116 protein-coding genes, 2 tRNA genes and 1 riboswitch (1 of these 119 running past the window's edge) are annotated in these 108,395 nt (G+C 67.3%); of the genes, 56 read left to right on the top strand and 62 right to left on the bottom strand.

Going from position 1 to position 108,395, the window contains the following annotated elements:
• On the top strand, positions 1–1,642 hold the 3' portion of the coding sequence (gene dxs / locus ACK4MH_RS00590; protein ID WP_409713989.1) for a 1-deoxy-D-xylulose-5-phosphate synthase. 272 nt of this gene lie to the left of the window's left edge; the window shows 1,642 of its 1,914 coding nt (coding positions 273–1,914); its start codon lies off the left edge, out of view; it ends in the stop codon at positions 1,640–1,642.
• Between the two features lie 6 nt (positions 1,643–1,648).
• On the opposite strand, the gene ACK4MH_RS00585 is transcribed toward dxs, so the two are convergent.
• Together ACK4MH_RS00585 and gcvA are read right to left on the bottom strand one after the other, a co-directional pair.
• Positions 1,649–2,380: an NYN domain-containing protein gene (locus ACK4MH_RS00585; RefSeq protein WP_409713237.1), complete on the bottom strand. Its 732-nt coding sequence runs from the start codon at positions 2,378–2,380 to the stop codon at positions 1,649–1,651.
• A gap of 32 nt (positions 2,381–2,412) precedes the next feature.
• Positions 2,413–3,342 carry a transcriptional regulator GcvA gene (gene gcvA / locus ACK4MH_RS00580; RefSeq protein WP_409713234.1) on the bottom strand — a complete coding sequence of 310 codons (930 nt, stop codon included), beginning with the start codon at positions 3,340–3,342 and terminating at the stop codon, positions 2,413–2,415.
• 123 nt (positions 3,343–3,465) lie between these two features.
• On the opposite strand from gcvA, the gene cysG reads away from it, so the two are divergent.
• The 5 genes from cysG to ACK4MH_RS00555 are packed head-to-tail and all read left to right on the top strand — an operon-like array spanning position 3,466 to position 8,890.
• Positions 3,466–4,851 (top strand): siroheme synthase CysG, encoded by a 1,386-nt coding sequence (cysG, locus tag ACK4MH_RS00575; protein ID WP_409713231.1) that lies wholly within the window; start codon positions 3,466–3,468, stop codon positions 4,849–4,851.
• On the top strand, positions 4,848–5,123 hold the full coding sequence (locus ACK4MH_RS00570) for a DUF2849 domain-containing protein (RefSeq protein ID WP_409713228.1): 276 nt from the start codon (positions 4,848–4,850) through the stop codon (positions 5,121–5,123). Before cysG ends, ACK4MH_RS00570 begins: the two co-directional genes overlap by 4 nt.
• Positions 5,123–6,793 (top strand): nitrite/sulfite reductase, encoded by a 1,671-nt coding sequence (locus ACK4MH_RS00565; RefSeq protein WP_409713225.1) that lies wholly within the window; start codon positions 5,123–5,125, stop codon positions 6,791–6,793. The genes ACK4MH_RS00570 and ACK4MH_RS00565 overlap by 1 nt, the downstream gene beginning before the upstream one ends.
• Positions 6,777–7,856, top strand: coding sequence for a phosphoadenylyl-sulfate reductase (locus ACK4MH_RS00560; protein WP_409713222.1), 1,080 nt, complete (start codon positions 6,777–6,779; stop codon positions 7,854–7,856). Before ACK4MH_RS00565 ends, ACK4MH_RS00560 begins: the two co-directional genes overlap by 17 nt.
• 35 nt (positions 7,857–7,891) lie before the next feature.
• On the top strand, positions 7,892–8,890 hold the full coding sequence (locus tag ACK4MH_RS00555) for a cysteine synthase A (protein ID WP_409713219.1): 999 nt from the start codon (positions 7,892–7,894) through the stop codon (positions 8,888–8,890).
• 166 nt (positions 8,891–9,056) lie between these two features.
• Here the strand turns inward: ACK4MH_RS00555 and ACK4MH_RS00550 are convergent, their stop codons facing one another.
• From ACK4MH_RS00550 to flgF, 7 genes are all read right to left on the bottom strand, one after another.
• Positions 9,057–10,844: a DUF885 domain-containing protein gene (locus ACK4MH_RS00550; RefSeq protein ID WP_409713216.1), complete on the bottom strand. Its 1,788-nt coding sequence runs from the start codon at positions 10,842–10,844 to the stop codon at positions 9,057–9,059.
• Between the two features lie 50 nt (positions 10,845–10,894).
• Positions 10,895–11,398, bottom strand: a complete 504-nt coding sequence (locus ACK4MH_RS00545; RefSeq protein WP_409713213.1) for a hypothetical protein — start codon at positions 11,396–11,398, stop codon at positions 10,895–10,897.
• 8 nt (positions 11,399–11,406) lie between these two features.
• Positions 11,407–11,832, bottom strand: a complete 426-nt coding sequence (locus tag ACK4MH_RS00540; protein ID WP_409713210.1) for a hypothetical protein — start codon at positions 11,830–11,832, stop codon at positions 11,407–11,409.
• 134 nt (positions 11,833–11,966) lie between these two features.
• A complete protein-coding gene (gene flgH, locus ACK4MH_RS00535) occupies positions 11,967–12,689 on the bottom strand; it encodes a flagellar basal body L-ring protein FlgH (RefSeq protein WP_135195041.1) in 723 nt (240 codons plus the stop codon).
• 12 nt (positions 12,690–12,701) lie between these two features.
• Positions 12,702–13,319, bottom strand: a complete 618-nt coding sequence (locus ACK4MH_RS00530) for a flagella basal body P-ring formation protein FlgA (RefSeq protein WP_409713207.1) — start codon at positions 13,317–13,319, stop codon at positions 12,702–12,704.
• A gap of 3 nt (positions 13,320–13,322) precedes the next feature.
• Positions 13,323–14,111, bottom strand: coding sequence for a flagellar basal-body rod protein FlgG (flgG, locus tag ACK4MH_RS00525; protein ID WP_135195043.1), 789 nt, complete (start codon positions 14,109–14,111; stop codon positions 13,323–13,325).
• Between the two features lie 14 nt (positions 14,112–14,125).
• The gene (gene flgF, locus ACK4MH_RS00520; protein WP_135195044.1) at positions 14,126–14,866 is read right to left on the bottom strand and encodes a flagellar basal-body rod protein FlgF; all 741 of its coding nucleotides are present in this window, start codon (positions 14,864–14,866) and stop codon (positions 14,126–14,128) included.
• 180 nt (positions 14,867–15,046) lie between these two features.
• On the opposite strand from flgF, the gene ACK4MH_RS00515 reads away from it, so the two are divergent.
• The 9 genes from ACK4MH_RS00515 (at position 15,047) to ACK4MH_RS00475 (ending at position 21,921) form a co-directional block, all read left to right on the top strand.
• Positions 15,047–15,718 (top strand): flagellar basal body-associated FliL family protein, encoded by a 672-nt coding sequence (locus ACK4MH_RS00515; protein WP_409713202.1) that lies wholly within the window; start codon positions 15,047–15,049, stop codon positions 15,716–15,718.
• A gap of 2 nt (positions 15,719–15,720) precedes the next feature.
• Complete coding sequence (fliM, locus tag ACK4MH_RS00510; protein WP_409713199.1) at positions 15,721–16,764, top strand: flagellar motor switch protein FliM; 1,044 nt, start codon at positions 15,721–15,723, stop codon at positions 16,762–16,764.
• A complete protein-coding gene (locus tag ACK4MH_RS00505; RefSeq protein ID WP_409713196.1) occupies positions 16,764–17,342 on the top strand; it encodes a DUF6468 domain-containing protein in 579 nt (192 codons plus the stop codon). Before fliM ends, ACK4MH_RS00505 begins: the two co-directional genes overlap by 1 nt.
• Before the next feature lie 17 nt (positions 17,343–17,359).
• Positions 17,360–18,271 (top strand): MotE family protein, encoded by a 912-nt coding sequence (locus ACK4MH_RS00500; RefSeq protein ID WP_409713193.1) that lies wholly within the window; start codon positions 17,360–17,362, stop codon positions 18,269–18,271.
• Between the two features lie 314 nt (positions 18,272–18,585).
• Positions 18,586–18,825: a DUF3297 family protein gene (locus ACK4MH_RS00495; protein ID WP_045810378.1), complete on the top strand. Its 240-nt coding sequence runs from the start codon at positions 18,586–18,588 to the stop codon at positions 18,823–18,825.
• Positions 18,826–18,868: 43 nt separating this feature from the next.
• Positions 18,869–20,305 (top strand): M20/M25/M40 family metallo-hydrolase, encoded by a 1,437-nt coding sequence (locus ACK4MH_RS00490; protein WP_409713190.1) that lies wholly within the window; start codon positions 18,869–18,871, stop codon positions 20,303–20,305.
• 47 nt (positions 20,306–20,352) lie between these two features.
• A tRNA-Leu gene (locus ACK4MH_RS00485) sits at positions 20,353–20,439 on the top strand.
• Between the two features lie 61 nt (positions 20,440–20,500).
• Positions 20,501–21,541, top strand: coding sequence for a DNA adenine methylase (locus ACK4MH_RS00480; RefSeq protein WP_409713187.1), 1,041 nt, complete (start codon positions 20,501–20,503; stop codon positions 21,539–21,541).
• 62 nt (positions 21,542–21,603) lie between these two features.
• The gene (locus ACK4MH_RS00475) at positions 21,604–21,921 is read left to right on the top strand and encodes a hypothetical protein (RefSeq protein ID WP_409713184.1); all 318 of its coding nucleotides are present in this window, start codon (positions 21,604–21,606) and stop codon (positions 21,919–21,921) included.
• A 7-nt stretch (positions 21,922–21,928) separates the two neighbouring features.
• On the opposite strand, the gene ACK4MH_RS00470 is transcribed toward ACK4MH_RS00475, so the two are convergent.
• The 8 genes from ACK4MH_RS00470 to ACK4MH_RS00435 form a co-directional block, all read right to left on the bottom strand.
• Complete coding sequence (locus tag ACK4MH_RS00470) at positions 21,929–22,570, bottom strand: ribonuclease HII (RefSeq protein ID WP_409713181.1); 642 nt, start codon at positions 22,568–22,570, stop codon at positions 21,929–21,931.
• The gene (locus tag ACK4MH_RS00465; protein WP_409713178.1) at positions 22,563–23,162 is read right to left on the bottom strand and encodes a DNA-3-methyladenine glycosylase I; all 600 of its coding nucleotides are present in this window, start codon (positions 23,160–23,162) and stop codon (positions 22,563–22,565) included. Before ACK4MH_RS00465 ends, ACK4MH_RS00470 begins: the two co-directional genes overlap by 8 nt.
• A 197-nt stretch (positions 23,163–23,359) precedes the next feature.
• A complete protein-coding gene (locus tag ACK4MH_RS00460; RefSeq protein ID WP_409713175.1) occupies positions 23,360–24,118 on the bottom strand; it encodes a 3-oxoacyl-ACP reductase in 759 nt (252 codons plus the stop codon).
• Positions 24,119–24,125: 7 nt separating this feature from the next.
• Complete coding sequence (locus ACK4MH_RS00455; RefSeq protein ID WP_409713172.1) at positions 24,126–24,929, bottom strand: YgfZ/GcvT domain-containing protein; 804 nt, start codon at positions 24,927–24,929, stop codon at positions 24,126–24,128.
• A gap of 50 nt (positions 24,930–24,979) precedes the next feature.
• On the bottom strand, positions 24,980–26,359 hold the full coding sequence (locus tag ACK4MH_RS00450; protein WP_409713170.1) for a response regulator: 1,380 nt from the start codon (positions 26,357–26,359) through the stop codon (positions 24,980–24,982).
• A 67-nt stretch (positions 26,360–26,426) separates the two neighbouring features.
• On the bottom strand, positions 26,427–26,996 hold the full coding sequence (locus ACK4MH_RS00445) for a hypothetical protein (protein ID WP_409713167.1): 570 nt from the start codon (positions 26,994–26,996) through the stop codon (positions 26,427–26,429).
• A gap of 13 nt (positions 26,997–27,009) precedes the next feature.
• Positions 27,010–27,858, bottom strand: coding sequence for a retroviral-like aspartic protease family protein (locus ACK4MH_RS00440; protein WP_409713164.1), 849 nt, complete (start codon positions 27,856–27,858; stop codon positions 27,010–27,012).
• Positions 27,859–27,928: 70 nt separating this feature from the next.
• On the bottom strand, positions 27,929–28,147 hold the full coding sequence (locus ACK4MH_RS00435; protein ID WP_409713161.1) for a hypothetical protein: 219 nt from the start codon (positions 28,145–28,147) through the stop codon (positions 27,929–27,931).
• Between the two features lie 86 nt (positions 28,148–28,233).
• Here ACK4MH_RS00435 and ACK4MH_RS00430 point away from each other — a divergent pair, with 86 nt between their 5' ends.
• The 3 genes from ACK4MH_RS00430 to ACK4MH_RS00420 all read left to right on the top strand — a co-directional run bounded on the left by ACK4MH_RS00430 (position 28,234) and on the right by ACK4MH_RS00420 (position 31,636).
• Positions 28,234–29,199 (top strand): glycosyltransferase family 9 protein, encoded by a 966-nt coding sequence (locus ACK4MH_RS00430; protein ID WP_409713158.1) that lies wholly within the window; start codon positions 28,234–28,236, stop codon positions 29,197–29,199.
• A 222-nt stretch (positions 29,200–29,421) separates the two neighbouring features.
• On the top strand, positions 29,422–30,753 hold the full coding sequence (locus tag ACK4MH_RS00425; RefSeq protein WP_409713155.1) for a dihydroorotase: 1,332 nt from the start codon (positions 29,422–29,424) through the stop codon (positions 30,751–30,753).
• 142 nt (positions 30,754–30,895) lie between these two features.
• Positions 30,896–31,636 carry a prephenate dehydrogenase/arogenate dehydrogenase family protein gene (locus tag ACK4MH_RS00420; protein ID WP_409713152.1) on the top strand — a complete coding sequence of 247 codons (741 nt, stop codon included), beginning with the start codon at positions 30,896–30,898 and terminating at the stop codon, positions 31,634–31,636.
• A gap of 53 nt (positions 31,637–31,689) precedes the next feature.
• Here ACK4MH_RS00420 and ACK4MH_RS00415 read toward each other — a convergent pair whose 3' ends face one another.
• A complete protein-coding gene (locus ACK4MH_RS00415) occupies positions 31,690–32,634 on the bottom strand; it encodes a DUF2971 domain-containing protein (protein WP_409713149.1) in 945 nt (314 codons plus the stop codon).
• A 120-nt stretch (positions 32,635–32,754) separates the two neighbouring features.
• Positions 32,755–33,687, bottom strand: a complete 933-nt coding sequence (locus ACK4MH_RS00410; RefSeq protein ID WP_409713146.1) for an alpha/beta hydrolase — start codon at positions 33,685–33,687, stop codon at positions 32,755–32,757.
• A 167-nt stretch (positions 33,688–33,854) separates the two neighbouring features.
• Between ACK4MH_RS00410 and ACK4MH_RS00405 the strand changes: the two genes are divergently transcribed.
• Genes ACK4MH_RS00405 through ACK4MH_RS00395 form a run of 3 tightly spaced genes read left to right on the top strand, consistent with a single transcriptional unit; the run spans position 33,855 to position 37,320 of the window.
• On the top strand, positions 33,855–36,044 hold the full coding sequence (locus ACK4MH_RS00405; RefSeq protein WP_409713143.1) for a TonB-dependent receptor: 2,190 nt from the start codon (positions 33,855–33,857) through the stop codon (positions 36,042–36,044).
• Between the two features lie 5 nt (positions 36,045–36,049).
• Positions 36,050–37,141: a PepSY-associated TM helix domain-containing protein gene (locus tag ACK4MH_RS00400; RefSeq protein WP_409713140.1), complete on the top strand. Its 1,092-nt coding sequence runs from the start codon at positions 36,050–36,052 to the stop codon at positions 37,139–37,141.
• Positions 37,138–37,320 carry a hypothetical protein gene (locus ACK4MH_RS00395; RefSeq protein WP_409713137.1) on the top strand — a complete coding sequence of 61 codons (183 nt, stop codon included), beginning with the start codon at positions 37,138–37,140 and terminating at the stop codon, positions 37,318–37,320. The genes ACK4MH_RS00400 and ACK4MH_RS00395 overlap by 4 nt, the downstream gene beginning before the upstream one ends.
• A 6-nt stretch (positions 37,321–37,326) precedes the next feature.
• Here the strand turns inward: ACK4MH_RS00395 and erpA are convergent, their stop codons facing one another.
• Positions 37,327–37,644 (bottom strand): iron-sulfur cluster insertion protein ErpA, encoded by a 318-nt coding sequence (gene erpA / locus ACK4MH_RS00390; protein WP_409713986.1) that lies wholly within the window; start codon positions 37,642–37,644, stop codon positions 37,327–37,329.
• Between the two features lie 131 nt (positions 37,645–37,775).
• On the opposite strand from erpA, the gene ACK4MH_RS00385 reads away from it, so the two are divergent.
• The 6 genes from ACK4MH_RS00385 (at position 37,776) to ACK4MH_RS00360 (ending at position 44,221) form a co-directional block, all read left to right on the top strand.
• Positions 37,776–38,966: a deoxyguanosinetriphosphate triphosphohydrolase gene (locus ACK4MH_RS00385; RefSeq protein ID WP_409713134.1), complete on the top strand. Its 1,191-nt coding sequence runs from the start codon at positions 37,776–37,778 to the stop codon at positions 38,964–38,966.
• A gap of 77 nt (positions 38,967–39,043) precedes the next feature.
• On the top strand, positions 39,044–39,811 hold the full coding sequence (locus ACK4MH_RS00380; protein ID WP_409713131.1) for an SPOR domain-containing protein: 768 nt from the start codon (positions 39,044–39,046) through the stop codon (positions 39,809–39,811).
• Between the two features lie 160 nt (positions 39,812–39,971).
• On the top strand, positions 39,972–41,021 hold the full coding sequence (gene nagZ / locus ACK4MH_RS00375) for a beta-N-acetylhexosaminidase (protein ID WP_409713128.1): 1,050 nt from the start codon (positions 39,972–39,974) through the stop codon (positions 41,019–41,021).
• Positions 41,022–41,075: 54 nt separating this feature from the next.
• Positions 41,076–41,897: a segregation and condensation protein A gene (locus tag ACK4MH_RS00370; protein WP_409713125.1), complete on the top strand. Its 822-nt coding sequence runs from the start codon at positions 41,076–41,078 to the stop codon at positions 41,895–41,897.
• Positions 41,894–42,565 (top strand): SMC-Scp complex subunit ScpB, encoded by a 672-nt coding sequence (scpB, locus tag ACK4MH_RS00365; RefSeq protein ID WP_409713122.1) that lies wholly within the window; start codon positions 41,894–41,896, stop codon positions 42,563–42,565. Before ACK4MH_RS00370 ends, scpB begins: the two co-directional genes overlap by 4 nt.
• 117 nt (positions 42,566–42,682) lie before the next feature.
• Entirely contained in the window at positions 42,683–44,221 is a 1,539-nt protein-coding gene (locus tag ACK4MH_RS00360) for an ATP-binding protein (RefSeq protein WP_409713983.1), read from the top strand.
• 96 nt (positions 44,222–44,317) lie between these two features.
• On the opposite strand, the gene ispH is transcribed toward ACK4MH_RS00360, so the two are convergent.
• Positions 44,318–45,289, bottom strand: coding sequence for a 4-hydroxy-3-methylbut-2-enyl diphosphate reductase (gene ispH / locus ACK4MH_RS00355; RefSeq protein WP_409713119.1), 972 nt, complete (start codon positions 45,287–45,289; stop codon positions 44,318–44,320).
• 250 nt (positions 45,290–45,539) lie between these two features.
• On the opposite strand from ispH, the gene ACK4MH_RS00350 reads away from it, so the two are divergent.
• The 5 genes from ACK4MH_RS00350 (at position 45,540) to ACK4MH_RS00330 (ending at position 48,129) form a co-directional block, all read left to right on the top strand.
• On the top strand, positions 45,540–45,899 hold the full coding sequence (locus ACK4MH_RS00350; protein WP_409713116.1) for an AtpZ/AtpI family protein: 360 nt from the start codon (positions 45,540–45,542) through the stop codon (positions 45,897–45,899).
• A 6-nt stretch (positions 45,900–45,905) separates the two neighbouring features.
• On the top strand, positions 45,906–46,691 hold the full coding sequence (locus ACK4MH_RS00345) for a F0F1 ATP synthase subunit A (protein WP_135195076.1): 786 nt from the start codon (positions 45,906–45,908) through the stop codon (positions 46,689–46,691).
• A gap of 57 nt (positions 46,692–46,748) precedes the next feature.
• On the top strand, positions 46,749–46,973 hold the full coding sequence (locus ACK4MH_RS00340; RefSeq protein ID WP_008261286.1) for a F0F1 ATP synthase subunit C: 225 nt from the start codon (positions 46,749–46,751) through the stop codon (positions 46,971–46,973).
• 68 nt (positions 46,974–47,041) lie between these two features.
• Complete coding sequence (locus ACK4MH_RS00335) at positions 47,042–47,614, top strand: hypothetical protein (RefSeq protein WP_135195077.1); 573 nt, start codon at positions 47,042–47,044, stop codon at positions 47,612–47,614.
• The gene (locus ACK4MH_RS00330; protein WP_346496269.1) at positions 47,614–48,129 is read left to right on the top strand and encodes a F0F1 ATP synthase subunit B; all 516 of its coding nucleotides are present in this window, start codon (positions 47,614–47,616) and stop codon (positions 48,127–48,129) included. The genes ACK4MH_RS00335 and ACK4MH_RS00330 overlap by 1 nt, the downstream gene beginning before the upstream one ends.
• Positions 48,130–48,205: 76 nt before the next feature.
• Here ACK4MH_RS00330 and ACK4MH_RS00325 read toward each other — a convergent pair whose 3' ends face one another.
• From ACK4MH_RS00325 to ACK4MH_RS00315, 3 genes are all read right to left on the bottom strand, one after another.
• On the bottom strand, positions 48,206–48,676 hold the full coding sequence (locus ACK4MH_RS00325; protein WP_409713111.1) for a DUF6789 family protein: 471 nt from the start codon (positions 48,674–48,676) through the stop codon (positions 48,206–48,208).
• A 132-nt stretch (positions 48,677–48,808) separates the two neighbouring features.
• Positions 48,809–49,213: a hypothetical protein gene (locus tag ACK4MH_RS00320; protein WP_409713108.1), complete on the bottom strand. Its 405-nt coding sequence runs from the start codon at positions 49,211–49,213 to the stop codon at positions 48,809–48,811.
• A gap of 203 nt (positions 49,214–49,416) precedes the next feature.
• Complete coding sequence (locus ACK4MH_RS00315; protein ID WP_409713105.1) at positions 49,417–50,361, bottom strand: SDR family oxidoreductase; 945 nt, start codon at positions 50,359–50,361, stop codon at positions 49,417–49,419.
• 70 nt (positions 50,362–50,431) lie between these two features.
• Between ACK4MH_RS00315 and ACK4MH_RS00310 the strand changes: the two genes are divergently transcribed.
• Entirely contained in the window at positions 50,432–51,037 is a 606-nt protein-coding gene (locus ACK4MH_RS00310; RefSeq protein WP_409713102.1) for a TetR family transcriptional regulator, read from the top strand.
• Positions 51,038–51,174: 137 nt separating this feature from the next.
• On the opposite strand, the gene gcvPB is transcribed toward ACK4MH_RS00310, so the two are convergent.
• The 5 genes from gcvPB to gcvT all read right to left on the bottom strand — a co-directional run bounded on the left by gcvPB (position 51,175) and on the right by gcvT (position 56,179).
• Positions 51,175–52,743 carry an aminomethyl-transferring glycine dehydrogenase subunit GcvPB gene (gcvPB, locus tag ACK4MH_RS00305; RefSeq protein ID WP_409713099.1) on the bottom strand — a complete coding sequence of 523 codons (1,569 nt, stop codon included), beginning with the start codon at positions 52,741–52,743 and terminating at the stop codon, positions 51,175–51,177.
• The gene (locus tag ACK4MH_RS00300; protein ID WP_409713096.1) at positions 52,740–53,279 is read right to left on the bottom strand and encodes a surface-adhesin E family protein; all 540 of its coding nucleotides are present in this window, start codon (positions 53,277–53,279) and stop codon (positions 52,740–52,742) included. Before ACK4MH_RS00300 ends, gcvPB begins: the two co-directional genes overlap by 4 nt.
• Complete coding sequence (gcvPA, locus tag ACK4MH_RS00295; protein WP_409713093.1) at positions 53,276–54,622, bottom strand: aminomethyl-transferring glycine dehydrogenase subunit GcvPA; 1,347 nt, start codon at positions 54,620–54,622, stop codon at positions 53,276–53,278. The genes ACK4MH_RS00300 and gcvPA overlap by 4 nt, the downstream gene beginning before the upstream one ends.
• Positions 54,623–54,687: 65 nt before the next feature.
• The gene (gene gcvH / locus ACK4MH_RS00290) at positions 54,688–55,053 is read right to left on the bottom strand and encodes a glycine cleavage system protein GcvH (RefSeq protein ID WP_409713089.1); all 366 of its coding nucleotides are present in this window, start codon (positions 55,051–55,053) and stop codon (positions 54,688–54,690) included.
• A 10-nt stretch (positions 55,054–55,063) separates the two neighbouring features.
• Positions 55,064–56,179: a glycine cleavage system aminomethyltransferase GcvT gene (gcvT, locus tag ACK4MH_RS00285; protein ID WP_409713086.1), complete on the bottom strand. Its 1,116-nt coding sequence runs from the start codon at positions 56,177–56,179 to the stop codon at positions 55,064–55,066.
• Positions 56,180–56,324: 145 nt separating this feature from the next.
• Positions 56,325–56,422, bottom strand: a riboswitch (glycine riboswitch).
• A gap of 104 nt (positions 56,423–56,526) precedes the next feature.
• On the opposite strand from gcvT, the gene ACK4MH_RS00280 reads away from it, so the two are divergent.
• The 3 genes from ACK4MH_RS00280 to pncA all read left to right on the top strand — a co-directional run bounded on the left by ACK4MH_RS00280 (position 56,527) and on the right by pncA (position 59,377).
• Positions 56,527–57,564, top strand: a complete 1,038-nt coding sequence (locus tag ACK4MH_RS00280; RefSeq protein WP_409713083.1) for an alpha/beta hydrolase — start codon at positions 56,527–56,529, stop codon at positions 57,562–57,564.
• A gap of 215 nt (positions 57,565–57,779) precedes the next feature.
• Positions 57,780–58,745 (top strand): class 1 fructose-bisphosphatase, encoded by a 966-nt coding sequence (locus ACK4MH_RS00275; protein ID WP_409713080.1) that lies wholly within the window; start codon positions 57,780–57,782, stop codon positions 58,743–58,745.
• On the top strand, positions 58,745–59,377 hold the full coding sequence (gene pncA / locus ACK4MH_RS00270; RefSeq protein ID WP_409713077.1) for a bifunctional nicotinamidase/pyrazinamidase: 633 nt from the start codon (positions 58,745–58,747) through the stop codon (positions 59,375–59,377). The genes ACK4MH_RS00275 and pncA overlap by 1 nt, the downstream gene beginning before the upstream one ends.
• Positions 59,378–59,553: 176 nt before the next feature.
• Here pncA and ACK4MH_RS00265 read toward each other — a convergent pair whose 3' ends face one another.
• The 8 genes from ACK4MH_RS00265 to xseA form a co-directional block, all read right to left on the bottom strand.
• Positions 59,554–60,864 carry a type VI secretion protein ImpB gene (locus ACK4MH_RS00265; RefSeq protein ID WP_409713074.1) on the bottom strand — a complete coding sequence of 437 codons (1,311 nt, stop codon included), beginning with the start codon at positions 60,862–60,864 and terminating at the stop codon, positions 59,554–59,556.
• Between the two features lie 222 nt (positions 60,865–61,086).
• Positions 61,087–62,115, bottom strand: coding sequence for an adenosine deaminase (locus ACK4MH_RS00260; protein ID WP_409713072.1), 1,029 nt, complete (start codon positions 62,113–62,115; stop codon positions 61,087–61,089).
• Between the two features lie 13 nt (positions 62,116–62,128).
• Complete coding sequence (argS, locus tag ACK4MH_RS00255; RefSeq protein ID WP_409713069.1) at positions 62,129–63,931, bottom strand: arginine--tRNA ligase; 1,803 nt, start codon at positions 63,929–63,931, stop codon at positions 62,129–62,131.
• A complete protein-coding gene (locus ACK4MH_RS00250) occupies positions 63,932–64,609 on the bottom strand; it encodes a Tat pathway signal sequence domain protein (RefSeq protein ID WP_409713066.1) in 678 nt (225 codons plus the stop codon).
• Positions 64,610–64,718: 109 nt separating this feature from the next.
• A complete protein-coding gene (locus ACK4MH_RS00245; RefSeq protein WP_409713063.1) occupies positions 64,719–65,162 on the bottom strand; it encodes a PaaI family thioesterase in 444 nt (147 codons plus the stop codon).
• Positions 65,163–65,236: 74 nt separating this feature from the next.
• The gene (locus ACK4MH_RS00240) at positions 65,237–65,803 is read right to left on the bottom strand and encodes a DUF3035 domain-containing protein (protein WP_409713060.1); all 567 of its coding nucleotides are present in this window, start codon (positions 65,801–65,803) and stop codon (positions 65,237–65,239) included.
• A 169-nt stretch (positions 65,804–65,972) separates the two neighbouring features.
• Positions 65,973–66,458, bottom strand: coding sequence for a signal peptidase II (gene lspA, locus ACK4MH_RS00235; protein ID WP_409713057.1), 486 nt, complete (start codon positions 66,456–66,458; stop codon positions 65,973–65,975).
• A 65-nt stretch (positions 66,459–66,523) separates the two neighbouring features.
• Positions 66,524–68,119, bottom strand: a complete 1,596-nt coding sequence (gene xseA, locus ACK4MH_RS00230; RefSeq protein ID WP_409713054.1) for an exodeoxyribonuclease VII large subunit — start codon at positions 68,117–68,119, stop codon at positions 66,524–66,526.
• A gap of 64 nt (positions 68,120–68,183) precedes the next feature.
• On the opposite strand from xseA, the gene ACK4MH_RS00225 reads away from it, so the two are divergent.
• The 5 genes from ACK4MH_RS00225 (at position 68,184) to ACK4MH_RS00205 (ending at position 70,631) form a co-directional block, all read left to right on the top strand.
• Positions 68,184–68,345, top strand: coding sequence for a hypothetical protein (locus ACK4MH_RS00225; protein WP_346496311.1), 162 nt, complete (start codon positions 68,184–68,186; stop codon positions 68,343–68,345).
• Between the two features lie 15 nt (positions 68,346–68,360).
• Positions 68,361–68,792 carry a hypothetical protein gene (locus ACK4MH_RS00220; protein ID WP_409713051.1) on the top strand — a complete coding sequence of 144 codons (432 nt, stop codon included), beginning with the start codon at positions 68,361–68,363 and terminating at the stop codon, positions 68,790–68,792.
• 74 nt (positions 68,793–68,866) lie between these two features.
• A complete protein-coding gene (gene purD, locus ACK4MH_RS00215; RefSeq protein WP_409713048.1) occupies positions 68,867–70,141 on the top strand; it encodes a phosphoribosylamine--glycine ligase in 1,275 nt (424 codons plus the stop codon).
• A gap of 32 nt (positions 70,142–70,173) precedes the next feature.
• A complete protein-coding gene (locus ACK4MH_RS00210; protein ID WP_135195096.1) occupies positions 70,174–70,365 on the top strand; it encodes a CopG family transcriptional regulator in 192 nt (63 codons plus the stop codon).
• Positions 70,323–70,631 carry a type II toxin-antitoxin system RelE/ParE family toxin gene (locus ACK4MH_RS00205; protein WP_409713044.1) on the top strand — a complete coding sequence of 103 codons (309 nt, stop codon included), beginning with the start codon at positions 70,323–70,325 and terminating at the stop codon, positions 70,629–70,631. Before ACK4MH_RS00210 ends, ACK4MH_RS00205 begins: the two co-directional genes overlap by 43 nt.
• A gap of 3 nt (positions 70,632–70,634) precedes the next feature.
• On the opposite strand, the gene ACK4MH_RS00200 is transcribed toward ACK4MH_RS00205, so the two are convergent.
• Complete coding sequence (locus ACK4MH_RS00200; RefSeq protein ID WP_409713041.1) at positions 70,635–71,285, bottom strand: murein L,D-transpeptidase catalytic domain family protein; 651 nt, start codon at positions 71,283–71,285, stop codon at positions 70,635–70,637.
• Between the two features lie 156 nt (positions 71,286–71,441).
• Between ACK4MH_RS00200 and ACK4MH_RS00195 the strand changes: the two genes are divergently transcribed.
• Complete coding sequence (locus ACK4MH_RS00195; RefSeq protein WP_409713039.1) at positions 71,442–72,767, top strand: amidohydrolase family protein; 1,326 nt, start codon at positions 71,442–71,444, stop codon at positions 72,765–72,767.
• Here the strand turns inward: ACK4MH_RS00195 and lpxK are convergent.
• Genes lpxK through ACK4MH_RS00170 form a run of 5 tightly spaced genes read right to left on the bottom strand, consistent with a single transcriptional unit; the run spans position 72,752 to position 78,130 of the window.
• Positions 72,752–73,768 carry a tetraacyldisaccharide 4'-kinase gene (gene lpxK / locus ACK4MH_RS00190; protein WP_409713036.1) on the bottom strand — a complete coding sequence of 339 codons (1,017 nt, stop codon included), beginning with the start codon at positions 73,766–73,768 and terminating at the stop codon, positions 72,752–72,754. The genes ACK4MH_RS00195 and lpxK overlap by 16 nt on opposite strands.
• Entirely contained in the window at positions 73,765–75,057 is a 1,293-nt protein-coding gene (locus ACK4MH_RS00185; protein WP_409713033.1) for a 3-deoxy-D-manno-octulosonic acid transferase, read from the bottom strand. The genes lpxK and ACK4MH_RS00185 overlap by 4 nt, the downstream gene beginning before the upstream one ends.
• A gap of 10 nt (positions 75,058–75,067) precedes the next feature.
• The gene (locus ACK4MH_RS00180) at positions 75,068–75,751 is read right to left on the bottom strand and encodes a lysophospholipid acyltransferase family protein (protein WP_409713030.1); all 684 of its coding nucleotides are present in this window, start codon (positions 75,749–75,751) and stop codon (positions 75,068–75,070) included.
• Positions 75,748–77,577, bottom strand: coding sequence for an ABC transporter ATP-binding protein (locus tag ACK4MH_RS00175; protein WP_409713027.1), 1,830 nt, complete (start codon positions 77,575–77,577; stop codon positions 75,748–75,750). The genes ACK4MH_RS00180 and ACK4MH_RS00175 overlap by 4 nt, the downstream gene beginning before the upstream one ends.
• 31 nt (positions 77,578–77,608) lie before the next feature.
• Entirely contained in the window at positions 77,609–78,130 is a 522-nt protein-coding gene (locus ACK4MH_RS00170; RefSeq protein ID WP_409713024.1) for a hypothetical protein, read from the bottom strand.
• 86 nt (positions 78,131–78,216) lie between these two features.
• Between ACK4MH_RS00170 and ACK4MH_RS00165 the strand changes: the two genes are divergently transcribed.
• Positions 78,217–78,882: a fused DSP-PTPase phosphatase/NAD kinase-like protein gene (locus ACK4MH_RS00165; protein ID WP_409713021.1), complete on the top strand. Its 666-nt coding sequence runs from the start codon at positions 78,217–78,219 to the stop codon at positions 78,880–78,882.
• Between the two features lie 154 nt (positions 78,883–79,036).
• Here ACK4MH_RS00165 and ACK4MH_RS00160 read toward each other — a convergent pair whose 3' ends face one another.
• From ACK4MH_RS00160 to ACK4MH_RS00125, 8 genes are all read right to left on the bottom strand, one after another.
• Positions 79,037–79,240 (bottom strand): hypothetical protein, encoded by a 204-nt coding sequence (locus ACK4MH_RS00160; RefSeq protein WP_409713018.1) that lies wholly within the window; start codon positions 79,238–79,240, stop codon positions 79,037–79,039.
• A 67-nt stretch (positions 79,241–79,307) separates the two neighbouring features.
• On the bottom strand, positions 79,308–79,553 hold the full coding sequence (locus tag ACK4MH_RS00155) for a DUF4170 domain-containing protein (RefSeq protein ID WP_135195105.1): 246 nt from the start codon (positions 79,551–79,553) through the stop codon (positions 79,308–79,310).
• Between the two features lie 105 nt (positions 79,554–79,658).
• Positions 79,659–80,456 carry a 3'(2'),5'-bisphosphate nucleotidase CysQ gene (locus ACK4MH_RS00150; protein ID WP_409713015.1) on the bottom strand — a complete coding sequence of 266 codons (798 nt, stop codon included), beginning with the start codon at positions 80,454–80,456 and terminating at the stop codon, positions 79,659–79,661.
• Complete coding sequence (locus ACK4MH_RS00145; RefSeq protein ID WP_409713012.1) at positions 80,453–81,808, bottom strand: TldD/PmbA family protein; 1,356 nt, start codon at positions 81,806–81,808, stop codon at positions 80,453–80,455. The genes ACK4MH_RS00150 and ACK4MH_RS00145 overlap by 4 nt, the downstream gene beginning before the upstream one ends.
• Positions 81,809–81,847: 39 nt before the next feature.
• Positions 81,848–82,255 (bottom strand): MAPEG family protein, encoded by a 408-nt coding sequence (locus tag ACK4MH_RS00140; RefSeq protein WP_135195108.1) that lies wholly within the window; start codon positions 82,253–82,255, stop codon positions 81,848–81,850.
• 3 nt (positions 82,256–82,258) lie between these two features.
• Positions 82,259–84,109, bottom strand: coding sequence for a M14 family metallopeptidase (locus ACK4MH_RS00135; RefSeq protein WP_409713007.1), 1,851 nt, complete (start codon positions 84,107–84,109; stop codon positions 82,259–82,261).
• Positions 84,110–84,147: 38 nt separating this feature from the next.
• Complete coding sequence (locus ACK4MH_RS00130; protein WP_409713004.1) at positions 84,148–84,780, bottom strand: hypothetical protein; 633 nt, start codon at positions 84,778–84,780, stop codon at positions 84,148–84,150.
• A 99-nt stretch (positions 84,781–84,879) separates the two neighbouring features.
• Positions 84,880–85,812, bottom strand: coding sequence for a DUF3829 domain-containing protein (locus ACK4MH_RS00125; protein WP_409713001.1), 933 nt, complete (start codon positions 85,810–85,812; stop codon positions 84,880–84,882).
• Positions 85,813–86,039: 227 nt separating this feature from the next.
• Between ACK4MH_RS00125 and ACK4MH_RS00120 the strand changes: the two genes are divergently transcribed.
• Positions 86,040–86,324 carry a hypothetical protein gene (locus tag ACK4MH_RS00120; RefSeq protein ID WP_409712998.1) on the top strand — a complete coding sequence of 95 codons (285 nt, stop codon included), beginning with the start codon at positions 86,040–86,042 and terminating at the stop codon, positions 86,322–86,324.
• Between the two features lies 1 nt (position 86,325).
• On the opposite strand, the gene ACK4MH_RS00115 is transcribed toward ACK4MH_RS00120, so the two are convergent.
• From ACK4MH_RS00115 to folE, 8 genes are all read right to left on the bottom strand, one after another.
• Positions 86,326–87,855 (bottom strand): UbiD family decarboxylase, encoded by a 1,530-nt coding sequence (locus ACK4MH_RS00115; protein WP_409712995.1) that lies wholly within the window; start codon positions 87,853–87,855, stop codon positions 86,326–86,328.
• A gap of 10 nt (positions 87,856–87,865) precedes the next feature.
• The gene (locus tag ACK4MH_RS00110) at positions 87,866–88,528 is read right to left on the bottom strand and encodes a Pr6Pr family membrane protein (RefSeq protein ID WP_409712992.1); all 663 of its coding nucleotides are present in this window, start codon (positions 88,526–88,528) and stop codon (positions 87,866–87,868) included.
• A 15-nt stretch (positions 88,529–88,543) separates the two neighbouring features.
• On the bottom strand, positions 88,544–89,386 hold the full coding sequence (locus ACK4MH_RS00105; protein ID WP_409712989.1) for an aldo/keto reductase: 843 nt from the start codon (positions 89,384–89,386) through the stop codon (positions 88,544–88,546).
• A 36-nt stretch (positions 89,387–89,422) separates the two neighbouring features.
• The gene (locus ACK4MH_RS00100; RefSeq protein ID WP_409712986.1) at positions 89,423–89,785 is read right to left on the bottom strand and encodes an MmcQ/YjbR family DNA-binding protein; all 363 of its coding nucleotides are present in this window, start codon (positions 89,783–89,785) and stop codon (positions 89,423–89,425) included.
• Entirely contained in the window at positions 89,782–90,510 is a 729-nt protein-coding gene (locus tag ACK4MH_RS00095; protein ID WP_409712983.1) for an SPFH domain-containing protein, read from the bottom strand. The genes ACK4MH_RS00100 and ACK4MH_RS00095 overlap by 4 nt, the downstream gene beginning before the upstream one ends.
• Before the next feature lie 233 nt (positions 90,511–90,743).
• Positions 90,744–92,585 (bottom strand): gamma-glutamyltransferase family protein, encoded by a 1,842-nt coding sequence (locus ACK4MH_RS00090; RefSeq protein WP_409712980.1) that lies wholly within the window; start codon positions 92,583–92,585, stop codon positions 90,744–90,746.
• A gap of 143 nt (positions 92,586–92,728) precedes the next feature.
• Positions 92,729–93,163, bottom strand: coding sequence for a biopolymer transporter ExbD (locus ACK4MH_RS00085; RefSeq protein ID WP_346496361.1), 435 nt, complete (start codon positions 93,161–93,163; stop codon positions 92,729–92,731).
• Between the two features lie 169 nt (positions 93,164–93,332).
• Positions 93,333–93,950, bottom strand: a complete 618-nt coding sequence (gene folE / locus ACK4MH_RS00080) for a GTP cyclohydrolase I FolE (protein ID WP_409712976.1) — start codon at positions 93,948–93,950, stop codon at positions 93,333–93,335.
• Between the two features lie 129 nt (positions 93,951–94,079).
• Here folE and cysS point away from each other — a divergent pair, with 129 nt between their 5' ends.
• On the top strand, positions 94,080–95,489 hold the full coding sequence (cysS, locus tag ACK4MH_RS00075) for a cysteine--tRNA ligase (RefSeq protein ID WP_409712973.1): 1,410 nt from the start codon (positions 94,080–94,082) through the stop codon (positions 95,487–95,489).
• A 640-nt stretch (positions 95,490–96,129) separates the two neighbouring features.
• Here the strand turns inward: cysS and ACK4MH_RS00070 are convergent.
• Positions 96,130–97,413 (bottom strand): lytic murein transglycosylase, encoded by a 1,284-nt coding sequence (locus tag ACK4MH_RS00070; RefSeq protein WP_409712970.1) that lies wholly within the window; start codon positions 97,411–97,413, stop codon positions 96,130–96,132.
• A gap of 182 nt (positions 97,414–97,595) precedes the next feature.
• Between ACK4MH_RS00070 and ACK4MH_RS00065 the strand changes: the two genes are divergently transcribed.
• The 5 genes from ACK4MH_RS00065 (at position 97,596) to ACK4MH_RS00045 (ending at position 99,456) form a co-directional block, all read left to right on the top strand.
• Positions 97,596–97,672, top strand: a tRNA-Ala gene (locus tag ACK4MH_RS00065).
• Between the two features lie 213 nt (positions 97,673–97,885).
• Positions 97,886–98,011 carry a type B 50S ribosomal protein L36 gene (gene ykgO / locus ACK4MH_RS00060; RefSeq protein WP_008263184.1) on the top strand — a complete coding sequence of 42 codons (126 nt, stop codon included), beginning with the start codon at positions 97,886–97,888 and terminating at the stop codon, positions 98,009–98,011.
• A 159-nt stretch (positions 98,012–98,170) separates the two neighbouring features.
• The gene (locus tag ACK4MH_RS00055; RefSeq protein WP_135195123.1) at positions 98,171–98,446 is read left to right on the top strand and encodes a DUF2312 domain-containing protein; all 276 of its coding nucleotides are present in this window, start codon (positions 98,171–98,173) and stop codon (positions 98,444–98,446) included.
• A gap of 93 nt (positions 98,447–98,539) precedes the next feature.
• Positions 98,540–98,881, top strand: coding sequence for a hypothetical protein (locus ACK4MH_RS00050; RefSeq protein WP_409713980.1), 342 nt, complete (start codon positions 98,540–98,542; stop codon positions 98,879–98,881).
• Entirely contained in the window at positions 98,881–99,456 is a 576-nt protein-coding gene (locus tag ACK4MH_RS00045) for a DUF805 domain-containing protein (protein WP_409712965.1), read from the top strand. The genes ACK4MH_RS00050 and ACK4MH_RS00045 overlap by 1 nt, the downstream gene beginning before the upstream one ends.
• 2 nt (positions 99,457–99,458) lie before the next feature.
• Here the strand turns inward: ACK4MH_RS00045 and ACK4MH_RS00040 are convergent, their stop codons facing one another.
• On the bottom strand, positions 99,459–100,910 hold the full coding sequence (locus ACK4MH_RS00040; RefSeq protein WP_409712962.1) for a sigma-54-dependent transcriptional regulator: 1,452 nt from the start codon (positions 100,908–100,910) through the stop codon (positions 99,459–99,461).
• A 106-nt stretch (positions 100,911–101,016) separates the two neighbouring features.
• Positions 101,017–102,789, bottom strand: coding sequence for a DUF4153 domain-containing protein (locus tag ACK4MH_RS00035; RefSeq protein WP_409712959.1), 1,773 nt, complete (start codon positions 102,787–102,789; stop codon positions 101,017–101,019).
• A gap of 97 nt (positions 102,790–102,886) precedes the next feature.
• Between ACK4MH_RS00035 and ACK4MH_RS00030 the strand changes: the two genes are divergently transcribed.
• The 6 genes from ACK4MH_RS00030 (at position 102,887) to ACK4MH_RS00005 (ending at position 108,354) form a co-directional block, all read left to right on the top strand.
• The gene (locus tag ACK4MH_RS00030) at positions 102,887–104,680 is read left to right on the top strand and encodes a M3 family oligoendopeptidase (RefSeq protein WP_409712956.1); all 1,794 of its coding nucleotides are present in this window, start codon (positions 102,887–102,889) and stop codon (positions 104,678–104,680) included.
• A gap of 78 nt (positions 104,681–104,758) precedes the next feature.
• A complete protein-coding gene (locus tag ACK4MH_RS00025) occupies positions 104,759–105,031 on the top strand; it encodes an aa3-type cytochrome c oxidase subunit IV (protein ID WP_409712953.1) in 273 nt (90 codons plus the stop codon).
• Between the two features lie 138 nt (positions 105,032–105,169).
• The gene (locus ACK4MH_RS00020; protein WP_409712950.1) at positions 105,170–106,309 is read left to right on the top strand and encodes a Re/Si-specific NAD(P)(+) transhydrogenase subunit alpha; all 1,140 of its coding nucleotides are present in this window, start codon (positions 105,170–105,172) and stop codon (positions 106,307–106,309) included.
• Entirely contained in the window at positions 106,309–106,656 is a 348-nt protein-coding gene (locus ACK4MH_RS00015) for an NAD(P) transhydrogenase subunit alpha (protein WP_409712947.1), read from the top strand. Before ACK4MH_RS00020 ends, ACK4MH_RS00015 begins: the two co-directional genes overlap by 1 nt.
• Complete coding sequence (locus tag ACK4MH_RS00010) at positions 106,653–106,919, top strand: hypothetical protein (protein ID WP_135195132.1); 267 nt, start codon at positions 106,653–106,655, stop codon at positions 106,917–106,919. The genes ACK4MH_RS00015 and ACK4MH_RS00010 overlap by 4 nt, the downstream gene beginning before the upstream one ends.
• A 13-nt stretch (positions 106,920–106,932) precedes the next feature.
• Complete coding sequence (locus ACK4MH_RS00005) at positions 106,933–108,354, top strand: NAD(P)(+) transhydrogenase (Re/Si-specific) subunit beta (protein WP_409712942.1); 1,422 nt, start codon at positions 106,933–106,935, stop codon at positions 108,352–108,354.
• The last annotated feature ends 41 nt before the right edge of the window (positions 108,355–108,395 follow it).

The raw sequence follows: 108,395 nt of genomic DNA, 5'->3' as shown, positions 1-108,395 counted from the left end.
CATCCGCACCCTGCGCCAGGGCGGGGGCCTGTCGGGCTTCACCAAGCGCAGCGAGAGCGAATACGATCCGTTCGGCGCCGCCCACGCCTCGACCTCGATCAGCGCCGCCTTGGGCTTCGCCGCTGCGCGCGATCAGAAGGGCGAGAAAAACCGCGTCGTGGCCGTGATCGGCGACGGCTCCATGTCCGCCGGCATGGCCTATGAGGCGATGAACAACGCCGCCGAGGCGACCAGCGGCCAGTTGATGGTCATCCTGAACGACAACGACATGTCCATCGCGCCCCCGGTGGGCGGGATGAGCGCCTATCTGGCCGGCCTGGTGTCGGGCGGGGCGTATCAGAACGTCCGGCGGCTGGGCAAATCCGTCGCCCAGCACCTGCCGCGCCCCTTCCGCAAGGCGGCCAAGAAGGCCGAGGAATATGCACGCGGCATGGTCACCGGCGGCACCTTCTTCGAAGAGCTGGGCTTTTATTACGTCGGCCCCATCGACGGCCACGACATGGACAATCTGGTGCCGATCCTGAAGAAGGCGGCGGCCATCGAGGACCGGCCGGTGCTGGTCCATGTCGTCACGCAGAAGGGCAAGGGCTACACCCACGCCGAGAGCAGCGCCGACAAGCTGCATGCCGTGGTCAAGTTCGACGTGGTGTCGGGCAAACAGGCCAAGGCCATCTCCAACACGCCCAGCTACACCAAGGTGTTCGGGACCGAGCTGATCAAACACGCCAGGATCGATCCGTCGATCGTGGCGATCACGGCGGCCATGCCTTCCGGCACCGGGCTGGACCTGTTCGGTCAGGCCTTCCCGGAGCGCGCCTATGACGTCGGCATCGCCGAGCAGCATGCGGTGACGTTCGCGGCCGGGCTGGCGGCGGACGGGATGAAGCCGGTCTGCGCCATCTATTCGACCTTCCTGCAACGGGGTTACGACCAGGTGGTGCACGATGTGGCGATCCAGTCGCTGCCGGTGCGGTTCGCCATGGACCGCGCGGGTCTTGTTGGCTCAGACGGGGCGACCCACGCCGGATCGTTCGATATCGGCTTCATGGGCGCGCTGCCCGGCATGGTGCTGATGGCCGCCGCCGACGAGGCGGAGCTGGCGGCGATGATCTCTACCAGCCTGGCCATCGACGACCGACCCAGCGCCTTCCGCTATCCGCGCGGCGACGGCGTGGGCGTTGAGATCCCCGAGCTTGCCGCCCCGCTGGAGATCGGCAAGGGTCGCATCGTGCGCGAGGGCACGTCGGTCGCCATCCTGTCCTTGGGCACCCGACTGCAGGAATCGCTGAAGGCGGCGGACATGCTGGCGGCCAAGGGCGTGTCGGCGACGGTGGCGGACGCCCGTTTCGCCAAGCCGCTGGACGCCGACATGATCCTGCGCCTGGCGCGCGAGCACGAGGCCCTGATCACGGTCGAAGAGGGCGCCATGGGCGGCTTCGGCGCCTTCGTGCTGCAACTGCTGGCCGAAAAGGGCGCGTTGGACGGCGGGCTAAAGATTCGCACCCTGAACCTGCCCGACGTGTTCCAGGATCAGGATGCGCCGATGGCCATGTACGCCCAGGCCGGTCTGAACGCCGAACACATCGCCGCCGCCGCGCTTCAGGCCCTGGGCGTGTCCGCCAGTCAGGCCGTCCGCGCCTAAAGGGCGTCAGGCGCGGTCGCGAATCCGCATCGCGCCGCGTTCGCCGGTCTCGACCTCGAACCGGCCGGTCGCGCGGATCAGGTCCGACAGTTTGGCGTAGCCATAGGTGCGCTGATCGAAGTCGGGATGGGCGTTGCGCAGCCGATTGCCGATGCCGCCCACCGCCACCCAGCCGTCGCCGTCCTCGTCCATGTCGGCGATGATGGCCGCGATCAGTCGCGCCGCCTCCGACGGCTTGCGCTTGGCCGCGCGGCTTTCCGCGACCGGGGACTTTGCGCCTGCCTCGGCTGGAATCGGGGCGATCAGGTTCTCGGTATAGATGAATCGGGTGCAGGCCTGGCGGAAGCTTTCGGGCGTCTTCTGCTCACCGAACCCATAGACATCGACGCCTTCCTCACGGATGCGCGCGGCCAGCCGGGTGAAATCGGCGTCGGACGACACCAGGCAGAAGCCGTCGAACCGCCCCGAATGCAGCAGGTCCATCGCGTCGATGACCAAGGCGATGTCGCCCGAGTTCTTGCCCTTGGTGTTGGCGAAATTCTGCTGGGGCTGGATGGCGAAACGGGCCAGGACCCGCGTCCAGCCGGCGATTTGCGGGCTGGCGAAGTCGCCGTAGATGCGCCGCGCCGAGGCCTCGCCCAGGGTGGCGATCTCGTTGAACAGCGCCTCGGCGATGCGGGCGGAGGCGTTCTCCGCGTCGATCAGGACGGCGAGGCGAGGGGCCTTTTCGTCAGCCATAGCGGATGTCCTTTTCAATATGAGGGCTGAGCCTACAGCTGCCCCATCGTATTGTCGTGATCCACGGCCTGTTTCTTCAGCCAGCCGACGAAGGCGGTCGCGCTGGGCGACGGCGGACGGTCGCGGGGCTGGACGACGTAATAGGCGAATCCGACCGCTTCTGACCCGTCGGGGAAGGGCGCCACCAGCCGCCCAGACGCCAGGTCCGCCTGGGCCAGAGTGCGTTTGGCCAGCGCCACGCCGCGTCCCGATATGGCCGCCTCGATCAGCAGGCCAGACTGGTTGAAGCGCGAGCCTCGACGCGGATCGGGATGGCGAATGCCGCGCGCCTTCAACCACATGGCCCAGTCCGGTCGGCTGGGATCGCCGTCGTTGGACATGTCGTGCAGCAGGGTATGGCCGATCAGGTCGCCCGGCTTTCGGATCGGCTTGTCGCCGTCCATCAGCGACGGGGCGCAGACGGGCAGCACCGTTTCCGTCATCAGCCGGTCCACCGTCAGGCCCGGATAGTCGCCGGGGCCATAGCGGACGGCCAAGTCTACCTTGCCCTCGGTCAGGTCCGCCGGCTCCATGTCGGCCGAAATCCACAGCTCGATCTCGGGATGGGCGGTGTGGAAGTCGTCCATACGCGGCATCAACCATTTGGAGGCGAAGCCGGGGGCCACGCTGATCGATACCTGTTTACGGCGCGGCGGTTCGCGCAGCAGGGCCGAGGCGTCCATCAGCCGTTCGAACCCTTCACGCAACAGGGGCACGGAAGATCGGCCCAGGTCCGTCAACTGAAGGCCCCGCGCCTCGCGCACGAACAACGGCCCGCCGACGATGTCTTCCAGCAGGCGGATCTGCTGGCTGACGGCGCCGGGCGTGACCGACAGTTCGTCGGCGGCGCGCGAGAAGTTCAGGTGACGCGCGGCGGCCTCGAAGGCGCGGAGGGCGTTGAGCGGGAGCAGGGAACGGGCCATCGCCGTTAGAAATCCTATCAGCGAGACAAAGGCAATCTGGTTTGCGGGTCTGGACGGGGAAGCCGATGGTTCGCGTCCTGCCGCCGCCCCTTCTTCCCTGCCGACGGCCCTGAAAGCAAGACGATGCGTGTATTTCTCGCCTCCATTCCGTTGGAGGCCGCCAAGATCGTGATCATCGGCGGGGGCGAACCCGCCCTGGCCAAGCTGCGACTGTTTCTGAACACGCCGGCGCAACTGCTGTGGTTCGCGCCGGACGGGGCGCCGCCCCGGATGGAGACGCCGCTGACCGCGCCGGCGCCGGTGCTGCGCACCCCCGAGGCGGAGGATCTGGCGGGTGCGCGGCTGGTGTTCATGGCGTTGGACGACGCAGACGAGCTGACGCGCCTGGGCGCCCTGGCGCGGGCGGCGGGTGCCCAGGTCAATGTGGTGGACAAGCCCCATCTGAGCGACTTCCAGACCCCGGCCCTGATTGATCGGGACGAGGTGGTGATTGGCATTGCGACCGGCGGATCGGCGCCCATCCTGGCGCGCGACATCCGTACGGCGGTCGAGGGCGTGCTGCCGGCCGGCCTTGCCAACGTGGCCCGGCTGGCGCGAGAGCTGCGCGACACGGTCAAGGCCAATGTGCCCGACTTCATGGCGCGGCGTCGGTTCTGGGAAAAGGCCTTCCGGGGGCCGGCGGCCGATCTGGCGGCGGCGGGCCGCACGGCCGAGGCGCGGCGCGAGATGCTGCGGCTGCTGAATTCGGCCGCGCCGGAACAGGGTGTGGTCCATATCGTCGGGGCGGGGCCGGGCGATCCCGAGCTGCTGACGTTGAAGGCGCTGCGGGTGCTTCAGGACGCCGACGTCATCATTCATGACCGTCTGGTGCCGGACGCCGTGCTGGAGCGGGCGCGGCGTGACGCCAAACGCCTGTATGTCGGCAAGGCGCGCGGCGAACACTCGGTGCCTCAGGATCAGATCGAGGCCCTGATGATCGAGGAGGCTCGCGCCGGCCACCGGGTCGTGCGGCTGAAGGGCGGGGATCCGTTCGTCTTCGGGCGCGGCGGCGAGGAGCTGGAGGCAATGCGGGCGGCGGGCGTGTCGGTCTTTGTGGTGCCGGGCGTGACAGCGGCTCTGGCCTGCGCGGCCTCGGCGGGCATTCCCCTGACCCACCGCGACCACGCCCAGGCGGTGACCTTCGTGACGGCCCAGGCCAAGCCCGGCGGGATCGACGCTGACTGGTCGCGACTGGCGGGCCCGAACCATACGCTGGCCATCTATATGGGCACGGACCGGGCCGAAGAGACGGCCGCCCGTCTGATGGCCGCCGGGCGGTCCCCATCGACCCCTGTGGCGGTGGTCGAGAACGGCAGCCGGCCGGACGAACGGGTTCTGACCGGCCGTCTGGACGGGCTGGGCGCCCTGGTGCGCGGCGCTGCCCTGAGCGGGCCGGCGCTGTTGTTCGTCGGCGAGACGGCCGCCTTCTCGGCGGCCCAGATCGACCAGCGGGACGAGGTGGCGGCGTGAAGATCGTGACGGCGAACCGCCTGTCGGACGGCCGGGTCATCTATGCTGGCCCTGACAATCAGCCGGTGGATCGGCTGGAGCAGGCCGCCGTGCTGGACGAGGCGACGGCGGAGAGCGTGCTGGCCGAGGTCGCCGCGCGACCCGACATCTTCGTGAACCCCTATCTGTTCGAGGTTGAGGACCATACGCCTTCGGGCCGGGACCGGCTGAAGGAGCTTATCCGGGCGACTGGACCGACCGTGGGCAACAGCCTGGTGCGGGAGCCCGCCTGATGTATCGCTATGACGAGTTCGACCACGCCCTGGTGCGTGAACGGGTCGAGGAGTTTTCCGACCAGGTGGCGCGCCGCGCGTCCGGCGCCCTGACCGAGGACGAGTTCAAGCCGTTGCGGCTGATGAACGGGGTCTATCTGCAACTGCACGCCTATATGCTGAGGGTCGCCATTCCTTATGGGACGTTCAACAGTCGGCAGATGCGGCAACTGGCCCATATCGCCCGCACCTATGACAAGGGCTACGGCCATTTCACCACGCGGACGAACATCCAGTACAACTGGCCGGCCCTGACCGACCTGCCGGCGATCCTGAGCGACCTGGCCGATGTCGAGATGCACGCCATCCAGACCTCGGGCAACTGCATCCGCAACACCACGACCGACGTCTTCGCCGGCGCCGCAGATGACGAGATCGAGGATCCGCGCCCCTGGTGCGAGATCATCCGCCAGTGGTCGACGATCCACCCGGAGTTCAGCTTCCTGCCGCGCAAGTTCAAGATCGCGGTGATCGGGGCCGAGAAGGACCGGGCGGCCATCCGCACCCATGATGTGGGCCTACAGATTGTGAAGGGCGAGGATGGCGGGACGGCCTTCCGCGTCTTCGTCGGCGGCGGGCAGGGGCGTCTGCCCCATATCGGCCAGGAAATCGCTTCGGCCGTGCCGGCGTCGGACCTGCTGGCCTATCTGACCGCCATCCTGCGGGCGTGGAACCTGCTGGGACGGCGCGACAATATCCATAAGGCGCGGATCAAGATCCTGGTCGCCTCGGTGGGGCTGGAGGCCTTCCGCGAAGAGGTGGACAAACACTACGCCACCCTGCGCCACGAAGATCTACGGATCCCCGAGGAAGAGGCCGAGCGGATCAAGGCCTATTTCGCCCCGCCGCCGTTCGAGGACCTGCCAAAGGCCAGCGCCCCGTTCGACCGCGCTCTGCTGGCCGACCCGGACTTCGCTCGGTTTGAGAGGAATAATGTGCGGCGTCACCGCCAGGCGGGCTATGCCTCGGTGGTGGTGTCGCTGAAGCCCGTCGGGGGCGTGCCGGGCGACATCACGGCGGATCAGATGGACGCGGTGGCGGACCTGGCCGAACGCTACGGCTTCGACGAACTGCGCGCCGCCTATGAACAGAACCTGGTCCTGCCGCATGTGAAGCTGGACGACGTGCCGGTGCTGTGGCGGGCGCTGCGCGAGGCTGGGCTGGCGACCGCCAACGCCGACTTGGCGACGGATGTCATCGCCTGTCCGGGACTGGATTACTGCAGTCTGGCCAACGCCCGGTCGATTCCGGTCGCCCAGGCCCTGTCGAAGCGGCTGGCCGACATGGACTATCAAGAGAGGCTGGGGCCGGTCCGGATCAATATGAGCGGTTGTATCAACGCCTGCGGCCACCACCACGTCGGCCACATCGGCGTGTTGGGCGTCGATCGCAAGGGCGAGGAATATTACCAGATCACCGTCGGCGGTTCGCCCGACGAACAGGCGGCTTTGGGCGACATCGTGGGCAAGAGCCTGCCGGCGGACGAGGTCGCGCCTGCGATCCAGCGGACGCTGGACCGCTATCTTGAAATCCGCGCCGAGGGCGAGCGGTTCATCGACACAGTGCGCCGTGTCGGTCCCGATCCCTTCCGCGACGCCATCTATGAGACGCTCGATGCTGCAAACGCTTGAGGGGGTCCAGAACGGACCGCGGCTGTCGGTCACGACGCCGCTGGACGAGGTCGAGGCCGCCGCCGCCGCGACCGATATTCTGGTGCTGGAGTTCGACGCCTTTCGCGACGGGCGCGGCTTCTCGCTGGCGGCGGTGCTGCGCGAGCGGGGCTATGGCGGACGTCTGATCGCGGCGGGCAAGGTGCTGCCGGATCAGGCGCGGCATCTGCGGCGTTCGGGCTTCGATGCGGTCGAACTGGCGCCGGGCGCCGACGTCTCGGCCTGGGACCGGATGGATCAGGCATTCCGCGCATCCTATCAACCCGCCGTCGATCCCGCGCCGACCATCTGGCAGCGGCGGCGTGCGGCGTCCAACGACCGCGATCTGGAGGCGCTGGCCGATCGGCTTAACCGCGAGACGGCAGGCAAGGACGCGTCAGAGATCCTGAAGGCGGCGCTGGACCCAGCCCTGGGCCTGCGCGTCGGGGCCATATCCTCATTCGGGGCGGAATCGGCGGCCCTGCTGCACATCGTCGCCGAAACGGACCGGGACGTGCCGGTGGTCTTTCTGGAGACGGGCCAGCATTTCCTCCAGACCCTGTCCTATCGCACCCAGCTGACCACGGCCCTGGGTCTGACCGACGTGCGGCTGGTGACGCCGGATGCGGACGAGAAGGCCAGGCTGGATGCCCGCGACGACCTGTGGCGGACCGACGCCGACGCCTGCTGCGACCTGAGAAAGGTGCGGCCGTTGGCGCGGGCGACGGTCGGGTTCAACGCCGTCATCACCGGGCGCAAACGCTATCAGGCCGCGACGCGCGCCGAGCTGAAGCCGTTCGAGGTGCTGGACGGGGTGCTCCGGATCAATCCGCTGGCGGACTGGGACGCCGAGGACGTCGAGGCCTGGCTGGAGGCGCATAACCTGCCGCGTCACCCGTTGGTCGAGCAGGGCTATCGCTCCATCGGCTGCTGGCCCTGCACGCGTGCCGTCGATGACGGCGAAGATGCGCGCGCCGGACGCTGGTCGGGGATGGACAAGGTCGAGTGCGGCATCCACCTAGGCAAGCGTCAGGTCGCGGCCTGATCCCCTCCCGTTCGACCTCGCCTGAAAGCTGAAACGTGTTCGTCACACCGTCCGTCATCGACCTGATCGGCCATACGCCGCTGGTCCGCCTGAACCGCCTGTCCGACGAGACGGGCTGCGAAATCCTGGGCAAGGCCGAGTTCATGAACCCCGGCGGCTCGATCAAGGACCGCGCCGCCCTGTCGATCGTCCAGGGCGCGCGGGCGTCCGGCGCGCTGAAGCCGGGCGGGACCATCGTCGAAGGCACGGCCGGGAATACCGGCATCGGACTGGCCCTGGTCGGGGCGGCTCTTGGCCACCCGGTGGTCATCGTCATCCCCCGCACCCAGTCGGAAGAGAAGAAGTCGGCTATCCGCTCGCTGGGCGCGCGCCTGGTCGAGGTGGACGCCGCCCCCTTCTCCAGCCCCAACCATTTCGTCCACTATTCGGGGCGTCTGGCGGCCGAACTGAACGACAGTGAAGAGGCGGGCGCCATCTGGGCCAACCAGTTCGACAACACCGCCAACCGCGACGCCCACTACACGACGACCGGTCCGGAAATCTGGGAACAGACGGGCGGCGCGGTGGACGCCTTCGTCTCGGCCGTTGGATCTGGCGGCACCATCTCCGGCGTCGCCGCCTATCTGCGTGAGCGCAAGCCGGAGGTGAAGATCGCCCTGGCCGACCCGGCCGGCGCGGCCCTGTTCAACTGGTACACCTTGGGCGAGATGACGGGCGAGGGCTCGTCGATCACCGAGGGGATCGGGGTGGCGCGGATCACCGGCAATCTGGAGGGGTTCAAACCGGACCATGCCTATCGGATCGAGGACGCCGAGTTCCTGCCGATCTTGTTCGACTTGGTGAAGCACGAAGGTCTGTCGCTGGGTGGATCGGCCGGGGTCAATGTCGCCGGCGCCGTGCGGCTGGCGCGCGAGATCGGGCCGGGCAAGACCATCGTGACCTGCCTCTGCGATCCGGGCTCACGCTATGCGTCAAAGCTGTTCAATCCGGAATTCCTGACGTCGAAGGGACTGCCCGTTCCAGGGTGGGCGTGAATGCAAATACCCCTCTCCCGTTGGGAGAGGACTTAAGCGCCTGAGAGCGAAGCGATCAGTCTTCGCGCGAAAGGGTGAGGGTCGCGGTGTTGCGAACTGGCCCACCGGCGGACCCTCATCCGGCCCTTCGGGCCACCTTCTCCCAACGGGAGAAGGCTCGTTTCCCTTACTTCGCCTTCTGCTCCGCGATCCACGCATCCATGCGTTGGTCCAGCAGCGCCAGCGGCAGCGGTCCCTCGACCAGCAAAGCGTCGTGGAAGGTGCGGACGTTGAACTTCGGTCCCAGTTCGCGTTCCGCCCGCGCCCGGATATCGCGCAGGCGGATCTCGCCGATCTTGTAGGCCGTGGCCTGTCCGGGCCAGCCGATATAACGCTGAAGCTCGGTCTCGATGTTGTGGGGCGCCAGGGCGGAGTTGTCGCGGAAACAGGCACGGGCCTGTTCCTCGCTCCAGCCCATCCAGTGCAGGCCCGTGTCGGCCACCAGGCGACAGGCGCGCCACATCTCATAGGACAGGCGGCCGAACCGTTCGTAGGGCGTGCGATAGAAGCCCATCTCCTCGCCCAGATATTCGGCGTAAAGGCCCCAGCCCTCGGTGAAGGCGCTGACATTCGCCTGGCGCCGGAAATAGGGTTGGCCCTCGGCTTCCTGCTGGAGAGCGATCTGGATGTGGTGGCCGGGGACGGCCTCGTGCAGGGTCAGGGCGGGCAGTTCGTAGAGCGGGCGCTGGTTGAGCTTCGACGTGTTGACGACGTAGTGGCCGGCGACGCCGTTCTGCATCGAGCCGCCGTTGTAGCGGCCGGTAGTGTAGTTTTCCTCGATCTGCGGCGGGACCGGCTGCACGTCATAGGGCAGTCGGGGCAGGGTGGCGAACAAGGCGGGCAAACCGCCGTCCGCCCGTTTCGCCATTTCAGAGGCCTTCTCGATCAGGGCCTCGCGTGTGGGAGCGTAGAACTGGGGATCGGTGCGCAGGAAGGCCAGGAAACCGGCGAAGTCGCCGGTCCAGCCGGACGCCTTCATCTCCACATCCATCCGGGCGCGGATGCGAGCGACTTCGGACAGGCCGATCTGGTGGATCTGGTCCGGCGTCAGGTCGGTGGTGGTGTGGCCCCGCACCAGATAGGCGTAGATGTCCTTGCCGCCCGGACGGTTGCCGATGCCGGGTTCGACCGGCGCCTTGGGCAGGTAGTCGGTCTCAAGGAAGGTCAACCAGGCCTGGCGGGCCGGGACGATGATCGTGGCGACCGCCGATGCGGCGTCCGCCGTCAGCCGGTCCTTGTCGGCCTGGGGCACGGTCGCGGGTAGGGTGCTCAACGGCTTGAGCAAGGGCTCGGCGTCCGGGGCGATCGCCACGTCGTTACGCGCCCCGGCCAAGGCGCTTTCTGTGACGGAACGGGCCTGAACCAGGCCGGTCTCCAGACCGCGCCGGGCGTTGTCGGTCGTCTGGGCGTAGATGTTTCCGAAGCCTTTGACGCGCCGGATATAGGCTTCGGCTTCCGCGACGGAGTTCAGCCGGGTGCTCCCGCCGATGTAGAGCGCCCAGGTTCCGGGGCCGCCCTCGCTGTCGAAGGCCAGGCGCGACGTGTCGTAGTCCAGCCCTTCCAGGCTGCGGTTCAGGGTGTAGAGCAGGAAGGCGTGGTTGATGCCGCCGGCGTGGGAAAGACTTGCCGGGTCGGTGGCCTTCAGCCGGGCGACGAAAGCCTCCAACGGCGCGCGCTGGGCCAGTTCGAAGGCACGCGACAGGTCAGGAAGCCTGCCCATGGCCTCGACGTCGCCTTCGCCGCTGGCGGACAGAGGGTCGACCGCCTTCAGATAGGTCTCGTAATCGACGACCAGGGCGTTCAGCGCCGCGTCGGCGGGTGTGGCCGCGACGGCGGCGGGCGGCGTCTGAGCGACCGCGGCCAGCGGCGATATGCTCGCGAGCAAGGCCGCCACAGCCAAATGGGAAAACTTCATCACGCCCCTCCTGTTTAGGGGGCGCACGCAAGCCGAGCGGGACCGATGCGTCAACCGCAGACCGTGAAGAACTCCTCGATTCCCGCCTTGGCGGCCGGGTGGGCGGCATAGATGTGGCGTTCCTCGTCCGACCAGGACGCGATCCAGCCCAAGCGGCGGAAACGCTGGAAGACCGGATCCTTGGTGGTGGCTCGGGCGGTCAGCAGTTCGCCGTCGTGCACGCCCGCCGGTTCCGAGGCGGCGGAGTAACGTTCGGTGTCGCCGCCCGATTCGAGATGGATTTCGCGGCCGGGCTTTTCGCTGGCCGCCGTCAGCTCCAACGCGCCGGAGCCGGCCTGGCAACGCAGGTGCAGTTTGACCTCGTCGCTGTTGGCGACGCCGTAAGCCAGGATCGCCTCCGGCCCATCGCGGTTCAGGAACCAGTCGTAGCCGGGCATGGGCGCCGGCGCCGGACCCGCCGCCGCCAGATTTGCGGCCGGGGCTGGCGCGTTGGTGGCGCAGGCCGCCAGGGCGGACACGGCGATCAGGGGCAGGATCAGGCGAGACAGACGCATGGGCTTTCCTATCCGGCGCAGCGGTCGGCGAAGCGACGAAGCTTGGCCAGATGGGGGCGTTCGACCGTGATCGTGTCGACGTCGTCGCCGACGGCGACGGTCATGCGACCGGTCGCGACGAAGGCGGAAAAGGCGGGGTGATCGACCGGGACCGCGGTGTCCAGCTTGCCGCCGCGCCCGACGCGGGCCTCGCTTGTGGCGGTCATGCCGCCGGCGGTGATGCGGGCGAAACCGGCCGTCGCATCGTCGCCATAGACCGCGACCGAAACGGCGCCCGAACCCGGTTGGCATTGCAGGGTGGCGCGCAGATCAGCGGTGTCGGGAACCTCGTTGGCCAGCACCAGGGGGCCGTCGCCCTCGTACAGGCTCCAGGTCCAGCCGGCCGTCGGTGCGGCCTGCATGGCGACCGCCATCAAGGCCGAAAGAATAAGCATCACTAGTCAGCCCCCGCCGACAACGCGCATCGCCGCGTCGCCCTCAATGTCGTCAGACCCAGCCGCAACCGCAATAGACCAGACCGCCGCATCAACGCTGAACGCGGTTATCCGTCAACGGTTCACGGCGGCGATCAGAACGGGCTGAAACGCTCGACCAGAGCCTGGGCGGCCGGTGCGCCTTGAACGCGGCTGATGTCACCGCGACCGCCGTAGGAGATGCGGGCTTCGGCGATCTGGGTGTGGTTGATGGCGTTGGCGGACGAGATGTCTTCGGGCCGGACGATGCCGGCGACGGTCAGTTCGCGGACCTCGCGGTTGGTGCGCACTTCCTGCCGACCCTGGATGACCAGATTGCCGTTGGCCAGAACGTCGGTGACGACAGCGGCGATGGTCAGGGAGACTTTCTCGGCGCGCGTGACCGAGCCGTTGCCTGCCGACTTCAGATCGCCTTCCATCCCGACCATGGCCGACGGGTCGAATCCGCCGGGGAAGGCGCGGCCCAGGCTGCTTTCCAGGCCGAACAGGTTGTTGACGCCGCCGCTGATCTCGTTCGAGCGCGACCGCTGGGTCGAGTTCTGGGTCTGGGCGCGGTCGTCGATGTCGATCTTGACCGTCAGGATGTCGCCGATGTGGCGCGCGCGCTGGTCGCCGAAGAAGGTGCGGGCGCCGGTGCGCCACAGGCTGTTGGCGCTGGCGGGGGCGGTGTCGCGCGCCGGCAGATAGGTCTGCTGCGCCGGGATAAGCGCGGCGGGATAGCCGATGGGGGCCAGCTCGGGACCGCGCACCGTCTCGGCGACGGTCGAACAGGCGGCCAGCGGGGCCAGGACGGCTAGGATCAGGATGGTCTTGCGCATGACGAGGATTCCCTAGCGGGCGGCGAACTGTTGAGGATTGGCGCGGGCGCTGTCGGCCCCGGGGCCGGCGATGGCCTGGCCGGGACCGGACGCGACCGCATCGATGACGCGGTTGGAGGTGGTGTTCATGATGGCGACGGGCTCGCCCAGACCGGCGCTGCGCATGGCCTTGCCCATGACGGCCAGGTTCACGCCGCCGAGCTGGTAGGTGACGCGGACCATGTCGTTGCGGGCGATGACCTGAGACGCGGCGCCGGGGCGATAGGCGGCGCGGGCGATAGGCTGGGCGGCGGATTGAGCCGCAGGCTGGAACGCCACGTCCGACGTTGTCTGGACCGGGCCGGTTGCGCGACGCACGGCGACGCGGCGCAGACCATTGGGATTGCTCCAGTCGAGGCCGGCCTGGCGGGCCAGGGCCTGAAGCTGGCCGGCTTCCAGCACGACCGAGGGGCCGACGCGCTCGGCGACGGCGACATTGGCGGCGGCGCCCGCGCCTTCGAACAGATCACCGAGGGTGACCCGGCCGTCGTCATCGACGGGATTGGCGCGCAGGACGACGGGGCCGGCGAATGCAGCGCTGGCTGCGGCGCTGACGGCGGCGGCGAGCAGGAGGGAGCGGATCAGGATCATGGTTCAGCTCTTCACTTGCGAGGCGACCGACAGCATCTGGTCGGCGGTGCTGATGACCTTGGAGTTCATCTCATAGGCCCGCTGGGCCACGATCAGGGCGCTGATCTCCGACACGGCGTCGACGTTCGAAGACTCCGTATAGGCCTGCATGACCTGGCCGAAGCCCGCATCGCCGGGCGTGCCGACGATGGCCGGACCCGAGGCGGCGGTTTCCAGCAGCAGGTTGTCGCCGATGGCTTCCAGACCGGCTTCGTTGAAGAAGTTGGCCAGTTCGATCTGACCGACGGTGGTCGGCGCGGTCTGCCCGGCCTGCGTCACCTGCACCAGACCGGTCTTGGAGATCGACAGTTTGGTGGTGTCCTGCGGAATGGTGATCGCCGGTTCCAGCAGATAGCCGTCGTCGGTGACCATCTGGCCTTCCGGGCTGACCTGCAGGTTGCCGGCGCGGGTGTAGCCCAGCTCGCCCGAGGGCAGGGTGATCTGGAAATAGCCCTTGCCGTCGATGGCCATGTCGTAGGGGTTGCCGGTCGCCTGAGGCGTGCCCTGTTCGGTGATGCGATAGACCGCGCCGGCCTTCACGCCCGCGCCGATCTGGATGCCGGTCGGGACCACGGTGCCGGCGGCCGAGGACTGGGCGCCCATGCGCTCGACGTTCTGGTAGAGCAGGTCCTGGAACTCGGCGCGCTGCTTCTTGAAGCCCACCGTGTTCATGTTGGCGATGTTGTTGGAGATGACCTCCACGTTCAACTGCTGGGCGGCCATGCCCGAGGCGGCGGTGCGAAGTGCGCGCATTGTCCGGGGCTCCCTTAAGCGGCCTTGCCGAGGCGCTCGACGGCGCGACGGCTAAGGTCGTTGGTGTTTTCGATCATGCGCGAGATGCTCTCGTAAGCGCGGCTGATCTCGACGAGATTGGTGATTTCGATCAACGAGTTGACGTTGGACGATTCCAGCGAGCCCTGATGGACCTGGGCGTCCGCCGCCTCGATCGGCTGGGTGTTGGAGTTGTTGCGGTACAGGCTGTCGCCGCCCTTCTCCAGGACGCCCAGCGCCTCGAATCGTACGACCGACAGACGGCCGGTGACCTGGCCTTCCTGGGTGATGGTGCCGTCAGCGCCGACGCTGGGCGCGCCCAGGTTGGGGTCCAGAACGATCTCCGCTCCGCCGCCCAGGACCGCCTGGCCCTGTTTGGTGGTCAGCCGCCCTTCCGGGTCCATCGTGAAGGCGCCGTCGCGGGTGTAGGCCTCGCCGTTCGCGCCGTCGCGCACGGTGAAGAAGGCGCCTTCGCCGGCGATGGCGAAGTCCAGTGCGCGGCCGGTCTGCTGCATCGACCCCTGGCCGAAGTCGCGGCCCACGCCGTTGTCCAGCACGAAGCTGGCCGAGGGACGGATGGAATCGTTGCGGGCGCGCTGGCCGATCTCCGTGCCGAGCATCAGTTGCTCGACCTTGAAGCCGGTCGTGTTGGCGTTGGCGACGTTGTTGGCCACGATGTCCAGTTCGCGGCGCAGCGTCATCTGGCGTGACAGTCCAATGTAGGCGGCGTTTTCCACGAGTGGCGTGCTCCTTCGCTCTCGTCCCTCGCAACGGCCGTGCCAACAGGGTTAATCCAGGCGGAATGCGGGTTTGAGCGCCATCGACCCCCGAACGACCCGGCAAATCCTGCCCATTGTAAACGTCGCGTTAACCAAACCCGACGATCCTCGTCATGAGAGAGTCTCCGGGGCGCGCGCATGTTCAAGTTTGGCAAGAAGAAGGGCGATCCCGCTGCAGACGCCAATCTGCCTGCCGTGAAGGAGGGCGAGGCCGCTGTCGAAGGCGACGCCGCCGCGCCCAAGAAAAAGAAGCTGCCGCTGCTGTTCATCATCGCGCCTGTCGCGCTCTTGGTGCTGGGCGGGGGCGGGGCCGCCGCCTTCTTCATGCTGAAGCCCAAGCCCGCAGAGGCGCAGGGCGCCGAGGCTGAAGCGGGGCACGGCGAAGAGAAGGCGGACGCGAAGGCCGAGCACGGCAAGGAAGAGAAGAAGGAATCCGGTGGTCACGGCGGCGCCGAGGGCGGCGAGGCGGACCCGTCGCTGGGCGTCATCGCGCCGGGCCCCGACGGCGTCACCTTCTACACCCTGCCGGACATGGTCATGAACATTCAGTCGCCCGACGGTCGTCCGACCTTCCTGAAGCTGAAGCTGACGCTGGAGATGCAGGACGCCGAGGTGGCGACCCATCTGCAGGAAGAGATGCCGCGTCTGCAGGACATGTTCACCGGCTTCGTGCGCGAGCTGCGTCCCGAGGATCTGAGCGGTTCGGCCGGCACCTATCAGCTGCGAGCCGAGATCCTGCGACGCGTCAATCTGATCGCTGCGCCGGGCAAGATCGACGCCGTGCTGATCGAAGAAATGCTGGTGCAGTAGGCATGACCGACGCAGCCCAGCTCGACCCGTTCGGCGGTCTAGGCGATCCTGGCGACGCCCTGTCCGAACGCGTCCTGAACCAGGACGAGATCGACAGCCTGCTGGGCTTCGACCTGGGCGATGACGACGGCTCCGAACGCTCGGGCATTCGGGCGATCATCAACTCCGCTCTGGTGTCCTACGAGCGGCTGCCGATGCTGGAGATCGTGTTCGACCGCCTGGTGCGGTTGATGACGACCAGCCTTCGCAACTTCACCTCCGACAACGTCGAAGTCAGCCTGGACAACATCTCGTCGATCCGGTTCGGCGACTATCTGAACTCCATCCCCCTGCCGGCCATCCTGGCGGTGTTTCGGGCCGAGGAGCTGGACAACTACGGCCTGCTGACGGTCGATTCCAACCTGATCTATTCTATCGTCGACGTGCTGCTGGGCGGGCGTCGCGGCACCGCGGCGCTGCGGATCGAGGGCCGGCCCTACACCACCATCGAACGGGTGCTGGTGCAGCGGATGGTCGAGGTGGTGCTGAACGACGCCCGCCAGGCGTTCGAGCCGCTGACCCCGGTCCACTTCAACCTGGACCGGCTGGAGACCAATCCGCGCTTCGCCGCCATCGCGCGCCCCGCCAACGCCGCCATCCTGATCAAGCTGCGCATCGACATGGAAGATCGCGGCGGGCGGATCGAGCTGCTGCTGCCCTATGCGACGCTGGAGCCGATCCGCAAGATGCTGCTGCAGCAGTTCATGGGCGAGAAGTTCGGCCGCGACAACATCTGGGAAGGCCATTTGGCCACCGAGCTCTGGACCACAGAGACCGAGGTCCGCGTCGTGCTGGACGAGCAGATGATGCCCCTGTCCAGCGTGCTGAACCTTAAGGTCGGCGACACCCTGATGCTGAACGCCACGCCGGATTCGGAGGTGTCGATCCGCGCCGGAGCCATCCCCCTGACCACCGGCCGCATGGGTCGCAAGGGTCAGCACATCGCCATACGCGTCGAAGGGCCGGTCAATCCCGAAGTCGCCGCCCGCCTGGGAGTGAATGTCTGATGGCCGGAATGATCATGGACGCGGTGCTGATGCTGCTGCTGGTCGCAGCGGTCGGTTACGGCATCAAGCTGGAACGCAAGCTGGCCGCCCTGCGCACCGGTCAACTGGCCTTCGCCCAGGCGGTGACCGAGCTGAACGCCGCCGCCGGTCGCGCTGAGAACGCCCTGGCCACCCTGCGCGCCTCGGGCCAGGAGACGGATCTGCTGCACGACCGCATCATCAAGGCGCGTGAGGTCAAGGCGCAGTTGGAAATCCTGATCGCCCGCGCCCCGGCCGCCGCGCCCGTTCGCATCGTCGAGGACGAGCCCGCCCGCCGCGCGCCTGCCGCCGTCGCTGCTCCCGCTGTGACCGAAGACGAGGAACGCGCCGAGCGCATGGCCGCCCTGGCCGAGCGTATCCAGGGCATGGCCAGCCCCTCGACCAGCCATCGCGCGGCCGCGACCGTCGCCCCGGCCGGTCGCGACAATGTCGCCGCCATCGTCCAGGCCCTGACGGCAGGACGTTCCGCTAACCATTCCGCCAAACAAAGCCTCAACGCCGCGCGTCGTAATCTCGACGACGACCTGTTCGCCGCCTGAGTTCGGAACCCCATTTCATGGCCCGCTTACCCCGCCTTCTGCCCCTGATCGCCATCGCCATCGGCGGGGTGGTGGCCGTGCGCGCCATCGGCGTGGCCCCCGGTCTGTTCGACGGCGCCAAGGCCTGGGCCGAGGAGGCGGCGCCTGCCGCAGCCGGCGCGCCGGTCAAGCCTGTCCTGCCGGGCACCTGCTCCGCCCTGTCGCCCGAACAACTGGCCCAGCAGGCCGGGATTTCGCCCGCTGAACTCAGGATCATCCAGTCGCTGTCGCAACGCCGTGAGGCGCTGGACGCGCGCGACCAGGATTTCGCCACCACCCTGCCGCTGATGGTCGCCGCCGAACAGAAGCTGGAGGCCAAGATCCAGGCCCTCGCCGCTCTGAAGGCCGAGATGAAGCAGATGCTCGGTCAGGTGGACGAGCGCGAGAAGGCCGAGATCGACCGCCTGGTCCAGGTCTATTCCGCAATGCGACCCAAGGAGGCCGCACCCGTCATGGCGACGCTGGAGGACCGCGTGCGCCTGCCCGTCGCCGCCGCCATGCGTCCGCGCACCCTGGCCGCCATCATGGCCCAGATGACGGCGCCCCAGGCCAAGGAACTGACCGAGAAGCTGGCCGCTCGCTTCCAGGCCCAGCAGATGGCCGCCCGCGCCGCCGCCGCCGAAGCCGCCACGCCGCCGCCGGCTGCGACGCCCGCCGCCGCAACGCCTGCGTCCACGCCGGCTGCTCAGCCGACCGCCGCGACCGCGACGCCTGCCGCCCGTCCGACGCCCCGCCCGGCCGCCTCTCGTCCTGCCGCCACGCCCGCTAGGCGCCCCGCTGCGACGCCGGCACGTCGTCCGGCGACGCCCGCCGCTACGCCGCCCGCCGGTCCCCAGGCCTATCAGCCGTCGGCGGCCCCCAACGCCCAGCCGCGCCAGACTGTGCAGTAACGATATTTGTGGTCCCTGATCGGACGTTTCGTCTCGACAGGATGATCAGTTCGACCAATGATCTTCGAACGCTCCGTCAGAGAGCGATTGCATCGAGGAAAACGCCGTGGTCGGAGAACTGCTTTACGTCGCGCATCGTCTGCGTCGCGCCATAATTGTCGCCGTTCCGACGGTGGGAACCGTGATGATCGTCGCCGTGGCCCAGCACTATTATCTGCTGCCATAAGCACGCCGTCGCCCGGTTTCGGATTGGCATGAGACGCGCGCGCGTCTATCACCGCGCCTTGCCGAAAACCTGAGCTCGCTCGAAGACCATGTCCGACACGCCTCCCGATCGCCTCTCGGTCGATCCGTCCAGCCCCCATCACGACGCCGAGGTGCTGCAACGCGGCGTCGGCATCCGCTTCAAGGGCGAGGAAAAGACCAATGTCGAGGAATATTGCGTCTCGGAGGGCTGGGTGCGTCTGGCCCTGGGCAATCGCGTGGACCGCAAGGGCAAGGCCCTGACGGTGAAACTGCAGGGTCCGGTCGAACCCTATTTCCAGAACGACTGAACCTACCTAGGTTCCGGCTCTTGCCTGAGTCCGGAGCCTGCCCATGTCCATCCGTCTGCTGACCGCCAGCGCCGTCGCCCTGGGTCTCGTCGCCTTTGCCCCTGTCGCGAACGCCCAGGACGCCGCGACGGTGGAACAGGCGATCGTCGTGCGCGACGCCGCGATGCGCTCCAACATCGCCATGGCCTATGTCACCCAACTGACGACGCGGTTCGGCGCGCGCCCGGCCGGCTCGCGCTCGGAACAGCAGGCCGCCGCCTGGGCCGCCGACTATCTGCGCGCCAACGGCTTCCAGAACGTGCGGATCGAAGAGTTCCCGCTGGTCGGATGGGAGCGGGGCGAAAGCTCTGCCGCCATCGTCGGCGACAACGCCCAGGCCCTGGTCGCCGCCGCCCTGGGGCATTCGCCGGCCACGCCCCGCAATGGCGTCGAGGCCGAGATCGTCCGCTTCTCCACCTTTGAAGACCTTCAGGCCGCGCCTGACGCCGCCGTGCAGGGCAAGATCGTCTATGTCGACCTGGGCCAGATGCACGCCATGCAGGACGGCTCAGGTTATGGTCCCCAGACCCGCGTGCGCGGCGCGGGCCCCGGCGTGGCGGCGGCCAAGGGCGCATCGGCCTTCGTCATGCGCTCGGTCGGTTCGGACGAGGACCGGATGCCCCACACCGGCACCACCCGCTATGTGGACGGCAAGCCGACCATCCCCGCCTTCGCCTTAGCCGCGCCCGACGCCGATCAGGTCAGCCGCCTAGTCGCCCTGGGCCAGCCGGTGCGGATGCGCCTGACCTCGACCGCCCGCACCTATCGGACCACCAGCCAGAACGTGATCGGCGATCTGCCGGGCGCCACGCGACCGGACGAGATCATCGTGCTGGGCTCGCACATGGACAGCTGGGACCTGGGCACCGGCGCCATCGACGACGGGGCAGGGGGCGCCATCACCGTCGCCGCCGCCAAGGCCATCGCCGACAGCGGCCGCCGCCCGGCCCGCACCCTGCGCGTTATCTTCTACGGGTCGGAGGAGGTCTCCCAGCCGACGCCCCAGACCGGCAACGGCGGGGCCGTCTATGCGCGCGGCCAGGGTGCGGCCCTGGACAAGCACATCATCGCCGGCGAGAGCGATTTCGGCGCCGACCGCGTCTACGCCCTGCGTTTGCCCGCAGGCGCGCAAGGGTCTGACTTCCAGAAGGCTGCGACGCGTGTCCTCTATCCCATCGGCGTCCTGGCCTCGAACGACGTCGAGACCGATGGCGGCGTCGATGTCGGCCCGATGGGACCGTTGGGCGTGCCCTTCTTCGGTCTGGCCCAGGACGGCACCCGCTATTTCGACCTGCACCACACCGCCAACGACACCCTGGACAAGATCGACCCGGCGCAACTGAACCAGAACGTCGCCGCCTGGGCCGGCCTGTTGTGGCTGATCGCCGACTCCGACGTGGATTTCCGGGCGATGAAGCCGGCGGCGCCCGCCGCTCGTTAAGCCCGCTTGGCCCCGACGGACAGGCTGGCTATACAGCCGGTCCGGTCGCGGGCGTGGCGAAACTGGTAGACGCAGCAGACTTAAAATCTGCCGGACGAAAGTCCTTGCCGGTTCAAGCCCGGCCGCCCGCACCAACTGGACCTCTCCCCGTCGGGCGCGAAGCGGCTATGGTGCGGGGATGAGTCGGGCCGCGTCATGATCAAATACATCGGCTCCAAGCGCGCCTTGCTGGGCCATGTGACGGGCGCCGTCGCTGGCGTCCTGCCCCAGGGCGGGCGGGTTTGCGACCTGTTCTCGGGCACGGCGCGGGTCGGTCATGCCTTGAAGAAACAGGGGTTTCAGGTGTGGTCGAACGACTACAACGCCTATGCCCACGCCTTGGCGACCGCCTATGTCCAGGCGGATCGGGAGCGGTGGATCGACCGGGTCGATACCGTGCTGGCCGAGTTGCGGACGGTGACGCCTCAGGCGGGGTGGTTCACCCAGGCCTTTTGCCAGGACGCCCGCTACTTCCACCCCGACAACGGCGCGCGCATCGACGCCATGCGCGACCGGATCGAGGCGATGGGGCTGGAGCCCGAGTTGAAGGCCATCGTCCTGGTCAGCCTGATGGAGGCGGCGGATCGGGTGGACTCCACCGCCGGGGTTCAGATGGCCTATATGAAGCAATGGGCGCCCAGGGCGCTGAAGACGCTGGAGCTGCGCACGCCGGACATGGTGGCGGCGGTGGACGGCGGGCCGTGCCGAGCGACCCAGGGCGATGCGATCGAGATCGCCGAACAGGTCGAGGCGGATCTCGTCTATCTGGACCCGCCCTATAACCAGCATTCCTATCTGGCCAACTACCACTGCTGGGAGAGCCTGGTGCTGTGGGATCGGCCCGAGACCTATGGGATCGCCAACAAGCGGGTGGACGTCAGGACGCGCAAGAGCGCCTTCAACAGTCGGCCCGGCATCGGCCCGGCGCTGAAGACCGTGATCGAGCGGGTCAAGGCGCCCAATCTGATCGTCAGCTTCAACGACGAAGGCTATCTGAGCCGGGCCGAGCTGGTCGAGATGCTGTCGGCACGGGGCCATGTTCAGGTGCTGGAGGTGGCGCATCCACGCTATGTCGGCGCCCGGATCGGGATCCATAATCCCAAGGGGGAGAAGGTCGGGACGGTCGGGCGGCTGAGGAACGTCGAACACCTGTTCGTGGTCACGGACCGGCCGGTCGAACTGCCTGTGGCCGCATAAGCGCAGCGAAAACAACAGTCGCAAGTTGCGGAACGCGAATCGCGGCGTGTCGTTGTGGATGTATGCAACCGCACACGCACAGCTCTCCGAACACCGACCGCGCCGACGACTACCGCATCCGTCCAGCGGCGGAGCCGCATTCGTGGGCGCCGCGGGTCGCCAAGGCCGACTGGGGCTGGGACGCGCCGGCCGCCGATGCACGGCCGACATTCACGCACAATGCCGCCCGTTACAGCCGCCTTTCGGAGGCGACACAGCCGGTCGAGCACGTCGATGTCGAGCCCGAGCTGACCCCGCCGCCGCGCTGGATGATGGCGGTCGCCGGCGCCGCCGTTGCCGCCCTGACGGGCGCGCTGCTGGGCGGCTTCATGCACATCTGAGGCGGTTTCAGGCGTCCTGAAGCAGGGCCTTGATCGGCGACCAGCTGCGCCGATGGGCGGGGCAGGGGCCCAGTGTCTTCAAGGCGTTCTGGTGGATCGGCGCATTGTAGCCCTTGTGGCTGGCGAAGCCGTAGCCGGGATATTGCGCGTCCAGATCGATCATCAACCGATCCCGCGCCGTCTTGGCCAGTATCGACGCCGCCGCGATGGATAGCGACAGGCCGTCGCCGCCGATCACGGTCTGGATCTCGCACGGCAGTTTGAAACGATAGTTGCCGTCCACGAGGGCCGCGACCGGCTGGACCTGCAGAGCCTCGATGGCGCGGCACATGGCCAGGCCGGTGGCGTGCAGGATGTTGAGTTCCTCGATCTCCTCCACCGAGGCGAAGCCGACGCCCCAGGCGATGGCGCGCGCCTTGATCTCGGGCTCCAAGGCGGCGCGGCGCTTTTCCGTCAGTGCCTTGGAGTCGTCGATGCCCGGCGGCAGGTCGTCGGGGTTCAGGATCACCGCCGCCGCCGAGACGGGGCCGGCCCAGGGACCGCGCCCGGCCTCGTCCACGCCGCAGACGTGGCCGTTGACGCGCTGGATCAGCACCATCTCCAGCGCGAGGGTCGGGAAGGCCTTGGGGTTTGCGGGGGCTCTAGCCATGGGCCGCCATCGCACGAACCTGGGCGTGACGGAAGCAGGTCGTCTGGTGATCGTTGACCATGCCAACGGCCTGCATGAAGGCATAGACGATCACCGGGCCGCAGAAGTTGAAGCCGCGTTTCTTCAGGGCCTTGGCCATGGCGATCGACTGTTCGGTCTGAGTCGGGGCCTGGCGGAAGTCGGCGTAGGTCGTCTGGATCGGTTCGCGGTCGACGAAGGACCAGAGCCAGGCGGAGAAATCCTCGCCGTTTTCGCGCGTCTCCAGCCAGATCTGGGCGCCCCGGATGGCGGCGTTGATCTTGGCGCGCGAGCGGATGATGCGGGGATCATTCAGCAGGCGCTGGATGTCGTCCTCGCCGTAGCGGGCGACGGTTTCGGGATCGAAATTATCGAAGGCGTCGCGGATGCCTTCGCGTTTGCGCAGGATGGTGATCCAGGCGAGGCCGGCCTGGAAACCGTCGAGGACCAGCTTCTCCCACAGGGCGCGCGGGTCGCGTTCGGGCACGCCCCATTCGGTGTCGTGATAGGCGATGTAGAGCGGGTCGGTGGTCCCGCACCAGCCGCAACGGCCCGAGGCGTGTGAGTCGGTCATGGGGTGATGCTGCCGGTTTGTTCGAGCAAGCTCAATTCCCTCTCCCAGTGGGAGAGGGCTTGAGCGCACGGCGGCGATAGCCGTCGTTCTGGCGCGAAAGGGTGAGGGTCGGATTGTGCGAACTGGCCCACCGGCCGACCCTCATCCGGCCCTTCGGGCCACCTTCTCCCACTGGGAGAAGGGAAGAGCAGGTTGGATCAGTCCCTGACCAATCCCCCGTCCACCACCATGTTCTGGCCGGTCACTGCGCGGCTCCACGGCGAGGCGAAGAAGAGGACGGCGTCGGCGAACTCTTCGGGGGTGGTCACGGACCGCAAGGGCGTCATGCCGGCGATGAAGTCGAAGACGGCCTCGGGCGTGGCGGCGCTGGCGTCGGTGGTGCGCAGGAGGCCGCCCGAGACCATGTTGACGGTGATCCCGTCGGGACCGAGGTCGCCGGCGGCGGTGCGAGTTAGGCTCAGCAGGGCGGCCTTGGCGGCGGTGTAGTCGTGATAGGGCACGACCGGGTTCTGGAACAGGTTGGTGCCGATGTTGACGACGCGGCCGAACCGGGCCGCCGCCATGCCGGGGGCGGTCGCCTGGATGACGTTCAGGGCGCCGCGCACGACGGTCGAAAACTGGGCCGCCAGCTCGTCCCAGCCGATGTCGGTCATCCGGGACCGGGCGTCGCCGTTGAAGCTGTAGTCCAGGGCGTTGTTGACCACGGTGGTGACGGGCGCGCCGAAATGCGCTTGGGCGGCGGCGACCATGGCGTCGACGGCGGCGCGGTCGGTCACGTCGGCCTGGAGAGCGACGGCGCGGTCGCCGATCTCGGCCGCAAGGGCGTTAGCGGCCTCGCCGCTGGCGCGCCAGTTGATGATCACGCGGGCACCTTCGCGGGCGAAGGCGCGGACGGCGGCGGCCCCGACGCCGCGTGCGCCGCCGGTGACGAGGACGATCTGGTCGGCGATCTTCATGGGGGACTCAAGCGTTTGAGGAGGGGAGGACGTCCTCGCCCATCCAGGCGGGTTTGCGCAAGCGCACAGGGCGGCCGTCCACGGTCAGGTCGCCGTCGAGACGGTCGATCCGCAGCAGGGCCATGGCGGAACCCCCACGACCCGACAGCACCTCGCCCGCGCGCAGTTCGCCCTTCAGCACCTCGGCGCCGAAGGCGGGGGGCGGGCCGTCGAAGTCGAGCGGCAGCATCCGGTTCTTGATCGTTCCCCGGCGTTTCATGCGCGAGGTCGTCTCCTGGCCGACGAAACAGCCTTTCTGGAAGTCGATGCCGTTCAGCAGGTCGAAGTCGGCCTCGATCGGATAGGTCTTGTCCTGGGGGGCGTCGGCGGCAGGGTCGGGCAGGCCGATGGACAGGCGGTTGGCGTCGTAGTCGGCCTGGGTCGCGTCTGGCGTCGCCTGGCCATAGAGACGGCCGCCCATCAGCGGGGTGCGTGGGTCGGGGATGAAACCCGTGGGTGCGTCCGGCCAGGCGGCGAAGACCGGGCGGTCGTCGGCGGCGACCTGGACCTTGGCGCGGAGCTTGTACATCGACAGCCGCTGCAACAGGGCGTCGCGGCGCTCAGCCGCGACATCCAGCAGGACGCCGTCGGCCTGGCCCAGGATGAACAGGTCGAACAGCAGCCGGCCGGGCGGGGACAAAAGGGCGCCGAAGCGCAGCTCGCCCTCCGCCAGCGTCTCCACATCCTGGGTCAGCAGATTGTGCAGGAAGGGTTTCGCGTCCTCGCCCGTAACGGAGATCAGGGCGCGGCTGTCGAGACGGGCGATGGGCATGGCCGCAAGATAGGGCGCGGGATGCCGGTCCTAAAGGCGCCGGTTCGAAATTAGGCGACGGCTGCGGCGGCTTGAGGATCGAAGTTGCGCCAGTCGCTGGCGCCCCAGGCCGTGACGCGGGTGACCAGATCGACGATGTTCATCGGCTTGGCGATGCAGTCGTCCATGCCGGCCTCCTCGTACTGGATCAACTGTTCCGGCAGGGTGTTGGCGGTCAGGGCCAGGATCGGCGTGCGGCCGACCAGACCCGGCAGGGCGCGGATGGCGCGGGTCGCATCGACGCCGTCCATCACCGGCATCTGGATGTCCATCAGGATCACGTCCCAGTCGCCGTCGCGGGCCGCCTCGACCCCTTGCGCGCCGTCGTTGGCGGTGGCGCAGACGATGCCCTGGGCGGACATCACCGCCATGACCAGGGCGCGGTTGCTGTCGTGATCATCGACATAGAGAACGCGCAGGGCGGCGGCGTCTTCATTGGCAGGCGCAGCTTCCGCGATGACGCGATCGGGCGTCGGCAGGGGAATGACGTTGTCGGCCGACAGGCCGATCATGTCGTTGACGACGGACAACAAACGCTGGCCCGCGCCATTGATGCGGGCGGCGTGGTCGGCGTGTTCCTGCGCCAGGCCGGCCTTGGACAACAGGTCTGAGAAGCCGATGACCGAATTCAGCGGCGTGCGCAGCTCGTGCGACATGTCGGTCAGGAACCGCTGACGGGCCTCGGCCATGGCGGTCTTCTGTTCGGCGGCGACGCGGGCCTGTTCGCCCTGGACCCGTTCGGTGACGTCGATCTCGGTCAGGATGAGGCCGAGGTGGCCGGTGACGGGATCGATGGCCGGGCGGATGTCCAGATGATGCCAGCGTGGCCCCTCGCGCGTGACGATCTCGCACACGTCGGCCGCCAGGTCGCCGGACAGGGCCGCCGCCAGCATGGGCTGGGCGCGCTCGGGCTCGGCGAACCGGGCCTCGAAGGGATGGGTGGTCGAGCCATAGGCCGCGAACGCCGCCGGGTTGGAGAACAGCGGGCGCCCCTCGCTGTCGAACAGGGAGATCAGGGTGGAGGTGTGGCGCAGGGCCTCGACCGCGCGACGTTCCTCGCTCTCCACCTCGATCGGGGCGGCCTCGAACAGCAGGACCGGCGTGCCGTCGTCCAGCCAATGGGTCGAGATGATCGCCGTCACCGTCAGCGGCCGGCCGTTGGGATAGAAGGTCCAGTGTTCGGACAGGGTCTCGCCATTCGCCGTCTCGCGCGCCAGCCGCTCGGTGCGGGCCAGCACAGCCGGCGACATCTGGCTGAAATCGCGGGCCAAGAGGGCGTCGAGGCTGTCGGAGCCCCAGAGATCCAGGGCGGCGGCGTTCGCATAGACGCCGCGCAGGGCGGACGGATCGAACATCCAGATCGGGCGTCGCAGCGCGTCCCAGGCCTGCATTTCCGGCGTATCTCTCAAAGCGGCGGCGTTACAGATTTCAGAATAACGGCAAGGACTTAAGCTTCGGCTAAGCGGGTGGGCCATCCTGGGTTGTCACGGCGTATCGTGCAACGACGCCGTCGGGCTGGAAGTCATGCTCGGCCAGGGTGTCCAGCGAGCGCAGGACGCGGGCCAGGAAGGCGGCGGGGTCGCCGTCCTCGATCGCCGGGCGCAGCCAGTCGGTGACGACGGCGCGGGCCGGATAGGTCCCGACCGGGCCGGGAATGCTCAGTGCCACCTCGATCCCCTCGGCGATCCAGCCGGCGACGGTCATGAAGAACTCTGGCGAGGCCAGGAAGTCCGAACGGCGCAGGACATACAGGGTGATGATCCCGTCCTCGACCCCGTCGGGGCGGACGATGACGCCGCTGTGGTCCGGCCGCCAGTCGTCTGACAACTCGACCACGCGCCACAGGCAGAACCAGATGCGACAGGTTTGGGGCCGGATCGCGTGGACCGAACAGCCCGCGCCGTCGACGCAATAGGCGCACAGTTCGCCGGTCGGCTTGGCCAGTTCCGGCAGGTCCAGCGGAATGACCCGGCAGCATTCGACGCAACCGCCGCAGGTCCGGCCGGGGAGGAGGGGAAGTGAGGTCATCGCGCCGGAATCGTCAGCCCGGCGTCTGCCAGACCTTTTGCGCTCCATAGTCGATGGCGAAGCCCCTGTCGCCCAGCCAGTCGATGCCGATGATGGCCAACGGCGTGTCGGATGGGCCCAGGCGGTCGAACACGGGCAGGGCGCCGACCTTGACCGGCGTCGTCGGCCAGCGCCAGCGACCGATCTCCACATCCTCGATCCGGGCCTGACCCAGATCCAGCGGTTCGCCGTCGATCCCGGTGATCTGACCGCCCGAGGGCAGGGCGTCCGCCTTGATGTGCAGGGCGGCGGCGAAGGCGGGGTTCAGTGTGGTGTGCTGGGCGCCGGTGTCCAGCAGACCCCAGCCGGTCGTGTCGCCGATGCGTACCGGCAGCAGGATACGCCAGGGGCGCTGCCAGTCTGTGGGGATTGAGACCCAATCGGCGTCGGTGCCGCCGCTGGGACGCACGGAGACACAGGCCTGCGCCGGCCGCCAGACCGCCATGGTCTCGCCGAACAGATCGACGCCGGCCAAGCCCGCGATGTCGTGGCTGTCGAAGCCCGGAGGGTCGATCTCGGGCGAGACGAAATCGCGCATCTGGATCGGTCCGGCCTCAAAGGTGGCGATGCGATAGAGATCGACCTGCACGGCGCCGCCCATGCCCTGGGCCTGGTCCGGCGCCGGCTCGCGCGGCGGATGCAACAGGGCGATGCGCGGGGCGTCCAGGGTGGTGCCGCTGGAGGCCGTATCGAGAACGAAGGCGAAAGGCCCCTGTCCATTGATGCGGGCCTGGATGACCGGGCTGCCGCCATCGCCGCGCTCAAGCGCCAGGCAGGACGGGTCCGTGGCGGCGAGTATCAGGGCCGTGGCGAGTGCGAACATGGGGTCCTCCGAGCTCAAGGAGGGCCACGATGCGACGCGGGCGGCAAGTTAAGCCTTGGTCATGTCGCGCTTATCCAAGCGCGCGTTCCAGCTGGGCGATGCGGCGGTCCATGTCGGCGACGACGGTTTCGAGCCGGGACTTTTCGGACGCCATGTCGATGGGCGTGCCGTCCTCGTAGGAAATGGTCGCGCCCTTGGCGATCAGGTCCAGCCGATAGATGGCCGTGACGCGCTGAGCCTTGAAGCGTTCGAGGGCGGCGGCTGCTGCTGGATCGGGCGTCTGGATCATGGCCGGGGCTTTAACCTATCGCGCCTGCCTGTGGAAACCTGCGTTTGACGCTGAACCCCCGATAGAATCCCTGTATCCGTCAACGGATGATCGGGCGGTTTCCCATCCTGTATATCGCCGAGGCGGATGCCGAGGACGCCGTGCTGTCCTCGGGCGTGCTGGCGCATCTGGTCGAGAGCCTGTCGCATGCGACCTTCACCATCGTCGGATCGGCCGCCAGCGCGCCGCTGTTCGCCGATACGCCACGCCTGACCAAGCTGATCGTGCTGGAGCGCGAGGGCCATTTCGAATGGATCGCTCTGTGGAACCAGGTGCGCGGGACCAAATGGGGCCTGGTCGTCGACATGCGCGGCTCGGACCTGTCGGGCAAGCTGAGGCGGCACAAGCGGGCGGTGCGGGGCAAGGATCAGCCGGGTCTGCATGCGGTCGAGGCGGCGGCGGCGGTGCTGAAGCTGGAGCCGGAGGAGATTCCGGGGCCGAGGCTTTATGTGTCGGACGAGACGCGGGCGCAGGTCGAGGCGCTGATCCCCGCGACAGGCGGAGATGGTCCGATCCTTGCGGTCGGGCCGGGCGTCGAATGGATGGGCAAGCGCTGGCCTGCCGAACGCTACGCCAAGGTGGCGGCCAAGCTGCTGGCCGACGACGGGCCGCTGGCGGGCGGGCGGCTGATGATCGTGGGCGAGGAGATCGACCGCGAGGCGGCGCACACCATCCGCTACGCCGTGCCGCGCGCGCGGGTGATCGAGCTGCAGGGCAGGCTGACCCGGCTGCAGACGGTGGCGGCCCTGTCGAAATCGGCGCTGTACGTGGGTGCAGATTCGATCTGGACCCATCTGGCGACGGCCTCGGGCGCGCCGGTGGTGGCGGTGTTCGGCCCGTCGGATGAGACCACGCGCGGGCCGTGGAAGGGCGAGGCTGTGCGCGGGCCGCGCAGCTATGACGAGTTCAAGACGCTGGATCCGCGCCTGAACCAGGCGATCCAGCATATGATGGACCTGCCGTGGGAACGGGTGCTGAAGGCGGCGACGCGGATGTTGAAGGCGCGGGGCTGAACCCGATCTCCCTCCCCGTTCGGGGAGGGTGGCCGCGAAGCGGCCGGGTGGGGGCGGCGAGCAACCCTGCGACAGACCACGCCGTTTCACTTGGCCCTCCCCATACGGTCTCGCCTGCGGCTCGACCACCCTCCCCGAACGGGGAGGGAGAGTGTTTAGCGGCCTTCATGATCGGCGCGGCATCCGCTAGAACCGGGGCGACCAGCCGCAGGAGCCCGCCCCATGACCCAGACCTATGACCTGATCGTCCGTGGCGGCGAGGTGGCCAATCACGCGGGGCGGGGCCGGGCCGACGTCGGGGTGATCGACGGCAAGATCGCCTTCATCGGCGACCTGTCTCAGGCCTCGGCCGGCGAGAGCTTCGACGCGACCGGGCTGACCGTGCTGCCGGGCGTGATCGACACCCAGGTCCACTTCCGAGAGCCGGGGCTGGAGTGGAAGGAAGATCTGGAGACCGGCACGCGCGCGGCGGCCCTGGGCGGCGTCGTCGCCGTGTTCGAGATGCCGAACACCAATCCCAACACCACCGATCCCGACACCATGGCCGACAAGCTGGTGCGGGCGAAGGACCGGATGTGGACCGACCACGCCTTTTACGTCGGCGGCACGCACGAGAACGCAGACTATCTGGGTGAGTTGGAGCGGCTGCCCGGCTGCTGCGGGGTCAAGGTCTTCATGGGCGCCTCGACCGGCGACCTGCTGATCGCCGATGACGAGGGGGTGCGAAAGGTTCTGTCGAACGTGCGCCGCCGCGCCACCTTCCATTCCGAGGACGAATACCGGCTGGTCGAACGGCGGGGTCTCGCCCGCACCGGCGACTGGACCAGCCACCCCGAGGTCCGCGACGCTGAGAGCGCCATCCGCTCGACCCGCCGCCTGGTCGGCCTGGCCAAGGAAACGGGGGCGCGCATCCACGTGCTGCACGTCACGACCAAAGACGAGATGGAGTATCTGCGCTTCCACAAGGATGTCGCCACCGTCGAGATCACGCCCCAGCACCTGACCCTGGTCGCGCCCGAGGCCTATGAGCGGCTGGGCAGCTACGCCCAGATGAACCCGCCGATCCGGTCGCAGGAGCATGTGGACGCCCTGTGGCTGTGGGGCATGCAGCAGGGCGTCGCCGACGTGCTGGGATCCGACCACGCGCCGCATACCAAGGAGGAGAAGGCCAAGCCCTATCCGGCCTCGCCGTCCGGCATGCCGGGGGTGCAGACGCTGGTGCCCCTGATGCTGACGCATGTGGCAAACGGGCGGCTGAGCCTGGAGCGGTTCATCGACCTGACCTCTGCGGGGGCGCAGCGGGTGTTCGGCACGGCCAACAAGGGGCGGATGGCCGTCAGCTATGACGCGGACCTGACCATCGTCGACCTGAAGGCGAAGCGGACGATCACGCACGACCAGCAGGCGACGCGCTGCGGCTGGACCCCATTCGACGGGGTCGAGGCGACCGGCTGGCCGATGGCGACCATCGTGCGCGGCCGGGTGGTGATGCAGGACGGCGAGCTGATCGGATCAGCCCACGGCCGGCCGGTGCGGTTCATGGAGACGTTGTGAGGCTGCACATAAGGTCCGTCACCCTCGGGCTCGTCCCGAGGGCCCACCGTTCCGCGCACACGGTGACGGGGGGTGACGCGCCGTCGCGTCCGCGTCGCGGTTCGGGGGACATCCGCCGTAGGCCCTCGGGACAAGCCCGAGGGTGACGGGGGAAAAGGAAAAGCTCGGCCTGATCGGCTTCGGCGCCTTCGGGCGGCTGACGGCGCGGCATCTGTCGCCCTGGTGCGACATCCTCGCCCATGATCCGGCGGCGACTGACGCAGAGGGCGTCGCGACCCTGACCGACTTGGCGACCGCTGCGGCCTGTCCGACGGTGGTGCTGGCCGTGCCGGTCGAGGCGCTGGAGGCGACGCTGATCGCCATCCGCCCGCATCTGGCGCCCGCCGCCCTGGTCGTCGACGTGGGGTCGGTGAAGGTGAAGCCGGCGCAGGCGATGGACGCCCTGCTGCCGCCCGGCGTGCGGATCGTCGGCACCCACCCGCTGTTCGGCCCGCAGAGCGGCAAGGACGGCATCGCCGGCCTGCGTATCGCCGTGTGCGAGGTGCGGGGCGGAAAGGACGCCCGCCGCGTCGCCGCCTTCTGCCGCCGCGCGCTAGGGCTGAAAGTGTTTCAGGTCAGTCCCGAGGATCACGACCGCGAGGCCGCCACCGTCCAGGGCCTGACCCACCTGATCGCCCGCGTCCTGATGGCCATGGAGCCCCTGCCCACGCGCATGACCACCGCCAGCTTCGACCGGCTGATGCAGGCCGTCGACATGGTCCGCCACGACAGCCCCGCCGTCTTCCGCGCCATCGAACGCGACAACCCCTTTGCGGCCGAAGTGCGGGAGCGGTTCTTTGCGTTGGCGGATGAGGCGCGGGGAGGGTTGGGGGAGGGGATTTGATATTGAGGCAATGGTATTACAGAGCAACCGATCAGCCAGCTTGGCAACACCGCTTAGGAATTCTGGCGCAAAGGAATCCCTGTCAAATGCACGACGGCCGAAGGGTTGTTGACGCCTTTTTGCGTTAGTAATTCCAACATCGCTGACCGAACAGCTACAGGATACTGCGTTGGTCCAATAAGTAGTCTTTCAAGTTTATCTAACGCAGAACGGCCTTGTGCTTGCGTCACCATGGGTAGTTTCAACACCGGCTGTGGCACGCCACCGACCACCTCTATTGACCTCGTCAGCAGGCCCAGATTGGTTGGATCAATCGAGAAAATTCTCCACTCCCGCTCCTCCCTAAAGCCTGGGTGCTTGACGCACAGCATGGCCATGAGTGCGGCGTGGTAGATGCAGGTGAAGAAGTCGTCCGGCGAAAGACGCTTCAACTCGTCTACGTTGGCGAGCAGTCTGTTCGCCAGCTTCTCGAACTCGTCTGAAAATTCGATTTCAGACATGTATTCGACCGGACTGTAATAAGCGCCGAACCCATCGTCCTCTACGGCAAATATCTCGCCAGAAAACACCATCGCGATGCCGGTTTGGGCCGCATAGGCACGCCACATCGAAAGCCTGCCATGCTCATCGTCCTTAGCATCGTGCTCCGAGACGCACGCAATAAAGGTCTCAGCGAACAGCTGTCTCAGAGAATTGCTGGTGATATGGTTGAATAACCGATCAGCAGTGCCCGGGTGGATCGTTTGCAGCGTGGCTCGAAGGCCGATTCCCTTGGGAGATGACCAGTTTCTAATGAACATGTCGTAGCCATGCCTGACCTCGCTGAAGTCGTTCATGCACGAGGGCGAGCGCAGCCATATCTCGCTGTTTGCTAAGATGTCTTTTGCAGTCGCCCCGTTCGTATAATAGGCGAACCGTTGTCCTTGGTTTCTAGCTTGAGCGATGCGCAACGCCGCTCTCTGGTGAAAGATTTCAAACAGCTCGGGTTCAGTCAGCATTTTCGCCCTCCAACCCTACCCTAACAGGCCACACCCCTTTTCATCTCCACGAACTTCTTCGGTCGCGATGTGCGCTTCCCGCCCCTAGCTGACGTTCGGAACGTCCGCTCAAAGCCGCGCTCAACGCCCATTCGCCCGAATGAACGCCCCCACATCCTCCGCCACGCCCGGCGCGAGCGGCAGCGCCGGGTCGGCATAGGTCGCCATATTCGCCGCCCGGTCGGCGGGGGCGGTCTTGAGGAGGTGGTTGACGCCGTCCCAGAGTTTCAGCGTGGCCTTGGGGTCGGCGGCGGCCAGGGCCTGGGCGTCCGCGACGCTGATCTGGAGGTCGGTGGTCCCCTGGCCGATGAAGACCGGGCCGTCGTAGGCGGCGAGCAGGGCGGCGGGGTCCAGCGGCAGCCACGAGATCAGATAGGGCTGGACCGAGGGGCGGAACAGGGCCGCCAGCGCGGGCGGCGTGTCGGCGACGGTGCGACCGGCCTCAAGCTCGGTCAGGGCGGCGAAGGCCTGGGTCTTCATCGGCTCGGGCAGGGTGGCCAGCTGTTCGCGCAGCACCGCCCCCGCCGGACGACCGGCGCCGGACAGCAGGACCAGACCGCAAATCTTGTCGTCGTTTTCGACCGCCTTCAGGGCGACCAGGGCGCCCTCGCTGTGGCCGATCAGCCAGGCGCAGGGCAGGCCCGCGCGCGAAGCGGCCTCCGTCGCCCAGGCGCGGGCGTCGGCGGCATAGGCGTCGAAGCGCAGATCGGCTTCGGCCGGACCCGCCGCCGCGCTGGCGGCGATGCCGCGCTTGTCGATGCGGACGGTGGCGATCCCCTGTTGCGCCAGACCTTCGGCCAGCAGGCGATAGGTCGAGGCCGAGACGCCCAGCGGGCTGTTCCCATCCCGATCCGTCGGGCCGGAGCCGGGCAGGATGACGGCGACGGCCGTGGCGCTGTCGGGCGCCAGCAGGGTTCCATGAAGCGGCGCGGGCTGTGACGGCAGGGCGATCTCGGTCGAGGCCGGACCGGCGAGCAGGCTGGCGGCGAAAAGGGCTGGGATCAGCATCAGCATGGCGGGCGCCTTTAGAAGTGTCGGCGTCATGAGGCCCTTGGGCGAGGGCGAAAAGCAAGGCAGCCCAACCGCAAAATGTCGCAACCCAGGCCTCTGCCATTGCAAGCCAGTCGCAACGAGGCGTATGGGAGCGCCTTCCTCCCTGCGTTGATAATGCGTTGCAATCCATGATCCGTTTTTCCCGTCTCGCCTGCGCCGTCAGCAGCCTGGCCCTGGCCGCCGCCACGCCCGCCCTGGCGCAGCAGGTTCAGCCGAACGTGGCGGAACTGGGCGAGATCGTCGTCACCGGCGGGTCGCAGGTCGGTCTGCCCGGCGTCTACGCCGGCGGTCAGGTGGCGCGGGGCGGCCGTGTCGGCCTGTTCGGCGCGCTGGACACGATGGACACGCCGTTCAACGTGACCAGCTATACCGAGACCCTGATCCGCGACCAGCAGGCGCGCAGCGTCGGCGACGTGCTGCAGAACGATCCGGCTGTGCGCGTGACCAAGGGGTTCGGCAATTTCCAGGAAGTCTATCTGATCCGGGGCTTCCCGGTTTACTCGGACGACATGACCTACAACGGCCTGTACGGCGTGCTGCCGCGCCAATATGTGGCGCCGGAACTGCTTGAGCGGGTCGAGGTCTTCCACGGGGCCACGGCGTTTCTGAACGGCGCGGCGCCGGGCGGCAGTGGCGTGGGCGGCGCCTTCAACCTGGTGCCCAAGCGCGCGACGGGCGCGGACCTGAACCGTCTGACGGCCGGATGGGAAGGCGGCGACGAGATTTACGCCGCCGCCGATCTGGCGCGGCGTTTCGGCGCCGACGACGCCTGGGGCGCGCGCCTGAACATGGTCAGCCGGGCGGGCGAGGGCGCGGTCGAGGATCAGCACAGCGAACTGCGCGTGCTGGGTCTGGGCGTGGATCGTCGCGGCGAACGCGCCCGCTTCTCGGCCGACCTGGGCTGGCAGGATCACCGCATCGACGCGCCGCGTCCGCAGGTGACGCCGAACGGCGCGTTGCCCGAGGCGCCCTCGGCCGACGCCAACTTCGCCCAGCCCTGGACCTATACCGACGACGAACAACTGTTCGGCGCCGCGCGCGGCGAGTTCGATCTGACCGACCGCGTCACCGCCTGGGCGGCCGTCGGCGGGCGTCGGGGCGAGGAGGACAACGTCCTGGCCAATCCGAACGCCAATGCGGACGGGTCGCTGAGCGCCTATCGCTTCGACAATGTGCGCGAAGACACGGTGTGGGCGGGCGACGTCGGCCTGCGCGCGGACGTGACGACCGGACCGGTCGGACACCGGCTGGTGGCCTCGGCGTCGCAGGTGCGGTCCAAGTCCAGGAACGCCTACGCCTTTTCGGACTTCGCCGGTTTCGCCAGCGATCTGTACGACCCGATCGACGTGACGGCGCCGACGCCCGACTTCTTCGTCGGAGGCGACCTGTCCGACCCGCTGGTGACGGAACGGGTGAACAACCGTTCGATCGCCTTTGCGGACATGATGTCATTCTTGGACGGTCGCGTGCTGGCCACGGTCGGCGTGCGCTATCAGGAGATCGAGACGCGGTCGTTCGACTACAACACCGGCTCCGCGCTGTCGGACTACACAGATGATGCCTGGACCCCGGCCTTTGCGGTCGTGTTCAAGCCCAGCGAACGCCTCTCGCTTTACGCCAACTACGCCGAGGCGCTGCAGCCCGGCGGCATCACGCCGGCGCAGGTGCTTGGACTGCCGGTCGAAAATTCCAACGAGGTGCTTGCCGCGTTCCGGTCCGAGCAGATCGAGGCCGGGGTGAAGTATGATGCAGGATCGTTCGGTGGAACTCTGGCCGTCTTCCGGGCCAACAAGCCCCAGGCCTTCTTTGACGAGGGAACCGGCATCTACAGCGCTGACGGCGAGCAGGAAAACACCGGCGTGGAACTGGGTGTGTATGGGGAGCCGGTCGCGGGCCTGCGCCTGATCGGCGGCGCGACCTGGCTTGATGCGGAAATCACGAAAACGCCGGGCACGGGCATAGCCGACGACCTCACGGGCCTACGCCCCACCGGCTCGCCCGAGTTCCAGGCCAATCTCAATGCGGAGTGGGACGTGCCGATGGTTGCCGGCCTGACGCTGGAGGGGCGGGTCGTCTACACGGGCGAACAGCCGGTCAGCACCGACAATACGGTCGAGCTGGACGCCTGGACCCGGTTCGATGCAGGCGTGCGCTATGCCTTCGAGGCGGGCGGCAAGCCGCTGACCGTCCGCGCGCGGGTCGAGAACCTCGCCGACGAGGATCAGTGGGTGGCCGTGGGCGGCTATGCCCCGACGTCCGGCTATCTGACGCTTGGCGCGCCGCGCACGTTCCGCCTGTCGGTCTCGGCCGAGTTCTGAGCCGGATGAAGACGCGGACCATCCGCGCCTGGACCTGGGTGCACAAGTGGTCGAGCCTGGTCTCGACCCTGTTCCTGCTGATGCTGTGCGTGACCGGCCTGCCGCTGGTGTTCACGCACGAGATTGAAGAGGTGCTGCTGCCGCAGGCCTGGGCTCCGGCGAACCCGGAGGCGCCGCCGCTAAGCCTGGACGAGGTGCTGGCGGCGGGACTGGCCCTGCATCCGGGCGAGGTTCCGGCCTTCATGAGCTTCGACGAGGACCGGCCGGTGGTGAACGTCACCAGCGTCGATCCGAACGGGCCGGCGGGGAAATACAGTTTCGAGCCCATCGACCGCACCAGCGGCGAGGTGGCGCCGCCGGTCGCCGGCCATCCGGTGATGGAGTTCCTGCTTCAGCTCCACACCGACATGTTCCTGGGCCTGCCGGGCATGCTGTTCCTGGGCCTGATGGGCCTGATGCTGATCGCGGCGGTGGTGTCGGGGGTGGTGCTGTATGCGCCCTTCATGCGCCGGCTGCCGTTCGGCACGGTGCGGGCCCGGAAGGCCGCGCGGACCCGCTGGCTGGACTATCACAACCTGCTGGGCGTGGTGACGGCCGGGTGGGTGCTGGTGGTCGGGGCGACGGGGGTGGTCAACACCCTGGCCACGCCGATCCTGGCCTATTGGAAGAACACGGCGCTGAAGGACCTGACCCTCGCCTATGACGCCCCGGCGCCTGCGGGCGAGCGAGCGTCGCTGGATGCGGCGGTGGCGCGGGCGAAACAGGCGCTGCCGGGCATGAAGCTGCAGTTCGTGGCGTTTCCGGGGACCGACTATTCGACCGATCACCACTATGCCGTCTTCTTCCACGGCGACACGCCGCTGACGACCCATCTGACCACCCCGGCCCTGATCGACGCCCGGACGGGAGAACTGGCGGCCGTGGCCCCGATGCCCTGGTATGTGAAGGCGCTGTCGCTGTCGCAGCCGCTGCACTTCGGCGACTATGGCGGGCTGGCGCTGAAGATCCTGTGGGCGCTGCTGGACATCGCCACCATCGTCATCCTGGCGTCCGGCCTCTATCTCTGGCTGGGCAAGGGACGGCGGAAGCCGGCATGAGCCGCAAGGACCTGAATATCTGGGCCATCTTCGGTGCGCCCGTCGTGGTGTTCGTACTCAGCCTGACGGGACTGATCGGCGCTCTGCTGGGAGACGGAGCCTGGGATGCGGTCTTTTCGACCCTTCTGGCCTCGACCGTGGTCGTTACTGTCTGGGCGCTGATCCGGCGCCGACGGTGATCGGCGTCAGATCGAGAAGCTGACGCCGCAGCCGCAGCTGGAGGCGGCGTTGGGATTGCGGACGACGAACTGGGCGCCGGCAAGTTCGTCGACATAGGCGATCTCGGAATTCTTCAGGAACGGGACCGAGACGGGGTCGATCACCGCCGCCTGGCCGTCGGCCTGGATCCGCAGGTCGTCATCCTCGGCCGTCTCGACCAGTTCGAACCGGTACTGGAAGCCCGAACAGCCGCCGCCGTCCACCGCGACACGCAGCATTAGCGTCTTGCCCTCGGCCGCGCCCAGTTTGGCCAGGCGTTTGGCGGCGCTGACGGCCAGGACGATGCCTTCTGGCGCGCGCGTGGCGACGCTGAAGGCGGGTGTGGACGGTTCTGTGGATTGGACGGTGCTCACGGCTGTCTATATGAGGCGCGCAAGGGCGTTCGCAAAGGGCCGCCCGCTTCAAAGTTGATCACTTGAGCCAGACAGACCTCGCGACCTACGCTGAACGCGCCGACCTGACCTTGGGGCGCCGCGTTCCCGAGCCGGTTAGCCGGACCCGCACGGCCTTTGCGCGTGATCGCGACCGGATCATCCATGCGACGGCGTTTCGGCGGCTGAAGGAGAAGACCCAGGTCTTCGTGGCGCACGAGGGCGATCATTATCGCACCCGCCTGACCCATTCGCTGGAGGTGGCGCAGATCGCGCGGTCGCTGGCCCATGCGCTGAGGCTGGATGACGATCTGGCCGAGACCATCGCCCTGGCGCACGACCTGGGCCACCCGCCCTTCGCCCATGCCGGCGAGGACGAGTTGGTGGTGCAGATGGCCGGGCATGGCGGGTTCGACCACAATGTCCAAAGCTTCCGCGTCGTGACCGAGCTGGAGAACCGCTATCCCCAGTTCGACGGGCTGAACCTGAGCTGGGAGACGGTCGAAGGGGTCATCAAGCACAACGGCCCGGTGTCGCACCGGCTGGACGAACCGGCCTGGTCGGTGGTGCGGCCGTATCGGACGGGCGGGGAGGCGGGCTGGGACCTGCGCCTTGGGACGTTCGCGTCGCTGGAGGCCCAGTGCGCGGCCGTCGCCGACGACATCGCCTATAACAACCACGATGTGGACGACGGGGTGCAGGCGGGGCTGATCACCCTGCAGGATCTGGATCAGGTGCCGCTGATCGGGCCGATGCTGGCGCAGGTGCGTCGCGACTATCCCGCCATCGACGACCGGATGCTGCGGATCGAGGCCGTTCGGCGGATGATCGGCGTCATGGTCGAGGACGTGCTGGCCGAGACGGCGCGGCGGCTGGAAGACGGTCGAATCGTCACCATCGAGGACGTGCGGACGGCTAAGCGGACGATGGTGGATTTCTCATCGGGGATGCACGCGGATCTGGCGATCCTGCGCAAGTTCCTGTTCGAGCGGATGTATCGCCATTACCGCGTCAACCGCACGCGCAGCCAGGCGCGGCGGGTGCTGTCGCAACTGTTTGAGCTGTTCATGGCCGAGCCGGAGGTGATGCCGCCCGAATGGAGCACGCCCGCGATGACCCCGGACAAGACGCAACGGGCGCGCGCCGTGTGCGACTATATCGCCGGCATGACCGACCGTTACGCCATAGAAGTGCACCAGAAACTGTTCAGCCTCGACCTCGCCCTCGATCTGTGATTCGAAAGATGCACGCGGGGGCGTAGAGTGATCGTTCGGCGCGCCGATTCGCGCCTGACAGACGGCGGAGCGCGACCATGTCCTTTGATGACGACAACAAGCCGGGCCGGGGCGCCTATACGCCCCCGACCGATGACGACCTGCCGTTCCGTCGCAACAGCTATGACCCGCGCAGTGGCCGCAATGTCGGCTCGGGCGGGGGCAAGGCGCCGCCGGTCACCCTGATCATCAGCGCGGTGGTTCTGCTGCTGCTGATCGTGGCCGTGATCTTCTTCTATCGCTCTGGCATGCGCGCCTCGACTGACGCGCCGCCTGCGGTGGGCCAGCCCGTCGGCGAGATGAAGACGGCGCCGCCCGTCGACGCCCAGCCGATCGATCCGGCAGAGGGGGTGCGCGTCTATCGCGACGAGGGCGAGACGACCGACGCTCCCGTGACCTTCACCCCGCCGCCGGAAGCGCCCCAGCCGCGTCCCGCCGCGCCGCCGACCGCAGCGCCAACCGGTCAGGGCCTGCCGCCCGCCGCCACGAGACCCGCAGCCCCCGCGCCGCGTCCGACGACGCCTGCTCCGGCCGCACCGGCGACGACGGCTCCGGCCGCTGCGACGGGCTCGGCCGCGGTGCAGATCGGCGCCTTCTCCTCGACTGAGATCGCCGACCGCGAATACGCCGCCGTCGCCGGCCGGTTCGGTCAATATGCGTCGGGCGCCCAGAAGCGGGTGACCGAAGTGACCTCGTCCAGCGGTTCGACCCTGTACCGCACCACCTTCTCGGGCCTGTCGCGCGAGCGGGCGGTCGCCTTCTGCAATGCGCTGAAGGCCGCCGGGCGGGACTGCATCGTTCGGTGATGCGGTTTTACCTTCCATCACCCTCGGGCTTGTCCCGAGGGCACACCCGTCCGCATCGCGGTCGACGGGGCGAGGGGAGGGGATGTGCGTCCCGTTCATGCATTCTGGGCGCTGAACCGTGGGCCCTCGGGACAAGCCCGAGGGTGACGGTGAGGGGGATATGACCTCCGCCGCCATCTACGGCTGTTCGGGCCATCGGCTTACGGAGGACGAGCGGGCCTTCTTCGCCGATGCGCGTCCGTGGGGTTTCATCCTCTTCCGGCGCAACATCGACACGCCTGAGCAGGTCAGGACGCTGACCGACGAATTGCGGGCCGTCATAGGAGATCCCGACGCGCCGATCCTGATCGATCAGGAGGGCGGGCGGGTCCAACGGATGGGGCCGCCGCACTGGCCCAAATATCCGCCGGGGAACGCCTATCTGAAGGCGTCGAACGATCCGATGGACGCCCGCGAAATGGCGCGGCTGGGCGCGCGGCTGATGGCGCACGACCTGAAAGAGGTCGGCATCAACGTCGATCTGCTGCCGGTGCTGGACGTGCCGGTGCCTGGCGCCCACGACATCGTCGGCGACCGCGCCTATGGCCGGGATCCGGTGATGGTCGCCCTGCTGGGGCGGGCGGCGGCGGAAGGCCTGTTGGCGGGCGGGGTGCTGCCCTGCATCAAACATATGCCGGGGCATGGCCGGGCCTTCGCCGACAGCCACAAGGACCTGCCGACGGTCCATGCCGATTTCGAGACGCTGGACGGCTGGGACTTTGCGCCATTCAAGGCGCTGTCGGACATGCCCCTGGCCATGACGGCGCACATCGTCTTCACCGCCGTGGACAAGAAGCGCCCGGCGACCCAGTCGAAGAAGGCCGTGAAGATGATGCGCGAGCATCTGGGCTTCTCCGGCCTGATCATGACCGACGACCTGTCGATGCAGGCGCTGAGCGGATCGGTGGGCGAGCGGGCGCACCGGTCGCTGAAGGCCGGGTGCGACGTGGTTCTACATTGCAACGGCGACATGGCCGAGATGCAGGCGGTGGCCGAGGCGACCGGCAAGCTGAAGGGCAGGGCTAGGGCGCGGGCCGAGGCGGCGATGGCGCGGATCGTGCGGACGCCGGAGCCGCTGGATCCAGTCGCGGGGCACGAACGCTTCTTCCGTGCGATGGGCGGTCGGCTGGACGCAGCCACGGGGCCGGACGTGGGAGAGACGCAGGCATGAGCCACCTGGACCGTCCCGGCCTCAAGCAGCGCGAAGCGCGGTAGGCCAAGAAAGATGTCCGAGTCCTTTCAGCCGAATCTGGATTTCACCGCCGTCGCCGAGGTCGAGGATCGCGAGGCCTTCGTGGTCGATCTGGACGGTTATGAGGGGCCGCTGCACGTCCTGCTGGCCCTGGCGCGGAACCAGAAGGTCGATCTGCTGAAGCTGTCGATCACCCAGTTGGCGGAACAGTATCTGGCCTTCGTGCACGAGGCGCGGCGGCGCAACTTCGCCCTGGCGGCGGACTACCTCGTGATGGCGTCGTGGCTGGCTTATCTGAAGTCGCGGCTGCTGCTGCCGCGCACCGAGAAAGACAAGGGCGAGGAGCCGCCGGCCGAGCAGATGGCCGCCGCCCTGGCCTTCCGCCTGCAGAAGCTGGAGGCCATGCGGCGCTCGGTCGAACAACTGATGGCGCGACCCCAGCTGAAGCGTGACGTCTTCACGCGCGGCGATCCTGAGGCGACGGTGATCGTGCCGTCGGACCGGATCGACGCCAGCCTGTACGAACTGATGAGCGCCTATGTGACCCAGCGTCGGCGCGAGGGCGCGCGGCAGTATTCGCCGGGCCAGCGGGTCGAGGCCTTTCCGCTGGAGGCGGCGCGCGACTGGCTGCGCGAGATCATGCCGAAGCTGGCCGACTGGACCCCGCTGGATCAGGTGGCGCCGCACCGGGAGGGCGAGGAAGGCCCCAGCCAGGCCAGCTTTACGGCCTCGACCCTGTCGGCCAGTCTGGAGCTGGTGAAGGAGGGGGCGATGGACATTCGACAGACGCAGGCGTTCGCCGAGCTGTTCCTGAAACGGCGCGGGCAGGGCCAGCCGCTGGAGCTGACGCCGTGAGCGACCTCTCGTTCCAGCCCGACGAGGCCGAGATCGAGCGGCGGGTCGAGGCCCTGCTGTTCGCCGCCGCCGGGCCGCTGACGGCCGCCGAGATCGCCGCACGGCTGCCCGAGAACTGCAATGTCGCGCGCGCCATCGCCGGCCTGCGCGCCCGTTACGAGGGGCGGGGGGTGGAGCTGGAGTGTGTCGCCGACCGCTGGCGGTTCCGCACCGCGCCGGACCTGGCCTTCATGATGACGCAGGAGCGCGAGGAGCCGCGCCGCCTGTCTAAGGCCGCGCTGGAGACCCTGGCTATCATCGCCTACCATCAGCCCGTCACCCGCGCCGAGATCGAGAGCGTGCGCGGCGTCAGCATCTCCAAGGGGACGCTGGACCTGCTGCTGGAGATGGGGTTCGTGCGGTTGCGGGGGCGCAGGCGCACGCCGGGGCGGCCCGTGACCTATGCGACCACGGATCGGTTCCTGGAGCATTTCGGCCTGGCGACCCTGTACGACCTGCCGGGCGTGCAGGAAATGAAGGCGGCGGGCCTGCTGGACCTGTCGCTGCCGGTCGGGTTCGAGGTGCCCGACCCCAGCCGCGCGTCGGAGGCCGACGACGAGGACGGCAGCCTGCCCCTCGACGACGAGGCGCCCGAGTTCGCCCAAGATTTCGTCGGCGAGACACGCTGACGCTGAACCACGTTCACGCAGTTTTAGTCAGCGCCGGCTAAGCTCAACTTTATGAGTGGCGTGATATCGAAAACGGGTTGGCGGGCATGGAGCACGTTCAGGATCGCGGTGATCCTGATGCTGTCGTCCATCATCGGCATGGCTGGCGTTCTTGGCACGGTCAGCCAGGGCATCGATGCCCACCAGGCCCGCAAGGAAGAGGCGCTGGTGCAGCTGCGCTTGACGCGGGCGCTGGAAATCATCGGCGAGAACCTGACCACGGCTTCGGTCTGGGACGAGGCGGTCGATCACATGGCGACGGGCGACGTGCCCTGGTACGATCGCACCATGGGCGCCTTCTACGCCGTCCAGCACAAGCACCATTTCACCCTGGGCTATGACGCGACGGGTCGGCTGTTCCGCATCAGCACTGAGGCCCGACCGGCCAGCGCCGAAGCCGGCGATCCATTCGCGCGCGCTGCCCGACCCTTGGTGGATCGGTTGCGCGCACAAGCCGCTGGTCGCGACCATTCGGTGACTGCGGACGCAGGCGTTCGTCTGAAGGCCGCCTTCGTGCGGGTGGGCGACGCCGTCTATGTGCTGGGCGCCTCGACCGTCGTGCGACATACGGCCCTGGGTGCGACGCCGGCGTCCGATCCGGTCGTCGCCTCGTTCAAGCCCTTCCTGGCCGAGTTGGATCTGTTGAGGACGCGACTGGCGCTGGATCGTATTCACTTCCAGCCCGGTGACGCCGCGCCGCCCCAGGGCATGATCGGCGTCGATGTGCGCGGCGACGGCGGCGATCTGTTGGGTCGCGTCGTCTGGGCGCCGGAACGACCAGGCTATCAGATCCTGACGCGGGCCGGGCCTCTGCTGCTGGTGTTGGTCGTGGTTCTGATCGTGGGCGCGGCGTCCCTGTTCTGGAACACGACCGCCGATGTGCGCCGTCTGCGGGCGTCCGAGGTCGCCCTGTCGGCGGCGCTGGAGCGGGCCGAGGCGGCGAACCAGGCCAAGACCCGGTTCCTGTCGAACGTCAGCCACGAACTGCGCACGCCGCTGAACGGGGTGCTGGGCATGGCCGAGGTGATCGGGGCGGATCTGGTCACGCCCCAGCAGCGAGACAGGCTGGAAATCCTGAAGGCGTCGGGTCGTCAGCAACTGCGGCTGGTCGAGGAGTTGCTGGATGTGGTGCGGCTGCGCGACGGGGCGGTGACGCTGGAGACGCGCCCGTTCCGGCCCGACAATCTGCTGCGGCGTGTCGCCAACGACTTCAACGGCGCAGCGCAGGCCAAGGGCCTGAAGATGACGGTCGAGGCCGCCGAGGGCGAATGGCTGGGCGATCCGGTTCATGTCGAGAAACTAATGGCGGCGTTGAGCGACAACGCCGTGCGGTTCACCCGGACGGGCCAGATCACCCTGCGGGCCGTCGCCGGCGATCAACTGGTGCTGGAGGTCGAGGACACTGGCCCCGGCATGGAGCCAGAGGCGGCGACGCGCCTGTTCGACGCCTTCACCCAGGGCGACGAGAGCAATACCCGCACAGCCGAGGGCCTGGGGCTGGGCCTTACGGCGGCGCATGGCCTGGCCGCGCTGATGGGCGGCAAGATCGAGGTCGTGACCGCGCCCGGCGTCGGCAGCACCTTTCGCGTCGCCCTGCCTTTGCAGGCTGTCGAGTAGGTTCTGCACCAACCACTTCCGTCACCCTCGGGACAAGCCCGAGGGTGACGGGATTTGAAACGAGATGGACTTCATCGCGCCCAGCGGGTTAGCGATTTAGGCCGTCAGAAGGCGCGGCAGTTTGAAGGTCACGGTCTCGCGGGCGCCGTCGTCTTCCGTCACCGTGGCGTCGAACCGGGCGCGGATGGCGTCCACCAGGCCCTCGATCAGCGGCTCGGGCGCAGAGGCGCCGGCGGTGACGCCGACGGTCTGGACCCCGTCGAACCAGATCCAGTCCACCTGGGACGCATCGTCCACCAGATAGGCGGCGCCGGCGCCGGCGCGCATCGCCACCTCGACCAGCCGCACCGAGTTGGACGAGTTCTTGGACCCCACCACCAGCACCAGCTCGCAGCCCTCACCCAGCGCCTTGACCGCATCCTGGCGGTTGGTGGTGGCGTAGCAGATGTCTTCCTTGTGCGGGTCGGGCAGTTCGGGAAAGCGGCGCTTCAGCACCTTCAGGATGCCCGCAGTGTCGTCCACCGACAGGGTGGTCTGGGTCGCATAGGCCAGGGGGGCGTCGCCGGGGCGTTCGAACGATTCGGCGTCGGCCTCGGTCTCGACCAGGCTGATGGCGCCCTGCGGCAACTGGCCCAGGGTGCCGACCACCTCAGGGTGGCCCGCATGGCCGATCAGGATGATGTGCTTGCCTGCGGCGTGATGGCGCTCGGCCTCGACATGGACCTTGGACACCAGAGGGCAGGTGGCGTCCAGGAACACCAGCTCGCGCGCCCGGGCGGTGGCGGGGACCGACTTGGGCACCCCGTGGGCCGAAAAGACGACCGGACGGTCGTCCGGGCATTCGTCCAGTTCCTTGACGAAGACCGCGCCCATGGCCTTCAGCCGCTCGACGACGTGGCGGTTATGGACGATCTCGTGGCGCACATAGACAGGGGCGCCGAACTTCTCGATGGCCCGCTCGACGATCTGGATCGCCCGGTCCACCCCGGCGCAGAAACCGCGCGGCGTCGCCAACCTCACCGAAATCGGGCGAAGCGGAGCGGCGGGGGGAGGAACATGCGCATTCATGGCCGTGAACCTAGTCGTTTGCGGCGCTGATCGCCATCGGACCCGTGTCGCGACGGGCGGGATTCTGTCGTCGTGAACAGCGGCGCATCGTCACGGCTTGTCCACAGGCGGCGAAAGTTGAAGTTCTACAACGGTTTAGAGCGTGATCACGACGCCTTGACCTATGGGCCGCTCACGATTAGTTTCCGCGCCGAATTCAGACCCGTTCGGACGCACCGTCCGGACGCTGAGCGCACAGGTCCTATCCCCCATGCCGGAATCGCGCGAAGAGGCGATCAAACGCCTCCAAGACAGCGCATCCGCATTGGAGGCGCGGACGACGGCGGAGAAATCCGCCGAGCTGACCGGCCATCAGGTGTCGGGTCAGGCCTACAAGATCATCGCCGAGCTTCTCGGCGGCGTCCTGGTGGGTCTGGCGTTCGGGGCGATCGCGGATTGGGTCCTTGGGATCCGTCCGTGGGGTTTGATCGGCGGGGTCCTTCTGGGCTTCGCCTTGTCGATTTACATGGCGCGTCGCACAGCCAACCGGCTGATGGCGCAGGCAAAGGCGTTGGGAACGTCGGCTTCGGCCGAACCCTATGTCGAGGCCGACGAAGACGGGGAACGATAGGGCTTCATGGCCGATCCGATTCATCAGTTTCAGATTCAGAAGGTCATCGACCTTCCTGACGTGACCCTGCCTGTTCTGGGCGTGGTCGATCTGGCGATCACCAATTCGCACATCGCCATGACGGCCGCCTTCGTGGTGATCGTCGGCTTCCTGGCCGCCGTGACGTCGAACGCCAAGATCGTGCCGGGGCGCCTGCAATCGGCGGGCGAGGGCATGTTCGGCCTGATCGACAACCTGGCCGATTCCATAATCGGTCACGAAGGCCGCAAATATTTCCCGTTCGTCTTCACCCTGTTCACGCTGATCCTGGGCATGAACATCCTGGGTCTGTTCCTGACCTTCACGGCGACGTCGCAACTGGCCATCACGGTCACCTTCGCCCTGATCACCTTCGGTCTGGTGCTGGTGGTCGGCTTCGCCAAGAACGGCCTGGGCTTCTTCAAGCTGTTCTGGCCCATGGGCGCGCCGCTGGCGCTGCGCCCCGTCGTCGGCCTGATCGAGTTCGTCTCCTTCCTGCTGCGTCCGGTCACCCTGGCGCTTCGTCTGTTCGGCAACATGCTGGGCGGTCACGTGGCGCTGAAGATCTTCGCCGGCTTCGTCGTGTCCCTGGGCATGCTGGGCCTGAGCGGCGGCATCGGTCTGCTGGCCTTCCCGGTCGCGGCCCTGTCGCTGGGCATGGTCGTCGCCCTGACCGCGCTGGAGTTCCTCGTGGCCTTCCTCCAGGCCTTCGTCTTCGCCGTTCTGGCCTGCATCTATCTGAATGATGTGGTCAACCTGGACCACGCCCACTAAGGGCCGGACCAGTCTCTTCACCCCAACCACCAACGACTTTAATCTAGGAATACAATCATGGACGCTGAAGCCGCCAAATACATCGGTGCCGGTCTCGCAACCCTGGGCATGATCGGTTCGGCCCTGGGCGTGGGCAACATCTTCGGTCAGTTCCTGGCCGGCGCCCTGCGCAACCCGTCGGCCGCTGCCGGTCAAGTCGGCAACCTGTTCGTGGGCGCCGCCCTTGCCGAAGCCCTGGGCATCCTGGCCTTCGTGCTCGGCATCCTGATGATCTTCGGCTGATATCAGCCGATTACGGCGCGCGGGGTTCGCCCGCGCGCCGCTTCATCTGATCCTGCAGTAGACGGTTCATGGCCAGCACCCAATCCAACCATGCAGTCCCGGCTTCGGTCGAAGCGGACCTGCACGCCGAGACGGCGACCGCCGCCGAGCACGGCTCGGGCGGCCTGCCGCAATTCCAGTTCGAACACTGGGCGGGCCAGATCGGCTATCTGCTGATCCTGTTCGTCGTCCTGTATCTGCTGGTCTCCAAGGTCTTCGCGCCACGCCTTCGCAAGGTGATGGACGAACGGGCCGACACCATTTCCACCGCCGTCGCCACCGCGCGTCAGGTCCAGGCCGAGGCCGCCGAACAGGCCGCTCTCGCTCAGGCCGAAGTCGCCAAGGCCCGCGCCGACGCCCGTTCGATGGCCGCCGCCGCCAAGGCCCGCGTGACCGAGGACGCCAACGCCCGCCAGGCTGCGGAAGAAGCGATCGTCAACGCGCGCATCGCCGAGGCCGAGGCCTCCATCGGCAAGACGCGCGACGCCGCCATGGCCAATGTCTCCACCATCGCCTCCGACACGACCGCCGCCATGGTCGAGCGTCTGACCGGCAAGGCCGCGACCGCAGCCGAGCTGGCTGCCGTCAAGGGAGCCGCCTGATGAACCTGATCTTCGAACACGGCATCTGGAGCTTCGCCAATGCGGAGATCTGGGTCGGCATCGGCCTGATCCTGTTCTTCGGCATCCTGGTCGCCGCCGGCGTGCCCAAGATCGCCGCCAAGGCCCTGGACGCCAAGGCCGCCAAGATCCAGGCGGACCTGGACGAGGCCGCCCGTCTGCGCGCCGAGGCCGAGGCCCTGCTGGTCCAGATCCGTAAGGAAAAGGCCGAGGCCGAGGCCCAGGCCGCCGAGATGATGGCTCAGGCCGAGGCCGACGCCCGTCGTCTGGAAGTCGAGACCAAGGCCAAGCTGGAAGAGACCCTGGCCCGTCGCCAGAAGATGGCCGAGACCCGTATCGCCCAGGCCGAGGCCCAGGCCTCCGCCGAGGTCAAGGCCGCCGCCGCCGACCTGGCCGCCAAGACCGCCGAACAGATCCTGACCGCCCGCATCGCCAGCGGCGCCAAGGATCCGTTGCTGGACAGCGCCATCGCCCAGATCGGCGATCGCCTGAACTGATCCGCACTCACGCTGAATGAAACAAGGCCCCCGACGTCGCCGTTGGGGGCCTTTTTCTTGGGCGCTCAAGCCGTGGTCAGTGGGCGTGTGCGCCGCCGATGATCGTGGCGCCCATACGCTTGTCGCGCGCCACCAGCCGGGCATAGACATTGCCCAGCACGATGCCGAACACGGCGTGGGTGATCAGCAGCCAGGCGAAGGTGCCGAAGCCGGCGCCGGCCGTGAAGGTTCGGTAGTTTCCGAACATGACGATCACCGCCATCATCAGCACCCAGGCGCCGACGGCGAAGACGATGCCCTTGGTCTCGGGCGTATCGGTCGGCAGTCGGGGACACAGGATGGCGAACAGCGGCCCCAGGATGAAGACGCCGCTGATGACGTGGACCACCCACCCGGCGGCCAGATTTCCAGGCATGCCCATCATGCTGGCGATGACCCCTTGGAAGGGATCGAACCAGTTGAGGAACAGATTGGGTATTTCGAGCAAGGATACGGCCATGGTCGCCGCAAACCCGGCGATCAGACCCTTTTGTACGCGTGACATCATGACCTTAGCGCCTCCCAACGCATGAGTGGTTCTCTGATAACGCGCTGACAGGATACGCCTGACTGGGGAGGACTGCGTTCACGTTGCCGTGGTTAGCGGTTGCAGCAACGCAACCGCAACAATATCCGCTAACTAGCGGAACAGCTTGCGGAAATAACGCCGCACCTGTTTGCGGCCGCGCGACAGGCGACGACCGGATCGCTTAACCACCACTTTTTCGGCGCGAAGGGCCTGTTGCCAGAAGACGGGCGCGAACTCAGGCTTCTTCCGCATCAGGCGACGGAAAGGATAGACCCATTTGGGGCGGGCGTACTGGGCGCGGATGAACTGGCGCTTGGCCCAGAACGAGCTCTTCAGGATCAGCATCAGGCCCACAGCGATGACCGGAATCCCGCCAGGCCCCGGCAGGGGCGCGATCAAAATCCCCAGCAGCACCACAAACAGGCCACCGATCATCAGCGCCCAGCGTTTCACCAGACGCAGCGTGCGGCTGCGCGGTTTCGAAGGCTGAGCGAGGAGAACGGAGAGGGAGGTCACGGATACGCCAGATGGGGAGGGGAGGTCGTTATGACAACGGTCGCCACGGCCGCGCGATCCCTCGTCGGGAAAGGAAAAGACGACCGTGACGACCTTGCCACAAACTTCTTAAGACCCTGCGTCGATGGCGGATCGGTGTCCGGCGAATGAAGCTTTGGTCATGAACCGCAGTCGTTCGCCGGCTGTTGCCGACGCGACACGGATCAGCCGTAGTGGACGCCGGTCAGACGCTCGGATTCCGCCCACAGCCGGCGCGCGACCTCGGCGTCGCGGGCCTGGGGCTTGATCTCGGCGGGGCCCGGCGGTCCCTTCATCTCCATGACGCGTTGCGGTCCATAGTAGTCGCCCCCCTTCACGGTGGGCCCCGTGGCGGCCAGCAGCGTCGGCAGGGCGCCGTCTGCTGCGGAATGGCTGATGAAGGGCTGAAGCAGTCGCCCCGCCGCCATCATCAATCCACCCGCGCCCGACTGGGCCGGACCATTGGCGATCAGGTCGGTCCGGGCGAAGCCGGGGTGGGCCGCCGCGCTGGTCAGCTTCCAGCCCTGCGCCTGGCTGCGCCGGTCCAGTTCGATGGCGAACATCAGCATGGCCAGCTTGGACTGCTGATAGACCGGCCATGGCTTGTAGGCCGTCTTTTCGTAGTTCGGATCGTCGAGGCGGATGCGCCCGCCTCTGTGGGCGATGCTGGACAGTTGCACCACGCGCGCCCCCTCATGCCTGGAATGGGTTGCGCTGAGCAGTGGCAGCAGCCGCCCCGTCAGGGCGAAGTGGGACAGGTAGTTGGTGCCGAACTGCATCTCGAAGCCATCGGCCGTGGTCAGTCGTTTCGGCAGGGCCATGACGCCCGCGTTGTTGATCAGGATGTCGATTGGCCGTCCAGCCTCAAGCTGGCGATCGGCGAAAGCGGCGATGGAGGACAGGTCGCCCAGGTCCAGCAGGTCAAACCTCACGTCTGCGCCGGGATGTCGTGCGCGGATCAGCCGCTCGGCCTCGGCCCCCTTGGTTGGATTGCGGGCGGCCAGCACCACTTCGGCGCCTTTTGCGGCCAGTACGAGGGCGGTTTCCAGGCCTAGACCACCGGTCGCGCCTGTAATGATGACAAGCTTGCCGCTTTGGTCGGGAATATCGTCTGTGGTCCAGGTCGTCATTTCGCTATCCTGTCGCTTAAACATGCTGTCTCGAAGGGTTCCGGCTTGCATATCTGCATCCGGTGCAAATATGCAAGAAGTGCAAGAAAAGATTCTTACCGCCGATCAAGGCCTGCGCGAGCGCAAACGGCTGGAGACGCACGCCCGTATCCAGGCCGAGGGCATGCGTCTGTTCCTCGACAGGGGGTTCGAGGCGACGACCCTGGACGATGTGGCGCAGGCGGCGGACGTGTCGCGCCGGACCCTGCTGAACTATTTCGGGTCCAAGGAGGAGATCGTCTTTTCGGCCAAGGCTGGGTTTCCGCAAATAGTCGCGGACGCCATAGCCGCGCGGCCGGCGGACGAACCCCTGCTGGACATGGTGGAGAACGCCCTGGTCGATCTGGCCCAGCAACCTCAGTCCGAAGAGACCAAGGCGGTGGCCGTCCTGATCCACGGCACACCCTCGTTGAGGGCGGGCGACCAAGCCAAATACGAACAGGTCGAGCGGCTGCTGGCCGAGGCCCTGGCGGCGCGCAAGGGCCTGGCGTCCGACGACATCGCCTGCCGCGTCGTCGCCGGGACGGCGGTCAGCATCATGAAGCTGTCGCTGGACGCCTGGCTGGCCCGCCCAGACGCACCGCCGGAGACGTTCGGGCGCGCGGCCTTTGCGGCGCTGAGACGGGCGGCACGCTAGAGGTCGCCGTTTAAACGACGTCATTCTCGCCCTTGTGGCGAGGGTTCAGGCTCCCGGTGCGTCCGCAGGGAGCACTCTCGTCAAACACCGGGAGTCTGGATCCTAGGGACAAGCCCTAGGATGACGGGGCTTTAGGTTTACGCCGCCTGGTTCGAGCCTGCCGGGGCCGACCAGCGCAGGACCGGCGAACGGGCGGCGCGGGTTTCGTCCAGGCGCTTCAGGGGGGCGTGGAAGGGGGCGCCCTTGAAGCGGTCGACGTCGCCGGCTTTCGCCGCCTGGGCCAGCAGGCGCATGGCGTGGATGAAGCGATCCAGTTCGGCCTTGGATTCGGTTTCCGTCGGCTCGATCAGCATGGCGCCGTGGACGACCAGCGGGAAATACATGGTCATCGGGTGGAAGCCCTCGTCGATCATCGCCTTGGCGAAGTCGAGCGTGGTGATGTCCGTGCCCTTCAGCCATTCGTCGTCGAACAGGGCCTCGTGCATGCAGGGGCCGTCGGGGAAGGCCGCCGACATCAGGTCCGACAGGCGGGCCTTGATATAGTTGGCGTTCAACACCGCGTCCTCGGCGACCTGACGCAGGCCGTCGGCGCCGTGCGACATCATGTAGGACAGGGCGCGCACATACATGCCCATCTGGCCCTGGAAGGCGCACAGACGGCCGAAGGCCTGAACCGCCTCGTCCTCCTCGCGCTCGATCAGGCGATAGCCGTTGTCGTCGTGCACGACCCAGGGGGCCGGGGCGAAGGGCGCCAGGGCTTCGGACAGCACCACCGGACCCGCGCCCGGACCGCCGCCGCCGTGCGGCGTCGAGAAGGTCTTGTGCAGGTTGATGTGCATGGCGTCGACGCCCAGGTCGCCCGGACGCACCCGGCCGACGATGGCGTTGAAGTTGGCGCCGTCGCAGTAGAAATAGGCGCCGGCTTCGTGGGTCAGGCGGCTGATCTCCAGGATGTCGCGCTCGAACAGGCCGCAGGTGTTGGGGTTGGTCACCATGATGGCGGCCACGTCGTCACCCAGCTTAGCGGCCAGATCGGCCACGTCCACGCGGCCGTCTTCGGTCTGGGCGACCTCGACGACGGTGTAGCCGACGAAGGCGGCGGTGGCCGGGTTGGTGCCGTGGGCGCTGGTGGGCACCAGCACCTTGCGGCGCTTCTCATGCTGGCCCGAGGCCTCATGGGCCGCACGGATCGCCATCAGCCCGCACAGTTCGCCGTGCGCGCCGGCCTTGGGCGACAGGGCCACGGCGGGCATGCCGGTTAGGGTCTTCAGCCAGTGGGCCAGCGTATCCATCAGCTCCAGCGCGCCTTGCACCGTCGAGATCGGCTGCAGCGGGTGGATGTCCGAGAAGCCGGCCAGGCGAGCCATCTTCTCGTTCAGGCGCGGGTTGTGCTTCATCGTGCACGAGCCCAGCGGATAGATGGCCAGGTCGATGGCGTGGTTCTTTTGGCTCAGGCGCACATAGTGGCGCATGGTTTCCGGCTCCGACAGGCCGGGCAGGCCGATCGGATCCTTGCGGACCAGGTCGCCAAGGTCGGAGCCGTCAGTCTTGGGTTCCGGCAGGTCGACGCCGGTCTTGCCCCAGCCGTCGCCTTCGAAGATCAAGGCTTCGTTCTGCAACAGTCCGCGACCGCCGGTCAGGGTGGCGGGCTTGGTCTGGACTTGGTTCGGGGCGGTCGGGCGCCCGACGGTGTTCATGGTGCTCATTGGACGGCTGTTCCATCAAATATGCGGGTGCCATTGCAGGCAGCGTTTAAAATTTCGTCGTCGATTTGGTCAGGACGAATAAAGCGCCAAGCACTAGGGCGACTTTCATTGAACTCGTCGGCTATTCCCGACCTATCAGTGCCTGAATAACTGGCGCCAGCTAGCTGACGCTGTTGCCGGGTGTCGCAGCGGTATTCATGAAGCAACATCATTGATCGGAATCCGGCTGCTTGAGCGCCTTCTTCTGAGAAGATCTCTATGTGAACCCAGGCTTTTACATTCGATCCAGTGCGAACAAGCGAACCTGAATCTACCCAGACCGCCATTGACGTGTTCATCGTTGCGAGCTCGTCGAAGTTTTCTGAAGGCACGTTCCTCTGAATCCACTCGATAACAGGCCCCCAGTCGCCCTCACCATTTCCGATTATTTCGTCGGAAATCAACGCAGGTTGGGAGGCGCGATTCGCTTGCGCACTCGCAGTCGTCACTAGGCAGAAACCTAGAATCCCGACGCAAATGGCAACTTCTAATTTCATCCCGCCAGCACCTTCGACAGGCTCTTGGCGAGGATCTGGATGTCGGCATCCAGCGTCGTCTCGGTCGCGGCGACCAGCAGGACGTCATCCATACCAGCGTCGGGGGCCAGGCGGCTGTAGGGCACGCCCGCCAAAATATGGTGCCCAGCCAGGGCATCCACAACCTCGGCCGCGTTCTTCGGCAGGCGCACCGCGAACTCGTTGAAGAAGCGCGAGGTCAGGATTTCGACGCCGGGGATGGCGGCCAGGGCGTCGCGCGTGGCGACCGCCTTCTCGTGGTTCAGCAGGGCCAGTTTGCGCAGGCCCGTCTCGCCCAGCAGGCTCATGTGGATGGTGAAGGCCAGGGTGCAGAGGCCCGAGTTGGTGCAGATGTTCGACGTCGCTTTGTCGCGGCGGATGTGCTGTTCCCGCGTCGACAGCGTCAGGACGAAGCCGCGCTCGCCGTCGGCGTCCACGGTCTCGCCGGTCAGGCGGCCGGGCATCTGGCGGATCAGCTTCTCGCGCGTGGCGAACAGGCCGACATAGGGGCCGCCGAAGTTCAGGGCGTTGCCAATCGATTGGCCCTCGGCCGCGACGATGTCGGCGCCCATCTCGCCAGGCGACTTCAGCAGGCCCATGGACACGGCCTCTGTGACCACGACGATCAGCAGGGCGCCGGCGGCGTGGGCGGCCTCGGCGATCCTGGTGACATCCGTCGCCGTGCCGAAGACGTTCGGGGTCTGGACGACGACGCAGGCGGTGTCGGGACCGATCTGGTCGATCACGGCGGCCTCGGCGTCGAAGGCCGGGGCCAGGACTTGTGTCTCGACGCCGACGGCGTGGACCACGGTCTCGGTCGCCTTGACGTAGTGGGGGTGGACCCCGCCGCTGATCACCGCCTTGTTGCGGCGGGTCACGCGGGTTGCCATCAGCACGCCCTCGGCCATGGCGGTCGACCCGTCATAGAGGGAGGCGTTTGCCACCGGCATGCCGGTCAGGTTCGCGACCTGGGTCTGGAATTCATACAGGTACTGCAACGTGCCCTGGGCGATTTCCGGCTGGTAGGGGGTGTAGCTGGTCAGGAACTCCGAGCGCTGGATCACGTGATCCACCGTCGCCGGGACATGGTGCTTGTAGGCCCCTGCGCCGCAGAAGAAGGGCACGGCGCCGGCCGTGGCGTTCTTGGCCGCCATGGCCGACAGGGCGCGTTCGACCTCCATCTCGCCCGCCACGCGCGGCAGATCCACCGGCCCGTCCAGCCGCGCCGCCTCGGGCACGTCCACGAACAGGTCGTCGATCGATTTCGCGCCGATGGCGGCGAGCATCGCCGTGCGGTCGTCGGGCGTCAGGGGGAGATAACGCATGGTCTTGTCCTGGGCCGTGAAAGGCCGAAGACCCGCTGACTCTTCATCAGCGGGTCCGATGGGTCTTAGAGGGTGGCGAGGAAGGCGTCGTAGGCGGCCTGGTCCATCAGGGCGTCCAGTTCGGCAGCGTCCGACACCTTGATCTTGGCGAACCAGCCGTCGCCTTCCGGGGCGGCGTTGACGGTTTCCGGCGCGGTCGACAGGGCGTCGTTGGACTCGACCACTTCGCCCGAGACGGGGGCATAGACGTCCGATGCGGCCTTGACGCTCTCGACCACGGCGAAGCTGGCGCCCTTGGCGACGGTCTTGCCGACTTCAGGCACTTCCACGAACACCACGTCGCCCAGGGCGTCGGCTGCGTGTTTGGAAATGCCCACGGTGGCGATGTCGCCGTCCAGGCTGACCCACTCGTGATCCTTGGTGAACTTCATGATCTGATCCTCAGACGGTCTTCGGTTTGCGGTAATAGCGTTGCGCCACGAAGGGCATGGCGACGACTTCGGCGGCGGCGGTCTTGCCGCGCACGATGACCTTCAGGTCCGTGCCAAGCGCGGCATAGGCCGGCGGCACGAAGCCCATGGCGATGTTCTTGCCCAGGGTGGGGGAGGGGCCGCCCGAGGTGACCTTGCCGATGACGTTACCGTCCATGTCGGCGATCTCGGCGCCTTCGCGGGCCGGGGCGCCTTCCTTGACGATCAGGCCGATGCGGACGCGCGACGGGCCGTCAGCCAGTTCCTTCAGGATGCGGTCGGCGCCGTTAAAGTCGGCGCGCTGCTTGCGCGACTTGGACAGGGCGAAGGTCAGCGCCCCTTCGACCGGGCTGGTCGTCGGGTCGATGTCGTGGCCGTGCAGCGGCAGGCCGGCTTCCAGGCGCAGGCTGTCGCGGGCGCCCAGGCCGATCGGCTTGACGCGGGCGTCTTCCAGAATGGTGTTCCAGACCCGCTCGGCCTGATCCGCCGGCACCGAGATCTCATAGCCGTCCTCGCCGGTGTAGCCCGAGCGCGAAACGTAGCAGTCGGCCCCGAAGAGCATCAGCCGGGCGCATTCCATGAAGCCCATCTCGGCCAGGATCGGCTCATGCGCCGCCATGACCTCGGCGGCTTCCGGCCCCTGGATGGCGATCAGGGCGCGGTCCAGCACCGTCAGCTTGGCGTCGCCTTCAAGATTGGCTTCCCAGAAGGCGAAGTCCTCGTCCTTATTGCCGGCGTTGACGACGACGAACAGGCCGTCGTGGTCGGGACGGCCGGCCATCAGGTCGTCGATGATGCCGCCGTCGGTGTTCAGCAGCAGCGAGTATTTCTGCTTGCCGGCCTTCAGGATTTCATAGTCGCCGGGCACGAAACGCTCGAACTGGGCGGTCGCGTCCTCGCCGGTGATCTTGCACTGGCCCATGTGCGACACGTCGAACAGGCCGGCGTGTTCGCGGGTCCAGCGGTGCTCGGCCAGGACGCCCTCATACTGGACCGGCATGTCATAGCCGCCGAAGCCCACCATCCGGGCCCCGAGGGCGCGGTGCGCGGCGTTCAGGGGCGTGGTCTTCAGGGCTTGATCGGTCATGGTTCAGGCTTTCACGGTCGCGTTTGTTGGCGGAGCTCCGCCGTCTTCGCGCCCCCGCTGTCCTGAAGCCTGAGAGATTCCGGCGACCAAATCATGTCGCCTTGCTCCGTCGGCGCGCCCATCGTGAGCGACTTTCCAGCGTCCGTATGCTGTCGCGGTCCATTTGCCTGAGCGTTTCCGGGGCGGTTGCGCCTTCGGCGTCGAGCCTGGTTTCCCAGTCAAGAACTCTCCCGCGAGAGCACTCGACCTAAGCCACCGACTCCGGCTCCAAGTCAAGCGGTCGGGGAACAAGGATGCGTGGGGCGGGTTGTCGTCAAGAGCCCCAATCGAACCCCAGGAATCCCAAAATGTCGATTATAGACAAGCTGTTCGGCGACAACGACAAGCCGCGTGACACCCCCGCCAAGGCCGACGGCCCGATGCAGAAGGTGCTGGACGAACTGGCGTCTCTCGGCGGCAAACCGATCGAGTTCCTGTCGCCGGCCGAGGCCCGTCAGCAACCGACCCCGACCGACGCCGTGAAATCCCTGCTGCGCAAGGACGGCAAGGATCCCAGCGACGATCTGGGCGTCAAGACGACCGACATCACCATTCCCGGCGCCGCCGGTCCGATCCAGGCCCGCATCTACAAGCCGCACGACCATTCCGAGGACAAGCTGCATCCGGTCGTGGTCTATTTCCACGGCGGCGGCTTCGTGATCGCCGATTTGGACGTCTATGACGGCGGCCCGCGCGGCGTGTCCAAGATGGCCGATGTGATCGTGGTCTCGGTCCACTATCGCCAAGCCCCTGAACACCCTTTCCCCGCCGCCCACGACGATGCCCTGGCCGCCTATCGCTGGGTGCTGGAAAACGCCCAGACCTTCAATGGCGACCCGCAGAAGGTGGCGGTTATGGGCGAAAGCGCCGGCGGCAACCTGGCCATCGGCGTGTCCATGATGGCGCGCGACGCCGGCCTGCCGGCGCCGAAACATCAGGTGCTGGTCTATCCGGTCGCCGGGGTGGACATGGACAATGAGTCCTACGTCGAGAACGCCGACGCCAAGCCGCTGAACAAGCCGATGATGAAGTGGTTCGTGAAGCACATCTTCGCCAGCGAGGCCGACGCCCAGGATCCGCGCATCAACATCGTCGAAAAAGCGAACCTGACCGGCCTGCCGTCCTCGACGGTCATCTGCGCCGAGATAGACCCCCTGCGTTCGGAGGGCGAATTGCTGGCCGAAAAGCTGGAACAGGCTGGCGTGGATGTGCGCCACAAGACCTTCCACGGTTCGACGCACGAGTTCTTCGGCATGGCGACGGTCGTGCCGGACGCGGCTGCGGCCCAGACCTTCGCCGCACATGAGTTGAAGCGCGCGTTCGGCACGGCGATCCTGCCGATTTAACATCCCTTCTCCCTTTGGGAGAAGGTGGCCCGAAGGGCCGGATGAGGGCCGGGTGGCGGGCCAATTCGCACCATCCGACCCTCACCCTTTCGCCTTGCGTATCGCCTGCGGCTCTCCGAGGCTCAAGCCCTCTCCCAATGGGAGAGGGTTTCTGTCTTGCGGTGGCGCGTCTCGCCCGCCAAGAACGGCGCAACGCCCAGAACCGGATCGACCGCATGACCCGCACCCGCCTCGACGCCCATATCGCCGCCCTGGACGCGCCTGAGGGGCTGAAGACGGTCCTGACTGTCGTCGCCGCCACCTGTGCGCAAATCAGCAAGGTCGTGGCCGGCGGCGCCCTGGCCGGCGCTCTGGGCGCCTCGGGCCAGATCAACGTTCAGGACGAGGAGCAGAAGAAGCTCGACGTCATGACCAATGACATGCTGACCGACGCCCTTCTGGCCAGCCCCGCCGTCGCCGGCGTCGCGTCCGAGGAGATGGACGAGGTCCAGCCGGCGACCCATCAAACCGGCGACTATCTGGTCCTGTTCGATCCGCTGGACGGCTCGTCCAACATCGACATCAACGCCATGGTCGGCACCATCGTCTCGGTGCTGAAGTCCGCCACGCCTTCGCCGACCGAGGCCGACTTCATGCAGCCGGGCCGCAATCAGGTCGCGGCCCTCTATGCCCTCTACGGTCCCCAGACCATGCTGGTCCTGACCACCGGCGCCGGGGTGAAAGGCTTCACCCTGTCGAACGACGGCGACTGGATCTTGACCCACGACGCCATCGCCATATCGCCGGACACCAAGGAGTTCGCCATCAACATGTCGAACCTGCGCCACTGGTCCGAGCCGGTGCAGACCTATGTCGGCGACCTGCTGAAGGGCGCGGACGGGCCGCGGGGCAAAAATTTCAACATGCGCTGGGTCGCCGCCATGGTCGCCGACGTCCACCGCATCCTGATGCGCGGCGGGGTCTTCCTGTATCCGTGGGACAAGCGTGAGCCGAACAAGCCGGGTAAGCTGCGCCTGATGTACGAAGGCAATCCGATGGCCTTCCTGGTCGAACAGGCCGGCGGCAAGGCGACGACGGACGGCGTGCAGCCCATCCTGGACATCCAGCCCGAGCATTTGCACCAGCGCATCCCGGTCGCCCTAGGCTCGGCCAACGAGATCGACACCTACGCAGGGGTGTGATGCAGATCGCCGCCACAGACGCCCTCCTGGTCATCGACCCGCAGAACGACTTCTGCGAGGGGGGCGCTCTGGCGGTCGCGGGCGGGGCGGAGATCATGCCGCTGATCAACCGGCTGGCCGAGCGGTTCGACCGGGTGGTTGTGACCCAGGACTGGCACACCCCGGACCAGATTTCGTTCGCCTCCAACCACCCCGGCGCGGCCCCTTTCACCGAGGTCGAGGTCGCCTACGGCCCCCAGATGCTGTGGCCGGATCACTGTATCCAGGGCTCGCCCGGCGCCGACTTCCATCCCGAAGTCGCGCCCACGGTGCAAAAGGCCCTGGCCGTGATCCGCAAGGGCTACAACCCGGCGGTCGATTCTTACTCCGGCTTCTTCGAGAACGACCACCGCACGCCGACCGGCCTGGGCGGCCTGCTGCGCCAACTGGGCGTGACGCGGGTCTTCCTGGCCGGCCTGGCCTTCGACTACTGCGTCCGCTTCACCGCCGAGGACGCGGTGAGGCAAGGCTTCGAGGCCGTGGTCATCTCCGACGCCAGCCGCGCCATCGCCCCACAGACCCAGGCGGCGGCGCGGGACAGTTTCCGGGCGCTGGAGGTGGTGGAGATCATGGCCGAGACTTTCTTCGGCTGATTTTTCTTTCGTCATCCTCCGGCGAGCGTAGCGAGACCGGGGACCCAGCGGCGCGCGTGAGCGCGAACCTGTCACGGGCTCGCTGACAGCCGTGCGGTGGATACATCGCCTTCGGCGCCGCTGGGTCCCCCGGTCTGCGCCGCAAGCGGCTTGCCGGAGGATGACGAAAGGTTGGTTCACTCCCAGAAATCCTCCGCCTCCGGGATGCGGGTGAAGGCGATCTTGGCGCCGATGAATTCGGGCAGACCCGCCTTGGGGCCGATGCTGACGGTGTCCTTGCCATAGCGGCGATTGAGGGCGTCCAGCGCCTGGGACAGGCGCAGGGACGGGGCCTCGCCGCCCTGGTCCGGCCCGGTATCGAACAGGTCAGTTTCAAAGGTGTCGCGGGATTTCAGCCCATGAACCCCGACCCCGACATAGCTCAGCCGTCCGGCTTCCAGCTCAGGCTCCACCTTGCGCCACAGGCCGTCCAGCGCGGTCAGAAGGGCGAAGGTGTCCTGCGTCGGCGCGACGGCGCAACTCATAGCCGCCGTCTCCCAGCCCCGCCGGGCGTTTCTCGGTGCAGCCTTCGGCCCCATGTCCAGATGCAGGGTCAGGCTGGCCCCGGTCAGACCCATCCGCCGCAGCCGCGCTCCGCATTTGACCACCAGCCGCCGCGCCACGGCGCGCGCCTTGTCCGGGGTCCGCATGGCCTGGGCCAGGACGTGGCTGTGGCTGATGGAGGCGGGCGGCTTCTCCGGCGTCGGCTCGCTGTCCAGGCCGTGCAGGCCGCGCCAGATGCGTTCGCCCTCGATGCTGTTCCAGACCGCGCGCGCCTGTTTGGCGCTCATGGCCCACAGGCCGGCGGTGTCCGTGACGCCCGCCGCCTCCAGCCGCAGTCGCATCCGCGACCCTATGCCCGGATATTTCGACAGCGGCAGGTCCAGCAGCGGGCCGGGCAGTTCATTCGCCCTCAGGATCGTCAGCCCGGCAGGCTTCTTCATGCCGCAGGCGGTCTTGGCCAGAAACCGCGACGGCGCCAGCCCGACGGACGACCGCAGACAGTCGCCGACATTCTCCAGAATGCCCGCCTGGATTCGCCGGGCCAGGGCCACGGCGTTCGCTTCCAGACGCTCCGGGCCGAGCAGTTCGCACGAACATTCGTCGATTGAGCCGACCTTCCACACCGGCACATGGCGGTCGATCTCGGCCATGATCTTCTTGTGGACCGCGACATAGAGGTCCGGCCGCGCCTCGGCGACGATCAGGCCGGGGCACAGCTTGCGCGCCTCCGACACCCGCATCCCGGTATGGACGCCCCAGGCCTTGCTTTCATAGCTGGCGGCGATGGCACCGGTGTATTCGCTCATCGCCGGCCGGACGATGACGGGTTTGCCCCGCCAGTCCGGGTTCATCTGCTGCTCGACGCTGGCGAAGAAGGCGTTCAGATCGACGAACAGCCAGCGTAGGCCGGCGTCGTCTTGATCCTGTATTTCCGCCTGCTTCATATGCAGAACATAACAGGAACATCCTGGCGGCGAAAGGCAGGGTTATGTGCGCCGCACTCTACTAAACCGTCATCCTCGGCCTTGTGCCGAGGACCCACGGTTAGGCGCATGCGAACATCCGGGTTTGTGGCACAGCCGTTCGCGCGCTCGAACCAATGACGTGCGGCGGACGGGTGGATCCTCGGCACAAGGCCGAGGATGACGAGTGGGGAGGCGATGGCGTCAGCCCGCCGCGTAGGCCTCCACCTCAGCCAGGAACGCCGCCTTCTCCGCTTCGCCCAGGAAAGACCCCTCGAAACTGTTCCGCGCCAGCAGTGTCACCTGTTCCTTCGTCAGCCCCACCGCCGCCGCCAGCCGGCTGTAGTTGTCGTTCACATAGCCGCCGAAATAGGACGGGTCGTCCGAGTTCAGGGTGACGTGCAGGCCCCGGCGCAGCATCTCGGGCACGGGATGATCCTTCAGGTCGTCGACCACGCACAGTTTCAGGTTCGATAGGGGGCAGACGGTCAGGGTCATCTGCTCCTTCGCCAGCCGCTCGACCAGGACCCCGTCCTCCATCGAGCGATTGCCGTGGTCCATCCGGTCGATGTGCAGCAGATCGAGCGCCTCGTGGACATAGGCGGGCGGGCCCTCCTCGCCGGCGTGGGCGCACAGTTTCAGGCCCAGATCGCGCGCGGCGGCGAAGACGCGCTGGAACTTGGACGGCGGATGGCCGACCTCCGACGAATCCAGCCCCACCCCGATGAAATGATGCAGATACGGCTTGGCCGCCTCCAGGGTCGCGAACGCCTCATCTTCCGTCAGGTGACGCAGGAAGCTGAGGATCAGACCCGAACTGACGCCCAGTTCCGCCTTAGCCCGGTCCATCCCCGCGATCAGCCCCTCGACCACCACGCCGAAGGGCACGCCCCGGTCGGTATGGGTCTGGGGATCGAAGAAGATCTCAGCGTGGCGCACGTTATCGGCGGCCGCGCGCTGGAAATAGGCGAAGGCCAGATCCTCGAAATCCTTGCGGGTCAGCAGGACGGCGGCCCCGGCGTAGTAGATGTCCAGGAAGTCCTGCAGGTTCGAGAAATCATAGGCCGCCCGCACCGCATCGACGCTGTCGTAGGGGATCGAGACCCCGTTGCGCTGCGCCAGTTCGAACATCAGTTCGGGCTCCAGCGAGCCCTCGATGTGCAGGTGCAGTTCAGCCTTGGGCAGGCCGGCGATATAGGTGTCGAGCGACATGGGCGATCTCCGGGAGGACATCGCCCAGTCTAACCTACATCCGCTCCGGGGTGTCGATCCCCAGCAGGTTCAGCGCGATTTCCAGTTGGCTCAATGCGGCGGCCGAAAGCGCCAGGCGAGACCGCTTCGTCGCCTCGTCCGGCGCGATCAGGACGGGGCAGGCGGCGTAGAATTTCGAGAAGGACTGCGCCACGCGATAGGCGTGTTCGGCCACCAGGTGCGGCATCCGCTTGTCGTAGGCGTCCGACACAGCGGTGCTGAAGGCGTCCAGCGTCAGGGCCAGGTCGCGTTCGGCCGGTTCGGCGATGACGATGTCGCCCGGCGTCAGCCCCTGTTCGGCACCCTTGCGCAGCAGGGATTTGATCCGCACGGACTGGTACAGCAGATACGGCCCGGTCTTGCCCTCGAAGCTCATGAACCGGTCCAGGTCGAAGACATAGCTGGTGGTGCGCGCGTTCGACAGATCGGCGAATTTCAGGGCGGCGATGGCCACCTTGTGCGCGATGGCCTCGAATTCTTCCGGCGATAGGTCGTCGCCCAGCTTGGCCTCGTGCAGCCGCTCACGCGCCTTGTCCGTCGCCTGATCGATCAGGTCGCGCAGCTTCAGCACCCCGCCCGCGCGGGTCTTGAACGGCTTGCCGTCCGGACCGTTCATGGTACCGAAGCCCAGATGCTCCAGCGATCCCTCGACGGCGTAGCCGGCCAGATAGGCGGCGCGAAACACCTGTTCGAAATGCTCGGCCTGGCGTTCGTCCACAACATACAGGGCCAGGTCCGGCGACAGCGCCTTCTTGCGGTCCAGGATCGTGGCCAGATCGGTCGTGCCGTACATGGCCGAACCTTCCGAGCTGATCACCAGCAGGGGCGGGGGCGAGGGGGCCTCGATCACCGAACCGTCGGCCAGCTTCCTCTTGCGGGTCTCGCCCGGCTTGGCGACATGCACCACCTGGGCGCCGTCGTCCTCGACCAGCAGGCCGGTCGCCTTCAGATGCGCCAGCATTTCGGGCATCTGCGGATCGGCGTCGCTCTCGCCGTTCCACAGGTCGAAATCGACCGACAGGTCGCCGTATTCACGCTTCAGCGCCTCGCGGCTGACCGCCACGAAATGGGCCCACAGGGCGCGATAGCCGGGGCGGCCGTTCTGCAGTTCCGCCGTCGCCTTGCGCGCACGGTCGCGGAAGGCGGGGTCTTCCTTGGCTTTGCCGGCGGCCAGCGGATACAACCGATCCAGATCGGCCAGGGTCACAGGGCTCTCGGCCGGGAAGGGACCCTCGCCCTCGACCATGAACCCTTCGGCCAGACCTTCGTCGCCGCAGGCGACGATCAGCAGCCCCATCTGGAAGCCCCAGTCGCCGAAATGGGCGTCGCCGGTGACGTGGTCGCCGCGGAAACGGAACAACCGCTTCAGGCTCTCGCCGATGATGGCGCTGCGCAGGTGGCCGACGTGCATCGGCTTGGCCACGTTCGGACCGCCGAAATCGATGACGACCTTGCGCGGATCGGCGACGACAGCGGCGCCCGCGTGGGCTGCGTCGTTCGCGACCTCGGTGGCCCGTTCGGCCAGAACGGCTTCGGCCAGCTTCAGATTGATGAAGCCCGGCCCCGCCACCTCGACGGAGGCGAAGCGTGGATCGGCGGTAAGCCGCTCGGCGATCTTGCCCGCCAGCTCGCGCGGATTGGCCTTCAGCGCCTTGGCGGCGGCCAGGGCGCCGTTGGACTGGAAGTCGGCCAGGTCGGGGCGGTCCGACGGGGTGACGCGCGCCAGGGCCGCATCCACGCCTTCGGCGGCGAAGGCGGCGGTGACCGCTTCGCTGAGGACGGTCTTCAGATCAGCCATTTATTCGCTCGGCGCGGCAGGGGCGGGCACGGCCGGCGTCGCGCCGGCGTTGACGCGGAAGCGGCTGCCCGAGCGGTTGAACTCGGCCATTTCCGGCGTCACGTCGAAACCGACCAGAATCTCGAAATTGCCGCCGCTGGTGTCCACGCCGGCGCGCGGGATGACGATGGTGCGCTCCTCGGTGACCGAGGCCGTGCGCTGGCCTTCGAAGTTCACCGGCACGTCGAAATATTCCTTGGACAGGATGGCGCTGTTCCGCTCGGTCACCGCGATCCAGTAGCGATAGGTGCGCTGGTCGCTGGCCGCTTGAGGCCCGCGGCCCAACTGGAACAGCATTCCGATGTCCACGCGAATCGGATCGGCCTCGCGATATTCGCAGTCCGAGGTGATGCCTTCGATCTCGCCGGTATAGCCGACGTTGGAAATGGCGGCGCGGCCGCCCTCCAGTTCGACGTAGCGGGCGGCGTCGTAAAGGATCTTCACATAGGGGCAGGGGCCGGCGTTGGCGCGGCGACGCAGCGGCGCAATGCGCGGCGCGCGGCTGGGAGCGGCCTGTTCGCCCGAGGCCTGCTGCTGTTGTCCCCCACGGTCGCGGGGCGAGGTTTGAGCCTGTGCGGCGGCGGGCAGGACGGAGGCCGCAATCGAGAGGGCGGCCAGGGCGGTGAACACGCGACGCATCAGCTTATTTTTCCGACAGCGAGAGAGGGCGCACGATGATCGGCGGCCGATCATCAACGCTCGCCGCTGATAGCGGCTAAAGCGAGGCGCGGCAAACCTTCGCTGCCTCTCAGCGCTCCATGATCAGGCAGGTGGACGTCGCGGTCGCATAAAGCTTGCCGTCCAGTCCGCGCAGATCGGCCTCGGAGAAGGCGGCGCGGCGGCCGGCCTGGATGATCCGCCCCTCGGCCCGAACCGGCGTGCCCGCGCTCAGCGCCTTGTGAAAAACGGTCTTCAGCTCCAGCGTCGTATAGGTCTGGCCTGGCCGCAGGGTGGAATGCACGACGCAGCCGCAGGCCGAATCCAGAACGGTCGCGATCCAGCCGCCATGGACGCTGCCCAGCGGATTATAGACGGCGGTGGTGGGGATGGCCTCGAAGACGACGCGGCCTTCCTCGACCTCGGTCAGTTCGAAACCGACGGTGCGCGCGATCGGGGCGATCATCCCGCCGGTCAGGCCGAGGCGCAGCTGCTCCACCCCCGACAGGGCGGCGATGTCTGGGGTTTCGGTCATGCAAACGGCTCCGGTCAGGTCCGTTTACAATAAGAACGGACGCCGCCGTGGCAAGCGTCCGTCGTCTGCGTATCTTACAGGCCGGGCAGTTTGAAGCCGCCGCTGCGGCGCGGCTGGATCGTGATGGCCTGCTGGCCGCCGGTCAGGGCTTGCAGGCGCGCGGCCTCGGTCGAGGCGTCGATGGTCTGCTGGCCTTCGGCGGTCTGACGCGTGGTGGGGGCCTGGGTCGAGGCGTCGTCCTTGCGCCAGAACATCAGACGGTTGGCGAAGCTTTCGTCCTTGTGCGCCAGGTCGCCGAACTCGTCGTCGATGACGTAGCGGGCCAGGGGGTCGGCCTGTTCGCCGCCGGCCTGGGCCACCAGGACCTGCTCGCCCGGCGTACGGGTGACGGCCTGGCGCTGACCCAGGAGGATCTGACGCGCGGCGCTCTCAGGGGCCAGTTCCTGCGGGCGCGGCTGGCCCGGTGCGGGCGGGCGCAGGCCGTACTCGGGCGGGATGCTGAGCGGAGCGGTCGAAACGGTGACGAACTCATCCGGCACGACCTTGGTCAGGCCGATGCCCTGCTTCAGGCTGCCGCAGGCCGAAACGGCAAGCGCGGAGGAGGCGACGAGGGTCAGGACGGCGACACTGCGGATACGCATGGTTTCAGGCTCTGGTCGGCTGATGCACGAAGCGCCGCGAGGGCGCTGTTGGCATAGTGAAGACGGGGTGATTACGACTTTTCAGGGGCTACGCCAACCTCGGAGCCTGATCGGCCGAGCGGCGATCCCGCCGAGGCCGTGAATCAGGCTCGAAAAATGGAAAGCCGGTTCAGGCTTTCGCGGGTCGGTCCGACACCAGACTGTCCAGAATCAGCAGGACGACGCCGATGGTGATGGCGCTGTCGGCGACGTTGAACACCCAGGGAAAGACGCCCGTGCCCGAGAAGTCGATGAAGTCGACGACATAGCCGAAGCGGATCCGGTCGATCACATTGCCTAGCGCCCCGCCCATCACGAAACCGATGGCGGTGATCAGCAGGCGACGGTTCGACTGGGTCGCCCACCAGGCCAGGCCCGCCGAGACGACGATGGAAAAGATCACCAGGCCCCAGCGGGCTTCGCCGCCGCCGAACAGGCCGAAGCTGACGCCTGTGTTCTCGACCCAGCTGAAGTTCAGGATCGGCGGCAGGACGGGGACGCGCCCGACCTCCTGCAGCATCAGGCCGCTGATGATCCAGGCCTTGGTCAGCTGATCCAGGACGATGATCAGAAGGGCGAACACATAGGCGGTGACGGCGAGGCGCGTGATCTTCATGCGGCGCGGTTAGCAGGAAGCGGCGCCGGGGCGAAGCGGAAAACAGCGCATCAGAACAGGTCGCCCTAGAACAGACTGCCCTGACCGGCCGCAGGCGGCTTCGGCTTGGCGACCGGACGCGGCAAGGCCGGGCGGGGTTCGCCGCCGTCGATGGTTGCGGGTTGAGACCCGTCGCCGAACACCAGCCGGACGGCCTGACCGGCCTCCAGCGCCTTGGCCGAGGTGATCCAGCCGCCGTCCGAATCCTCGACGCGGGCGAATCCGGGTTTGGGCCGGCCGGGATCCAGCGTCGTCAGCGCCCGCGACAGGGCCGCCAGACGGTGGGCGTCCCGCTCCAGCCGACGCGGCATCACGCCGTCCAGCCGCGCGCCCACGGCGTGAAGCCGGGCTTCCCGCTGATCCAGCCGTCGGTGCAGGGGGGAGGGCGACAGGCGGGCCGAGACCTGCAACAGCCGCCGTTCGCCCCGCGCCACACCCGCCTGAAGCGCCGCGCCCAGCCGGTCGGCGGCGCCGCGCAGCCGGTCCTGACCCCGCTCGATCCGCGTCCGCAGCAGGGCCGGGCTCAACTTGCCGCCCGTCACCGCCAGATGCCGTTCGTGCAGGGCGACGTTACGTTGCAGCCCCGACCCCAGGCGGCTCGAAACGTGATCCAGCCGCTGCTGCGCCAGGGCCAGCAAATCCTCCGGCCGCGCCGGCAGGCCGCGCGCCACGGCCCGCAGCCGCGTGCGCCGATCCTCGATCAGCCGGCCGCCTGCCTGGACCATGCGCCGGTCCATGTCTGCGACCGCGTATCTCAGGTCCGCCAGCACCGGCGTCGCCATCTCGGCCGCGCCGGTCGGGGTCGGGGCCCGTCGATCCGACACGAAGTCGATCAGGGTCGTGTCCGTCTCGTGCCCCACGGCCGAGATGATCGGGATGCGCGCCGCCGCCACCGTGCGGGCCAGGCCTTCGTCGTTGAAACACCACAGGTCCTCGACCGACCCGCCGCCCCGCGCGACGATCAGCAGGTCTGGGCGCGGAATCGGCCCGTCCGAGGTCAGGGCGTCGAAGCCGCGAATGGCGTTCGACACCTGGCCGCTGGCCGCCTCGCCCTGAACCACCACGGGCCAGACGATCACGCGGCAGGGCCAGCGTTCGGCGATCCGGTGCAGCACGTCGCGGATCACCGCCCCGGTCGGGCTGGTGATCACGCCGATGACGGCGGGGAAGGCGGGCAGGGCCTTCTTTCGACCCGGTTCGAACAGGCCCTCTTCGCGCAGTCGAACCTTCAGCCGCTCCAACTGGGCCAACAGGGCGCCGGCGCCGGCCGCCTCCATGCTCTCGATCACGATCTGATAGGAGGAGCGCGCCGGATAGGAGGTGATCTTGCCGGTGACGATGACCTCCAGCCCGGCCTCGGGCTGCACGCCCAGGCCGCGCGCCGATCCCTTCCACACCACCCCGTCGATGGCCGACTTGTCGTCCTTCAGCGTCAGATAGATGTGGCCCGAGGCGTGGCGATTGACCTTGGAGATCTCGCCCCTCAGCCGCACATGGCCGAACCGGTCCTCCAGCGTGCGCTTCAGCGCAAAGGACAGCTCCGAGATCGACAGCGGCGGATTGTTGTCGCGCGGGGCAGGGGCCTCGGCCGGTCCCTCGAATACGTAGGAGTCGTCGCTCATCGGCCCATCCTAGCCTGCGTCGATCCGCGCGGGAACGCCGCGCGCGCCTTACCGTTCGACTTTCATGGCAGCCGACCCACCCGGAACCGATCCGTCCGACCAGAACCCGCGTGAGCGTGACCTCGAACGTCGCGCTGGAGGCGGCGGCGCCATGAGCCCGTGGCTGATCATCGGCTGCATCATTCTGCTGGGGCTTGGCGTCTATGTCGCCTCCGCCCTGCTCTAGATCGTCAGGAAACCCATGAACCGTCTTATTCCGCTCGCCGCCGTCCTCTGCCTGACCGGCGCCGTCGCCGCCTGTTCTGATCGCGACGACGATGTCGTCCAGGCACCCGCGCCGGGCGCCGCGCCCGTCGCCCTGCCGGACCAACAGGCTGACAAGGCAGCGACAAACGCCGCCCTGGCCTTCAACATGACCCGCGACCAACTGGAGGACGCGGACCTGTATTCACGCGCCAACGTCGATCTGGGCGATGTCGAAACCCTGGTGCTGGACGCCTCAGGCGCCCTGACCCATCTGGTGATCGAGCTGGAAGGGCCGGGCGACATGAAGGTGCAGGTGCCGGTCGCCGACGTGGCCCCAATCGACCGTAACGGCGACAGGGATCTGGTCACCGACCTGACGGCCGGCCAGCTTCAGGCCCTGCCGGCCTGGACGCCTCCCGCGCGCTGATTGGACGCTGGATTGCGGCGTTAAGTCTGACGGGTGCTTGACCGGCCGGCGACGGCCGGTCATTGCCCGGTCTCATGAACATTCTTCTCGTCGGATCGGGCGGCCGCGAACACGCCCTGGCCTGGAAGATCGCCCAGTCGCCGCTCGTCACGCGCCTGGTCGCCGCGCCCGGCAACCCCGGCATCGAGAAGCTGTGCGAGCTTCGCGCCATCAAGGCCGACGACGCCGACGGCCTGACCGCCCTGGCGCGTGAGATCAAGGCCGATCTGGTCGTGGTCGGACCCGAAGTGGCTCTGGCCGCCGGTCTGGCCGACCGTCTGGCCTCGGCCGGCATTCCCTGTTTCGGCCCCACGGCCAAGGCGGCGCAGCTGGAGGTTTCCAAGGCTTTTTCCAAGGCCTTCCTCGAACGCCACGAAATCCCCACCGCCGGCTACGGCGTCTATGACACGGTCAAGGGCGCCAAGGCGGCTCTAGACGTGTTCAAGCCGCCCTACGTGATCAAGGCTGACGGTCTGGCGGCGGGCAAGGGCGTGGCCATCAGCCCCGACCGCCCAGACGCCGAGGCTGAGATCGAGCGGATGCTGGGCGGCCGTTTCGGCGCGGCCGGCGCCCGCGTCGTGATCGAGGAGTTCATGGACGGCGAGGAGGGCTCGCTGTTCGCCCTGTGCGATGGTCAGCGCGCCCTGCTGTTCGGCGGCGCCCAGGACCACAAGCGCGCCTTCGACGGCGACCTGGGCCCGAACACCGGCGGCATGGGCGCCTATTCGCCCGCCCCCGTCTTCACGCCCGACCTGGTCCAGCAGGCCGACGACCTGATCGTCCAGCCTACCATCCGCAAGATGGCCGAGGAGGGCGCGCCCTATCGCGGCGTCCTCTATGCCGGTCTGATGGCGACCGACGAAGGCCCCAAGGTGGTCGAGTTCAACGCCCGATTTGGCGATCCGGAATGTCAGGTGCTGATGATGCGGATGGCGGGCGACATCGTTCCGTATCTGCTGGGCTGCGCGCGCGGCGATGTCTCGGGTTTGGCGTCCCCGGCCTTCAAGCCCCAGACCGTCATCTGCGTGGTCATGGCCGCCAAGGGCTATCCCGACAGCCCGCTGGAAGGGTCGATCATCCGCGGCGCCGATCAGGACTTCGGTCCTCACGTCCAGGTCTTCCATGCCGGCACGAAGCGCCGCGAAGACGGACTGCTGGCCGCCTCGGGCGGTCGCGTCCTGAACGTCTGCGCCGAGGGCGACGACATCACCCAAGCGCGCGAACGCGCCTATGACGCCATCAGGAAGATCGACTGGCCCGGCGGCTTCAACCGCTCCGACATCGGCTGGCGCGCGCTGGACCGGGGCTGACCCCATCGGCGGGGTGTGATAGGGTTTGACCCATGGCTGATCCTGCAATCGATCACGACGACGAAGACCTGTTCTCGACGCCTGACGACGCGGCGGACGAGGCGGCGACCTTGCGGGGGCTGGCGGACGCGGCGGCGGGGCGAGTCGTGGACAACGAAACCGTCATGCGTTGGGTCGAGTCATGGTCGACGGCAAATCCGCTGCCCCGGCCGAAATGCGGCTAGTCGTCTGGACGGATCAGGCGCTGAGCGATCTTGAGGACATCAGCCTCTATATCGCCGACTTTAATCCAGCCGCCGCAGCGCGTTTCTTCATTCGATTGAAGGCGGCTGCCGAGAGCCTGGCGCATTTTGCGGACAGAGGGCGGCCCGCCATCCATGGAACGCGCGAGCTGACCCTCGTGAAGCCTTATCTGATCCGCTACGCGATCCTGCCGAATCGGGTGGAGGTCGTCACCATCCGTCACTCCGCCCGAAGGCCCGAGCGATAGACCTTAAGCCGCCGCGAACAGCAGCCGGCCTTCGCCCATGCGTTCGCGCAAGGCAGGCAGGTCGGTGTGGGCGACCGAGAAACAGCCATAGCTGCGGCCAAGCTTGCCTTCGCGCGCCAGAAAGTCCGGATCGGCGTAGTCGGCGCCGTGGATGATGATGGCCCGCTCGCGCGCCTTGTCATTGGAGTATTCCAGTCCGTCCAGCAAGACGTTCGGTCCCTGCTGTGCGCCCCAGTTGGCGCCGGCGGTCGCATAGGCGCCGACCGAGGACATGTTCGAATCCGGCGTGTTCGAAAACCGCTGGGCGAAGCCGGTGTGGGCCGGATCGGACCCGCGACCGTGGCAGGTGCGCAGGACCTTGACCTCGCCGGCGACCAAATCGACTTCGTAAAGGCGTTCCTCGCCCGAGAATTTCTGGAAATCGACCAGATACATCCGGTCGCGCAGCGGCAGGTGGCGGTGATGGGTGTCCAGCGCGGTCATGGCGCGCTCCATCAGCTCCTTGCGAACGTGACCGCGGGGATCCAGCGGCGGAGGCGTCAGGGTGGCGGTCTGGACCGTCGGCAGTCCGATCTGCGGCATCGCGATCGGGGCGCCGGTCTGAGCCGTGGTCAGCGGCGCCTTGGCGCTTGCGCTGGCGCATCCCGCCAGCATGGCCGATCCACCCAGAATTAGCCCTCGTCTCGATAGCCGCATGCGACGCCCTCGTTGCGGTTGGTCTTGAGGCGTGTTTGTTTCAGTTGGTTACGGCCGAGGCAACCTGAGCCTTGTGGGGCCATTTTGCGGCCAACGTGTCGCGGGGAGAGATCGATGAAGCGTTTCGGAATCGCGCTGGCCGCGCTGATGGCGTCGGCCGTGGGCGCTGAGGCCCAGCAAAGCCCCACGGGCGTTGGGGTTTCATCGGAACCCACCACAACGTTCGTCGAGGCCGGAAGGTTGCTGACGGACCCGTCGAACGGCGTTGTGCAGCGCGGTAAAACTCTCGTGATCAGAGGGAACCAGGTCGTCGAAGTGCGCGACGGCTTCGTAGGCGACCCTTCTCAAGGCAAGGTGGTGGACCTTAGGGAGGCCTTCGTCCTGCCCGGACTGATCGACAGCCACGTCCATCTGACCGGCCAGCAGAACCCGAATTCGCGGTTGGAAGAGGTGACGCTGTCCGACGCGGACCAGGCCATGGTCGGCGCCCGCTACGCCCGCCGCACCCTGATGGCCGGCTTCACGACGGTGGCCGATTTGGGCGCCTCGAACGAAGCGATCTTCGCGCTGAGGAATGCGGTCAAGACCGGTGACGTGCCGGGGCCGCGCATCATCGCGTCGGGATCGTCGGTTTCCATCCACGGCGGTCATGGCGACATCAACGGCTATCGCGACGACGTCATGCATCTGCTGTCGTCCGAGAGCATCTGTTCGGGGCCAGAGGACTGCATGCGCGCCGTCCGCACCCAGGTTCGCGCCGGCGCCGACATCATCAAGATCACGGCCACGGGCGGGGTTCTGTCCAACACCGCCGCCGGTCTGGGCCAGCAGTTCAGCGATCCCGAACTGACCGCCATCGTCGACAGCGCTCACCGCATGGGGCGTCAGGTCACGGCCCATGCCCACGGGGTGGACGGGATCAACGCCTTCCTGCGCGCAGGCGGCGATTCTATCGAACACGGCACCTATCTGGACGACCAGTCGATCCGTCTGTTCAAGTCGAACGGCGCCTGGCTGGTGCCGACCCTGCTGGCCGGCGATTTCGTGGCCCGCATCGCGTCTGGCCCGGACAACTTCTTCACACCCGCCCAGACGGCCAAGGCGCTGGAGGCCGGGCCCAAGATGCTGGACATGGCGCGGCGCGCGCATGAGGGCGGGGTCAAGATCGCCTTCGGCACCGACAGCGGCGTCTCGGCCCACGGCGACAATGCGCAAGAGTTCGCCCTTCTGGTCCGCGCCGGCCTGACCCCGCTGGAGGCTATTCAGGCCGCCACCGTCGGGGCCGCCGAACATCTGCGGATTTCGAACGAGGCCGGAAAGATCGCGCCGGGCATGCCCGCCGACATCGTCGCCGTGGCGGGCGACCCTCTGTCCGACGTGACCGAGCTGGAGCGGATGAGGTTCGTGATGAAGTCCGGCGTGGTCTATCGCGCCGACTGAATCCGCTTCGTCAGGAAGGCGGCGAAAGCCGCCTCGTCCTCGAACCGGGCGACGACCGGCCAGGCCGTCACGAGCGCGCGCTGGTCCGGCGTCAGCCGCACCCAGTCCTTTTCCGTGGTCACCAGACCGGCGTCGAACACCGCCGCTCGATCTGTCAGGAACTTCAGGTCGGCGGCGCTATAGGCCGCATGGTCGGGGAAGGGGACGAAGTCCGCCAAGTCGCAGCCCGCCGCCTTCAGCGACCGTTCGACCTTCCACGGCTTGGCGATGCCGGCGAACCCGACCTGAGGCCCCGACGGCGGCGGCCCCTCGGGCGTCAGGCGCGCGACGAAGACAGGCAGGGCGCCGAACACCGCCAGCAGTTCGGGATCGGCGTCCTCGACATCGGTCGGCAGCATGACCACCACGGCGTCGGCGCGCGCCAGCCCGGCCTTCAACGGCTCGCGCATCGGGCCTGAGGGAAAGACCGATCCGTCCCCGAACGGCCATTCGTCGCCGCGCGTCTCGCCGTCCACGACGATCAGGCTGACGGTCTTCTTCAGCGCCGGGTTCTGGTGTCCGTCGTCCAGCACCAGGGCCTGCGCCCCGCCCGCGACCGCAGACCTGGCGCCCGCCACACGGTCCCGCGCGATCCAGGTCGGCGACCCCTGCGCCAGCATCAGCGGCTCGTCCCCGACATCCTCGGCCGTGTGGACCTGGGGATCGACCCGCACGGGACCTTCCAGCCGCCCGCCATAGCCGCGCGACAGGCCTTGCGCCTCCACCCCCGCCGTCCGCAGCAGCCGCAGCGTCTCGCGCGCAACCGGCGTCTTGCCCGATCCGCCCACCGTCAGATTGCCGACCGAGATCACCGCACAGCCGGGATCGACCGGCTCAGCCCGCGCGATCCGACGCGCGGTCACGGCGGCCCAGATCCAGCCCAGCGGTTTCAGCACGGTGCGCGTCAACCGCGCATGGTTGCTGTCGCGGACATACCACCAGCGCGGCGTGTTCAGCCTCATCGCCGGGCCTGCCTCTGCGGCGTCAGCGGGGCCAGCATCGCCCACAGCCGATCCAGTCCGCCACCCGCTTCGACCGATGCGCGGCGTCCGCGCTCGCCCATGGCCTTGGCCGCGTTCAGGTCCGCCAGCAGCGGCGCGATCACGCCGGGCAGGTCGGACGGCGCCTGAACCAGAGCCAGCCCGCCCGCCTCGACCAGGGCCGAGGTCACCGGCGCCCAGTTGGAGGCATCCGGTCCCGTGATCGTCGGCTTGCCCAGACGCGCCGGCTCCAGCGGATTGTGCCCCCCGACCGGCGGCAGGCCCAGGGCGGGCGCAAACGAGCCGCCCATCACCACCACGTCCGCCAGCCGCAGGAACAGGCCCATCTCGTTCAATGTGTCGGCCAGATAGATGTCGGTGTCCGGCCCGATCACCTCGCCGCGCGACCGCATGGCGAAGGCGTATCCCTCGCGCTGCAATGCCTGGGAAATGTGCGGTCCGCGCTCGGGGTGGCGCGGCGCCAGGATCAGGCAGACGCGATCGCCCAGCCTGTCCAGCGCCCGCACGATGGCGACCTCCTCGCCCTCATGGGTGCTGGCGGCGACGATCACCGGCCGGTCGCCGATGGCGGCGGACAGACGGCTGAAGGCCGCCGGGTCATGCGGCAAAGGCTCGCCCGACAGCTTCAGGTTCACCAGGCCGTCGATTCGCGCCCCCATGCCCTCCAGCCGCTGGGCCGAGACCGCATCCTGGGGCAGGACCAGATCAAAGGCGCCGGTCAGCGCCCGCGCCGAGGCCGGAAACCGCGCCCAGCCCTCGACCGTCTTTTCGGTGATCCGCGCGCTGACCAAGGCCAGTTTCACGCCGCGCCGCTTCGCCTCCAGCAACAGATTGGGCCACAGCTCGCTCTCGACGAACACCGCAAGGCCCGGCCGCCAGTGATCCAGGAACCGCTGAACCACGCCGGGCGCATCGACCGGCGCATACTGATGGATCACGCCTTCGGGCAGTCGCTGAGCCAGAATCTGAGCCGAAGTCACGGTGCTGGACGTCACCAGCACCGTCAGGTCCGGCCGCGCCTTCACGAACCGCTCGACCACGGGCAGCAGCGACAGGCTCTCGCCCACGCTGACGCCGTGCAGCCAGACCAGTTCGCCGGCGGGTCGATCGGTTCTGGTGAAGCCCATCCGCTCGTCCACCCGCACGGGATCTTCCTTGCCCCGCCGCGCGCGCGCATCCAGCAGGCGCGGCGCCAGCGGCTCCAGCGCGCGTGTCGCCAGCCGATAGCCGATCAACGGCAGGGGCGTCACGGTTGCATCCTCACGGTTTGAGGCCCGTGATCGCATCGGCCCGCGCCTCGACGGCGTTCAGCCGTGCGGTCCAGTCGGCGATCACCTCGGCCATGTCGGCGCCTTGCGGATAGTCCGCGCGGTCCCAGACGATGGCGCCCTTGCCGAACGGCATAGGCACGACGCCGCGATCCCAGCTGTTCAACCGGATCGCCGGGCTGCAGGAGATGCCGATGAACAGGGCCGGCGCCTTGGACATCTTCGCCATCAGCGGCAGGCCCTCGGCCATGACCTTGGCAGGGCCACGCGGCCCGTCGGGCGTGATGGCCAAGGCTCCGACCTTCAACTGTTTCAAGCCGTCGCGCAGCGCCTGCGATCCGCCCTTGGCCGCCGCCGCCTTGTCCTTGTTAGCCGACGATCCGCGCACGGCGGGAATCCCCAGGCGCGCGACGGCCTTGGCGAAGAACTCGCCGTCCGCCGACAGTGAGATCAAGCCCTTCGCCGGTTGGGCCTCGCCCTGCGGCCATGAGGCGGGGGCTAGCCCGATACGGGAATGCCAGAAGACGCACAGCACCCCGCCGCCCGCGCGCCAGACCTCATCGGCGACCGAACGGTTCTCGTGCGTCCAGCGGATGGTGGCGAAGCAGAACCGCATCCATTGCGCCAAGACCCAGGCCAGGGCGGACTGGATGACGGGATTGCGCAGCGGCCTCACGCGACGGTCTCGACAATGACCGGGACACCGTCCAGCGACTGCTGGCGGGCCAGGCGGGAATAGAGGCCGCCCCTGGCGACCAGGGCGTCGTGCGACCCTTCCTCGACCACGCGGCCGGCCTCGATCACATAGATGCGGTCGGCGTTGCGAACGGTCGACAGCCGGTGGGCGATCATCAGGGTGGCGCGGCCTTCCATCAGCCGTTCCAGCGCCGCCTGCACCAGGGCCTCGCTCTCGGTATCCAGGGCGCTGGTCGCCTCGTCCAGCAACAGGATGGGCGCGTCCTTGACGAAGGCGCGGGCGATGGCGATCCGCTGGCGCTGGCCGCCCGACAGGCGCAGGCCCGCCTCGCCCGCGCGGGTGTCGTAGCCTTGCGGCAAAGCTGTGATGAAGTCGTGGGCGGCGGCCGACCGTGCGGCCTCCTCGATCTGGGCCCGGGTGGCGCCCGGGCGGCCATAGGCGATGTTGGCGGCGATGGTGTCGTCGAACAGGAAGGGCTCCTGCGTCACCAGGGCGATATGGTCGCGCAGGTCGTGGATGCGCAGGCTCCGCACGTCGGCGCCGTTGATCGTCACCGCCCCGCCCGTCACGTCGTAGAAGCGCGGCAACAGGCTCAGGATCGTGCTCTTGCCCCCGCCCGACGGCCCGACCAGGGCAACGGTCTCGCCCGGCGCGACCCGCAGCGATACGGCGTCCAGCGTCGGCGCCCCGCCGGGGGCATAGGCGAACGACACCTGATCCAGCACGACCTCGACCGGGCCAGGCGCCAGGGGCGCGGCGTCCGGCGCCTCGCGGATCTCGGCCTCGATGTCCAAGGCGCCGAACAGGCGACGCGCGGCGGTGAAGCCCTCGCTCATCACCGTCGCCAGATTGGTCACCTGACGCAGGGCCTGACCGGCGGCCAGCAACATGGCGATGAAGGCGGCGAACCCGCCCACCGTCATCTCGCCCGACTGCGCCCGCCATCCGGCATAGGCCAGCACCGCCGCCACCACAACGTAGGCGACCATGTCCGAGGCTGGTCCTGCGAAGGCGCGGGCGTTGGCGCCCTTGATGATGTGGCGTTGACGACGCGCCACGACCTCGGCGACGCGATCTTCCTCAGCGGCCTCACGGTTTTCGATCTTGATCAGCCGAACCCCGTCCATATTCTCCATCAGGGCGGTGGACAGGTTCTCCGTCTCGGCCATGGCGCCGCGCGCGGCCTTGCGCGTTCGTTTTCCGAACCGACGCAACACCAGCGCCACCAGCGGCACCCCCAGCAGCACGACCATCGCCAACTGCCAGTCATTGAAGAACATGAAGACGATCGTGCCGATCAGCATCAGCAGGTTTTGGGTGTAGGTCACCACGCCTGACGTGAAAGCCTCGCGCACCAGATTGGCGTCGAACAATACCGAAGAGACGAAACCGCCGGAATGCTGGCTGCGCAGTCGCGCCAGGTCGGCGCGAATCATGGCTCCGAACAAACGCACTTGAATGTCGCCGACAATGCTGTGCCCCAAACGATTCACCAGTGCAGCCTGTAGAAGGGCGGTGCTCGTCCTGATGAGAGCTACGGCAAGTATGGCGATAGGGATCGCGATCAGAGCGTGCTTGGCCTGGATATGGATGTACTTGAACAGTGTGACCGGCTGTTCGCCGCCCAGGAAAAGTCCGTTCACTGCGGGTTGCAGCAATTGCAGCAAGGTGACGGTCAATATCCCCGTCACGGCTGCGCATACGATGGCTGTGAACAGGGTCCAGCGGTGTAAGGACAGATAGTCGCGCCAGATTCGCGCCAGCAGGGCGCGCAGGGGCATGGTGTCTGAGGCGGCGACGGTCATCGCCTCTCGGTCGTCCGAGCCGCCGTTCAAGTCAAGGCTTGTCCGGTGACGGTTCCAGCGTGCGGCCCTGTTCGTCGGCGCGGATCAGGGTTTCGCCCGGCGCATCTTCGATCCTGACGGCGGGGGCGACGGTCGGATTGGAGGCATAGCGACGCCCGTCGAACGGCACGGCGGCCTCATACCCTTGGGTGATGCCGCCTCCAGCGACATAGACGCCCAGATCGCGACGGCCGTGGGTCTGCTGTTCCAGCAGCCGGATGGGCGCACGGGCGACGCTGATTTCGCCGACCGAGCGATAGGTCTCGCCGGTTCGGTCCAGCACCAGCAGTCGGCACCCGCCCGACCCGCACCAGTTCGGACCCGTCAGATAGACCAGGGTCGTGCCGCCGTCGGGGGTGATCGCGGCCGTGTATCGGGTGGTGTCCAGCGCCTCCTTCGCTCGTTCGCGCAGATAGGCGATCAGGGCCTGATCCTCGGGCGGCGGCGTCTGGGCGACGGCCGCGCCTGCCCAAAGGCTGGCCACGACGGCGGCTGCGGTGGCGAGGGTTTTCATCTGGGCCTCCTGTTCTTGCCGAACATTCCAACGCATCAGGATCGAGATCGGATGACGCGGCGGCGTCGGATCGCTATCTGGCGGGCATGGCGCGCTTCGACCTCTCGACCGCGATGGGCCGTTTCCGGGCGCATTGGCATTATTTCTGGGCCGACCACGCGTTTCTGCGCGTGGCGTTTTCCAACGCCCACTGGCTGGGGCCGGACCTGGTGCGCACCAACCAGCCGTCGCCGCGACAGCTGGCCTACTGGAAGAAGAAGGGCGTCCGCACCGTCATCAACCTGCGCGGTGAACGCGACGAGGGCTATTACTGGCTGGAGAAGGAGGCCTGCGAACGGCTGGGCCTGACCCTGATCGACGCCCCGCTGGACTCGCGCGATCCGCCTCAGACGGACCGCATCCACCGCGCCCGAGAGCTGTTCAGGACGATCCAGTATCCGGTGCTGATCCACTGCAAGTCGGGGGCGGACCGGGCGGGGATGATGGCGGTCTTCTATCGCCACTTCCACCTGGGCGAGCCGATTTCGGTGGCCATGAACCAGCTGTCGAAGAAATATCTGCACTCGCGCGAGGGGCTGACCGGCGTACTCGACTATACGCTGGAGAAATACGTCGCCGAGATCGAACCTCTGGGGATCAGCTTCATCGACTGGGTCGACAGCCCCGACTACGAGCCCAAGGCCATCCGCGCCGAGTTCAAGGCCGGCTGGTGGGGCACGCTGCTGACCGACAAGCTGCTGCGGCGGGAGTAGGGTAGCCCATCCACTCGTCACCCTCGGGCTTGTCCCGAGGGCCTACGGCGCCGCGCATTCGAACATCAGAGCCGTCGCGCGGCTTCTTTGGTCGCGTCAGCCCAACGGTGGGCCCTCGGGACCAGCCCGAGGGTGACGGATTTGAGGGTGGGCCTCAGTCCCAGGGGCCGGTCTTCGGCTCGTCGCCGTTCGCGCGCGCCTCGGCCGCCAGTTCGGCGTCGCGTCGGGCCTTGCGCTCGGCCTCCCAACGCTTGAACCAGCGGGCGTAGTTCATCTTGTCGCGGAGCGAAAAGCAGAACAGCCCCAGCACCGCCAGCAGGCTGACCAGTTGAAAGGTCTGATGGGGTTCCAGGTTCATGATCGTGCTCGCATCCCCGCCTAACGTCTGGATCGGGGCGCCGGTTCGGCTCCCCGATGTCGCAGGATCAGGCCACGTCGCCGCGCGGATCGATCAGCTTGTGGGCGTGCAGGATGAAATAGCGCATGTGGGCGTTGTCCACGGTCGCCTGTGCGCGGGCCTTCCAGGCCTTCTTGGCCTCGTCATAGCTGCCGAAGGCGCCGACGAATTCGACCTGCGACAGGTCGCGGAAGGTCGGCTCGCCCAGGTGACGAAGCTCGCCGCCGATGACGATGTGCAGAAGTTGCGGCGGGACGGCGTTCTGATCGGTCATCGGAAATCCTGAAGGCTGGGCCCGAAGGCTGGGGAGGGGCTTTGCGCGCGGCATAGGCCGAGAACGCCCAAGGATCAATGTGGGGCGGGGTTTTCCGCCCCCGGCTTAGGTCGATAAAGGCACGTTTTTACAGCGCCGCACGATCATCGGCTGGATCAGCGGGGCGGCGCAGACCAGGCTGGCCTGGCGCGGATCGGGCCGGTTGAAAGCCCATGGCCGCCCGTGATGGTCGCTGACCTTGGCGCCCGCCTCCTGGGCGATCAGCCAGCCGGCGGCGACGTCCCAGTCCCACTTCGGCGTCAGGGCCAGGGCGGCGTCGAAGGCGCCGGCGGCGACCAGCGCCATCCGATAAGCCAAGGCGTTGCGCTTTTCGAACCGCATCGGCGGCCAGGGCTCGTCGTCGAAATAGGGCGCTTCGATCAGTCGCGCATCGCCCAGAATCGAGGCGTCTTCCAGCGTCGCCACGTCCGAGGCATGGATCGACCGGCCGTTGCGCCGGGCCCCGCCGCCGCGCACAGCCACATAGGTCTCGTCCACCTCGGGCGCATGGATGACGGCGGCGACGACCTCGCCGTCCTCGACGACGGCGATGGGCACGCACCACCACGGCGTCCGCTTCATATAGGCGACGGTGCCGTCGATGGGATCGACGATGAAGATGCGCCGCTTCGACAGCCGCTCGGCCGAATCCGCCGTCTCTTCCGACAGCCAGCCATAGTCGGGCCGCGCCGTCAGCAGCCGGTCCTTCAGCATGGCGTCCACCTTCAGGTCGCCGCTGGTGACGGGCGAGCCGCCGACCTTGGACTCGATCTTCAGCCCGGCCTCGCGTTCGGCGATCGCCAGCGCCCCGGCGTCGATGGCCGCCTGCCGGATCAGATTGAGGTCAGCGTTCAGGTCGATCATTTGCCCGCGATGGCCACCGCGTCGAACATCAGACTGGGCACGTTGAACCCGCCCCGGAACTCCAGGTCCGATCCGCGTTGGATGCGCAGATACAGGTCGGTCAGCTTGCCGGCCACCGTGACCTCGTTGACCGGATAGGCGATCACGCCGTTCTCGAACCAGAAGCCCGACACCCCGGCGGACCAGTCGCCGGTGTTGCCGTTCAGCGACGGTCCAAACATCGAGGTCACCAGCAGGCCGGTCCCTGCATCGGCCATCAGCCCCGCCAGATCCCGTTCGCCCGGCTCCATGTGCAGATTGTGGGTCGAGACGCCGGACGGCCCCGCCAGGCCCCGCGACGCATGGCCGGTGGATTGCAGGCCCAGTTGCCGGGCGGATGCGCTGTTCAACAGCCAGGTGGTCAGGACGCCGTCGTCGAACAGGGCGCGCTTCTCGACCGCTACGCCTTCGTCGTCGAACGGGGTGGAGCCCATGCCGCGCGGACGGAACGGATCGTCGATCAGGGTCACCCCCTCGGCGAACACCCGCTGGCCCATCCGGTCCTTCAGAAAGGAGGTGCCGCGCGCGATCGACGGGCCGGAAATGGCGCCGATGGCCGGCGAGACGATCTGGCCCGCCATCCGGTTGTCGAAGATGACGGGGGCGGTGGTCGAGGCGATCTTGCGTGCGCCGGTGCGGGCGACCGCGCGTTCGCCGGCCGTGCGTCCGATCAATCCGGCGCCTGGCAGGTCGGACAGGTGGCGCATCGAACGGCTCTCGCCGCCGCGCTCCATCGCCCCGTCCTTTTCCGCGATGACGCCGACGCCCAGCGAGAAGGCCGAACCCTCATAGGCGCCGTCGAACCCATGCGAGGTCACCAGCCGCCAACGGCTGGACGACCAGGAGGCATGGCCGCCTTCCGACCGGGCGACGCCCGTCACCGCCAGGGCTGCGGCTTCCGCCTCTGCCGAAACCTGTTCCAGGATTTCGGCGCTACGTTCGGTGGGGTCGAACAGGTCCAGATCGACGAACGGCCCGCGCGCCAGCCGATCCTCGGTGGCGAAACCGGCATGGGGATCTTCCGGCGCCAGGCGGGCCATGGCCACGGCGCGCTCGACCAGCCGCGCCTGTGTCGCGGGCGAAAGATCGGAGGCCGAGACCGACGCCTGGCGCTGGCCGACAAAGACCCGCAGGCCCAGGTCGCGCGATTCCTCGCGTTCGACGTCTTCCAGCTTTCCGTTGCGCACCCCGACCGACAGGGACCGCCGGTCGGCGCTGACCGCCTCTGCGGCGTCGGCGCCGGCCCTCAGGGCCGCCTTGACGATGTCGTTGAGAAGATCGGTGGAAACGGGCGCAGCCAGGGTTTCAGTCATGCCCCGATATGGCGGACGGCTTGCTGCACCGCAACCGCGTCAGACGACGGCGAAGGCGATCAGGCCCACGGCCGCGCTCAGCAGCGCCACCCAGGTCAGCAACATGCCGATCACCCGTCCCAGCGACGGCCCGGTCTGGAACAGCAGGCCCAGGGCGTGGACGACCCGTCCGACCAGCAGGGTCGCGCCCACCCCGTGCACCATCCAGGCCGGCGCGCCCACAGCGGCCAGCAGCAGCATGGCGATCATGCCCGGCGTCGCATATTCCACCAGATTGCCGAACGCCCTGCTGGCGGCCATCAGGTCGGGGTTTCCGCCGTCGCCGAACGACACCATGTGCTTGCGCCGTCCGCTGACCACGATGCCCGACAGCACCAGCATCATCAGGATCAGCAGGCCGCTCCACAGGGCGGCGGCCTGGACGGCGTACATCAGCGGTGTGGTCATCGATCAGTCCTCGCGCCCGACGGGATAGAGCAGATAGTGGTCGTCATAGAAGGGCGTGCGTTCGTAGAACCAGGCCAGACGCGCCTGGGGATCGGCCGCGAACGCCGCATCGGCCGCCAGCCTGGCCTCGAACTCGGCCTTCAGCGCAGGGTTCGCCGCCATCATCTTGTCCGCTAGCGGCGCGATGGCGTAGGCCTCGATATATTCGACCCGGCTCATGACCTCGGGGAACATGCCCCAGGCGAAGAAGCTCTCGCTCGACTGCGGCTCCAGCAGCAGCACGACGATGTCGCCCAGCGGCTGATCGGTCGGCACGCGCACCGATCCGGTCGGGAAGGTCCAGTCGCGGCGCTCGACCTCGACTGTCTTCACCGAGGCCTGGACGTGACCCTCGTTGGTCCGCGTCGCGAGCTTGGGCTCGACCAGGCGCAGCATCGACAGGTTCACGGCGCGCGGCGCCTCGACCGTCTCCATCGCGATCCCGTGCGTCTTCAGCCGTTCGATGATGTCGGTGCGATAACCCGGCACCCAATAGGCGGTCGGCCGCGTCAGGGTCAGGGTCGGTTTGGACCCATAGAAGGGCATCTGCCACAGCTCGGGATCGGGCCGGCCCAGCCAGCGGATTTCCTGACGGCCCGAGGCCGCGCTGTCGTACATCTCGTACAGGATGCCCTTGAACGGCCGGGTGGACGACGGCGTCTCGTCGGCCTCGAAGTTGGCGGGGATCTGCGCCGGGCGCAGGGCCTTGTCCTGTTCGGTCGCGGCCCTCAGACCCGCGCCCTGATCGGCCAGCAGCCGCATCGCCTCCTCGATGAAGACATAGGTGCCCAGCACCCGTTGTTCATGGGGTTTCAGGCTGTGGTTCTCGATCAGGATGGTCGGCACATGGGCCGCCGAGCCCCAGCCGTTCGAGAACCGCTCGCCCAGACCGCCGTCCGACAGACCCTTTCTGGGCTCGTCGTCATCCATGCCGAACACCAGCTCGCCGGGGATGTGACCCTCGCGCTCCAGCGCCGCATTCATCGCCGGCTTGAGAACCCTGTCCAGCCAGGCCGAGCCGTTCGGCGAGCGACTGAATGACCCGTCTTCCCCGTTGAAGCCGTAGGTCATGTCGTACTGGTAATCCATGCCGTCGGTGACGTGGACGTCGACATAGAGGTCCGGCCGGTATTTCAGGATCAGGCCCCGCACCGCCCGCATCTCGGGCTGGTCCAGCTTCAGATAGTCGCGGTTCAGGTTCTGGTTGGTCGCCGTATTGCGCCAGCCCTGGATGCGTGGCCCGCGCTGGTTGGGACGGGAATAGGCGCTGGCCCGCTCGTGGCCATCGACTGACAGGATGGGGATCAGGATCAGATTGACCCGGTCGAGCAGGGCGTCCTTGCCGTAGAAGGCGATGTCGCGCAGCAGCATCATGCCCGCGTCCTTGCCGTCGATCTCGCCGGGATGGATGCCGGCCTGGATCATGAGCACCGGCTTGGCCGGATCGAACGCAGCCCCGTCCTTGGAGGCGATCACCGCATAGATCGGTCGTCCCTCGGGCGAGACGCCGAACTGTTCGATGCGGATCAGGTCGCTGGCCTGATCCAGACGGTCGAACCAGACCCGGGTGTCGGCGTAATCGGGCGAGAAGTCATGGCCCCGATCGGCCTCGAACGGCGTCACCCAGGGATCGGAGGCGGCGCGCAACAGGTCCTTTGACGCCCCGTTCCATGCCGGCGCAGGCGGCAGGAAAGGTTGGTCCCAGGGCGCGATATTGGACAGGACGGGCGGCCGGGACGGCGACTGAGACATGGCGGGACTCACGCTACAGGCTAGGACGGCAAGAAGGGCCGACATCAGGGAAATCGATCGCATGGCCTTTCGTGAGCCGATTGGCTCAGCCTGACAAGCGGTCACCCGCCGCCGCCCAGCGCAGGCGCCCAACCGCCGGCGCTGACCAGCAACGCCGCCGAGTTCGCCATGCCCCACAGACTGTAGAGCAGCACGACGACCAAGGCCCCGACCGCAACCTTGCGCCACGGCGCAAAGGCCGCCGTCGCCGTGCCGATCACGAAGATGGCGACGCCGACCCACAGGCGCACCGAACTGGCGACCTGTGTAAAGCCAGGATTGAGCTGGGCCAGGATGATCACGATCACGGCGACGATCAGATTGGCCGCCAGAATACAGCTGAACACCAGCCGTCGGTGGGCCCAGAAATGGTCGTCCACATCGATCCGCTCGTCGCCGCCTTCGGCCGAGACGCGCGGGAAGGTCACGCTGGCCGCCACGTAGAAGGTCGCGGCGATGGCCAGCGAGACGATCAGCACGAAGGTGTTGAACGGCGCGCCCCGGAAGATGACCCAGGCCTGGTTCCAGAAGGTGGCGATGTCGATAGCCACGAACAGGGCCAGCATCGGCGTCAGCCAGCCGAAACGAATCCGCTGCTTCTCATGCAGCACCCGCGCGAACCCGCCCACGAGTTCGGCGACCGAAAGGCCCAGCAGCAGGCCATAAAAGCTGAAGAAGAATTCGAATGCGCTCACAGCCATCCCCCGATGTCAGGGAGGGAAGCTAGACCGTTCGGGGAAGCGCCGCCAGTCCACCGCCTCCGTCACTTGCAAGCGACGGAGGCGGCGATCTCGTCAGGCAGGCATTTCGACGTCGCCCATCCGGTCGATGGCGCGATTGTAGTCGTCCACGATGCTTTCGCGCTCATAGTCGCTCTTGCTCTGCTTGTAGTCGCGCCAAGAGCCGATCATCGAGTCGACGTAGCCGGCGATGGAGCCGAACTCCGACTTGTTCTCGTTGTCTGCGGGCAAGGCGGCTTCGGCTTCGCGCAGCTTGGCGGCTGCAGCCACGAACTCGGGCAGCAGACGATCCGCTTCGTCCGCCCTGTCCTCGATGACGGCGGTGGTGAAGTGATCGGCCTTCTGCATGGCGTCGATCAGGCTGGCCTCGGCGGTGTGGCCGCTCTTGGTCAGGGCCTCGATCTTGGCCGCATTGCTGGCGCGCTGGTATTCGCTCAGGGCGGCGTCCAGTTCGCCGATCCCGGCGATCGCGCCTTGATACGCGGTCATCAGGGCGGCGTGGGCCGCCTTGCCCTTGGCCAGCCCGTCTTCGCGATAGGCGCGGGATTCATAATAGGGATCCAGCGTCTTCCACTGCGCCAGCAGGGCTTCCAGTTGCGGCAGCAGCTTGTCGACCGCAGCGTCGGTGCGTCGGCTCTGAGTTCCGCCCGCGAACGCCTTGCCTTCCTTCAGCTTCTCGATCGCCGTTTCCAGCGTGGTGATGTTTTCGGGGAAGGAGATCGAGCTGGTCGCGCTGGCGTTCGGGATATCCAGCTTCTGATAGTTTTCGAAGTTGTTCGGCACGCCCCAGCTGTCATCGATCAGCTTGTTGAAGCCCTCGGTATAGAGACCCTGCTTCTGCTGGGTCAGCTCGCTGCCCGCAGCGGCGCTCACCGATTGAGATTTCCCATCGGCCCCGCCCTTGGCGTCGCCCTGTCCGCAGGCCGCAAGGCCCATCGTCATCGCGCAGACCAAGGCCATGGCGCTTACAGCTGTCCGAAACTTCATGTGATTTTCCCTTCCTGGACCGGCCAAGGTTCAGCTTAGCCGGAGTTGGACAAGGAGAACGCTACGGCCAAGCTCGGGTTCTCGAAAAATCGCCATTAACTGCGAATAAATCGCAAGTGATTGACCGGTCACGGTTTTCAGGCCGCCGAAAATTCGCCTCTGGATTGCCGGGAGCCAATCAAGCTTGACCGCATTATTTGCGTATCGCCGTCAGTGTCGGACCCATCATGCACCAGATCATCTCGCTCGGCTTGATCCTCGCCACGGCCTTCCTGTTCAACGCTGCGGCGGCGGCGCACATGGCCTCCATAGGTATGTGGGGGTTTGCCGTGGGGCGTCTGTTCTTCGCACCGATCATCGTCTTCTACTTCGTCCACACCCTCGTCTATTTCGTCGTGCGGCTGATCAGAGGCAAGGACCGGGTGCGGTCCTACACCCGGTCGCGGCTCAACTATGTCGGCGCCGTCGTGGCGATCCTGGGCGTCCTCGGCGCGGCCGCCGGTCCCGCCTGATCTACTTCCAGATCGGCGCGCTGTCGCCGGGCAGGCCCAGCCGGTCCCACATGTCTGAAACCCGCTCGACCACCGCCTCGTCCATGCGGATTTCCTCGCCCCATTCGCGCTTGGTCTCGGGCGGCCATTTGTCGGTGGCGTCCAGGCCGATCTTGGAGCCCAGGCCGCTCTCGGGGCTCGCGAAGTCCAGATAGTCGATGGGCGTCGATTCGATCACGGTGATGTCGCGCGCCGGATCCATCTTGGTCGAGATGGCCCACATGACGTCCTTCCAGTCGCGGGCGTTGATGTCGTGGTCCACCACGATGACCCATTTGGTGTACATGAACTGGCGCAGATAGCTCCAGACGCCCAGCATCACCCGCTTGGCGTGGCCCGGATAGGCCTTCTTCATCGACACCACGGCGATCCGATAGCTGCAGCCCTCGGGCGGCAGCCAGAAGTCGACGATCTCCGGGAACTGCTGGCGCAACAGCGGAATGAAGACCTCGTTCAGCGCCTCGCCCAGCACGCTGGGTTCGTCGGGCGGCCGGCCTGTGAAGGTGGTCAGATAGATCGGGTCCTTGCGCATGGTGATGGCGCTGACCTGAAACACGGGGAACTTCTCGACCGAATTGTAATAGCCGGTGTGATCGCCATACGGGCCCTCGTCCTCGAACTCGTTCAACAGGACGTGGCCCTCCAGCACGATCTCGGCCTGGGCCGGCACCATCAGCGGCACGGTCTTGCACGGCACCAACTCGGCCTTGGCGCCCCGCATCAGACCGGCGAACTGATATTCCGACAGGGTGTCAGGCACCGGGGTCACCGCCGCCAGGATAGTCCCCGGATCGGCGCCCAGGACCACGGCGCAGGGCAGGGGCTCCTTGGGCCGGGCCTTCTTGTGCCGTGCATAGTGTTGCGCCCCGCCCCGGTGCGCCAGCCAGCGCATGATGGCCTTGTCCTTGCCCAGGACCTGCATCCGATAGATGCCCAGGTTGAAGTCGTCCTCGCGGTCCTCGCTTGGCCCCTTGGTCACGACCAGGCCCCAGGTGATCAGGGGCGCGGGCTCGCCGGGCCAGCACGACTGGACGGGCAGGGCGGTCAGGTCGATCTGGTCGCCCTTCAGCACCACCTCCTGCACCGGCGCCTTCTTCACCGTCTTGGGTCGCATCGACATGACGGTCTGCATCAGCGGCAGCATCTCCATCGCATCGCCCAGACCGCGCGGCGGCGTCGGATTACGCAGGAAGGCCAGCAGCTCGCCGACCTCGCGCAGTTCGCCCGCCGTGGTCCGCGACTTGCCCTCCAGCGTCACCCCCATCGCGACCCGCTTCACCGTGCCGAACAGATTGGCCAGGCAGGGGATGGGGCTGATCGTGCCGTCCGGCATGACCGGCTTTTCGAACAGCACCGCCGGTCCGCCGTTCCGCAGTAGCCGGGTCTGGATCTCGGTCATCTCCAGCACGGTGGAGACGGGTTCGGACACCCGCTCCAGCTCGCCCTGAGCTTCCAGCTGGTCGATGAAGTCACGCAGGGATTTGTAGGCCATGTCGCGACGCTTAAGCGGGACGCGGCCCGCTGTCACGCGCCGCGCGGCCGAACACGCGATCCAGCCCGACCAGCGCTAGCCCCACCAGCAGGAAGAAGACCAGCAGCGCCCCGAAGATCATCACGACCCGCCCCAGTCCCAGCTGATCCACATTGACGAACCCATAGGGCCACCAGTGCGTCGCCAGGCCGTGGATCAGCGTCCACCCGCCATAGATCAACGGAAACGCCAGCCATTTCGCCGGATCGATCCAGCGCAAACGGCCCTTGGGCGTGAACCACAGCCAGTCCAGCACGAAGGCGGCGGGCATGACGTAGTGCAGCACCACATTGACTAGCAGCGACCAGCCTGTGGGGTTCCAGTAGGGATGCAGCAGGAAATGATAAACCACCCCGACCACCACGATATACATGGCGACGGCCGCGCGAACGCCCTCGCTGGCGCTCCATCGGCCCAGTCTTGAGCCCTCGCCCAATAGCGGGCCGGTGAAGGCCAGGGCGACCAGGATGTTGGTCAGGATGGTGAAGAAGCTGAAATAGTTGATCGTCCGCTCCAGCACCGACCATCCCTGAACCGGCGCCACCATCAGCAGATATTGAAGCGCGAGCGCGGTCCAGCCCACGACGGCGAACGTCGCGCGCCACAGCCTGGGCTGGTCCCGTTTGCGAAACACCGGCGCCTCCGTCGATCAGGCGGCAGTCTTGTCCCATTCGAACGCGGGGTCCAGCCAGTCGCCCAGTCGTTCGCCCCGGTCCAGCGCATCCATCCGCTGCATCTCCTCGTCCGTCAGGACGAAATCGAAGATGTCGAAGTTCTCGCGCGCCCGGCTTTCCTTGGTGGTGCGGGGAATGGCGATGATCCCGTGCTGGATCAGCCAGCGCAGGGTGATCTGACCGTTGGTCTTGCCGTGGGCCTTGGCCAGTTCGCTGATGGTGGCGTCGTCGGCGATCTTGCCCTGGGCCAGCGGCGACCAGGCGGTGATCGACGAGCCCAGCTCGGCCGCGGTGGCGACCAGCTGATCGATGCCGAGATAGGGATGGTGCTCGACCTGGTCGGTGATCAACCGCGCCTTCGACAGGCCCTGCGCCTGGCGGAACTCCTTGGACGGGAAGTTGGACAGGCCGATCGACTTGGTCAGCCCCTCGTCCTTTGCGGCGTTCAGCGCGCCCAGCGTCTCCTCGAACGACGGCGTCGTCTTGGGCCAGTGCAGCAGCAGCAGGTCGGGCGTCGTGCCCAGGCTGTCGGCCGATTCCTTGGCCTGTTTCAACAGGGCGTCATGGGTGAAATGCTCGACCCAGATTTTGGTGGTCAGGAACAGGTCTTCGCGCGCCACGCCGGAATCGCGGATCCCTTCGCCCACCGCCTGCTCGTTCTTGTAGATCCAGGCCGTATCGATGTGGCGATATCCGATCCGCAAAGCCTCGGCGACCATGCGCCGCGCATCCGCCGGCTCCAATTGCCAGGTGCCGAAGCCGAGCAGGGGGATTTCGATTCCATCGACCGTGATCGTGGGTTGGTCGCCATAGGCCATGGGGCGCGCCTTCGCTGTGTTCAGGGGAGCGTGTAATTAGGCGCCCGATCCCGTTCCGGTAAGACGCGGATGCTGTTTCGACAGACTTTTCGGCGCGACCTTGCGCCATCGCCTGTCCAGCGCCGCCTTCAACCAGACCGGATCGACCGTCGCGATGCGCGCCAGGACGATGGGATAGTCGCGATAGTGGTCGGTGAAATGAAACGTCGCCGGGTCCATCTCGATCAGCAGGTCGCGCTCATGTTGGTTGTCCAGATGCACCACGATGCTGTCGTCCAACTGGGGCCGCAGCCAGGTGAAGAACTTGCCCGCCACCTTGTATGAGGGCTGGCCATAGGATGTGCCGTCCTCGACGCCCGGAAACGACAGCAGCAGGGCGCGGACCTCGTCGTGGGTCATCGGCGTCGGTCGTCGCCCAGCACGACGGTCGCGGCCTTGGCGTTCTCGACCGTCTTGAGCAGGCGCAGTTGGGCCAGTTCGGGATTGTCCTTGAGCAGTCGGGCGGCGTTGGCGAGGGAGCGTAGGGAGGCCTGTTCGCCACGGGCGCGTTCTAGGGCGGCGAGACCTTCCAGACGTGCGCGCTCGACCTCGGTCATCAGGCGGCGCAACTCCGGCGGCAGGATGACCCCGGTGATCTGGGCCTGTTCGATGCGTGCGGCGCCGACCGTGTCACCCATCAGGGCGGCGAAGGCGGCGTCGGCGTCGGGCGATTGCGCCAGCAGGGCCTCCAGCGTCATCTCGCCCGCCAGCCGCGTCAGGGCGACGCCGGCGGCCAGGTCGAGCAGGGGTTCGACCGGTTCCCGGATCGACCTTTCGGCGTCCTCGATCCGATAGATGACGGCGGCGGACAGCCTCAAAGCCATGCGTTCGGACGACATCACGTCGGCGCGGATCACATGCACCTGACGGTCCAGGGTGACCGGCTGGACATGCAGGTTGCGGCAGGTCTTCCACAGCCAGTGAACGCCGGGATCCAGCAGACGCTCATAGACACCATCCACATAGAGGGCCCCGCGCTGCCAGGCGTTGATCCTGATGCGCCGACGGCCGCTCAGCAGCAGCGCCACACCGAAGGCGATCACCACGACGACGGCGACGGCCAGCAGACCCCAGGGATCGAACATGCATCCTCCGATCGGGATGCCCGGCGCCGCGGCGGAAGGGCGGGGGCGCGAAGCCCGCATGGCCCGTCCACGGCTTGCCTTTCGGCCGGCGCCGGGCGTCCTTCTTGTGACCAAACACGAGAGGCGCCCCTTTTTGGCTGACCGCGCCCGTGACCGGGCGTCGCGCCGAGACGGCCTCTGACGGGGGCAGAACCCCGCCTCACCTTAGCGCCGCGCGACCCATCGTCCAGCCTTCAGTAGGCCAATGCGATCCCGTCCTTGCGCATCTCGGTCGCCGCGCCATAGGTCCAGCGACCGCCGGGGTTCATCTGCTTCATGACGTTCTGATAGCCCCCGAACCCACCGTCCGGTTCGCCCAGGGTCCAGCCCATGGCGCGCAGATGGGCCTTGGTCGCCTCGGGCACGCCGCTCTCCAGGTGCAGCACGCCGGTCCCTTCCTGCGGCTGGCCGGTCGGTTCGGACGAGCCGTAGTGCTGCCAGCGCGGGGCGTCGCCGGCCGCCTGGGGCTCCAGCCCATAGTCGACCATATTGATGATGATCTGCGCCTGGCCCTGGGGCTGCATGGCGCCGCCCATGACGCCGAACGCCATCCAGGGCTCGCCGTCCTTGACCGCGAAACCGGGGATGATGGTCTGGAACGGCCGCTTGCCGGGCGCATAGACATTGGGATGGCCGTCGGTCAGGGCGAACAGCTCGCCCCGGTCCTGGAACATGAAGCCCAGCGGCTCCGTCCCATTGTCCGGCGCCAAGCCCGAGCCCATGCCGCGATAGTTGGACTGTATCCAGCTGACCATCATCCCCTCGCTGTCGGCGACGCTGAAATAGGTGGTGTCGCCATGGTGCGGCGCGTCGCCCGGCATGACGCGGTCCATCACCCGGTCCGGCCGGATCAGCCTGGCCCGTTCGGCGGCATAGGCCTTGGAGTTCAGCCATTCGACCGGGGTCTTGGAGAAGCGGTCGTCGGCGAACCAGCGCGCCCGGTCCTCGAACGCCAGACGCTTGGCCTCGGCCTGGACGTGCAGCGAGGCGGCGGACTGGAAGCCCATGGATTTCAGGTCGAACTGTTCGCAGATGTTCAGGATCTGGTTGGTCGACAGGCCTTGCGTGTTCGGTCCCAGGCCGAAGACGTCCACCCCGCGATAATTGGTCTGGATCGGCTCGACCCATTCGGTGTGGTGGGCCGCCAGATCGGCGCGGGTCAGCCAGCCGCCGATCCGCTTGAAATAGGCTTCCATCTGATCGGCCAAGGGGCCGTCATAGAAGGCGTCGCGCCCGCCCTCGGCGATTATCCGCAGGGTCTTGCCCAGATACGGATTGGCGAAGATCTCGCCCACCTTGGGCGTCGCCCCGCCGGCGGCCCAGATGCGCTTGCGGTTGTCGTTCTCCTCGATTGGGATCACGCCCCGGTCGAAGGCCGCCATGTTGCGTTCCAGGTAGTAGGCGATGACCTGGGGCATGGGGACGCCCTGTTCGCACAGTTCGGCGACCGGCAGCAGCACATCCTTCCACGGCAGTTTCCCATAGCGCTGATGCGCGCTCCACCAGGCGTCCACCGTGCCCGGCACGTTCACCGTCACCGCGCCATAGCGGGGCAGATAGCCGTCGATGGCCTTGGACCGCGCCGTCTCCAGGCTCAGGCCCCGGGGACTGGCGCCGGATCCGTTCAGCCCGACGACCTTCTTCTGCTTCGGGTCCCACAGCATGCAATAGGCGTCGCCGCCGATGCCGTTGGCGACCGGCTCCAGGAACCCCAGGGCCGCATTGATGGCGATGGCGGCGTCTATGGCCGATCCGCCGCGCCTCAGGGTGTCGATGCCGATCAGGCTGGCCGCCGGGTGGGCCGTCGCCGCCGCCCCGTTCGCGCCCCAGACGGTCGAGCGTCCCACGAACTTCGGCCCGGTGATCCGGTCGCCGATTCCGACGCCGGCATAGGGATCGGGACGGGCGGGGGCTGGAGCCGCCTCGGTCGGTTTGGCGGTCGGGGAGGTTTGCCGGGCCTGAGCCGCCGTTGCGGCCATTGCTCCGGCCGTCAGGGCTCCAGCAGGCAGGGCGGACAGGAAGGTGCGACGATGCATGGGCGAACTCCTCGAACAGCCGATACGGCATCAAGGCGGGGTCCGGTCCATCCGACAAGCCCCAATCTCGTCGAGCACGCAGCCAAAGAAAAAGGCCGCGTCCCTTTCGGAACGCGGCCCAAATTCTGAAGCGGACGAAAGTCCTATTCGATGTCTTCGTTCAGCAGGCCGACCTTGAAGAAGCCGTTCTCCTGCATCGTGTTCATGACTTCCATGAACTGCGAGTATTTCACTTCCGGCTGAGCGCGGACGAAGACGCGCTCTTCCTGGCAGGAACCGCCGCCCAGAGCGGTGCAGACGTCAGCGGCCAGGTTGTCGATGGAGGTTTGGTTCTCGGCGATGAACAGCTGACCCGAGTCCTGGATGGTGATGTACACCGGTTCCTTTTCCTCGGTCGGATTGGTGGGCGGCTGCGCCGGCGGCAGGTCCAGACGGATCGACACGGTCGCCATAGGCGCGGCGACCATGAAGATGATCATGAGCACCAGCAGAATGTCGATGAACGGCGTGATGTTGATATCCGCCGTCTGTTCGATCGTGTGCTTGTCCCCACCGGAACCACCCAGCTTGGCAGCCATGCATCGTCTCCGTTACTCGCCGGCTGCAATCCGCGCCGACATTTCCCTATGGATCGCCCGAAGGCTTGATCGGTTCTTGGCGTCCCGATGCGGGCTTGTAAAGCGGTTCTAAACGATCTGCCGTTCCCGAACGTCAATTATACGCGACAGTCGTCCCCGAGTTCAGGCCTCAGGCCTTGGCCAGCTTCAGAAAACGGTCCGCCAGGGCAGGATCGTCCTTGAAGGCGCCCGTGAAGCGGGTCGTGATGGTCGAAACGTGCCGATGATGCACTCCGCGCGTGGTCATGCACTGATGCTCGGCGTCCACCAGCACCGCCACGCCGCGCGGCTGCAGGTGCGATTCGATGGCGTCGATGATGTCGTTGGTCAGGGTTTCCTGGTTCTGGAGGCGTCGCGCATAGATCTCGACCACCCGCGCCAGCTTGGAGATGCCGACCACCTTCTCGCCGGGCAGATAGGCGACATAGGCCTTGCCCAGGAAGGGGGCCATGTGGTGCTCGCAGTGGCTCTCCACCTCGATGTCGCGCAGGATGACCATGTCGTCATAGCCGGTCACGTCCTCGAAGGTGCGGCTCAACTCCTTGCCCGCATCGGCGTCATACCCGTCGAACCATTCGCCGTAAGCGTCCACCACCCGTTTCGGCGTGTCGATCAGGCCGGGACGGCTGGGATTGTCGCCGGCCCAGGCGATCAGGGTCCGCACGGCCTCCAGCGCCTGTTCGCGGCTGGGACGCACAACGGTCTCATCGCTGCTGACGAGGACGGGCTTGGCGGGGATGACGCTCATGGACTCGATTTTCCGGCCGGGGCGGGCGGGTGCGCCCGGTTTACCTTCTACAATCCGTCGGGACTGTATATCAGGCCGCTATATGGGACGGACCCTCCGTCCTGCAAGAAAACGAAGTCTACCTATCTTATGCCGCTGCACATCCACGACACCCTGCACCGTGAAAAGCGCCTGTTCGAACCGCGCGATCCGAACCGGGTGACCCTCTATGTCTGCGGCCCGACGGTCTATGACTACGCCCACATCGGCAATGCGCGCCCGCCGGTGGTGTTCGACGTTCTCGTGCGTTTGCTGCGCCGGACCTATGGCGCCGACAAGGTGATCTACGCCCGCAACGTCACCGACGTGGACGACAAGATCAACCAGAAGGCCGCTCGCGAAGGCGTGCCGATCGGCGAGGTCACGGCCCGCTACGAGGCCGCCTATCTCGCCGACATGAACCTGCTGAACGTGTCGCCGCCCGACATCGCCCCTCACGTCACCGACTATATCCCCGCCATCGTCGATCAGATCCAGGCCATCGTCGACGCCGGCTGCGCCTATGCGGCCGAGGGCCACGTCCTGTTCGATGTCTCGTCCTACAAATCCTACGGCGCCCTGTCGGGCCGGAACCTGGACGACATGATCGCCGGCGCCCGCGTCGAGGTCGCCCCCTACAAGAAGAACCCCCACGACTTCGTCCTGTGGAAGCCGTCCAAGCCGGACGAGCCGTCCTGGCCGTCGCCCTGGGGCGAGGGGCGGCCGGGCTGGCATATCGAATGCTCGGCCATGATCGAACAGACCCTGGGCCTGCCCATCGACATCCACGGCGGCGGCATCGACCTGGTCTTCCCCCACCACGAGAACGAGATCGCCCAAGGCGTCTGCGCCCACGGCCACGCCCATGACGATCAGGCGCACGACGCATACGCCCGCTACTGGATGCACAACGGCTTCCTGACCGTGGACGCCGAGAAGATGTCCAAGTCCGTCGGCAACGTCCTGCTGCTGCACGACCTGGTCCAGGCCATGCCGGGCGAGGTCGTCCGGTGGGCCCTGCTGAGCGCCCACTATCGTCAGCCTCTGGACTGGAACCAGGGTCTGTTGGACCAGTCCAAGAAGTCGCTGGATCGCCTTTACGGCGCCCTGTATCGATCCAGCGGCGTCGAAGCCCTGGACCTTGATCCGCCCGCCGACTTCCTGAAGTCGATCGAGGACGATCTGAACACGCCGGGCGCCATGGCGACCCTGTTCGCCCTGTCCAGCGAGATCGAGCGCGGCATGACGGCCGGCGACGCGGCCGCCGTGGCCCAGGCGCGCGGCCGCCTGGTCGCCTGCGCCTCCATCCTGGGCGTGCTCCAGGCCGACCCGGCGGCCTGGCTGGAAGGCGACGTCTCCGACGCCCTGCGGGTCGAGGTCGAGGCCCTGCTGGAGCAACGCACCGCCGCCCGCGCCGCCAAGGACTGGCCCGAGGCCGACCGCATCCGCGACCGCCTCAACGCCCTGAACGTCGTCGTTATGGACGGCCCCGAAGGCGCCACCTGGCGGATGAAGGGCTGAAGCCCCACAGGCGCCTCTCCCTCCCCTTCATGGGGAGGGACGATCGCGCAGCGATCCGGGTGGGGCCGTAAGGGCAGCGAGACGCTTCATCCTGCCCCACCCCGGCTGCGCTTCGCTTCGCCGCCCCTCCCCATGAAGGGGAGGGAGAACTGCGCGCCAACCATCACGATGACGCTGGTTCATTCGCTGCGATTTCAATCGCTTGCCGATTTATGTCCCCGTTCTCCTGCCCACGGGGTCAAACCGCCGCATAATACACCCGTCCCGTCGCATCGGAGGGCTCGCTTGGCCTGCGACCTTGCGGCGGCGGGAGCGGATGGAACGGGAGCGGGTCTGAGACGGCTCGTGCTGACACCGACTCATGGAGCGGTGTCGGAGGGTCGAGGGGGATACTCGATCGCACTCGGGACAGCCCTCGCAGGGGCTGCCGACCCGTCGCAGGCTTATGGGGTTAGGCGATAAGACCGCCACCGCTCGACGCCCCGAGCTTGCAGGCCAACCAACCGCGCGGAGCGTCATACCCTTCGTCGAAACGGTACTTACAAACTCACTTCCGGGCGAAGGCCCGGCGCTCTGCCCAGCCCTCCAACATCTCCGGCCGCAAAGGCAGGAGCGCCGAACCATGCCCGGATTTACGTCCTCAGTTCGCCCGGCGGATCAGTTCGTCCGCCAGCGTCGGCGTCAGATAGCCATCGGCGATCCGACCCGTCGCCACCTGCCAGCGGCGCAGGGCCGCGCGGGTGTTGGTCCCGATCACCCCGTCGACGCCTTGGGTGTCGTAACCCATCTGCGTCAGCGCCCGCTGCGCCCCGATCCGTTGCTCACGCGACATCGACGGATCGTTGGGCCAGGCCTTGCTCAGGGCCGGCTTGCCCATGATGCCGTCCGCCGTCAGGCCGATGGCCAGGGCGTAGCTGACCGAGTTGTTGTAGCGGCGGATCACGTAGTGGTTCGGCAGGGCCAGGAAGGCTGGGCCGTTCGCACCCTGCGGCAACAGGATGGTCGCCTCTTCCAGCGCCTCGGCTCCGTTCGGCGTGCCGCCCTGCGCCAGACGCACGCCCTTGGCCGCCCAATAGGCCCAGTTGTGCTTGGGCCCTTCCGCCTCGGCATAGTCGAAGCCGGAGGGCAGGGTGACCTCATAGCCCCAGCTCTGGCCGCGCTTCCATCCGGCCTGGGCCAGCAGGTTGGCGGCGGACGCCAGGGCGTCGGCGTCGTCGGCCCAGATGTCGACCTTGCCGTCGCCGTCCTGATCCACGCCCAGGCGCAGATAGTTGTCGGGCATGAACTGGGTCTGGCCCATGGCTCCGGCCCAGCTGCCCTTCAGGCCCGCGCGCTCGCGCCGGCCGTCCACGACGATGTCCAGCGCATCCTTCAACTGGCCCTCGGCCCAGTCGCGGCGACGGCCGTCATAGGCCAGGGTCGCCAGCGAGCGGATGACGTCATAGTCGCCTTGGACCTGACCAAAGGCGCTCTCCTGCGCCCAGACGCCGACCAGGATTTCGCTGGGCACGCCGAAGCGTTGAACCACCGACCACGGCACTCGGTCGATTCGCTGCTTGGCCTGGGCGATTCGCACCGGCGTCACGGCGTTCTGGATATAGGCGCCCGCGGGCTTGGAGAATTCCGGCTGGTTGCGGTCCAGACGGATCACCGTCGGATCGGGCGCGAGGCCGTCCAGTTCACGAGCGTAGTCGGCGCGGCGGGCGCCGCCCTTGCGCGCCAGGAACCCCTGTTTCCAGCCCTCGAATCCTTGCTGGTCATAGGCGGCCAGCGGCGGCGTCTGCGGCGCGGGGGCAGGGGCCGTGACGGAGGCGCCCGGTTGCGGCTGGGGCTGCGGCGTCGGCAGGCCGACCTGCGGCTCGGGCAACATGGGCGCGCAGGCCGAAACACAGCCGATGAGGAGAAGGCGATAGGAAAAGCGCATGAGATTCAAACTAAAGCCCCCAGGGTCAGACGTGAAATGACATCCGCGAGAACGTCCATTTCACGGCCATAAAGCGCCAATGAGGCGAAAGCGTTGCCCTGTCGCTCCCTCGTTGGCGTCATTAACCTCGATTTTGATCGACGCCTTAAAGGCATGCGGCGTATTAGCGCAGTCCCTCTGACGGCCTGATGGCGGAGTGGCGACGCAACGGGCGTGCAACCCCGTAAACCCTCCGTTCGACTCGGAGGTCAGGCCTCCATAGTTTTTAAGCAGTTTCTAAGCGTGCTATCGCCCTTCGGGCTACTTGAGCACGTGAGAGGAAATGCGTCGTCAGGCAGGCTGGGCCTGGGTTTTATGAGGTTTTGGCCTTTGGCGGGTTGACCTTCCGAACCCCTCTCTCTATACGACCGCCTCCGCCGCGATCCGACCGGGTCAGCGGCTTTCTTATTGGTTTCTCTCAGGACGTCCGACGATGAAGGTCCGTAGCTCGCTCAAGTCCCTCAAGACCCGCCACCGCGACTGCAAGGTCGTGCGTCGCAAGGGCGTCGTCTTCGTCATCAACAAGACCGACCCGCGCTTCAAGGCGAAGCAGGGCTAAGCAGCGTTTGCAGCACGTCGCTTCGGCGGCGTGCGCACGTTGGGTCCTACTTACGATCCACAGGCTGCGGATGTTTGTCCGCGGCCGTTTTCGTGTTCGCGGTTGAGTCGCACCTGTCGGCATGGTTAGCGTCCGCGCCTGATTTCTGGAGTATCCCTCATGGCTGACGACGCGTCCTTCGACGGTGGTCCCGACATTCTCAACGCGACGGCCCAGGGCCGCCTGCGCACCATCATCGAACGCCTTGAGCGTCTCGAAGAGGACAAACAGGCCGTCATGACCGACATGAAGGAGGTCTTCGCCGAGGCCAAGGGCGAAGGCTACGACGTCAAGATCCTTCGCAAGGTCATCCGCATCAGGAAGCAGGACAAGGCCAAGCGCCAGGAAGAGGACGCCATTCTGGACCTCTACCTGTCGGCCCTCGGCGAGATCTGAGGCTGACCCGGCTTGAAGCGCACCCCCTTCAAGCCAGGAGGCGGGCTATCGCGCTCAGGCAGCCCGAAGGGCGACGGCTTCGCTAAGAAGCCTATCCCGAGTCCATTTGAGCAACAGCGCGAAGCCGCCAAACGCGCTGCTCTCAACGCTTTGAAACGCGCCCGCCGCTCGGCAGAGAAGGCGGGCGTTTCGCTGTCCGAATGGGAGGGCGAGTTCCTCGATTCGGTCAGCGAGCGCGTAAAAACCCACGGCCGCGCCTTCGCCGACCCCGAAAAGGGCGCGCCGGGCCAAGCTCTTTCCGCGATGCAGGGTCGCAAGCTGAAAGAAATCACCGCCAAGGCCAAGGGCGACGAGCCGAAACGACGGTGGGGGCGTGGCAAGACACCTCGCTCGAATCAACCTCAGGATGGCGACGACATCGTGGGGGATGATTGATGAATGCGATTCTAGACGGCTTTCGACGCTTGGCGGATTTCAAGGGACGAGACAGGCGATCGCGCTTCTGGCCCTACGCACTCACTGTGGTCGGACTGTCCTTCGTCGGATTGTGGCTGGGCATGATCCCGGCCATGACCGCGATCTTCGAACAGGCGTCCGCAGTCGCTGCGACGCACCCCGAGGCTGCGACCGTCATCAGCGGACCCGGCCACTACTCCGTCGAGATCCACGATGAGGCCTTCATGCCGGATATGGGGCCGTTCTTCCTCGTTCTGAGGATCGGCGTGGCCGCAATCGTGATCCTGCTCGCCGCCGCCGTGACCCGCCGTCTGCACGATACCGGCCGTGCCGGCTATTGGGGTCTTCCTCCGGTGATCTTTCTGACGATTTGCCTGACGGCCTTTCCGACCGTGATGGCGCGGCTGATGGCCGAGGAAGGGCCTGACATGAGCCTGTTCATGCTGCTCTTCCTGAACAACTTCCTCTATATCGCCAGCCTGATCGGCCTCATCATTCTGCTATCGCTCGGCAGCAAGACGACGGCGAACCGCTACGGTCCGCCCGCGATCTAGCCTCAGCCTGCTTCCTTCAACTGACCTTCCAGGCCCTGTTCGCGGACCTTGCGGTACAGGGTCGAGCGGCCGATCCCCAGGCGGCGGGCGATCTCGCTCATATGGCCTGCATAGACCTCGATGGCGTGCTGGATCAGGTCGCGTTCGATGTCTTCCAGGGTCCGCAGATGCCCGCGATCGTCAAGGATGCGGATCGGCTGGTCCGCCTGGCTGGCGTGATCGGCCTGGGCGCTGGCGGCCGTGGCGGCATACAGGGGCTGGGCGTCCGGCATGGGGGCGGCGATGCCCGAGACGGCGGGGAAATCGTGCGGCTGAAGGAAGGGCGCATCGGCCAGGACGATGGCGCGGAAAACGGCGTTCTCCAGCTGGCGCACATTGCCGGGCCAGTCGAACCCTTGAAGCAGAGCCAGGGTCTCGGTCGCGCAGCCGGCGATCCGCTTGCCTTCCTCGGCGTTGAAACGGGCGATGAAGTGATCGACCAGCGGCGCGATGTCCTCGCGCCGATCGCGCAGGGATGGGGCTTCGATCGGAAACACGTTCAGGCGATAGAACAGATCCTCGCGGAAGGCCCCGTCCTTGACCTGCTGGGCGGGGTCGCGATTGGTCGCCGAGACGATGCGCACGTCGATCTTGACCGGCCGCTTGCCTCCGACGGGATCGATCTCGCCCTCCTGCAGGGCGCGCAGCAGCTTGACCTGCATGTCCAGCGGCAGCTCGCCGATCTCGTCCAGGAACAGGGTGCCGCCGTCCGCCTCGCGGAACTTGCCCAGCGTCTTGTCGACGGCGCCGGTGAAGGCGCCCTTCTCGTGCCCGAACAGGATGGATTCGATCAGATTGGCGGGCAGGGCGCCGCAGTTGACGGCGATGAACGGCTTGCCGGCCCGGTCGCTGGCGCCGTGCAGGGCGCGGGCGATGACCTCCTTGCCGACGCCGCTCTCGCCGGTGATCAGGACGGGGATGGAGGATTTGGCGGCCCGAGCGCCCAGCGCCTTGACCATCCGCATCGGCGCGCTGTCGCCCACGATGTCGTCGAAACTGGTGCGGCCCTGGACGCGCTTGGTCAGGCGTCCGACCTCGGCGGTCAGACGCTTCATCTGCATGGCGTTGCGCACGCCGACCAGCAGCCGCTCGGGCCCGACCGGCTTGACGAAGAAGTCCTGGGCTCCGGCCTGCATGGCCTTGACCACCATGTCGATGCCGCCGTTCGCCGTCAGCACGATGACCGGCTCGTTGATCCCCGCGCTGCGCAGTTCGGCCAGGCATTCCAGCCCCGACATCTCGGGCATGATCATGTCCAGCAGGATCAGGTCGGCCCCGCCGCCGCGCACCATCCGGTCGATGGCCTCGCCGCCGCTGGCGGCATGGACCACGGCGTTGCCGTCCCGCTCCAGCACGGCCTGGATGAGCCGGCGCTGGGTCGGATCGTCGTCAACGACCAGAATGGTCTTGGCCATGAAAGCCCCTTGTGCTGTCGCCACCCCTGTCGCGGATGGATCGTTTCGGGACGATTTCTAGGAAGTCGAGGTGAAAATCGAGTGATGGGGCATGGTGTCCTCCACGTTAACGACTGCCCGGATCGTCGCACCGAATCTCGGGCGTCGCCTGCAGTTTCTGACCGCCGACGATCAGGTCCGGCAGGGCGGCTGGAGCCGTGGTCACGCCGGTCGAAAGGGCTCCGTCCAGAGCCTCGGCATTGCGGCTGCATGCGGCCTGATATTGCCCGACTTTGCGCCACAGCCCGTCGTCGCCATTCTGCTCGAACGCCAGGAGCGTCCGCGCCATCGCCACCAGCAAGTCTTCTCGGCCGTCGCCGTTCAGATCCAGCGTCCGCACCGTGCAGGGACTGGCCACGGAGCAGCCGAACAGGACATCGGCCTGGCTTTCGATCTGCGTTTGGAAGCTGGTGGGAATGGTCTGACCTGAAACGGCTTGCAGACGAACGGCCGCCGCGCGATCCCGACGCGCCTTGGGCGTGTCGCCGGACCGGTAGGTTCTGGCCTTGGCCGCGCGGGCCAGGCGCGCGGTTTCGGCATCGCCGGATCGCGTCAAAGTCTCCAGCGCGGCTGCGCCGACCTTGCCGCTCTCGAATCTCAGGAAATCATAGTCGAAGTCCCGAGCCGAGACTGCGCCGCGCTGCAGCCGCGCGATCTGGTCCTTCACCGACATCCGGGCGGGATCGGCCAGGGGGCTGAACAGGGCCAGGATGACCAGGACTGACAGGACGGCGGCGACGACATTGGTCCGCTCCAGCGGCTTCATCCACCCGCCCGGCTTCGCCGCCGCCAGCAGATAGCCCGCCCCATAGATCGCCCCGACCAGGGCGCAGGCGGCGGCGATGATCCGGTCGGGCGTCAGGCCGTGCTGGCCGATCCGCAGGCCCAACCCCCACAGGGCCAGGATGACCAGGGGCGCGATCAGCACCGAGGCGACGCGCACGCCGTATTTCAGCACGACGGGCGGCACGTTGTCGGGCCGTCCGTCCTGATAGGCCGTGTTGATCAGCACGATCAGGGCGGCGGCGGCCGACAGCACCAAGGCCGTGGCGCTGCGCGTCTCCCACAGGCCGTCCAGTCCGGTGAAGGGCAGGGCCGCCAGGAAACCGCCGACCAGCACGGTGATCACCAGCAGCAGCCAGGACAGCAGCATCAGGGCCACAGTCCTCACGCCTCGGATCAAGCCGTCACGCACATCGGTCAGCTGGACCGCCGTTGCGAAGATCAGGACCGTGACGGGGATGGAAAACCAGGCTTCGCCCAGGATGTCCTGAAGGAAGCCGAGGCCGATCATCTTGAACAGGGACGCACCCAGATGCAGCAGCACCCAGAAGGCGCCGGTGAACCCCAGCGACAGGGCCAGTTGCACCCCGGCCTTCCAGGCCACGTCGAAATACTCGGTATAGTCGACGATCCAGCGCCGTTCGCGGATCGCCGGAACGATCAGGTGATGGGCGATGAACAGGGCCGCCGCGCCGAACGCCAACACCGGGAAGCTGAGGAAGGGCGCCTGCCGGAAGGTTTCCACCGCCTGACGCGCCACATCGTGCGCACCCAGCAGGGCCAGAACCAGGGTGGCGACGGCCGTCCATAGAACCAGCGCCGCCGGCTTGATCCGCCCCGCCCCCGCCAGCACGACGACGGGACCATAGCCTGCGGCCAGGGCCAGGGCGCCGAACACGGTCGGTTGGGTTTCAGGCCAGACATTCTTGTCCGCCGCCAGATACAGCAGATACAGCGCCAGTCCCTGAACTAGGCCGGTCGCCAACCGAATGGCGAACAGGCCGGACGCCCCGCCCAGGCCTGTGCGGCCGGTGTCTTGATGCGTCGTTTCGCTCATTCACGTGTCTCCAAAATGCAGGATCGCACGGCCGGCGCCGTCGAGAAAGCGTGACGGAAGGTTGCGACTGTCGTCTGACATCCCCAGAACAGGGGTCATGAACGCTCCTTTCAAGACGCCCAGCACCGACGCCCCGCTGTGGGACCTCACCGATCTCTATGCGTCGCGCGACGACGCCAAGGTCGCCGCCGACCTGGAAAAGGCGCGGGGGCTGGTGGATTCGCTGAACGGCCTGAAGGGAAAACTGGCCGCCGAACAGGACGCCGACAGCCTGGGCGCCGTGCTGGACCGGGCCATCCATCTGTATGAGCAGGCGTCGGACGTGCTGGGCGCGCTGGGCGCCTACGCCTTCCTGTCGGCCTCGACGGCGCGCGACGATGCGACGGCCCAGGGGTTCGAGGCGGATGTGCGCGAGAAGATCACCGCCATCGCCACACCGACGGTCTGGCTTACGCTGGAGATCAATCAGATCGACGACGCCGCGCTGGAAGCGGCCCTGACCGCCCACGCCGACGCAGCGCGCTGGCGGCCGTGGCTGCGGCGGGTGCGAGCGATGAAGCCGCACGAGCTGTCCAGCGAACTGGAGACCTTCATCGCCGAGCGCGGGCCGATCACCGCCCAATGGCCGCGCCTGTTCGACGAGCAGCTGGCCGCCCTGCGTGCCAAAGCAGGTAGCGAGAGCCTGACCCTGGCCGAGGCGCTGAACCGCCTGTCGGACGCCAAGCCTGCGCGCCGCAAGGCCGCCGCCGAAGGCCTGTCGGAAGCCCTGGCCGCCCGCGCCCCGACCCTGGCCCTGGTGCTGAACACCGTCGCCGCCGACAAGGCGATGGAGGATCGCTGGCGCGGTTTCAAACGTCCCGCCGACAGCCGCCACCTGGGCAATGAAGTGGACGGCGAAGCCGTGGACGCGATGGCCGAGGCCGTCGCCGCCGCCTACCCACGCCTGTCGCATCGCTATTATGCGTTGAAGACCAAGGCCATGGGCAAGGCGCGACTGGATCACTGGGACCGCAACGCCCCCATCGAGACCACGACGCCGCGCGCCTTCACCTGGACGCAAGGGCGAGAGATCGTGCTGGACAGTTTCTCTGACCTGGGCGGCGACTTCGCCGACCGGGCGGGCGGCTTCTTCGACAAGCCTTGGATCGACGGCCGGGCGCGGGCGGGCAAGCAGTCGGGCGCCTACGCCCACCCGGTGACCGCCGACCGCCACCCCTATGTCTTCCTGAATTGGATGGGCGAGCGGCGCGACGTCCTGACCCTGGCGCACGAACTGGGGCACGGCGTTCACCAGACCCTGGCGGCCGATCAGGGCACGCTTCTGGCCGACACCCCCCTGACCCTGGCCGAGACCGCGTCGATCTTCGCCGAGGGCCTGACGTTCGACCGTCTGCTGGCGACGGCGCCCAAGTCGGAACAGCGCGGCCTTCTGGCCGGCCGGATCGAGGACGGGCTGAACACCGTCGTGCGCCAGATCGCCTTCCACCGTTTCGAGACCCGTTTCCACGACGAACGCCTGCAGGGCGAGGTGTCGCAGCAGCGGATCAACCAGCTGTGGCTGGAGGAAATGGCCGCCTCGCTGGGGCCGTCGGTCAAGCTGAACCCCGGCTATGAACACTGGTGGGCCTACGTCAGCCACTTCGTCCATTCGCCCTTCTACGTCTACGCCTACGCCTTCGGCGATCTGCTGGTCGCGGCCCTGATGGAGGCGCGGCGCAAGGATCCGGCGGGCTTCACGCCCCTGTACCGCGAGCTGCTGGCCGGCGGCGGATCGCGGACCTATGTCGAGGCGTTGAAGCCGTTCGGGCTGGACCCGCGCGACCCGGCCTTCTGGAGCGTGGGCTGCCAGAGGCTGGAGCGTCTGGTGGATCAGTTCGAAGCGCTGGCCTGAAACGATAGGCTGACTGCGGGCTTGAGCGGGGCGGGCGCCTCGGTGTAAGTCCGCCATAACGACGAGGGGATTTATCGCATGGCCGACCTGCACGACACCGCCAACGCACCAGCGGATTCCGACGCGCAAGCCTATCTGCACGGCCATATGGAAGTGCGCGAACAGGTCTCGACCTACCGCCTGTTCCTGAACCTGGCCAAGTGGGGCAGCCTGGCCATCGCCGTGCTGCTGCTGTTCCTGACCCTGTGGTTCCATCCGGGCGGCAGCTTCATCGCCGCCGTCATCGGCGCGGTCGTCCTGGGCGGCGCTGGCTTCGTGGCGCTGAAGTCCAAGCCGGACGCCGCGCACTGATCCCCTCATCGGTGCGCGATTTCCCGCTGCGGCGGTCTGAAATCACGCGACTCGGCCAAGCTTTGGCATAACCGTGCTTTGACGGCTTGCGCCGGAACGGCCTAACCTTCGTTCAACGAAAAGAACGAGGGGATTCGCTTGGCCGTCGCTATCGCCGTCACGAGAGAACGCCGCGAAGGCGAGACGCGCTGCGCCGTCACGCCCGAAACCGTCAAGAAACTGATCGCCCTCGGCGCCACCGTCACGGTCGAGGCCGGGACCGGCCTGGGCTCGTCCATTCCCGACGCGGACTACACGGCCGCCGGCGCGACGATGAAGCCTGACACGCGCGCCGTGCTGGACGGCGCCGACATCATGCTGAAGGTGCGCGGCCCCACGGCCCAGGAAACTAGCGCCCTGAAGCCCGGCGCCGTCGTCATCGCCATGCTGGACGCCTGGCGCGACAAGGCTACGGTCGAGGCCCTGACCGGGGCGAACGCCACCGCCTTCGCCATGGAGTTCGTGCCCCGCATCACCCGCGCCCAGGTCATGGACGTGCTGTCGTCCCAGGCGAACCTGGCCGGATATCGGGCGGTGATCGAGGCGGCCTACGCCTTCGGCAAGGGTTTCCCGATGATGATGACGGCGGCCGGCACGGTCGCCCCCGCCAAATGTTTCATCATGGGCGTCGGCGTCGCCGGGCTTCAGGCCATCGCCACGGCGCGGCGGCTGGGCGCCGTCGTCACCGCCACCGACGTCCGCCCCGCCACCAAGGAACAGGTCGAGAGCCTGGGCGCCAAATTCCTGGCTGTCGAGGACGAGGAGTTCAAGAACGCCCAGACCGCCGGCGGCTACGCCAAGCCCATGTCGGCCGAGTACCAGGCCAAACAGGCCGAACTGACCGCCAGCCATGTGGTCAAGCAGGACATCGTCATCACCACCGCCCTGATCCCCGGCCGCGCCGCGCCGGTGCTGCTGACGGCGGCCCATGTGGCCTCGATGAAGTCCGGCTCGGTCATCATCGACCTGGCGGTCGAGGCGGGGGGGAATGTCGAGGGCTCGAAACTGAACGAGGTCGTGACGACCGCGAACGGCGTCACCATCGTCGGCTGGTCCAACCTGCCCGGCCGCATCGCCGCCGACGCCAGCGCCCTTTACGCCCGCAACCTGTCGGCCTTCGTGGGGCTGATGATCAAGGACGGAGTTCTGGCGGTGGATATGGAGGACGAGATCCTGAAGGCGGCCGTCGTGACGCACGGTGGGGCCGTGGTGCATGAAGGTCTTAAGGGAGCAAACTAATGGAACACGTCGATCCCACCGTCTTCCGCCTGGCCATCTTCGTGCTGGCGATCTTCGTCGGCTATTACGTCGTCTGGAGCGTGACGCCGGCCCTGCACACGCCGCTGATGGCCGTGACCAACGCCATTTCCAGCGTCATCATCGTGGGCGGCCTGATCGCGGCGGCCGCCGTGTCGGGCGACGTGACCGGCCCCAGCGCCTGGATCGCCAAGGGGGCGGGCGTGCTGGCCGTGACCCTGGCCAGCGTCAACATCTTCGGCGGCTTCATGGTCACGCGGCGGATGTTGGCCATGTACAAGAAGAAGGAGCGGCCGGCTCCTAAAGCCGCTCCCGAGGCGTCTTCGTGACGGACGCCGCGCAGATCGCCATCACAGGTTCCTGGGTCGCCACCGCCGTCGGTTTCGGCCTGTGGCTGTACGGCTGGTTCGGGACCAAGATTCCGATCAAGCGCCAGCGGCTGCACGACTGCGGCATCGCCCTTGTGTTTTCGGCCATTCTGGTCCGGGTCGTGACCCAGGACCGGCCGTTGGGCGTCTTCGAATGGGCCCTGTTCTTCATCGGCCCGTTGTTCATCGCCGCCGCCCTGTGGCGGCTGGCGCGCACGTCTTGAGGGGAGGGGCGTGATGAACGCATCGCTGGCCGCACTGGCCTATCTGGTTTCGGGCGTCCTATTCATCCTGTCGCTGCGGGGGCTGTCCAGTCCCGAGACCAGCCGCCAGGGCAACACCTTCGGCATGATCGGCATGGCCCTGGCCATCGGCGTGACCCTGCTGACGCTTGGAACGACGGGGGCGCTGGACACCGTGACCCTGGCCCTGATCGCGGGCGGCGTCATCGTCGGCGGCGGGACCGGCGCCCTGATCGCCAAGCGGGTCGCCATGACCGACATGCCGCAACTGGTCGCCGCCTTCCACAGCCTGGTCGGCATGGCCGCCTGTCTGGTCGCCATCGGCGCCGTCTATGCGCCAGAGGCCTTCGGCATCCTGTCAGACGACGGGACGGGCATCAAAACCCTGTCGATCATCGAGCTGAGCCTGGGCGTCGCCATCGGCGCCATCACCTTCACCGGCTCGGTCATCGCCTTCGCCAAGCTGAACGGCAACATGTCGGGCGCGCCCATCATCCTGCCGGCGCGGCACCTGATCAATGTCGGCCTGGCCCTGGGGCTGGTCTTGCTGATCGGCATTCTGATCGGCACCAACGGCGCGGCGACCTGGGCCTTCTGGGGCGTCTTCCTGATCGCCCTGATCCTGGGCGCGACCCTGATCATCCCCATTGGCGGCGCCGACATGCCCGTCGTGGTGTCGATGCTGAACTCCTATTCCGGCTGGGCGGCGGCGGCCTTGGGCTTCACGCTGGAGAACATCGCCCTGATCATCACCGGCGCTCTGGTCGGGTCGTCGGGCGCGATCCTGAGCTACATCATGTGCAAGGGCATGAATCGCAGCTTCATCAGCGTCATTTTGGGCGGCTTCGGCGGCGGCGATGCGGCCGTCGGTCCCGCCGGCGCCAAGGAGACACGCCCGGTCAAACAGGGCTCGGCCGAGGACGCGGCCTTCATCATGAAGAACGCCTCCAAGGTGATCATCGTGCCCGGCTACGGCATGGCGGTGGCCCAGGCCCAGCATGCGCTCCGCGAAATGGCCGACAAGCTGAAGGAGGAGGGCGTCGAGGTGAAATACGCCATCCACCCCGTCGCCGGCCGGATGCCGGGCCACATGAACGTGCTGCTGGCCGAGGCCAACGTCCCCTATGACGAGGTGTTCGAGCTGGAGGACATCAACGCCGAGTTCGCCAGCGCCGACGTCGCCTTCGTCATCGGCGCCAACGACGTCACCAACCCCGCCGCCAAGACTGACCCCACCAGCGCCATCTACGGCATGCCGATTTTGGACGTGGAAAAGGCCGGCACGGTGCTGTTCATCAAGCGCGGCATGGGCTCCGGCTACGCGGGGGTGGAGAACGAGCTCTTCTTCCGCGACAACACCATGATGCTGTTCGCTGACGCCAAGAAGATGGTCGAGGGGATCGTGAAGGGGCTGTAGGGACCATGGCCAGCACGCCCAAGACCCGCCCGACCGACGCG

Source organism: Brevundimonas sp., from assembly GCF_046295075.1.
In the GTDB taxonomy this organism is placed as follows: Bacteria; Pseudomonadota; Alphaproteobacteria; order Caulobacterales; family Caulobacteraceae; genus Brevundimonas.
Note: the sequence above shows the minus strand (reverse complement) of the source record. Positions and strands in the feature narration are given on the sequence as shown.

What these genes read in the sequence shown, in the direction of transcription:
- ACK4MH_RS00585 (WP_409713237.1), bottom strand. Translation starts at nt 2,380, where the DNA reads ATGGCTGACGAAAAGGCCCCTCGCCTCGCCGTCCTGATCGACGCGGAG.
- gcvA (WP_409713234.1), bottom strand. Translation starts at nt 3,342, where the DNA reads ATGGCCCGTTCCCTGCTCCCGCTCAACGCCCTCCGCGCCTTCGAGGCC.
- cysG (WP_409713231.1), top strand. Translation starts at nt 3,466, where the DNA reads ATGCGTGTATTTCTCGCCTCCATTCCGTTGGAGGCCGCCAAGATCGTG.
- ACK4MH_RS00565 (WP_409713225.1), top strand. Translation starts at nt 5,123, where the DNA reads ATGTATCGCTATGACGAGTTCGACCACGCCCTGGTGCGTGAACGGGTC.
- ACK4MH_RS00560 (WP_409713222.1), top strand. Translation starts at nt 6,777, where the DNA reads ATGCTGCAAACGCTTGAGGGGGTCCAGAACGGACCGCGGCTGTCGGTC.
- ACK4MH_RS00550 (WP_409713216.1), bottom strand. Translation starts at nt 10,844, where the DNA reads ATGAAGTTTTCCCATTTGGCTGTGGCGGCCTTGCTCGCGAGCATATCG.
- ACK4MH_RS00545 (WP_409713213.1), bottom strand. Translation starts at nt 11,398, where the DNA reads ATGCGTCTGTCTCGCCTGATCCTGCCCCTGATCGCCGTGTCCGCCCTG.
- ACK4MH_RS00540 (WP_409713210.1), bottom strand. Translation starts at nt 11,832, where the DNA reads ATGCTTATTCTTTCGGCCTTGATGGCGGTCGCCATGCAGGCCGCACCG.
- flgH (WP_135195041.1), bottom strand. Translation starts at nt 12,689, where the DNA reads ATGCGCAAGACCATCCTGATCCTAGCCGTCCTGGCCCCGCTGGCCGCC.
- ACK4MH_RS00530 (WP_409713207.1), bottom strand. Translation starts at nt 13,319, where the DNA reads ATGATCCTGATCCGCTCCCTCCTGCTCGCCGCCGCCGTCAGCGCCGCA.
- flgG (WP_135195043.1), bottom strand. Translation starts at nt 14,111, where the DNA reads ATGCGCGCACTTCGCACCGCCGCCTCGGGCATGGCCGCCCAGCAGTTG.
- ACK4MH_RS00515 (WP_409713202.1), top strand. Translation starts at nt 15,047, where the DNA reads ATGTTCAAGTTTGGCAAGAAGAAGGGCGATCCCGCTGCAGACGCCAAT.
- fliM (WP_409713199.1), top strand. Translation starts at nt 15,721, where the DNA reads ATGACCGACGCAGCCCAGCTCGACCCGTTCGGCGGTCTAGGCGATCCT.
- ACK4MH_RS00505 (WP_409713196.1), top strand. Translation starts at nt 16,764, where the DNA reads ATGGCCGGAATGATCATGGACGCGGTGCTGATGCTGCTGCTGGTCGCA.
- ACK4MH_RS00500 (WP_409713193.1), top strand. Translation starts at nt 17,360, where the DNA reads ATGGCCCGCTTACCCCGCCTTCTGCCCCTGATCGCCATCGCCATCGGC.
- ACK4MH_RS00495 (WP_045810378.1), top strand. Translation starts at nt 18,586, where the DNA reads ATGTCCGACACGCCTCCCGATCGCCTCTCGGTCGATCCGTCCAGCCCC.
- ACK4MH_RS00490 (WP_409713190.1), top strand. Translation starts at nt 18,869, where the DNA reads ATGTCCATCCGTCTGCTGACCGCCAGCGCCGTCGCCCTGGGTCTCGTC.
- ACK4MH_RS00480 (WP_409713187.1), top strand. Translation starts at nt 20,501, where the DNA reads ATGATCAAATACATCGGCTCCAAGCGCGCCTTGCTGGGCCATGTGACG.
- ACK4MH_RS00475 (WP_409713184.1), top strand. Translation starts at nt 21,604, where the DNA reads ATGCAACCGCACACGCACAGCTCTCCGAACACCGACCGCGCCGACGAC.
- ACK4MH_RS00470 (WP_409713181.1), bottom strand. Translation starts at nt 22,570, where the DNA reads ATGGCTAGAGCCCCCGCAAACCCCAAGGCCTTCCCGACCCTCGCGCTG.
- ACK4MH_RS00465 (WP_409713178.1), bottom strand. Translation starts at nt 23,162, where the DNA reads ATGACCGACTCACACGCCTCGGGCCGTTGCGGCTGGTGCGGGACCACC.
- ACK4MH_RS00460 (WP_409713175.1), bottom strand. Translation starts at nt 24,118, where the DNA reads ATGAAGATCGCCGACCAGATCGTCCTCGTCACCGGCGGCGCACGCGGC.
- ACK4MH_RS00455 (WP_409713172.1), bottom strand. Translation starts at nt 24,929, where the DNA reads ATGCCCATCGCCCGTCTCGACAGCCGCGCCCTGATCTCCGTTACGGGC.
- ACK4MH_RS00450 (WP_409713170.1), bottom strand. Translation starts at nt 26,359, where the DNA reads ATGCAGGCCTGGGACGCGCTGCGACGCCCGATCTGGATGTTCGATCCG.
- ACK4MH_RS00445 (WP_409713167.1), bottom strand. Translation starts at nt 26,996, where the DNA reads ATGACCTCACTTCCCCTCCTCCCCGGCCGGACCTGCGGCGGTTGCGTC.
- ACK4MH_RS00440 (WP_409713164.1), bottom strand. Translation starts at nt 27,858, where the DNA reads ATGTTCGCACTCGCCACGGCCCTGATACTCGCCGCCACGGACCCGTCC.
- ACK4MH_RS00435 (WP_409713161.1), bottom strand. Translation starts at nt 28,147, where the DNA reads ATGATCCAGACGCCCGATCCAGCAGCAGCCGCCGCCCTCGAACGCTTC.
- ACK4MH_RS00430 (WP_409713158.1), top strand. Translation starts at nt 28,234, where the DNA reads ATGATCGGGCGGTTTCCCATCCTGTATATCGCCGAGGCGGATGCCGAG.
- ACK4MH_RS00425 (WP_409713155.1), top strand. Translation starts at nt 29,422, where the DNA reads ATGACCCAGACCTATGACCTGATCGTCCGTGGCGGCGAGGTGGCCAAT.
- ACK4MH_RS00415 (WP_409713149.1), bottom strand. Translation starts at nt 32,634, where the DNA reads ATGCTGACTGAACCCGAGCTGTTTGAAATCTTTCACCAGAGAGCGGCG.
- ACK4MH_RS00410 (WP_409713146.1), bottom strand. Translation starts at nt 33,687, where the DNA reads ATGCTGATGCTGATCCCAGCCCTTTTCGCCGCCAGCCTGCTCGCCGGT.
- ACK4MH_RS00405 (WP_409713143.1), top strand. Translation starts at nt 33,855, where the DNA reads ATGATCCGTTTTTCCCGTCTCGCCTGCGCCGTCAGCAGCCTGGCCCTG.
- ACK4MH_RS00400 (WP_409713140.1), top strand. Translation starts at nt 36,050, where the DNA reads ATGAAGACGCGGACCATCCGCGCCTGGACCTGGGTGCACAAGTGGTCG.
- ACK4MH_RS00395 (WP_409713137.1), top strand. Translation starts at nt 37,138, where the DNA reads ATGAGCCGCAAGGACCTGAATATCTGGGCCATCTTCGGTGCGCCCGTC.
- ACK4MH_RS00380 (WP_409713131.1), top strand. Translation starts at nt 39,044, where the DNA reads ATGTCCTTTGATGACGACAACAAGCCGGGCCGGGGCGCCTATACGCCC.
- nagZ (WP_409713128.1), top strand. Translation starts at nt 39,972, where the DNA reads ATGACCTCCGCCGCCATCTACGGCTGTTCGGGCCATCGGCTTACGGAG.
- ACK4MH_RS00370 (WP_409713125.1), top strand. Translation starts at nt 41,076, where the DNA reads ATGTCCGAGTCCTTTCAGCCGAATCTGGATTTCACCGCCGTCGCCGAG.
- ACK4MH_RS00360 (WP_409713983.1), top strand. Translation starts at nt 42,683, where the DNA reads ATGCTGTCGTCCATCATCGGCATGGCTGGCGTTCTTGGCACGGTCAGC.
- ispH (WP_409713119.1), bottom strand. Translation starts at nt 45,289, where the DNA reads ATGAATGCGCATGTTCCTCCCCCCGCCGCTCCGCTTCGCCCGATTTCG.
- ACK4MH_RS00350 (WP_409713116.1), top strand. Translation starts at nt 45,540, where the DNA reads ATGCCGGAATCGCGCGAAGAGGCGATCAAACGCCTCCAAGACAGCGCA.
- ACK4MH_RS00345 (WP_135195076.1), top strand. Translation starts at nt 45,906, where the DNA reads ATGGCCGATCCGATTCATCAGTTTCAGATTCAGAAGGTCATCGACCTT.
- ACK4MH_RS00340 (WP_008261286.1), top strand. Translation starts at nt 46,749, where the DNA reads ATGGACGCTGAAGCCGCCAAATACATCGGTGCCGGTCTCGCAACCCTG.
- ACK4MH_RS00335 (WP_135195077.1), top strand. Translation starts at nt 47,042, where the DNA reads ATGGCCAGCACCCAATCCAACCATGCAGTCCCGGCTTCGGTCGAAGCG.
- ACK4MH_RS00330 (WP_346496269.1), top strand. Translation starts at nt 47,614, where the DNA reads ATGAACCTGATCTTCGAACACGGCATCTGGAGCTTCGCCAATGCGGAG.
- ACK4MH_RS00325 (WP_409713111.1), bottom strand. Translation starts at nt 48,676, where the DNA reads ATGATGTCACGCGTACAAAAGGGTCTGATCGCCGGGTTTGCGGCGACC.
- ACK4MH_RS00315 (WP_409713105.1), bottom strand. Translation starts at nt 50,361, where the DNA reads ATGACGACCTGGACCACAGACGATATTCCCGACCAAAGCGGCAAGCTT.
- ACK4MH_RS00310 (WP_409713102.1), top strand. Translation starts at nt 50,432, where the DNA reads ATGCAAGAAGTGCAAGAAAAGATTCTTACCGCCGATCAAGGCCTGCGC.
- gcvPB (WP_409713099.1), bottom strand. Translation starts at nt 52,743, where the DNA reads ATGAGCACCATGAACACCGTCGGGCGCCCGACCGCCCCGAACCAAGTC.
- ACK4MH_RS00300 (WP_409713096.1), bottom strand. Translation starts at nt 53,279, where the DNA reads ATGAAATTAGAAGTTGCCATTTGCGTCGGGATTCTAGGTTTCTGCCTA.
- gcvPA (WP_409713093.1), bottom strand. Translation starts at nt 54,622, where the DNA reads ATGCGTTATCTCCCCCTGACGCCCGACGACCGCACGGCGATGCTCGCC.
- gcvH (WP_409713089.1), bottom strand. Translation starts at nt 55,053, where the DNA reads ATGAAGTTCACCAAGGATCACGAGTGGGTCAGCCTGGACGGCGACATC.
- gcvT (WP_409713086.1), bottom strand. Translation starts at nt 56,179, where the DNA reads ATGACCGATCAAGCCCTGAAGACCACGCCCCTGAACGCCGCGCACCGC.
- ACK4MH_RS00280 (WP_409713083.1), top strand. Translation starts at nt 56,527, where the DNA reads ATGTCGATTATAGACAAGCTGTTCGGCGACAACGACAAGCCGCGTGAC.
- ACK4MH_RS00275 (WP_409713080.1), top strand. Translation starts at nt 57,780, where the DNA reads ATGACCCGCACCCGCCTCGACGCCCATATCGCCGCCCTGGACGCGCCT.
- pncA (WP_409713077.1), top strand. Translation starts at nt 58,745, where the DNA reads ATGCAGATCGCCGCCACAGACGCCCTCCTGGTCATCGACCCGCAGAAC.
- ACK4MH_RS00265 (WP_409713074.1), bottom strand. Translation starts at nt 60,864, where the DNA reads ATGAAGCAGGCGGAAATACAGGATCAAGACGACGCCGGCCTACGCTGG.
- ACK4MH_RS00260 (WP_409713072.1), bottom strand. Translation starts at nt 62,115, where the DNA reads ATGTCCTCCCGGAGATCGCCCATGTCGCTCGACACCTATATCGCCGGC.
- argS (WP_409713069.1), bottom strand. Translation starts at nt 63,931, where the DNA reads ATGGCTGATCTGAAGACCGTCCTCAGCGAAGCGGTCACCGCCGCCTTC.
- ACK4MH_RS00250 (WP_409713066.1), bottom strand. Translation starts at nt 64,609, where the DNA reads ATGCGTCGCGTGTTCACCGCCCTGGCCGCCCTCTCGATTGCGGCCTCC.
- ACK4MH_RS00245 (WP_409713063.1), bottom strand. Translation starts at nt 65,162, where the DNA reads ATGACCGAAACCCCAGACATCGCCGCCCTGTCGGGGGTGGAGCAGCTG.
- ACK4MH_RS00240 (WP_409713060.1), bottom strand. Translation starts at nt 65,803, where the DNA reads ATGCGTATCCGCAGTGTCGCCGTCCTGACCCTCGTCGCCTCCTCCGCG.
- lspA (WP_409713057.1), bottom strand. Translation starts at nt 66,458, where the DNA reads ATGAAGATCACGCGCCTCGCCGTCACCGCCTATGTGTTCGCCCTTCTG.
- xseA (WP_409713054.1), bottom strand. Translation starts at nt 68,119, where the DNA reads ATGAGCGACGACTCCTACGTATTCGAGGGACCGGCCGAGGCCCCTGCC.
- ACK4MH_RS00225 (WP_346496311.1), top strand. Translation starts at nt 68,184, where the DNA reads ATGGCAGCCGACCCACCCGGAACCGATCCGTCCGACCAGAACCCGCGT.
- ACK4MH_RS00220 (WP_409713051.1), top strand. Translation starts at nt 68,361, where the DNA reads ATGAACCGTCTTATTCCGCTCGCCGCCGTCCTCTGCCTGACCGGCGCC.
- purD (WP_409713048.1), top strand. Translation starts at nt 68,867, where the DNA reads ATGAACATTCTTCTCGTCGGATCGGGCGGCCGCGAACACGCCCTGGCC.
- ACK4MH_RS00210 (WP_135195096.1), top strand. Translation starts at nt 70,174, where the DNA reads ATGGCTGATCCTGCAATCGATCACGACGACGAAGACCTGTTCTCGACG.
- ACK4MH_RS00205 (WP_409713044.1), top strand. Translation starts at nt 70,323, where the DNA reads ATGGTCGACGGCAAATCCGCTGCCCCGGCCGAAATGCGGCTAGTCGTC.
- ACK4MH_RS00200 (WP_409713041.1), bottom strand. Translation starts at nt 71,285, where the DNA reads ATGCTGGCGGGATGCGCCAGCGCAAGCGCCAAGGCGCCGCTGACCACG.
- ACK4MH_RS00195 (WP_409713039.1), top strand. Translation starts at nt 71,442, where the DNA reads ATGAAGCGTTTCGGAATCGCGCTGGCCGCGCTGATGGCGTCGGCCGTG.
- lpxK (WP_409713036.1), bottom strand. Translation starts at nt 73,768, where the DNA reads ATGAGGCTGAACACGCCGCGCTGGTGGTATGTCCGCGACAGCAACCAT.
- ACK4MH_RS00175 (WP_409713027.1), bottom strand. Translation starts at nt 77,577, where the DNA reads ATGACCGTCGCCGCCTCAGACACCATGCCCCTGCGCGCCCTGCTGGCG.
- ACK4MH_RS00170 (WP_409713024.1), bottom strand. Translation starts at nt 78,130, where the DNA reads ATGAAAACCCTCGCCACCGCAGCCGCCGTCGTGGCCAGCCTTTGGGCA.
- ACK4MH_RS00165 (WP_409713021.1), top strand. Translation starts at nt 78,217, where the DNA reads ATGGCGCGCTTCGACCTCTCGACCGCGATGGGCCGTTTCCGGGCGCAT.
- ACK4MH_RS00160 (WP_409713018.1), bottom strand. Translation starts at nt 79,240, where the DNA reads ATGAACCTGGAACCCCATCAGACCTTTCAACTGGTCAGCCTGCTGGCG.
- ACK4MH_RS00155 (WP_135195105.1), bottom strand. Translation starts at nt 79,553, where the DNA reads ATGACCGATCAGAACGCCGTCCCGCCGCAACTTCTGCACATCGTCATC.
- ACK4MH_RS00150 (WP_409713015.1), bottom strand. Translation starts at nt 80,456, where the DNA reads ATGATCGACCTGAACGCTGACCTCAATCTGATCCGGCAGGCGGCCATC.
- ACK4MH_RS00145 (WP_409713012.1), bottom strand. Translation starts at nt 81,808, where the DNA reads ATGACTGAAACCCTGGCTGCGCCCGTTTCCACCGATCTTCTCAACGAC.
- ACK4MH_RS00140 (WP_135195108.1), bottom strand. Translation starts at nt 82,255, where the DNA reads ATGACCACACCGCTGATGTACGCCGTCCAGGCCGCCGCCCTGTGGAGC.
- ACK4MH_RS00135 (WP_409713007.1), bottom strand. Translation starts at nt 84,109, where the DNA reads ATGCGATCGATTTCCCTGATGTCGGCCCTTCTTGCCGTCCTAGCCTGT.
- ACK4MH_RS00125 (WP_409713001.1), bottom strand. Translation starts at nt 85,812, where the DNA reads ATGAAGTTTCGGACAGCTGTAAGCGCCATGGCCTTGGTCTGCGCGATG.
- ACK4MH_RS00120 (WP_409712998.1), top strand. Translation starts at nt 86,040, where the DNA reads ATGCACCAGATCATCTCGCTCGGCTTGATCCTCGCCACGGCCTTCCTG.
- ACK4MH_RS00115 (WP_409712995.1), bottom strand. Translation starts at nt 87,855, where the DNA reads ATGGCCTACAAATCCCTGCGTGACTTCATCGACCAGCTGGAAGCTCAG.
- ACK4MH_RS00105 (WP_409712989.1), bottom strand. Translation starts at nt 89,386, where the DNA reads ATGGCCTATGGCGACCAACCCACGATCACGGTCGATGGAATCGAAATC.
- ACK4MH_RS00100 (WP_409712986.1), bottom strand. Translation starts at nt 89,785, where the DNA reads ATGACCCACGACGAGGTCCGCGCCCTGCTGCTGTCGTTTCCGGGCGTC.
- ACK4MH_RS00095 (WP_409712983.1), bottom strand. Translation starts at nt 90,510, where the DNA reads ATGTTCGATCCCTGGGGTCTGCTGGCCGTCGCCGTCGTCGTGGTGATC.
- ACK4MH_RS00090 (WP_409712980.1), bottom strand. Translation starts at nt 92,585, where the DNA reads ATGCATCGTCGCACCTTCCTGTCCGCCCTGCCTGCTGGAGCCCTGACG.
- ACK4MH_RS00085 (WP_346496361.1), bottom strand. Translation starts at nt 93,163, where the DNA reads ATGGCTGCCAAGCTGGGTGGTTCCGGTGGGGACAAGCACACGATCGAA.
- folE (WP_409712976.1), bottom strand. Translation starts at nt 93,950, where the DNA reads ATGAGCGTCATCCCCGCCAAGCCCGTCCTCGTCAGCAGCGATGAGACC.
- cysS (WP_409712973.1), top strand. Translation starts at nt 94,080, where the DNA reads ATGCCGCTGCACATCCACGACACCCTGCACCGTGAAAAGCGCCTGTTC.
- ACK4MH_RS00070 (WP_409712970.1), bottom strand. Translation starts at nt 97,413, where the DNA reads ATGCGCTTTTCCTATCGCCTTCTCCTCATCGGCTGTGTTTCGGCCTGC.
- ykgO (WP_008263184.1), top strand. Translation starts at nt 97,886, where the DNA reads ATGAAGGTCCGTAGCTCGCTCAAGTCCCTCAAGACCCGCCACCGCGAC.
- ACK4MH_RS00055 (WP_135195123.1), top strand. Translation starts at nt 98,171, where the DNA reads ATGGCTGACGACGCGTCCTTCGACGGTGGTCCCGACATTCTCAACGCG.
- ACK4MH_RS00045 (WP_409712965.1), top strand. Translation starts at nt 98,881, where the DNA reads ATGAATGCGATTCTAGACGGCTTTCGACGCTTGGCGGATTTCAAGGGA.
- ACK4MH_RS00040 (WP_409712962.1), bottom strand. Translation starts at nt 100,910, where the DNA reads ATGGCCAAGACCATTCTGGTCGTTGACGACGATCCGACCCAGCGCCGG.
- ACK4MH_RS00035 (WP_409712959.1), bottom strand. Translation starts at nt 102,789, where the DNA reads ATGAGCGAAACGACGCATCAAGACACCGGCCGCACAGGCCTGGGCGGG.
- ACK4MH_RS00030 (WP_409712956.1), top strand. Translation starts at nt 102,887, where the DNA reads ATGAACGCTCCTTTCAAGACGCCCAGCACCGACGCCCCGCTGTGGGAC.
- ACK4MH_RS00025 (WP_409712953.1), top strand. Translation starts at nt 104,759, where the DNA reads ATGGCCGACCTGCACGACACCGCCAACGCACCAGCGGATTCCGACGCG.
- ACK4MH_RS00015 (WP_409712947.1), top strand. Translation starts at nt 106,309, where the DNA reads ATGGAACACGTCGATCCCACCGTCTTCCGCCTGGCCATCTTCGTGCTG.
- ACK4MH_RS00005 (WP_409712942.1), top strand. Translation starts at nt 106,933, where the DNA reads ATGAACGCATCGCTGGCCGCACTGGCCTATCTGGTTTCGGGCGTCCTA.